Genomic DNA, 115,343 nt, shown 5'->3' with positions numbered 1-115,343 from the left:
ATTTATACTGCAAAGGAGGAAAGTGCTATGTTAAATGAAAGAAAAGAACAAGAGCAAAACAATCACTGTATAGAATGCTGTTCCATCTGCGGAGAAAGGCTAACATCTTTTCAAGAAAAAGAAATATTCACATGCGACAGCTGCTTTGAACAAAAAGTCAACGATGTGCTTTCTGAGCTGTAATCAGATACTCTATTTTTCAGAAACAGGTGTCACAATATTAAAGTTTGGATCGACAGAATCCTGACAAGACAAAAAGAAATCCCATTTTGATTTATCTCCTTGAACAAATATGACCGAGCTATAAGAGTGATCATTTGTAGTTGTGAGTCGATATAAGGTATCTTGCCACATCGTTACCATCACCTCAGCTTTCTTTCGCGTATCTCCGAGATACCTAAAGATTCCATGCTTAAGTTCTGTGAGAGCTACTTCATTACGATCTGGTATTACAAACAATATACGATAGTTACATGCACCTGCCTTTAATCCATCTACGCGAATGCTAAATAGTTCTAAAATATTTTTTAAAGGAAGTGTATCCCATACTTCTTTTGTGATAATGTTGGCAGGCAGCGGTATATTACCTAAACGAAGTTCTTTGGCTCCTGTTAAATATTCATTTCGCCAAGGGCCAGATTCCGCTATATACCCTAATTGTTCAAGCGCGTCTGCACATAAAAGTTTTGCCTTTACATGGTGAGGATCAGCATAAATAACTTGTTTGGTCACTTCAGCTACCCATTGATAGTCGCCTTGTTGAAAACAGCGCTGCGCTTTTTTGACAATGTTGTCCGCTCCACCCATATACTCTACATACTTCTTAGCTGACTCTTCAGGAAACAGTTTATTTAAATCTACAGGATTGCTGTTATACCAGCCCATATAGCGCTGATAAACCGCTTTTGCGTTGTGGTTAACCGTTCCATAAAAACCGTTGGTATACCACTCGTGAGATAGGCTTTCTGGCAGCTTCATCATTCGGCCGACGTGATCAATGGTATATCCTTGATTCATGAGCCTTAATGTTTGATCATGAATATATTGATAAACATCTCGTTGATTTTCGATATAGGTAATACACGACTCGTTTCCGAACCTTGGCCAATTATGTACCCCAAATACAGTTGTTAGTTCTTGGCCAAATAAATCGATTGCTTGCTGCAAGTATCTTGCCCATGCTGCTGCGTCTCTTACTTTTGCTCCTCTGAGCGTATAGAGGTTGTGCTGAGTGGCCGTACAGTTTTCTGCAATACACAGAGACTTTTCACTAGGAATATAGATGTTCATTTCAGCAGGCGCTTCCGTTCCGGGCGTAAGCTGAAACTGAAATGAAACGCCGTCAATTTCTTTACTTACATAAGAATGATGTTGGGAAGGGCGAATTTCTTCTATTCCTTTAATAAGCGTAATTGTTCCAAACGAAATTTCTTTTCCGATACCGTTGTCAATTAAGCCTTTTTCATCGCGTCGCAGTCGAATACCGTACATGTATTGACTTCTTCGTGTCATTGCTGTTGCCGCCGTGACGTTTTCATCGATAACTGCGTCCATAAACCCAGCAGGAGCATAAACTTTACTATTTTTATTTTGTGTTGAGTCAGGTAATATCCCTAGAACTCCGCCGTAATGGTCTATATGCGAATGAGAGAAGATAACGGCTTTGATAGAGTGTTTACCGCAGTGCTGGTTTACTAGTTTAAGTGCTTCTTCTGCTGTTTCTTTTGACGTCAAGCAATCAATAACAATCCATCCCGTTTTCCCTTTAACAAATGTAATATTAGCCATATCAAAGCCTCTTACTTGAAAGATATTTTCAGTTACTTGATATAAGCCGGCTTGTACATTTAATTTTCCTTGTTCCCACAGTTTAGGGTGGACAGTAGCAGGTGTAGATTGTTCAAATAAAAAAGCGTACTTTCTTAAATCCCATACAGGATACAGCTGATTTTTTTTGAAAATCAGAGGAAAAGGTACGCGTACAAGAGCTTGGTAATCCGCAAGATTTTGTTCTACTTTCACTTGTTCCCAGTCTATGTTTTTATAAGTCTCAGCATTAGTCGCTGCAGTCTTTTGAGTAGCATCTTTTCTGTGAATCGTTAACTCCTGTTCATAATCAAACAGCATAACCCCCTCCTTTTTATTACTTTATGCGTAAAAATAAGACGAAGTACAAAAAGGGAGGGAAAATAGAGTCAATAAAAAAGAAGATGCGCTTAGCACGCATCTTCTTTTTATACTGAATGTTATGTTTGAATAGTCGAGTATTCTGTCTGAATTAGACAGCCTAGCACTTAGTATAACGATTGTTTACCAGTGTGCCTTTTGTAATCAAAACAAATCTTCCTTCTAAGGTGCTCAATACGTTTCTTGAAGTCGCTGTAAAACAATGCATGTGTACAGTCTCTCCTTTCTTGTATTGGCCTTACATAGAATGTATACCCTCGAAAAAATAATTGAAACCTAATTGGGAGATTTTTTCAAAAAATAATAATTCCATTATGGTTAGGCTCTTTTGTCACTATTTTTTCACCCAGTTGTCATTATCATCTTTTTTGTACTTCGTTTTCACCGCGTTCCAAGCAACTTTGTGAGCGGTAGCTTCTTCTTGGTATTCATCACTTGCTGAATTGAATGCTTCTTTATAAATTTCCTGAGCGTGATGAGGAAGATTATCTCTTACTCCATCCGGCAGTTCTTTTAATGAATTGTAAGGCATGATAGTATTCCTCCTTGAAAACATCTTTTACTACTGATTTACCTGTTTTCAAATAACATAAACATTTAATAAATATAGTCCCTATACAAGTCGGACTGAGTGACCTTTTTATAAGCGAGTCCGTGTTTTTTAGCAAGGGCTTTTACTTCATCTACACAGCTTTGAGCGCTTCTTGGGGACACGTAAATTTCATTGATAAGCTGATGTAAATTACATGTAAGGAGGTTACCATGCTCATGAGAAAACTCATACGATCTTTTTTCAAGGATATCCATTCGTTTTTGCCATTGATTTGCGGAAATACCTTGAATTTCGAATAGCTTTTGCAGTTTCCAAGCGTGTATACGACTTGCTACAATAACAAGCCTCAATTCATTTTCATGCTGATAGGATTTACGCTTGTAAAATAACGTGTCATATACAGAGTGACTGACCATTTCTTTTTGGAAGTCTATGTACTGCACTTTGCCAGAGAAGATTTTATAGCGTAAATCTTTAATACTGCACAATAAATTTTCATAGGTGGTTTTAATAGCTACGCCATCATTCCCCTTTAAATATAGATCCCACATTCCAGCGGCTTCGTAATCATTGATATGCCAGGATGAAACAGCAGAAAATTCATGGATTTTTCTTATATAGGTTCTAGAGGTACGGTTATGACGTTCGCCTTTTTTTCTTAACTCTTCTATGTTCCACATTGAAGAGCATCCTTCAAGGGGGTCCGAAAATGCATCAGGTTTTGCGAAAAAAAGCGCATTGGTTTCCAGTAAATCTTGAAAATCAGACAGCGGCATAAATCGCCACACCGTCGGATTATTGTGCAACTTATACCGTTCATCATAATCGTCATAGCTAGATTCGAATCTTTTGGCATATTCGTAAGCTTTATCTCTATAAGCTAAATCCATTGATTTTCCTCCTCTGAATGCATATTCATACTTGAATTATAGCACTTAATTGTTGTAATTTTCAAAATTATCCACCTGTATTAAGAGAGTTCTGTTATCAGAAAAGAAGACACGCCTCAACATCTACAGCGTGTCTTCTTATTTAATGAAATGAATGTTTTGCTTAACACTTTCACTTTCTGGCTGATTTAATTCCAATAAATAAATTTCATCCGCTCGAAAATCAGTATTCTTCATTTCTTTTTTTAAGGTACGAATAAAGGCAGCTGAACTTTTTCCGTAGGCTTCAAAATAATGAAACGTGTGTACAACAAATAGAATCGATGCTCCACTGTAATCTTTTTTGCTCTTTTTTTGGATGTTTTCTAGCACTTTTTCTATATACTCTTCTACAGAACCTTCCGTCTGGATACGGGGTAGAGCAAAATTTCCTGAATTCACCCTCTGTGCATCTTCAAATTCCAGTTTCCCATCTTTGTAAGAAGTAATTTCAATTCGTTTTTCAGTACCATCCGGCTGAAGAATTAATCCGTCGTATCCTTGACTTCCAATAATAAGCTTCAATTTTGAATTCCTCGGACAATAGGAAGATTGGCTGAAGCAATAAAGCGGATAAAACTCTTCAAAAAACTTTTTGAAACGCCCTTTTTTAAGTCGAGCTAATTTTATATATTCTCTGTTTTGATGAATCATTTGCTGCGTATGTTCAAAATACTGCTTCATTTCTTCTTGCGTCCTGTACACATCAAGATCTTTAAATAATTCATCCATCTTTTTCACCTTCAATCCCACCAACTAAAAAAGTCTTCTTACTTAGTAGATACATATTCATAAATGTGTGTGACAATTTTCTTTTTTTAAAGATATAGCTTTTTTAAAACAAAACGTGCACACTTTTCATTTTTTTGCATATCCTGTTATTCGTGCGTTCAATCATGAGCGTAAATTTCAGCCTTTAGTTGTAAAAGATGAACCGCAAAGTTACAGCTGATGGCGGATGATATGCGTCTGATTATTTCATAAACTATAACAAACAGAAAATTTAACAATAATTGAGGTGTTGAAAATGTTTGATAATGATTACGTAGTTAAAACCATTCACGATTTACATGTAAAACGTGCAGAAAGCAAATTAAAAGTCTTCTTAACTTATTTTTATCATAAAAAATAACATGTATTTATAGACGGTAATATATAGTCAGTTGTTAGTTGGAGTTTTTTATAGGAAGAAGAGTTTGATACAAATAAAAAGGAATAGTGGGTAATCCACTACTCCTTTTTTTACTATACTTGCAATTCCCGAATAAGTTCAGCAAGAATTTTAATGCTTCTATCGATATCTGGTAAAGAAGCATAGGCGTAAGAAAGCCGAAGATAACTGCCGGTTTCTTGTGCATAGATACTCCCAGAATTAAGCAATATTCCTCTTTTTAAAGCACGAGAGTATAAAGATTTCATTGAAATAGAAGGTTGAATATGCACCCATATAAAAAAACCTCCTTCAGGATTCGTCCATGTTGCTATATCTTCTGCATATGTTTCTAAAGCATTCAGCATAACTTTTCTTCTTGTTCGCAATTCCGTTCGTACCGTTTCCATATGCAGTTGATATAAGCCATTTTCAAACCATTCTGCTGCCACTCTTTGAGACAATGAGCTGGATCCATAATCTGTTTGCATTTTAATATCCGCCAAACGCTCAATGACTGGTTCTGGGCCGACTATCCATCCGATACGTAATCCCGGGCTTAATGTTTTAGAAAGACTGCTAACATATAACACGTGTCCATTTTTATCTAAAGCTTTTAATGGCGACGGAGGCTGTTTATTTAGCCATAATTCGCGGTATAAATCATCTTCAATAATAGGAAGCTGATGTTCCTCACATTCTTTCAGCAAATCGTAACGCCTTTTTTGGGACATTAATGTTCCCGTTGGGTTATGGAAACATGGATTTGTATATAAAATAGCTTGCCCTTCTTGAGGGTCGGCGCGTTTTATAGCTGTTACTTTTATTCCTTCCTCATCCATAGAAAGACCTTTGAGTTTCATTCCAGCTGATTGAAATACATGTAAAGAGTATAGATAAGAAGGTTTTTCTAGCAAAACCGAAGAGTTCTTTTGTAGCAGTCCAATTGAAATAAGCTGAAGAGCTTGAAGAGCGCCGGAAACAATTAAAATAGAATCTGGAGAAGATTCAATCCCCATTGTTTTCATATACGCACTTAACTCTTTTCGTAAAGGAAAATACCCCTTTGGTTCTTCGTACCCCAGAACCTCCATGTTTTTTGCTACTTTTTCCATAGCGTATTTCATTTTATCTTTAGGGAATATGTCAGGTGAAAGCTCTCCTTTGCTTAATTGAATAAGGTTTGAGTTAAATTCGGATTCATTAATATCTTGTACCATTGCTTGACTCGGACGATGCATACCTGATTTCACATGAACATTCCAATCGGGCGGAGTCGTAGCCAAAAGCGTCCATGTATTATTTATAACGATTGTTCCCTTTCCCATCTTACCTTCAATTAAACCGTCCGCTGTTAATTCCTCTAATGCCGTGATGACCGTACTTCGGTTAACATCGAACATAACAGCAAGCTTTCGCTGACTAGGAATTTTACTTCCAATCGGCCATTCTCCACGCGCAATTTTCTCTTTCATAAAATCAATGATTTGCTTGTATTTTGGATAACTCGCACTGTTCTCTTGATTCATACATTTACTCCTGTTTTTAAAGTGGTTGGGTTAATTGCTTTTAAACTGGTTGAAGACATTTTATCAAATGTTTATTAACATGGGAACCGCAATAGACACTGGTTGGATTAAAAATGAAAAATGGAGATGAATAGACATGAAATTAACGTTTAGTCTGGTGTTCTTACATATACTGATGATTAGCTTATGGGCTTCAGCATTTCCAGTTATTCAAATAGGACTAGAATCGTTTTCTCCTCAGCACCTCGCTTTTGTTCGGTTAAGTATTGCTTCTTTAGTGCTGTTAGTTATTGCAATAGCCACACACATGCGCTTGCCTGATATAAAAGATATTCCATTTCTTTTAGCACTCGGTTTTTTAGGTTTTACCGTATATCACACGGCATTAAACATTGGGGAAAAAACGGTGAGTGCGGGTATTGCGAGTTTACTGGTCTCGACTACTCCTATTTTTTCTTCGCTTTTAGCTATTTTTCTTTTTCAGGAGGAGTTCGGAAAAAGAAAATGGGTTGGATCTGCAGTAAGCTTTGCAGGTGTTGCACTTTTAACCTTCAGCAAAGAGAATTTTGTACACTCAGTTAATGGAATCTTACTGATTCTGCTAGCTGCCCTTGCAGAAAGCATCTATATAGTATGTCAAAAAAATTTATTGAAAAAGTATGGTTTCCTTTCTTTTGTGACGTACAGTATTTGGGGAGCTACAATTTCTATGCTTGTTTTTTTACCTGGGTTAGAAACGGAACTTGCACATATCTCTGTCAGATCAGCAATAAGCGTGATATATTTAGGATTATTTCCAACCGTTATTCCCTATATGGTACTCGCTTATCTGACATCGCGTATAGGTTCTGCTGAAGCTGCCATTTCTCTTTACTTAACTCCTGCGCTGTCCTTTTTCTTAGCGTGGCTGCTTTTAAAAGATATCCCGAGTGCAGCTTCCATTGTTGGAAGCATCATTACGTTATGCGGCGTGTTGCTTACACATAGTAAAAGAAAAGTAGTGGTAAAAGAGACAAAGTTCACAATGCAAAGGTAATGTGTATGTTTTAAGGAATTCTCTTAGATGCTATGTGTTTTATTTATATATTTTATTTAGAACATACTTTAATTTCTTCTTTTTGCAGTTTAATTAATAATTAATAAAAAAGCAGCGCCTTTCTTTAAATCTTAAACCAAGATTAAAGAAAGGCGCTGCTTTTTTATGTAGTTTCTAATTCTGCTTTTATTTTCCCAGCCACTGCGTGAGTCAGCTGCTGAAGATCGTAAATCTCTTCTCCTGAAAGTACTACATGTCCGTTTAAAACATGGTTATGTTTATATACTCGATACGTCACTTCAATACTTTTTATCGCACGCTCTACTTCGTCATTCACCATAATGCTTTCGTAGTGGTAGGACAGTGTTTCAATTCGAATCTGCGTATTTTTCATATTCATTCACCCTCCATGAGCTGTTGACTAAAAATATGACTGCTACAGGTGAACTATACATAGAATCTTTTTGGTTACCACTCCTTTTATTATTTAGAACATATTTTAATTACTTAATTGATGTCTGCTATCTTTTTTATTAAATCCCAAGACAAAATCCCACTCCGAAGAGCGGGGTTTTATTGTTTATAATACCAGCCTTTTTTATCTAAAAACTGCTTAACTTTTACAAAATCTAGTCCAGCTGCTGTGATTTCAGCTGATGGATTACCTATTGCATTTACATGTAATTCACTGTCAATTCCTTCATTTTTTAAGAAAGCACGGAATTCCGCTTCCATGTCTTTACTTAATCCACCTGTTTTAATTGTAACTGAGATAGGTTCTACATCTTTTATTTGCACAAATCCACCTGGCACAGCCCATGCTGCATACGTATAGCCATATACGCTAAATATCGTATCTTTTTTTATAGTTCTGAAATTCTCTGTTACATTCGCATACTTATAGACCTCAATATCCTTCTTCGCCTTTACTTGGAAAGAATATTTATCTCCCAGTGAAGTAACCTTCGGTAATGATTCTTCTATAGGATTACTTATACCTTTAAGCAATTCCATCATTTTAACCAATGTTTTTTCATCAGCTTTTCCAGTTGACGTTAATCCATACTTTTCTTGAAAAGCTTTAACAGCTGCAGTAGTTTCATTTCCATATTGACCATCGGTTCCGTGTTGAGAAAGGTCAAATCCTAATTTAGTTAAATTTTGCTGCAGTTCTTTTACAGCTAGTCCGCTATCACCTTGCTGTAATTGTGCTGATGGCTTATTATTTTCCACCACCGTAACACCTGTATTAATATTATTAAAGAAATCGAGATCCATTTCGTTAATATCAACATTTCCGTTAATTCCTTTTACCTTTCCTTGATCTGTATATTGGAACATAGCCCATCTATTCCAAATCGCTGTATTCCCCGGATTAGCAAACCCCTTAGAACCGTTACTTCCACTGTACCGGGCTACCCATAGCGGATATTTTGCTACAGCGCTTGTAAAGTTGGATTTAATAAAACTATATCCCGTGTAAAGAATAGGTGTGATGCTTGTTTTCTTTTCAATATACTCCATCCATCTAACTGCAAAGGCTGTGACCTGCGCTTTTGTTTTCCCTTTGTTTTCTTCCAAATCTAAGCAATGAGGCAAATCAACCTTCATGCTGCCCAACTTATTTAAAAAGAAATTAACTTCTGCAATAGGATCATTATCAGCATGAGCAAAGTGATAAAAGCCTACACGTAAACCTACATTTTTCGCTCCTATATAATTATCGTATGATTTTTTATCTAAGAAGGTTGTGCCTTCTGTTAATTTAATATACGCGCCTTTTACACCATCCGAAGCCACTTTTGCCCAATCAATTGTTCCATTGTGATGAGAAACATCAATGACCTTAATATTTTGATTATTACGGTTTTGCATTGCTATCACTCCTTCATACAAACTATGAATAAAAAAGGAAATGGCAACTGATACAGGCCTATTAAATAGCTATTAGGCTTTATAAAAAACCGTACAATAACAAGGGCTTTTGATAGCCTTACCTTATTATAAGAAATGAATTTGCGCAATTTTATAAAGTGAGGAGAGCTATATTCGTTTATACTAATAATATGAAGATATACTGTATAAAAAAAGTGGAGGAATATGATGTCTTTAATAAAAGAAGCACGTAGATATGCAGAACACGCTCATAGCGGCCAAATGCGCAAGCTGTCCGATACACCTTATATTGTTCACCCTATTAACGTAGGTAATATTTTAGAAAAAGCGGGTTTTAGTGAAGAAGTAATTGCAGCAGCTTATCTGCATGATGCTGTAGAAGATACAAGTGTAACACTCGAAGAAATTGTACAAAGATTTGGTTTAGAGGTAGCGGGGATTGTTGAAGCTCATACAGAAAACAAATCAAAAAGCTGGGAAGAACGTAAACAGCATACAATTCAAATTGTGAAAACTGGTTCTCTTGAAGTGAAATCTTTAATTGTAGCAGATAAATTAGACAATTTACGGTCTTTAAAAGAAAGCTACGATCAGCAAGGAGATACGATTTGGAATAGCTTTAAAAGAGGATTCGAAAAGCAGAAATGGTACTACGAATCCATCAGCAAATACGCTGCAAAAGGATTGGAACCAAGCCAAATTCCAAGCTTTTTTTATACGTACAAACAAGAAGTAAATGATTTTTTTAGAAGTTAATATTCATATGAAGAAATTAGAAAACACTGAAAATAACTATTGCGAACGCGCGGCATACGTATTAAAATATAGTAGAGTCAACACGCAATAAAGGCTCTACATAATCGGGACTGTAGTTCAGTGGGAGAATACTTGTCTGGCAGACAAGGGGTCGTGGGTTCGAATCCCATCAGTTCCATAAAACCAGTCGTATCAAGAGTTTAAAATACTTTAAAACTCTGCAGGATGGAATGGTTGCAATACTATTTCATCTGACCTCTTCATGATTTCCATGAAGAGGTTTTTTATTTTCTTTTTACGATTGATCCTCATGATTTTTATGATTATTCTTATCACTGCTCCTGCTGACAATTTCTCTAAGTTCGCCCTCGTCGCCTTTTGCATTGATGATTTCAAAAAGCTGATTCAGCCCTTCACTTGTTTCATCGTTTGGTTCTTTGCCCATTCTATCCCCTCCTTTTGCTTCTAGGATGCCCATTTTTTTCACATTGTTTCATGTAAAAAGCAATTCATCAATATTAATCGGCCGTAAAAGTATACCTTTACGGCCCTTGTGCAATTACTGGTTATACAGATATACTCAATCCATTCTTTAACTTTTGGAGCATTTTGTAGGGTTTCTAATACTCATCTATAATGAAATGATCATCACAAACTTCGTTAAAATCGCTCTCGTCGTGGAGATCTACTTCTTTATCTTTAGATATCTCGGTTTCTTGTGTAAATAGTTTAAAAAGCTTGTTTAGCATTATTCCACCTCATATCTTTCATTAATACATTCAGTATGATTAATTTATATGAAGCCAGTATGAATTGAAACTTAAGATAATGTGAATTTAGACATTAACGTGAGATGTTAAGGATGCTTACCCTTACCTGGACAAAAAGGTTACTTCATTCTACAAAGAGGTGATTAGTATATCAGCTGTATTTGGCATTCGTTCTATAACAGTCGTCTTTTTGCTTCCTCCCTGCTGCTATATAAAAAATACGGCATTCGTTTTTTATACAGTGTTAATCGATTTACTATTGTACTAGGTGGCTTAGTTTTATGTATTATCGCTTTAATCCTTGAGTCCTCAACATCCTTAAATACCATTCAAATCGCTTGTTTAGTCGGAATCATACTTTTGCTTGCTTTGTTTTTCTTTGGTTATATCCACAATCGAACGAAAAAACGCAAGCTATAAAAAAGAACTTTGTATGCTGCTGCAAAGTTCTTTTCATAAACGCTTACTGTTTTTTAAGAACTGTACTAAATATGAAATAGCTCATACACTTCTCATACAATCGCTAAGACCTATTCAGTTAACAGTCCTTCTTACGTTTTTTTCAAAACATCTATATGCAATTTCAGCTTTAATTTCTTTATTTCCCGGAGAAACTAGAAAAATAACGTAGGAACCGTTGTTTGAAAAGATAAATTTACCGTCTTCATCACTTACTAATGTCCTCGTCGGCTGCTGGTATATAAACGGATTGTTTTGTAATTTTATATTCCAATGCTTTTTTAATATTTCTACTATCACTTCTTAAAGTAGTAATCACCTATTCTTTTGTGGTCATAAAATGAAGAATTCTTACCTTTTTTTCACAATATTCAACAATTTTATAACAGGTTGTGAGGATATCATGTCTAGACAGTTCTATTTCATCAAATACAAACTTTGAAAGCTGCTTCTGCAGAACCTCCAACTTTTTGCTGTCTTCTTCATCGATCCATAGTCCTTCCGTAATACACACATCTGCTAGTTTGTTAATAGATTGAGCCGTCCAGTTTAAGCCGGCTGAAGAAACGGTTTTTGTAAGTAAATCATTTTTTATAGCTAGAATAACTTGACACACATGGGTATAGGCATCAACTTTCTTTTGGATAAATGCTTTGCGAAGCTCTTGTTTGTATTGCTCTTTCGACATCACTATAGCTACGACAGACGTAATGAATGTTCCTGCCAGCGCGATGAGCGACCCTATCAAAATTCCTATCAGTTCTCCTGACAAAACGTTCACCTCTTTAAAGGTATTTCTATATGCTATGAGAATAAAGGAAATGATATGAGGTAAACACCATGTAAAAACAGCCCTAACTTTTCTAAGTTAGGGCTGTAACACTAAAATATGACGGGAACCAAATTAGATAATACGACTTGTAATAATTCCTTCAATTTGACCGATTTTTTCTTCTAGCTCAGGCACAATCTCGTCACTTACTTGATTGTCAATATCGATCATTGTATACGCATATTCACCGCGGCTTCTGTTCACCATATCTGCGATGTTTAAATTGTAGTTTGAGAATACTTGCGTAAGTTGTCCTACCATATTCGGCACGTTGTGATGGAAAGCAGCTACGCGTTTTTTCCCAGTGTAAGGAAGAGATGCGTTCGGGAAGTTCACTGAGTTTTTAACGTTTCCTGTTTCCAAGAAATTTTTCACTTGACGTGCTGCCATTACCGCACAGTTTTCTTCTGATTCTTGAGTTGATGCCCCTAGATGAGGAATTGGCACAACATTTTTCATGTTCAAGACATTTTGATTTGGGAAATCTGTAATGTATCGGCCAACTTTTCCACTTTCAAGAGCAGCTTTCATATCTTCTTCGTTTACAAGCTCACCGCGTGAGAAGTTCAAGATATGAACATCTGGTTTCATGATGCTAAACGTTTCTTTATTGAAAACACCTTTTGTATCGTCCGTTAATGGAACGTGAACCGTAATATAGTCAGATGCTGCAAATAGTTCTTCTAGAGACATTGCACGCTGTACGTTGCGAGACAAATTCCAAGCTGTATTAACAGAAATGAATGGATCAAAACCAATTACGTCCATATCTAAATCAAGCGCATCGTTTGCTACAAGAGCACCAATTGCACCTAAACCAATAACGCCTAACGTTTTACCTTTGATTTCTTTTCCAACAAACTGTTTTTTGCCTGCTTCAACTAACTTAGGAATTTGATCACCTTGGCCGTCTAATCCTTTTGTCCATTCAACTCCAGCAAATAAGTTACGAGAAGAAGCCATAATTGTAGTTAAAACCATTTCTTTTACTGCGTTTGCATTAGCTCCTGGCGTATTAAATACAACGATACCTTGCTCCGTGCAAGCGTCCACTGGTATATTATTAACCCCTGCTCCAGCTCGTGCAATAGCTTTTAAATTTTGGTCAAATGCCATGCTGTGCATGTTAAAGCTACGCACGACAATCGCATCTGGGTTTTCGCTGTCATTGTCAATTTGATAACCTTCTTGATTAAAAACATTTAGACCTTTTTGTGCAATGTTGTTTAATGTTTTGATTGTTTGTACTTTTTCCAATGTTAATGTGCTCATTTTGTACTCTCCTCTGATTATCATCGTAGTTTTACATGTTTTTACCTTTGAATAAAGGAACTTCGTTTTTAATTTTTTTAAAAGTCTGGTTTTTCAGCCTACATGTCTGGTAACTTCTATATCCTCTCCCCCTAAACAGAAAGAGGTAAGAGATATGTATTAATCCCTTACCTCTGCCCAGGCGAACGGCTACGTCACTATATGCTTCCTCACGGTTATCCGCGTTTCGCCAGTCACATATAGTCTTTGAAATTAAGTATATTCTAGCAAACTCTTTCAGAACGTTCAACCTTTTTTTAAAAGTTTGCTTTTTTCAGTCTAATTTTTAATCTCTTTAGTGAATCTCCTAATATATTGACAAATATCCTAATACATGTTAAATAAGAAGAGTGATTAGCACTCTATCCACTGAAGTGCTAATTGTTTTACAAGCCCTATTTGGAAAGGAGAACTTCTTATGTCAAAAAAAGAATTCAAAGCCGAATCAAAGCGATTATTAGAGATGATGATTAATTCCATCTATTCTCAAAAAGAAGTATTTTTGAGAGAACTTCTATCAAATTCAAGCGATGCAATCGATAAAATTTATTACAAAGCTTTAACAGACGACTCCTTGCGTTTTAACAAAGAAAGCTATTACATAAAAGTAACACCAGATAAAACTAACCGTATCTTAACCATTACGGATACTGGGATTGGCATGACGCAAGAAGAGCTTGAAAGCAGCTTGGGCACAATTGCGCGAAGCGGTTCCCTTGCGTTTAAAAACGAAAATGAAACAAAGGACGGGCACACGATTATCGGCCAATTCGGCGTTGGGTTTTACGCAGCGTTTATGGTGGCAGATGTCGTAACGGTGATTAGTAAAGCGTTAGGCAGCGGTGAAGCCTATAAATGGGAATCTACTGGTGCCGATGGTTATACAATCGAACCTTGCGAAAAAGAAACGGTTGGGACTCAAATCATTTTAAAAATTAAAGAAAATACAGAAGATGAAACATATGATGAGTATCTAGAAGAGTATCGTTTAAAAGAGATCATTAAAAAGTATTCAGACTTTATCCGCTACCCGATTAAAATGGACATAACGGAAAAACGTCCTAAAGAAGGTTCTGATAACGAGCTAGAAGATTATACAGAAGAGCAAGTTATCAACAGTATGGTACCGATCTGGAAGAAAAACAAAAATGAATTGACTTCAGAAGACTATGAGCAGTTTTATTCAGAAAAGCGCTACGGATTTGATAAACCGCTCACTCACCTTCATATTAATGTGGATGGAACGATTCGCTACAATGCCATTTTATTTATTCCAGAAAATAGTCCGTTTGACTACTACTCAAAAGAATTTGAAAAAGGGCTTGAACTGTATTCAAACGGCGTCTTAATTATGAATAAATGTGCAGACCTTCTTCCAGATTACTTTAGCTTTGTAAAAGGTATGGTAGATTCTGAAGATTTATCTCTTAATATTTCACGTGAAATTTTGCAGCAAGACCGCCAGCTTCAGCTGATTGCCAAAAACATCGGCAAGAAAATCAAAAATGAATTAAAAAGCTTGCTTAAAAACGAACGTGAAAAGTTCGAGAAGTTTTATAAATCATTTGGCCGCCAGCTGAAGTACGGCGTTTACAGTGACTTTGGCAGCAACAAAGACGTATTAAAAGACCTGCTTTTATTCTATTCTTCTACAGAGAAAAAGCTCGTAACACTAGATGAGTATGTATCGCGCATGCCTGAGGATCAAAAGTATATCTATTATGCATCAGGCGAATCGTACGACCGAATTGAAAAACTTCCTCAAGCAGAATTGGTTGCAGATAAAGGGTACGAAATTCTGTATTTTACAGAAGATATCGATGAATTTGCCATTAAAATGTTAATGACGTACGAAGAAAAAGAATTTAAATCTGTTTCAAGCAGTAACTTAGGGATTGAAGCAGAAGAAGAACAGCTCAATGAGTCTGAGGAAAGAGAAAATAAAGAGCTATTTGACTATATGAAAAAAGCTTTAGCGGGAAAAGTAGGAGATGTGCGCGCGTCTAAACGTTTAAAAACACATCCCGTTTGCTTATCAGCTGATGGTGAAGTAACGATTGAAATGGAGAAAATTTTAAGTGCTATGCCTGATAATCAGCATGTAAAAGCAGAGAAAGTGTTAGAAATTAACGTAAATCATGATGTATTCGCTTCTTTAAAAGATGCATTTGAAAGTGATAAAGGGAAATTAGACCTTTATACAAATTTATTATATAACCAAGCTCTTCTAATTGAAGGCTTATCTATTAGTGATCCCGTTGAATTCACAAATGATATTTGTAAAATCATGATATAAAAATCAGGCGCAGAATCATTCTGCGCCTGATTATATGTATGGCATAATAAAAGTAGTTATATAGTAAGAAGCGATAAAAATGGGTACGGGCAGTTCTTCTATTACTCTTATTGAGTGTTTGCCTTCTTTAAAATGAAAAAGGTCTGTTTTAAACTCTGCGACTTTTTCTCTTTTTTGATTAAAAATACACGCTTCCTCTACGGCTTCATGACTGCTTAACATGTAGACGTTATTTCCCCATCTAATTTCTTGTTGTCCTTCGTTTTTAATTATTCCTTTACCTAATAGATCCCCCACTGTTTTTCCATTTTCTTTTATCACCCACCGGTGTTTTTTCACGTGATCAATAAGCACCGTTCTTCCTTCCCATTGAACTTGTAAATGTACCTTTAAGCCGCAGGAAAAGATAGGAAACCAAGAAATAGAATCTAAAACTGGAAGTCCATCACGAGTTAAAAAATCAATACTTTTAGTCCACATATTCTTATGCATTCTCTTAAGTTGTCCGACGTTTTCTCCATTTTTATTTGTAACTGCTACGGTCTTCCCCGCTGATTTAAAATAGGGAAGATAAAAAATATATTCTTGCATATAAGCCTCCAAAGTTTCTGCACTTCATATTAACAGCGTGTACATAGTTATGTTTCTATCTTTCATATATTTCGTTTGTTTCTTTTGATTTCTTCCTTTGATTAAATTGGCTTTGATTTTCTTTTAAATGCTTTAGTAAAGCAACAATCAAGAAACTAACAATCACAAGAAGAAGCCAAGAGCTAATTTTACTTATATGAACCATTGTCCACTGCTGCTGTTGATCTGGATACTGCCATGCCCCGAAAAATGTTGCGATATTTTCAGCGATCCAAATGAAAAAGCCAATCAATACAAAAGACAATACTAAAGGCATGTGATATGTACATTTGTTAACCGTAAAATATACAAAAGTTCGATAAAAAATAAGTAAAGTAAAAAGTTTTAAAAACCAGCGGAAGTCGTAAATAAAATGATGCGTGAAAAAATTAAGGTAAATAGCCATACTTAGTATACTGACGATCCACGTAGAAGGCCAATTCGTAAGCTTTAATTCAAGCCTTCTCCACACTTGGCACATGTAGCTGGCTACACTAGCATACATAAATCCGCTGTACAGCGGAACACCCCAGACTTTAGTGAAAGCTTTTTCTGGATAGCTCCATGATCCCATATGAACTTTGTAGAGTTCTAACGCTAGTCCAATTAAATGAAATACTGCGATGACTTTTACTTCATCAAGAGTTTCTCGTTTAAACATCACCATTAAAATTTGAGTTCCTAGACAGACTAATAAAATAAGGTCATATCTAGAAATAAATGGTACTTCAATTATTTTTGTCATAGCCAATGTAAGAAAAATGATAACAGGAAAAACACAAGATTTTGCTTGTTCTAAACCAAAATAGATTAATTGCTTCATTGTAACATCCTATCTTTATAGTATTCCTTAGTATTTTCACAGAAATGATTCCCTGAAAATTATTGCATATTTTTTAAATTTATCCAATAATCATCTCCGCTGTTTTTGTAACGAAACTATCATACCCAGCGGAGATTCGTTTCCTCCGTTAACTTTTCAAAAAATCGGTTACTCTCTGTACATAGCGCTCTTTATCGTAAGATAAGTACAGATAACTGGTTAACTGTACAGGCTCCCCAAAGAAAAAACGTTCATACAGTGTTTCCCTTGTGCCAAACGGACTCATAGTTAAATCCCACGCTAGTCGAAAAAGCTTAATACGATCTTCTGCCCCTCTCGATTTAGCTTGCAAATAACGCGTAATATCTTCTTTAACCAATGAGCGGCACGTATTTTCTGTTGGTATTGCCATTAGTCCGCTTGCACCTAAAAGCTGGATAATCTCTGTAAAGGTAGGATAGGTTTTTGAAAATATATTTGCGGCAATACGAAGTGTAGTTTCATTCGGGCGCATGTATCCCCATGGATCAATCTCCGCTTCTTCTTCTGCTTTCATCACGAGAGCTTTCATCGTTTCTAACGCAATAATAAGCTCCGTTGCTTTTTCTCGTACATGCGGATAGTCTATAATGTTAATGGTTTCAATCAGAGATTGTACAATCCCTAATACAAACTCTGTTTTGACAATTCTCCTTGAAGTTACTTGATGCAGAGCAAAAGCTGAGAAGGAACTAGAAGCAAGGAATGTATTTGATACGTCTACATTTTCATAGAAAAACACGCGGTTCCACGGTACTAATACATGGTCAAAGACAACAATTGTGTCCATTTCTTCAAATCTAGAACTTAATGGATAATCAAACGCCGAATCTTTTCCTGCAAATGATTCTCTACAAATAAATTTAATTCCTTTTGTATTACTTGGAATCGAAAAAGCAAATCCTTTTTCTTTTCCTTGAATGCCCGCTGAAGACAGTACGAGCAGCTCATCCGTCATTCCACCCTGTGTAGCAAGCAGTTTCGCGCCTTGAATAACGATTCCTTCATTGTTTTTATCAATTATTTTTGCTGCTATCGGTTCGTCGTTTTGCTCGTAATAAAATTGGATTCGATTGACTTGAGGATCGATGAATGTATGAGTGAGCGATAAATCGTGCTCTCTCACATATTCATAATAAGAAATGATGTTTTCAGGAAAGCAGTTTTCTGTTCCTCTCAGAAGTTCTGCAGAGGATGCAAAAGCCATCAATACGGTATTCATATAATCCGGACTTCTTCCCATCATACCATGGGTTAATTGCGCCCATTGCTGAGTCATCTCTCGTCGTTTTTTCAACTCTTCTTTTGTTGTAGGCTGTAAATAAGATGTACCAAAAAAATCTTCAGAATCCGGAGATTGGTATGTCATGATATCTTTAATTTTTTTATCATGCTGAAAATCATAAAGTTTAGCTTGACTGTTAATGGCTCCTTTAAAAGCCGGATGTTCTGATATATTGCCTGTTACGAGCTTGCCATCAACCCATACATTTGCTTTTAATTGATTAATTCTCTCTACGTATTGCTTCCCATTAATTGCTGACATACTCCCCACTCCCAGACTTTCGATAAATATTTTTACCTATTGCATTTTTATCATATTACGATGTCTTTTCCATGTTTCCTTCATACATCACAGCTTTGAGCACAAAAAAAGAAGGTCACAGTAACCTTCTTTTTTATAATTTATTTATATTGAATATCATTTCTTAGGGATTCAACTTTATTTAATGCTTGGTCAATATCCGGCTCTTCAACATTAAAGTGAGCAAGTGCATCGTGAAGATGCTTAGCAATTGCATTAAAATGTTCGGGTTGAATATTCATATTTACATGTGCTTTGGCCATCGACTTTCCTGAATATTGATTCGGTCCACCTAAGGCAAAGCTTATAAACTTGGCTTGATGTCGACGCTGTTTATCCATATCTGTATGCTCAAAAAAGTGACTGACCGTTTCATCTTTTAACACGAGCTCAGAATAAAAATAATCAACTACTTTTTCAATAGCTTCTTGTCCGCCCACTTTTTCATACAATGTTTGTTCCAAAACAATTCCTCCTTTTGTACCTTTCCCCATTATTACCCGATAGAAGTGTTCATATTCTTTAAAAGGCTTCTTTATGGAAATTCGTTGTCCCCATATTTTATTCCTCTTCCACATAAAGAATAAAATGTAAAGAAGTGAACACAATGTAAAGGAATTGTAGAAGCTGTATGTAACATCTCTCGTTACTGGGCTTTAGGAATCTTTACATTTTGATAAGCGCTTATCTAGTACACGTAAGTATAAGCCGGCACGCCTTTTACTCCTACTCGGCATGAAAAAAGAGAGCCGGCAGCTTCTTCGTATTTTTCTTCTTCCTTAGCTGTGGTGATAAATAAGGTTTGTAAATCGTCTCCTCCAAATGTACAGCAGGTTACATTGGAAACAGGAAGATGAATAGATTCTATAATTTCTCCTTTATCTGGATCTACACAAATGACTTTCGAACCTCCCCAAAGTGCTACCCATAATCGATCGTGTTCATCAATTGTCATTCCATCAGGAAACCCGTCCATATCTGAAAGGTCAATCACCACTTTTTCATCTTCGAGCCTTGTTGTTTCTTTAGAGAATGAATAAGACATAATTTTATTTTTCGGTGAATCAACCAGAAAGAATTTGTCTCCTGTTCGATTCCATGCTAGCCCGTTTGACACGCTCAATCCTTCTTTAGCGCTCTTAATGACACCTTTTTCATCTACTACGTACAGCTGGGCTTTTCCTTCTTCATCTTCTTCACTCATCGTTCCAATCCAAAAGCGATTATATGGATCACATTTCCCATCGTTAAAACGCATGGTTTTTTCAAGAGTATCTAAGCGGATATACTCTTCATGGTTCTTTTTGTTTTTATCAACTAAAAGCAGCTGATTACGGGTGGAGACAATCAAATTTGAATGATTGGTTTTAGAAACGCTTGTAACGACTGAAGGAAGAGCAATACCTTCTAAGGTTGTCGTTTTTGGATCGTACGTAAGAAGCTTTTTATCTAAGATGTCTACTAGCACTAATTTTTGATTTTCTTCATCCCATAGGGGTCCTTCAAGCAAACGGCCATCGTACTTTTTTTCAATTTTCGCTTCCATTTTCAAGCTCCTTTTTCGTTTTTATGTACAAGCTTTTTTTATGACTTCCTCAAAAAAATATTCTTTTAAACAAATAAAAAAGCTAGGAACATCTTTCCTTTTTCATAAATACCCGTTGTATGACATTCTTTAAACACCAGGTTCTAAGAGAATCTTTTCATAAAAAAAGCAGCACGCTATACAAAGCGTGCTGCTTTTTTTATTATAAAGTTACGTGTTCTTTTTCTAATTCTTTAACACGTGCTGCAAACTCTTCTTCTGTTAAACCGTGTTCTTTTACATAGCGGTTACGAGGGCTCACTCGGCATTCATGTGAACAAGCGCGTAAATATTTGTGTTCATTTTCTTCAGAAGCTAAGATTTTCTTATTGCATTCTGGATTTGCACAGTTAACATAACGTTCACAAGGATCGCCGGTAAAGTGGTCTTTTCCGACAATCACATGCTCTTTTTGGTTAACTGGTACGCTAATGCGCTCATCAAATACATAGCACTGACCGTCCCATAGTTCACCTTGTACTTCAGGATCTTTTCCGTATGTTACAATACCTCCGTGAAGCTGGCTTACATCTTCGAAACCTTCTTCAAGAAGCCATCCAGAGAATTTTTCACAGCGAATACCGCCTGTGCAGTAAGTTAAGATCTTTTTATCTTCAAACTGATCTTTGTTGTCGCGAATCCATTCAGGAAGCTCACGGAAGTTTTGAATATCCGGACGAACAGCTCCTCGGAAATGACCTAAATCGTATTCATAATCGTTTCGTGCATCAATTACGACCGTATTCTCATCTTGCATCGCTTGATAAAATTCTTTTGGGCTTAAGTAATTACCCGTTACGCGAAGAGGATTCACATCTTCTTCTAATCGAAGAGTTACTAATTCTTTGCGGTGACGCACATGCATTTTTTTGAACGCATGTTCATCTGCTTCGTCTATTTTAAATACAATACCTTCAAAACGAGGATCATTTTTCATCGTTTCCATGTATTTATCTGTTTGTTCAACTGTCCCTGATACCGTTCCATTGATCCCTTCAGCCGCAATTAAAATGCGTCCTTTTAATTCAAGCTCTTTACAAAATGCCAAGTGCTCAGCTGTGAACTCTTCAGGATTTTCAATTGGAGTGTACAAATAATATAGTAGTACTTGATATGGTTTTCTTTCAGTCATGTTGCTTCTTCCACCTATCTGTTTATATTTGCAAGATATAATGCATGTAGGTCGGTTATTGTGAACCGAATTGATGGTAACAATTCATTACTTAAAGGTACATTACGACAAAAACAACATCCTTTTTATGAGGATGCTTCTATCTAAAAAGTATTACAGTGAATGATTGTTTCAAAAACATACAGTATTTAAGCCTGTAATAGTATAACATATCAAAGCGTCCACTTCTAGGATTTGTTCTTCATTAAAAATTTTATTGACGTGATACGTTCTACATGAATGTGCCCGCGCATACATGATGAGATATAAATCTTTGAGATTGGGGGCAAAAATAATGCCTTTTTATACATTAAAAGACGGTGCAACTTTGTACTATGAACAACAAGGGGAAGGGACACCTATTATTTTCATTCACGGAGTTTGGATGAGCAGTCGTTTTTTTCATAACCAGCTTTCTTTTTTTTCAAAACAGTATCAAACTATTCTTTTGGATTTAAGAGGACATGGAAATTCAAGTCATACTCCATACGGCCATACAATTTCCACTTATGCTCGTGATGTGCATGAGTTTATAACCACTCATCAATTAAAAGACGTCATATTAGTAGGCTGGTCGATGGGTGCTTTTGTTGTGTGGGAATATTTGAAACAATTTGGTCAAGAAAATGTAAAAGGAAATATTATTGTAGATGAAATGGCTTCAGATTTTAAATGGCCCGACTTTCCGATCGGTGCATTTGATTTACCTGCGCTTATTTCGCTCATGCAGGGTATTCAGCTTGATCGAACAAGTACATTAGAAAATTTTATTCCGCTTATGTTTAAGGATGAATTAACTGAAGAAGATAAACATTGGATTATGAAAGAAGTAACGAAAATGCCTGAGTCGATAGCCAGTGCTATTTTGTTTGATCAATCCATTGTGGACTATCGAGATTTTCTCCCGTTTATTGCAATCCCTACCTTACTGTGCTTTGGAAAAGAAGAAAAGCTCATTCCGGTAGCAGCTGGAAGACATATTCAAAAGCTAGTTTCAGGTTCTGTACTTGAAGTTTTTGAGAACAGCTGCCACTGCCCTTTTCTTGAAGAAAGCGATCGATTTAACAAAGTTGTGAGCAACTTTATCGAACATATCTAATTTACAAACTTAAAGAAGCAGCGCTTTAGTTACGCTGCTTCTTTAAATGAAACCTTTTATGCCTTTATATATTGCTTTAGGGTAATAAAATCTCGCGTCCGTCATAGGCAAAGCTTACGTTTTTATCTGAGAGCATCTCAGCGTGCTTTCGGATATCAATATTATGTGATAAATGAGTAAACACCATGGTTTTTGCCTGTAGCTTCGCTTTGACCTCCATTGCCTCTGTCACGTCATATACGGATCTTTTTTCTTTTTGAAGATATTCTTTCCAGAAAGATGTACCAAATATCAGTAAATCTAAGTGGTAAAAAGGCTGCCACTGTTCTTTTGTCACATTAAAAGAATCGGATACATACGCCCAGCGTTCGCCTTGTTTTTGATGAACCACAATGCCGTAGGAATGACCGTTAAATCCGTGATTTACTTTATGAAACGTAATCGTTATTTCTCCACTATCCCATTTTAACGTTCCTTTAAAGGTAAGCCCTTTTCTTTTTGCGAGATAAGGAAATCTTTCGGTTAACTCGCTGATGACTTCAGGCGCTCCTATGACTTCTGTATTCACATTATTCCAATAGCATAAATCAGCTAAATCTCCTAAACCAGCCACATGGTCATTGTGAGGATGAGTAATAAAAACGGTAGAAGGGATTTTTTTGTTATTGTATAAATGAAATTGATGTTTAAAATCAGGTGATACGTCAATCAAAAACACGTTACCGTCCATTGTAAACTGTGCACTAGGCCTTGTGCGCTGATTTAATTGATCTTTTTGTGTACATACTTTACAGTCACATAATAATCGAGGCACTCCTTGAGCATCGCTCGTCCCGTAAAATAAAAGCTTGTTCATTGCTCTGTTTCCCCCTTTTTTCTTCTAAAGGTCTATCTTTTTATTTCAAGAAATGTCCTATGTTGTTCTGCATCTTTCTTTTATTTGTCCTTCTAGAATAAAACCAGCTTTTATGTAAAACAGCCAGTCTTTTTAACGACTGGCTTTGCTATATTCCCTATAAAAAACGTTTTTATGCTTTTTCTATTGATTTCCTTCTTCATCTCTTTCAACAATATGCTGAAGAATAGATAATTTGTTCGTCCAAAATTGCTCGTAGTAAGAAAGCCAATCTTGTACTTCTTTTAAAGGCTCTGGCTGAAGATAATACACTTTTTCTCTGCCTTTTTTCTGTCCATGGACTAAGTCTGCTTCTGAAAGTATATGAAGATGCTTGACAATAGCGGTACGGCTTATTGAAAAATGAGACGTTATTTCTGAAATAGGCAATTCTTTTTCAGAAAGCAGCTCAAGTACTTTTCTTCGAGTAGGATCAGCAATGGCTTGAAAGATATCATGCTTGGGAGCTGATGAAGTCATTTAGTTTTCAACAATCTTTCGAAGTTTTTCATTTACGAGACTAATCCACCCGTAGCTCATTCTATCTCGTACTACTGAACTCTTTTCGTTTGCTTTTTCAAGAAGTGTTTCAGCTTCTTTCCACCCGCTATGAATAAGTGTAAATTCAGTTTGATTACCCATTTCTTTTAAGGTAAACGAAACGACCCATCCATCCGTATCCCAAGAGAAAGAAAGATAGTTTGGTGCATCTATTTCTAACACTTTACACGGAGATGGTCCAAAAGGCGATTGCAAATGAAATTCATATCCTACCTGAGGCTGAAAATCATTAGGCATGAACCATTGTTGGAGCCCTTCTGCAGTTGCTACTTTATCCCAAACTTTTTGAATCGGCGCGTTAAATATTATCGTCTGTTTTACATCTTCTACTACACTTTTATCATTCATCGTTATCTTCATTCTCCTTTTTAAAAAATAACACCAAAAAGTTTTATATAAAAATAATATAACACCTTTTGGTTTCATGTCAATTCCTCTTTTGAAAAATAAAATCCTTCAATACATTTCCGTTCTTTGATAAAGAGATTTGTTATAATGCTGAATGAGTGCATTTTGTTATATTTCAAATATATCTTTTAAACGATGCTTCGTCCGCTTTGTGCCAATGCATAATGAATGCCGTGCTGCAATGTTTGAAAACAATCATATTTTGATAAATCAATATGGGTCTCTGATATAACTAACCCTAAGTCAGCAGAAATTCCTACTAAAATTGTTTTCGTACCAATCAGGGACGCTGCTGCACCTAATTTTTCAATAAGACTTGCCGTATATTCAGTAAGTTCTTTATCCAATCCGGTTAAATCCAGCACAAGATAATTAGCCTGGTGTTTTGGGAGGTTATTTAATGTATTGACAATTAAATCTTCCGTTCGATCCTCGTCATATTTGCCAATCAAAGGAACGACGACTATGCCTTCCAAAACCGGAATAATAGGAGAAGAAAGCTTTTTAATAAGATCTTTTAACTCTGCTGTTTTTTCTGCTACAATGTTTTGCAAATGTTCTATTTTCTGCGCTTCTTTTCTTCTCGCTAGTTGATGAATATTTTGAGTGATATCAATGTTAGAAGGGAAGTATTCTACTGTGGTGCATTCATGCCCTTCTATTTGATGTTGAATCACCTTGTACCAAATATTTGTTCCGAATAGTCCTGTAAAAATCCCTGCATAATGGGCCGGAAGAAAATTTCCTCCCTTTGTTTTCTTTTGCACAACGTTAATTTTATGTTCCCAGCTGTCTTTTAATTCAGCAGATAGAGTTTTACTTTCAGGATTTAAATATTTGATAGTAGTTTTTCCCCATCCAGCCGAAGCGTATGTATTGGTAATTAACTCAGCCGCTTCAAAAACCGTTACGCCTTTCATATTTTGAAAGTAATCTCCTACTACTAATCCTTGTCGGAAACCAGTGGTTTCCAGTACTACAGAAGCTGCCTCTTCTCCAGATATTTCTTCGATTGTGTCAAACAATGTTTTCATCGCAGAAGTAATCCAAAAAAGGATCGCATCTTCTCCCTCAAAGCTAAATTGTCCTTTTTCTAAATCCCAAGCAAAACTAAGACCACCTATATCAATATTCTTTTTTTCACCCATGGCGGAATCTCCTTTTTATATAATCTCTCTACTAATAGTGGTTTTTACGTAAAAGTGAGTATGAATTACCTTAGATGCTACTTTTTTTAATCTTATCATTATTATTAGTTCTAAAGGAACAATTCTTTTCAAACTACTGGGCTTGTAATCGTGATTAAATAAAAAAAGCTTCTTAAATAAATATAGAAGCTTTTTGCCGAAGTATTTAGTTTTCCTCTTTACCTTGACAGCTCGGACACTCATAAACATGTACAAAATAAAGTCCAATATGGTGGAATCGTTTCCCTAAGCAATCTGGACATATTCCTGCTTCGCTCATTTGTTCCCGTCGTTTGTCTCGCTGATTAGCTAAGAAATTTACAAATTTCATAAAAGAACCTCCCTCATGTTTTTGACTATAGCTTTTCCTGATGAGAGGTCTTTTATTCGACTAGGTGTATTTATAACAGCACCTGCTTGATTGTGCTTTTAAACTATACTCACGTTTTCCAATAATACAAAAAGGATAGATAGAGCATTCTTATGACGCTCATCTATCCTTCATTTTTATCCTATATAATGTTTAACGCTATACAGACGTAGGCGTCTATCACTATTTCCTAACAAGTATCTGATTTTTGATACAGCTAGCATATACAAGTTATTCTTCTACTTTGTATTTTTCTTTTTTTCGAAGAAACGGCCACCAGTTTCCTTCTCCAAGCGTCACGACAATCGCTGGCATAAGAAGTGGAAGAATGATAAGGCCATAAAGTAAAAGACCAATAATAACAACCGTTGCTACATGAACAAGTGTTAATACACCTGATGGTATCATAGCCCCAAACGTTCCGGCTAAGATAATAGCAGCAGTAATAATAACCGATCCCATCTTACTCATGGACGTAACCATCCCTTCTGCTACGCCGCTTTTTACTTCTTCGTTAAAACGGTCTAACAAGAAAATAGAATAGTCAATTCCAAGGGCAACTAAAATAACAAAACTAAAGAATGGCACAGCCCAGCTGATTCCGTCATTCCCCATTATATCCACGAATAGAAGCTCTGAGATTCCCATTGCTGTATAATACGTAAGCAGCAGTGAAGCAATCATGTATACAGGCATGATCATTGAACGGAATAAAATGGTCAGCACAATAAACAATCCAATCATCATAATAACCATTGTGCGTGAAAGATCCGTTGTAGATAAATCTTTTAAATCCGCATTTGAGCTCGATACCCCTCCGTACACAATTTCTGTATGCTCAAACGGCGTATCAACGACTTCGCTTGCCACCGCTTTTTCAATATTTTTTACGGTTGAAATGGCTTCTTCAGAATACGGATTTTGATCGAGCACTACACTGAGCTTAACTCCTTTTCCATCTGCAAAAGAATAGTTATCGATGGATTGTTTAAATCCTTTATCTTTCATCACTTCTGCTGGAAGGTAAATACCCGTATCTCTAACTGTTGAGCTGTCACTCATGTTATCAAGCATATCTGTTGCTTTTGTTAAGCCATCTGAGATCTTCGTCAGTCCGTCATTCGCACTGTTAACGCCTTTTGCTAACTGGTTGATACTGTCTGATAACGTTCCAACTTGACCTTGCTGAGCTGAAAGATTCTCATTTGCTTGTTGGAGACCGGTTTGAATGGTGGTAAGCTGTTTACTGATTGCAACAAGCTGCGGAACCGCTTGCTGCACATTTCCTGTTGTAGAGAGCTGAGTGCTGACAAGCTGCAGCTGTTGATTAATTTGAGCTAATCCATCTGCAGCAGGTGCAAGCGACCCGCCAGATTTCTCTTTAGAAGCAGAACCCGTTTGGTCAGCTATTTGATTTAGCCCTTTTTCAACATCACTTAATCCTTTTTTTACATCTCCGATTCCTTTAACAGCATCTTTGATTCCGTCTGATACAGAGCCTAGCTGTGAATTAACATATAAATCATCAATCTTTTCTCCGGTAGGCTGTGTGATAGTCATAACAGAATCCACGTGATCCACTTTTTCAATTGCTTTGCTTATATTTCCTAAATAAGGAATAGCATCCGCCTTTGTTAACTCTTTATCTCCTTTAATAATAACATTGACAGGAAACGCTTTTCCTTCTCCCAGTGCATCACTGATAGCATTTAGTCCTTTTATAGATTTATAATCACTGCTTATTTCAGCAGTAGAATCAAACGATACTTTTGAGTCGTACGTTACAATAAAAGGTACGGTAATAATCGCTGTAATGACTAAAAACACGAACGGTCGCGCCACTGCCTTTTTTCCTAAAAAGCCCCACAGCTTATTATCGCTATGAGAAGCCACTTTTTTAGACGGCCAAAATAATTTTTCTCCAAGCGTAACCATAAAAAGTGGAAGCAGAGTAAATAAAATGACTAGCAGTACACCTACGCCCACTGCTACCCCGACAGCCGACTGGAAAATGGCAAACTTGGCAAATCCAATGGCTGCAAACCCAATAAATACGGCAATTCCGCTGATAAATAGCGTTCTTCCTGCTGTACGATATGCCGTGATCGTGGCCTCTACTTTATCATGTCCGTTTGCCAATTCTTCACGGAAACGATTAAGTAAAAGAATGCAGTAATCCGTACCAATTCCAAACAAAATAGCTACTAAGAACGTTTGCGTGAACGTTGAGATTGGAAAATCGACATTTTTAACTAAAATCCCTAGTAACGATTGACTGATTAAGTATGTGATTCCCACAATTAAAATAGGAATAAACGGCGTCACGACTGAACGGAAAACGAGTAAAAGCAAACCTAAAATCAAAAAGATAGTAATAAACTCAGTTTTCTTTAACCCTTCTTCTGAACTGTGTGCAAAATCCTGATTAATAAGAGATGCACCTGTTACATATGCCGTAGTGTCTTTTGGCACGCTATCATAAATCTGATTCGCTATTTTTTCAACTTTTTCATCCGATCCACTGACAGTAACCGGAACTAAAACGGTTTTTTTGTCTTTAGACATTAATTGATTACGAACATCTTGATCATCTGTTAAAGGCGTTGTGACATCTTTTACACCTTTAATTTTCTCTGTCTTATCAATGATTTTCTGTATTTGTTTCTCACTATCTTTATCTAATGCGTTATCTAACTTGATAACCATGCTGATGGTATTACTGTCTTCTCCAGCATTTTTTAGAATTTGGCTGGCTCTAGATGAAACGGCATCGTCGGGAAGCTGAGACTGTCCTTTTTCACTTGCGAGCTTTGTTAAATTTGGTGACGTTAGCATCAATATAACTGTTAAAGCTAAAATGAAGGCCGCAATCACCCATTTAAATTTCACAATAAATTTCATTCTTTGCTTTCCCCTTTTGTAGTTAACTTTTCTTTTGCCATTGTAAGAATTTCAATAAATGTATCTATTTTTTCTTCTTCTACATCATCAAACAAATTCTCAATGATACTAAAACACGCGGCATTTCCGTCATTTATTACCTTTTCGCCTTCAGCCGTAATCTTAATAAGCTTAGAACGTTTATCGCTCTCTAGTTCATTAGCGTCCCATTCCACAAGCCCTTTTTCGAGCAGTTTTTTGATTCGATTCGAAATGGCACTTTTATGAACACCTTGCAAGACTGCAAGACTGCCAGGTGAAGACGGACCTTTAATCATTAAACTATTTAATAAATCAAACTGCTGCCTAGAGACATGTTCAAAGAGGTTATGGCTGATCTCTCTATGAATTACTTCTGTTCCTACAAACAGCACTTCTTCAAAAAGTTCTACAGCTTGATATAATTTGCTTTTTGTCACTGTTTTCTCTCCTTTATTCATTTAGTTTATAGGTATAAACTATCCAACTTTAAAAAAAGTTTATAGGACTAAACTTTATTCTGTCAATAAATTTATGTCCGACTGTCTTCATATATGATAAAGATAAATAGAAATCCCAAAAGATACCGCTTACATCATCTTTTTTGGTTGTCAAAGCTCCATCACTTAAGTATTATTAGTAATTGACTTCTTTTCAAGGAGATATAAATTTTATACACAGAAAGGGTGATCACACATGAATACAATGCATGCTAATGAGCAGGTAAGTAAGAAAGATTCCTTTCCAATTGCTCTCATCTCGTTGACTCTTGGAGCTTTTGCTATTGGAATGACGGAATTTGTTATTATGGGGATACTGCCTAACGTTGCGGAAGACCTTCATGTTAGCATTTCGACTGCTGGCCAGCTAATTACAAGCTATGCTTTAGGGGTAGCAATCGGCGCGCCAATTTTAACCATTTTTACTCATCGACTTCCTCAAAAGCTTCTGCTTTGTTTACTTATGCTTTTATTTATTCTCGGAAATGCAATTGCTATTATTGCACCCAGCTATGGAATTTTAATGGGAGCTCGTTTAGTTACGGCATTATGTCACGGTACTTTCTTTGGAGTAGGCGCTGTTATTGCTTCACGACTCGTACAACCTCATAAACGTGCAAGTGCTGTCGCAACGATGATGGCAGGTTTAACCATTGCAAATATCATCGGGGTTCCTGTGGGAACATTTATTGGGCAACACTTAGGCTGGAGAGCTTCATTCGGGGCTATTACGATCATGGGGATTATTGCATTTATTGGTATTATTCTGTTTATTCCAAAGCTTGGTCAAGACAAATTAACGGGTCTAAAACAGCAGTTTGCTGCTTTTACTCAACCAAAACTTCTTGTGATGCTTCTTTTAAGCGCAATAGGATGCGGCAGTTTATTTACTGTTTTTACGTACATTACACCGCTTCTTGAAGATGTTACAGGAGTAAGTGAACATAGCGTTACGTGGATACTTGTATTATATGGATGCGGCGTTACGCTCGGAAACGTTGTTGGAGGCAAGCTTGCAGACTGGAAGTTAATGCCTTCGGTTGTAGGTATATTTGCTTTTCTTTGTATTGTGCTGACTATTTTTACGTTTACCGTTAAAAGCCCAACAGCAGCAATTATCACGCTTTTTTTCTGGGGAGCAGCAGCATTTGCTGTAATGCCTGGTATTCAAGTGAAAATTATGAACTTAGCACAGGAAGCACCTGCTTTAGCTTCTACTTCGAATCACTCGTTTGCTAACTTAGGAAATGCTTTTGGCGCCTTTTTCGGGGGCGTGATTATTAACCATATGGGACTTACTTCACTTCCTTGGGTCGGCGCCATTTTTGTAGGAACGGCTTTTGTTATCAGCACTTGTCTTTTTATTGTGGAAACACGCAAAAAACATAGTGAACAATCGTCCTAATTCTCTAACAACCGAACAAAAAATAAAAAAAGAGCCTTTCTTTGCTGAAAGGCTCTTTTTTTACTTTTAACTCGCTTTTTTCATTTCTTTACTTGTTAATCGACTGTGTTTACGAGAATAACCGACATATACAAATATACCAAGCACAATCCATATGCTAAAATACAGCCATGTTGTTTTAGGAAGATTAATCATTAAAAATAAACAAGATAATACAGATAAAATTGGTAAAACAGGTACAAACGGCATTGTAAATCCACGTTTTAAAGTTGGGTGCGTTTTACGTAAGATGATAATGCTGACGCCCACCATGCCGAAAGTTAAAAGAGCTCCGATATTTGCTAAATTCGCAAGTTCTTTTAGATCAATAAACCCTGAAATTAACGCTCCGATAATCCCTACTAGCCAAGTAGAAAGAGTCGGAACTCCTGTTTTCTCATTTGTTTTAGCAAATGCTTTTGGCAGCAAGCCGTCGCGGCTCATGGAGAATAAAATGCGTGTTGCTGCATAAATGTAGGCGAAAATAACAGCCATGATTCCAATGACAGCTCCTGCAGCAATAACTCCTGCCACTGCATTTTGTCCTACTGAATGGAGAACATAGGCCATTGCTTCTGGGACATTCAGTTCTTTGTACGAAACAACTCCGGTCATAACAAGGCATACTGCTACATAAATAATCGTGCAGATCACAAGTGAACTAATAATTCCAATGGGCAAATTGCGCTGCGGATTCTTTACTTCTTCTGCTGATGTAGATAAGGCATCAAAACCTAAGAAAGCAAAAAATACGGCCGCGCCCCCTGTCACAACACCTTCAACTCCATAAGGCATAAAAGGAGTCCAATTAGACGGTTTTACATAAAAAGCTCCTACAATAATAAAGAGAAGGATAATAAATAATTTAACCAGCACCATAAAGTTATTCACTTTTTTACTTTCTTTTGTTCCTCTTGAAAGCAGCCATGTAATAAGAAGTGTAATACAAATAGCAGGAAGGTTCACTAGACCTCCATTTGCAGGTATCGTAATCAATTCTTTTGGCAGTGAAAAACCGAAGCCTTCTAAAAAGTTGTTAAAATAAGAAGACCATCCATTTGCTACTGCTGACATTGTTAACAAATAGACAGAAAGCAACGTCCAGCCCATTAAGTGTGCTACCACTTCGCCGATGGTTGCATATGTATAGGTGTAAACACTCCCAGATACAGGTATAGTTGAAGCAAATTCCGCATAGCACAGCGCTGCAAAACCGCATACAATAGAAGCCAATATAAAAGAAAAAATAACGGCTGGTCCAGCATCGTTAGCAGCTACTAAGCCTGTTAATACTAAAACCCCTGTTCCTATTACGGCTCCAATACCAAGAAGAGTCAAATCGAATGCTCCTAATGTTTTGACTAGAGATTTGTTTTGGCTTTGTTCTAATAATTGCTCGATTGACTTCTTTTTAAATAGTTTTCCCATTGCACTCTCTCCTCTCTGTTGCCACTCATCACTTAAAAAAACTTGAAAATGACGTTTTCCCTATTTGGCTGCGCGTTTTTACTTCAGATACAGAAGTAATTATATAGAAATAATTACTAACTTGTCTATTAGTATACTAATATCATTATATATATTTCAAGAGTTTTTGTAAGCGATTTCTTAATATTGCTCTATTTTGGATTTATAAACTAAATAAAGAGATTATCATTGTGCTTATGTATAATAAGTTTGAATAAAAATAATATTCTAAAAAATTATTTTATATGTTTTTAGATAACTTTTTTACTAACTATCTTCAGATGTAAATTCCTGACCTAGAGATTATTTACAGAACAATGAATGTTTTATCTTACCGGGTGTTATAATGATGAAAACTGAAGTGTATGAAGGGCGGAGAGAGATGCTTAACTTACTTATTGGCTGTATTTTACTAGCATTAGGAGTGTACTTTATGTTTAAATTTCTTTTTTACTCTCCTTCTAAAAAAAAGCGAGATCAGCAGAACATGAACGAACCATCAGATGAGGCTTCGGCTTCAGCTTCATCCCGTACAAACGATTCGAATGGAATAAGATAAATTTTTTTTATAAAATACCGGCGTTTGTCTAAGGCAAAAGTTATACTGCTGATATATATTATCTTATACCCTTCTAGTTCAATATTCCCTTCATTTTGGTGTAAGACAAGATGAAGGGAATCACTATCCGACTTAAAAAAATCGGATTTTTCTATTTAGTAAGGTAAATAGCTTCAATAAACTCTGTTTGAATTCTTTTCTTTATTCAAGTGTACAGCTGCCTCTTCCACACTTACTGTTCCTATATTTTTCTTCCCGTGCTTTCGCATAGCAAGCGATTCATTTTCCACTTCTTTATCTCCTATCACGGCCATATAAGGAACTTTCTGCATTTCTGCTTCTCGAATTTTCAGCCCTATTTTTTCAATGCGATCGTCTACTTCAACACGATACCCTTTTAACTCCAGCTCGTGTTTCACTTTATATGCATATTCCACATGCGGCGGTGCAATAGGCAATAGTTTGAGTTGAACAGGAGCTAACCAAAGAGGAAATTGACCTTCGTAATGTTCAATCAAGATGGCCATAAATCGTTCAACGGAACCGTATATAGCGCGGTGAATCATTACGGGACGATGAGGTTTATTGTCTTCTCCAATATACATACAGTCAAACTTCTCTGGCATTAAGAAATCAAGCTGAACTGTTCCGCACTGCCAGCTGCGACCTAAGGAATCTAAAATATGAAAATCGATTTTCGGCCCATAAAAAGCTCCGTCTCCTTCATTCACCTGATAGTCTAAGCCTTTTTCACTTAACACAGATTGAAGCGACTTTTCTGCTTGGTTCCATGTTTCAATATTTCCCATGAATTTTTCAGGTCGTGTGGATAGCTCCACTTTGTAATCGAAGCCAAAATGTGAGTAAAAGTCATGGATAAACGCTAGAATGCGGCTAATCTCAGCTTCGATCTGACTGAGTTCTACGAATAAATGAGCGTCGTCCTGTGTGAATGAACGGACTCTTAGCAATCCGTTTAAAGATCCAGAAAGCTCGTGACGGTGAACTAATCCAAGCTCTGCGTATCGAATCGGAAGTTCTCGGTAGCTTCTTCGCTTGCTGCTAAACAATAAAATGGCTCCCGGACAATTCATCGGTTTAATCGCATAGTTTTGTTCGTCAACATTTGAAAAATATATATTCTCATGATAGTGCTCCCAGTGCCCTGATTGTTCCCACAGCTCCTGTTTCATCATGATGGGTGTTTTTATCTCTTGATAGCCTGCTTTATAATGCTTTTGTTTCCAGTAGTTCTCTAACTCGTTTCGAATAATCATTCCGTTAGGTAAGAAAAATGGCATACCAGGAGCTTCTTCTATTGACATAAACAGCTCCAGTTCTTGACCTAATTTTTGATGATTTCGCTTTTCTGCTTCCATTTGTTTTGACATGTTCATTCCTCCAATATGTTTTTATTTAACAAAAAAACCGCACTCATCCCTAGTAAAGGGACGAATGCGGCCGTGGTACCACCCTAATTCCGTAAAATACCCATACGTATTTTACGCTTAAAAAGATAACGGTTCTACCGGTTGCGGTTTCAGTGTATACACATTCCCCGCCGCAGCTCCAAGGTGGTAAATTCATTTCGTTTTCTAAGGGTTCTCAGCCAGTGACCCTACTCTCTGTAAAGAAAATTCAAAAATGATTCATGTCCTTTTCATTGCTTGTATATTCTTTTTTTCTACATAAAAAACCGCACTCATCCCTAGTGAAGGGACGAATGCGGCCGTGGTACCACCCTAATTCCGTAAAATACCCATACGTATTTTACGCTTAAAAAGATAACGGTTTTACCGATTGCAGTTTCAGTTATGCACGTTCCCTGCAATAGCTCTAAGGTGGTAAATTAGATGATTTCTTAAGGGCTCTCAGCCAGTGGCCCTATTCTCTGCGAAGAAAACAGCATCTAATTCGTGTCCTTTTCATTGCCAAATACTGTTTATTAGTTGTTAAAAGCGATTATAGTGTATAAATTTAACAGAAGTCAAGAAGTAATTTTTTATTTTTTAATGGTATAGAATTACTTTATGCTTAAATTTTTGAAAAGTTACTTAAGAATACACGGACTGAAAAAGTTTTTTATTATACTATTAACGACTACTTTTCATTCTTATTTTCACCTTTATTTTCATAACAATAAAGGCGAAAAAGAAAGATACTATAAGTCCTTATTTGTTTTATCTAAGCGGTAGTAACGAAGTGAAACCCAATACTATCCCAAATCAGAACAAATAACATAGCACAAGCATTATCAGGTTTTTTATTTATATATTAAAATATTAAATACACCTTTTTCTGCTCACCCAAATAGTTGACTTCAATCCGTAGAAACTATTTTTTATCTATCTTTAGAGGGAAGCTCATCATTCATGCTTCTACTTTGCGGAAAAATCCGTTTTTTCCTGATTTGTTCTTTAAGAATAACATCAAGTTGCCGCTGAACTTTCCTTGTTTCATTTGTCGAAAAATACAGGTGAGCCAGATTTACTGTTTCTAACGGATCCTTGGTCAAATTGTACATTTCAATTTGATCGGGAACACGTGTTGTTTTAAGGGTAGTAAAACTTACAGGGTAACCTTCATATTGCTCCCGGTGATTGACTTTATCTTTTTCTTCAGCTGCTGACCAAAATTGCGGATTATCATGATAACGAGCGTATTTCCAAATTTCCTTTCCTGCCGCTGACGAAAACTCGACAATGACCGCTTGAATGTGATTAGGCTGAACAACTGACGGGTAGCTTTCTCCTAAAAAATTTGTTTGGTGAAGTCCTTTTGTCGGGTCATCATCCGTCATGAAGAAAATCGGTGTTTGCACTTGCTCAAGAGACGATTCTCCTCGAAGTATACCTGACAGGTCTCGCCCAACAAATGGATGTACTTCCGTATGACTTTTTTGTAATTGCTTTTGAACAGCGGAAGCATCGATATTAGCTAAACTAAGCATTGTCGGAATCAAGTCAACGTGACTAGTCATCAGGTCTGTACGTTGATAATTGGGAAATAAACATTTGTTGTGAATGAGAAGCGGAACGTGAATAGATTCTTCATACATGTTGTACCATTTTTGATGTAGTCCACCGTGAGCTCCAAGCAAATCACCATGATCAGAGGTAAAAATAATAATTGTATTTTCATAGAACGAAGATTGTTCGATGGTCCGAAGAACTTTTAAAATTTGTTTATCAACATTTTTTTGCAGCTGATAATACAAGCGCCGGTAGAAGCTAGAATTTGGCGTCGGCTGCAGCGCTTTTGGATAGATGTATTTATAGCTGCTTTGAGCGCTAGGCTTTGTTTGCAAAGATTCTCTAATGGTAGGTGGCGGATCGATGTTCGGAATCGTCTCATCAATAGAAAACTGAAACATAGGAAGGTGTTTGGTAATCGCTCCAAACAGCGCAATGTCATGCGGGTTCACAAACGAACCTACCATGAGCCAAGGCTGCGCAGTCGCTTGATGTTCTAATCGTTGAATAAGCTCTATGATTTCCTCTGCATATATTTCGTCTCGTCCGCTCACTCCAACGGCCGCGGATGAACCAGAATTGTGCGGGTTTCTCCCTTCCGGTTCTGGACCAATCCACCCTGAAAACCCAAACTTTTCAAGCTTATTAGCCTGTTGATAGAGGCACTCTTTCTCTAGATCCGGTATTCCTGTTTGCATCTGGTAGCTAGAAAAAACGTTATGTGTTCCTGGAATTAAGATGTTCTCATCAGAAATGTGCCATTTTCCTTTATAAAAGGTTTGATACCCAGCCTGCTTAAAATAATCTCCCATCGTCGGGATGGTATTAGGCTGCAGCCAAAACATATCAGGATCTTGTGACTTCTTTGCGATACCTTGCGTTTGCGTAACTCCGTGCAAGGAAGGATACTGCCCTGTAAACAATGTGGCTCGACTTGGTGAACAGGCTGTAGAACCGACGTAGTGACGGGTAAATTCCATTCCATGCTGTTTTAAAAATTCATGTGCTTTTAAATGTTTTTTTCGCCACTTTTTTAGTTCTTTACTTTCATATAAGGGTGGAAATCGCTCCTCGTCCACGATAATTAACAAAAAATTAGGCTGCTTCTGCATGTTTACTCCTCCGCGTGTTTATCAAATTTTCTGTATTGATAAACTATGTAAAAAGCACTTTTTTTAGAAGAACGGAGTACGATTCATGTCTTTTTATGCCCAAACAAAAAAGACTTGGAGGATTTCTCTAAGTCTTTCATAGCTCATTTCAATACGATATTCCTTATTTTTTGTATGCTTTTAGCTACTGATTTCGTTTATAGGTACCAATGATACTAGGTATACCTACGATTATGCTTATCATAAAACTCCACATCATATAGCGCCAATCCCCTGTAAAAAGCGCTACTCCCATAAAAAAAACGAGCTGACCAGCAAGAGCTAACCATGAAGCTATCCAAGCAAACATCATATTCTCTTTCACGTTATCACCTCATATTTTTAAGTATGAATGACTTCTTATATTTTACCATTAAATTCCAATTTTAAAGGTTGTTCTACTGTTTATTTTATGTACATAACTAAAAAAGCTAATAGCAGCGCGCAGCTAGCCATTAGCTTTTTCATCATTTTGCAAATACATGATGTCCTATTTTAATTGTTTCTTGTTTTTGGCGCAGCCATTGATCTCCCGTTTTATCAGGATTAAAGAAGAATAATGAACCTTTTCCTTGACCCTGGAAGTTAATTGCTTCTTCTACAGCTTTTTTTGAATCTGTGTCTGCAGGTTTATTAATTTGACCGTTGCTGACCGGACTATACTGACCTTTTTGATAAATAACGCCTTTTACAGTGTCCGGGAATTTGCTGCTGTCGACTCTGTTTAATACAACTGTCGCCACGGCTACTTTGCCTGCATAAGGCTCTCCTTTGGCTTCAGCTGATACAAGACGAGCTAATAATTCTTTATCATTTTTATTTACTTGAATGTGCTGTTCATGAGCGGGCGCTGCAGCAAATGCTGAGTAACCTGCACCAAAACTTGGGATAAGCATTGCTATAGCAATCACTAGTTTCTTTATCATAAAAATAAAAAGCCTCCTTGCTATTTCTTGACGTGGTTCATATGCTAGCAGAAATATAGGAGTCTTTCATTACAAAAAATTATCCAGTTCCAAAAGAAATTGGATGTTATTGTCTTCTTCAAACAATCTTTAGCTTATAAAACTGGACCTTTTATGATTACGTATTAGTTGCACTTCTAAATCTTAAAGAAATTATATTTTTTCTGTTTGAAATATAAAGTTTGAACTGTATATTTCCTTAACTACTGAAGAAAGAATATCAATTCCTTTCTTTAACTCCTCATCTGCAGCAGTAAGACTTATGCGAATGCACTCCCGGTTGTGAGAAGAAGATTGGCTACCGTGAAAGAATGACCCGCCTGGCACTACAATCAAGTTTTCTGCTTTTAATTTATTGTATAGATCGGTATCACTGAAAGGCAAACCTTCTAACCAAAGCCAACCAAATAACGAACCTTCCGCTTTGTGCAAATACCAAGGAATATCATCCGGCATACGTATAGTTAAAAGATTTTTTAAATAGTCATGTTTTTGTTTATAATGAGTTCTTATATGGTTAGCTGAAATTCCGGCTAACTGCCCGCTTTTTAAGGTGCTAACCACCATTCGCTGACCTAACCTAGAAGAGTGAATCAAAATATTTGATTGAAATGCTTCCATTACTTTTATGAAGTCACTTTTTCCTATAGCAATTCCTATTCTCTCTCCAGGCAATCCGACTTTAGAAAGACTCATGCAGTGAATGATATTATCATGTATGATTGGATCCATTTCAATAAAATTAATAGCAGGAAAAGGCGGTGCGTAAGCTGAATCAATTAGCAATGGAATTTGATATTCCTTGCACACTTGGGATATAAGCTGTACGGATTCTTCAGAAAGAATGTTGCCGCTTGGGTTATTAGGTCTTGATAATACAACAGCTCCGACGTCTGGGTCCTGAGCTATTTTATCTTTAAATGCTTGTTTGTTAAATTCATAACGAAACGTATGATGATCAAGCTTTGAGAGGATAGGAGGAATTCCTTCTATTACACCTTCCTCAAGCGCGACTCCACTATACCCAGCGTAATCTGGCAGCATAGGTATTAATGCTTTTTTTACCCTTCCTTCTTTACTTGTACCGCAAAACGAATTTAAAGCTAAAAAAAAGAGATTTTGACTTCCCGAAGTGATCAAGACTTGTTCTCTGTCCAGTTTAATATGATAATTCGTAAAGAAATATTCTCTTATGCAATCAATTAATTCATGCGTACCGTAACTAGAACCATATTGGCTAATCAAATTTTTTAATTGTTTGTCGTTCACAATATCCTTTAAAGCTTCTTCCCACATTTCATAAACTTGAGGGAGAATGGCGGGGTTGCCAGCACTTAAATTCACATATTGATTAAGATTGGAATTGAGCACTTCTTGGATATCATGCATAATAGCGCGAACGCCTACTTTATTAGTCATTTTGTTTCCTATTTTACTTAAATGCAAAGCAGTCACTAGTGCACCTTCTCCTTAAAGATTATGGTCATCGAATAGTAAGTATGGAACTTCAATCTTTTTATTTTGCTGATTAATAAAGTAATTGTCCGGGATAATAAATTTATCATCGTTCTCACTAGGTAATAAGTATTTTCGAACATAATGTTCAGCTTCTTCTTTATAGTCAAGGTCACTTTGAATCGTTTCAAGTTCTTCAATTTCTTTTACTAAAAGATCCAGTTCTTTTAAGCATATGTCTAAATCTAAATAAGCATGGTCTCCTTTTCGGGATATTGAACGCCCATTTGCAACTAACCAGCTAAAAAGAAAAAATCCTGTTCCAGAATCAAAGTTTCGGGGTGCATTATGCTGACTAGGGTATCTTAAAAGTCGTTCAAAGAGAACAAATTCCGTTATCTCTTCCCAAAAAGGATATTTTCTTTTATAAAGAGTCAGCACCGTCTGGCAATCTACTTTAACTTCTTCTAGTATGCCTGCAAAAAAATTCATTTTCGCCTGTATATGTTGGTCAAAAGGTTTATTTCCGCAGTGATGGTAATAATCATGCAGATATCCCCAAATCACCCTTGCCTGATAAGTGTCTTCTCTATTCATAGTATGAGATTTAAAGTTAAAATCAGGAAAGATAGAATACGCTCTTTTTAATGTATCCTGATTGTATATGCTGTGAAATTTATTAAAGAAAAATATCGCGAAGTTTTGACTTGTTACCTTTTCTTTTGTTTTTACATTCTCAGGGAAAAATACAATACACTTCCCTTCCATAAATCCTTGAGTACCAGCTAACAGCTTTAAAGATTCACATCCATTTTTAGGATGAGGAAGGTCTGCTTCAATGGATTTCATGATTTCAGGTTCATCACGAACGGCGATAAAGGCTTCTAAATAAAACCCTCTTTTTGTAGGGCCATTAGGCGTTACAATCGGTCCTAAAAAGAACGTCGCCTCCCCGTTTGCAGGCGGGCTATAAGCAATTAACGTTTGATCAAAATAAGGAGCTTGATCGAGTCCTCTTTCAATCCAATCACATACGTCATTTTTTAATGCATTCCACACTACAGGTAAATTTAAAGAGTTATATATTGTTTCAGTTTCAGCAACTACTTTTAATAAGAGTTCTCTAGCTTTTTCGTAATTTCTTTTGACCTCTCCATTTGGGCCCTGATATTTTCTTATCTCATATAGAGCAGGTACTATTTTATCGTTTAATAACTCCACTAAACTTTGGGTATGATTTTTTGTTAACATGATTAAAACCCTCCTTTTTTAGAACAGCTACTTAGCAGAAATATTTTTAGATGATGTAAGAGTAGAGTTATTTGTGTTTTTCTCTACTTGCTTTTTCAAGTTAATAAATATAACCCCTGCTATTACAAATGCTGTACCTATATAGACCTGTTTGTTTAATGTTTCACCTAAAAAGACAAACCCTACATATAAGGCGATAACCGGTGAAATAAATAAATGCGCCGTTGCTTTTGATATATGCCATTTTTTTAATAAATAAATATTAATAGAAAACCCCAAGACCGACCCTATAATGGCCAAATATAATAATGAGATAAGACTAATACCAGAGAAAGTGCGGTTTCCATTTTCTACAAACAAACTAACAATCAGTAAACAAGCGCCTCCACTTAGCATCGAAAAAGAATTAAAGGTCATAATAGGCAAGGATTTTATGCGAGATTGAACTTGAACAGTTATAAAAGCAGAACCTAGCATAGCCATTAAAATGACAATCATGGCTACTATTTGAATCACATTCCCCTGTATAAACAGCTGATTTCCAAATACAACGCTCATACCAATTAAGCACATGACTACACCTATCTTTTGTCCTTTTGTAGCTGGTGTTCCTTTAAATAAGCGATTAAATAAAAGGGCAAACACTGAAATGCTGGCAGCTAAAACGGAAACAAGCCCGCTTGGCAAATAGACGGATGCCCAATAAACAGAACCAAACGGTAGAGCAAAGTACAAAATTCCGTTTAATGCTGAAATAATTACTACTTCTTTTGAAATGGCCATTTTTTTTGTGAGTAAGAGGTAGAGGGCAATTATTAAACTAGCAATTAAAAACCTCATACCTGCTGACCATAGAGGCAAGCTATCCTTTAATCCAGTCTTTTGAAAAGCCCATGTCGTTCCCCCGATGACGGCTAATAGACAAAACAAAAGATGTACATGAATACGGGTTAATTTAGAAATCACTGTTTCACCTTATTTCTTTTTTAAAGTTAAGCCTATTTTCTTCCGTGGAGCGTAAAACACATCGGCACTTCTCCAAAATCTTTTACAACTGTTAACCCCTGCTCGTTAGCGGCTTTACTCGTTGTAATACATGCGTCTACCTTTCCTTCTAAGCAATCAATCGCCGCTTGAGCATTACTATTTACTAACTGAACATTAGGACTGATGGAATGAGCTAAATCAACAGGGGCAGGATGTGAAGCAATTAACAGGTTATTGTTTGTTATCACCTCTTCTTTTGAGGCAAGCACCATGTTATACGTTGGCATAATAAAGCTATCTACTAGCTCTAAACTAGTTAAGTTTTTGAATACAATATCATGTAAGTAAGGATATACCGCGCAGCCTAGAAGAGCAGAACTCTCTGTTTCTTTCACATGAACTAAAGCTTCTTCCAACGTTTGATGCAAAAAGACCTGACCTTGTATGCTTTGGCGTTCGAACCACAGATAGCCTGCTTTTTCACAATTTGTTCCTTCAGGCCCTAAGGTATGGATAATGCTAATTTTTTGAAGCTGCTTATTTTTCTTACTAGACGACTCTGCAACTATCATAGCCTTTGATACCCCCTATGCGTTTACTTTATTTTTATAAACGATTTTTACTTTGTTATCTAAATAGCTGTAATACTGCTCACAGTCGTAATAAGAGTCATGAGTGGTTAAAATAAATCCAGGGTAACCTGAAAAGTGCGGATATGGTAAAATGTCTGTCCCTTTAGTTATAAATTGAATAACCCTTTTTACTTCAGTATCTCTACGCACGTCTTCTAAGCCTCGAATTTCTTTAAAAATCCCATAGCCTTGCACAGGGATAATGTAGTTGCCCACCACTTTCTTTCGTTTTCTTTCATTTTTTAATACAGGAGGTTTTAATCCTAATACATAGTAAAAAACTAGCTCCATATAGTTAATACCTGTACTTTCCTTTACGATATAATGAGAAATCCCAGATCCTCCAATGCGCGCTCCTATTTCAATTACATAAGGTTTTCCCGCTGGATCCAGGCGTAATTCAATATGAGCCGGGCCATCCTCAATCCCTAAAGCATTTGCTGCTCTAGCTGCTTCTCGTGCAATAGATTGCCAAACGTTTTCTTCTAGCTGAGCTGGAGCTATATAAACACCTTCTTCAAAGAAAGGGCCTTTGGAATTCCCTTTATAACCTATAGAAAGTACATAAACTTCCCCTTCTACAGAAAACGTTTCAATAGCAAACTCTGGCCCGTCTATAAATTGTTCAATTACCATGCCCGTTTTATTTTTTGTGAATTTACTTAGGTCTTCTTCATTTACGCGTCTCACTTTTTCTATGCTGTCAATCAGTTCTTTTTTATTATTCGCTCGTGATACACCTTGACTGGAAAATCCGTTAGAAGGTTTTACTACGACAGGATAAGGCAGTGAAAGATTCTTTAATTCCTCCGTATTTTCAACCTCTTTAAAATACGGAGTGTTAAGATCATTATCTTTTAAAACCTCTCTCATCTTCTGTTTGTTGCGACAGTTACTAATCACAAACGGTGATAAACCAGGTAAGTTTAATTCTTCTGTCAGCTGAGATACAAACTCTAATGCAGGCTCATATAATGTCATAATGCCGTCAAAAGGATTTTTGTGATGCTCTGCTTTAATAATCTCAAGAGCTTTGTCTGGGGTGTGAAATAAATCGATGGGTATGAAATTTTGTACGTTTTTAAGATGCTTAGGTTCTACTTCTTCCTGGTTATAAAAAAACGTCACTTTAATTCCGAGAGCTTCTGCTTCTTCAAAAATAAACGTTAAATATGTATTTTGTAACACAACTGCTAGATGCTTATTTTGTAACGGCATTTACTTCCCCCCTACTTTTAAACAGCTCTTCACTGTTCGATGACTAAATTCTAATGACCGCTTCATATATTTGTCAATTTAATTTTATATAACATTAGGAATATATAGAATATTTGATATATTAGTAAAAAGTTAAGAAAAGAATGGGTTATAGGGTTAATACTAAAGCGAAATTAAAAGCAGGAATTTTGCTATTTGATTATAAAGATATTGTTAGAAAAAATTTAATGAGAATTTTTATAAAAAAAGAAAGGTCGACATAGATTCAACCTTTCTTTTTTATATTTTTTATTAAAATAGATATTAACCATTTATAAAGTTACATCTTTTTCAGCCATCTCATTTAGTATTCTTTTTAATGCAATGTCGGGGTTTAATGCGGGATCCTTTATATTCACTTCTTTCATATTGCGCTCCTTTTTCATAGATATATCCATTTTTCACTTTCTTGTTTGAATTTATGTGAACCCTTTTTGTTTACTATAACGAAAGAGAAAATAAAAATAAAAAGAAGTGAACTTATAATTCACTTCTTTTTTTGACGTAACATTTATTTCATAGGCTGCAAATGATTATTAGCTTTTTGTTTTGCATCACGCTGAACGAAAAAAATGATGCAAAGCGCCAGAAGATATAAACATGCAAAAGCTGTTATGTACCAAAGTGCTGAGGTAATTCCGCTTGCGTCCATAGTAAAGCCAATAAGCGCAGGAAAAATAGCTCCTCCAAGCCCTGAAAAACCAGTAATTAAACTTGTTACAATACGAGCAGATCCGGTAAATGTATGATTAGCATATACCATCGTAATCGAATAGATACCTGACATTGCAAGCCCTAAAAACCCTAATAAAATATAGCCTGCGACAGCTTCTTTTAATACGATAAACAGCACTAAACTCACAATTGTTCCTCCAATGCTGCCAAAAAGATAGCGTTCGTATGTAACGATTCGAATAATCCATCCAGTAGCCACTCGTCCTAATAGCATAGCCACCCAAAAAACGCTTATGCTTAAAGTAGCCTGTGACGGAATTACATCTAGATACGTGATAAAAATAGACGAAAGAAAATTATTCATACTGCTTTCTACTCCGGCGTACATAAAAATCATCACACTAAAAAGAGCAAGTATTTTCCATCTTTGATTTTTAGCAAGCACAGGCGCAGGTTCTGAGTTGGCGTCTGAAGAATCGCTTTCTGAAGTTAAAACAGTCTCTTTTTTAAAAGGAATCATTTTGCAGACCACAACCATTAGTAAAGCTAGTACACTCGTTATAAAAAATGAAAACCTCCAGCTGTTCTGCGAAATCAATAAGCTAGCTACTAACGGCATCAACAGCGCACCTAGACCAAATGATACTTCTAAATAACTCATAACAATAGCTCTTCTACCGATAAATACTTCCATCATTAAAGTAGCTACAACTACTTCCAATGCGGCTACACCAATACCGTTTAAAAAATTGAATGCAATAATCCACTCAAATGGAGGCAATAAAAGCATACCTATTTGTGATAGCGCTATCATTAGTGCGGCAATTGTAAGTAAATTCATTTCTCTGAAGCGTCCTAATAGAAAAGAAGATAGCGGAACTCCTATCAAAAATCCTAAAGAACCTAATAATACAAGCTGTCCGCCAACTGTATAGGACACATGATAATGTGTTAGCAATTGCGGTAAGACGGACCCTACGGCTGTAATGACTAATCCGCCCAGCAAATAAAGCGCATATGAAGCTAGCGCAAACTTTTTCATCTCCCCACTCCCTTAAATTCTCTAAAACGTTCTCTCTGTACTTAATTATAAAGCTTTTCCTTTAGTTGTTAACTGAAATTTGAGAAAAAAACCATTCTTCCTGCTCTACTTAATTTCCAGTCATTTATAAGATAAACCAAAAAGAAGAAGACAGATGTCTCCTTCTTTTTGGTTTTCACTTTACAGTGACGCTTTTAAAATAGCTAAAATATCACCTTTATTTAGTTTTTTAAAGTTACCGAAACCTCCGTACTCCATTTCACGAGCAGCAATTCCAGCAATTTCGTCTAGTCGCTCTTCGCCGATATCGTAATCTGCTAAGCGAGAAGGTGCACCAAGACTGGACCAAAAAGCGCTTAACTTATCGATTCCTTCTAACGCAATTTCTTTGTCGCTTTTACCTGCAGTTTCAATATCGAACATACTTGTCATTACACGCTTCATACGAGTTACATCTTGATCTACAACGTGTCGCATCCAATTTGGGAATAGGATTGCTAAACCGCCTGCGTGAGGAATGTCATATACAGCTGACACTGCGTGTTCAATAGTATGTGAAGCCCAATCTCCAAAGTAGCCCATTTGAAGTGTTCCGTTTAGCGCGATTGTTCCGGAATATAAAATCGTTTCGCGATGCTCGTAGCTTTGCAGATCTTCTAGTAATTTCGGTGCTGTTTCAATTACTGTTTGTAATACGGAATAGCACATACGATCTTGTAAAGGCGTGTTTTTCACGTTATGGAAATATTGTTCAAATACATGGCTCATCATGTCTACCATGCCGTAGATAGTTTGATCTCTAGGAACAGACATCGTGTTCACAGGATCTAATATAGAAAATACAGGATGCGTAACAGAGCTGCCCCAAACGTATTTTTCATTTGTTTCCCAATTCGTAATAACAGAATCAGGATTCATTTCAGAACCTGTTGCTGCCAATGTTAATACCGTTCCAAACGGCAGTGCTTTTGTAGCCGTTACTTTTTTGTTAATAATATCCCAGACGTCTCCTTCATACTCAGCTCCGGCAGCGATTGCTTTTGTGCAGTCAATAACGCTTCCTCCGCCGACTGCTAACATGAAGTCAATGTTTTCATTTCGGCAAATCTCAATTCCTTTTCGTACCGTAGATAGTCTAGGATTTGGCTCTACGCCCGCTAACTCATGTATATTTACGTTTAACTCTTTTAACAGCGTAAGAACTTGATCGTATAAACCGTTTTTCTTAATGCTTCCTCCGCCGTATACAAGCAAAATATTTTTTCCGTATTTCGGGAGTTCTTCTGATAATACTTGAAGCTGATCTTTTCCGAAGATTAATTTTGTGGGATTATGATAAATGAAATTTTCCATACTATCTGTATACCTCCTAGTTGAATATAAAGTAAGTTGTCGCATTACGCGAACAAGAATGTAAGTATAAATGTAAAACAAAAATTTTTCAAGAGTTAAGTTCTCAAATCGCGTACTTTATTTTATTGAGTAATTAAAATGAAGAAAATGGCTTCTTGGATATAAAAAAGAGAGCAAGTAAATGCTCTTTTTAAAGTTCTTTATAAGCCATTTTTCTATACGTAACAAATCCTTCTTTTTCGTAAAAGCTTTCGGCAATCGTATTATCATTCCAATAATCTAACTCAATTGTATTTATGTCGTTTGTACGAGCAATGCTATAAATTTCTTTCATCAAACTTGAACCAAACCCTTTGTTTTTATAGGATTCTGCGATGTTTATTTGATGCACGTAAATTGACTCGTAAGCTTTTTAAACACTGTTTCTGAATACTGCTTTATTTCCAGCCAAGCGAACCCTACATGCTGACCTTCGTCTTCTCCTAAAAGAAAGATAAATCTATCGTCTTTCATCACTTTCTTAAAAAATTCATGTACCTGATGAAAATCATATGTTTGAAAATGCTGCGGGTATAATTCTACATGCAGTTGATGAACAGACTGATTAAGCTTGGCAATTTTACCAGCATCGAAAGTACGACTAATCTTCAATTTTTCTCTCCTATATCTCTCGTATTTAGTAATGGTCGTTATGAGTTTATTTCGTTTAATATAGCCGGTGCGTTTGAGGTAAATAACAGATAGTTTTTATTGGTCGTTTTTATAAAGATGCGGTCAGTGGTTCCGTACGGAGGACCAATTCGAATGGCGTTTGCTTCTTTACCTCCGTACGTGTCATCTTCCGTTACTTCAAGAATGTCTTCTAACGGAACCGTAAAGTGTGAAAGCTGCCATTTTATAATGAGATTATCATTTATTTTTCGGACACTGATAGATGGTGTAAACATTTTATACATCCCCTTTGGTTTTTATTTTCCCTTACTTGTTCTAGCAAAAAAAACAAGTTCATTTCCCCTTAACTTTCTCCCTGTGCAATGCGTTCTTTTATCCTTAAAATCGCTTCTTTCGGACAGCCTTTAAAATACCCCCCATGATAACAAATAACATGCTCAATGTCGTAGTGTAAGAATTTTTCCAGTGAGTGAACTGCTTGGTCCATATTTAAGGTCGTTTGTTTAACAGGTCCCATTAGTTGTCCATTTGCAAATACTAAAGCATCTCCAGCAACCAGTGTTTTTGATTTTCTTAAATAAAAACTTACATGCCCAGGTGTGTGTCCAGGGGTAAAAATCGGTTCAATGCCTTCACAGTATGGGAGCATTTGACTCCCTTTTAATACTATATCTACGTCAACTTTTGGAGGGTTTGTATACAAATATTTTATTTCATCAGGTATAGCTGCTAGTTCTTCGTTACTCATTCGACTCGCATTCGTTTTAATAAGCGGAAGTTTCCCTTCAATATACGGCTTATCAAATTCATGAGCATATACGATGATATTTTCATTTGATTTTTTTCGTATATCAGTCGCACATCCTATATGATCTAGATCTTGATGTGTTAAAAGAATTACTTTTAGCTGTTCAATAGATATATTCAATTCACCCAAGGCCTCTTTCAGTTGATCGGTTTGCCCAGGCATTCCTGTATCAATTAGAATAGCTTCATCGTTATTCCAAACTAATGTAGGATTTAATATTATATCTTGGTCAAAAGCTCTGGCAGTCAACTGTAGCATTTCAACACCTGCAGAAATTCTCATTGCAAACCCCTTTTCTTATTAAAGTACAAAGATTTTCAGCCTCCATAATCGCTTAGCATGCAGTGGTATTCTTGAATTTTATCAATAAACAAAATAAAAACCAGACTGGAAAAAAATCACTTTTTATGCTATGATATCTATAAAATAAAGCTTACTATGATAAATTTTTATAAATGAAAAGGTGAACCTTGTTGTCCAAGGTTCACCTTTTTTACTTATCGTTAGCCGTATAGCTTTTTTATTTCTTATCGTCTCTTTGGATACACTCATGCAAAGGTACAACCTTGGTTTTCTTTGCTATTTTATATCCCCACCACGTCGCTAAAAAGAGAGGCAGACCGATGTATGAGACCGTCAAGCCGTACCAATCAATTTTGTCAGAAAGTACCGCTTGATAATTCTGACCTAGAATAACGATGAGGCACATTCCAAATGCAAGAACAGGACCTAGAGGAAACCATTTTGCTTTATACGCCAGTTCATTTATATCCTGTCCTGAAGCAACATATGCTTTTCGGAAACGATAGTGGCTGATGGCAATACCGATCCACGCAATAAATCCGCTCATGCCTGAAGCGTTTAAAAGCCACATATACATTTGATCACCAAAAATTGATGTTAAAAAGGCAAGACCGCCAATGATAGTGGTTAAAACAAGCGCGTTTACTGGAATTCCTCGGCGATTAATTTTTCGAAGCGCTTTAGGCGCTTGCCCTTCATTTGCCATTGACCACAACATTCGCGTAGAAGCATATAAGCCAGAAGTTCCGGCTGATAAAACCGAGGTAAGAATAACAGCATTCATCACTGAAGCAGCTGCAGCAATTCCTGCCTTTTCAAAAACAAGCGTAAATGGACTAACAGCAATGTTATCCACGTCTCCTCCTAGAAGAGATGGGCTTGTGTAAGGAATGATGAGCCCGATTACAGCAATGGCTGCAATATAAAATAGAAGAATGCGCCAAAAGACTTGGCGAATGGCTTTTGGTATATTTTTTTGAGGGTTTTCACTTTCCCCCGCTGCAATGCCGACTAGCTCTGTACCTTGAAAAGAAAATCCCGCGATAAAGAAAATGCTTAGTACGGACAGAAATCCGCCGTTGACCGGCGCTTCTTCTAATGTAAAATTTTTAAAGCCAATATATTCACCGCCGAAAATGCCAAAGATCGTCAGAAGTCCCACTCCGATAAACACAATGATGGTTACTACTTTTACGAGAGCAAACCAATATTCAGATTCTCCATAGCTTTTTACAGATAGGAAATTAAGTAAAAAAATTAAGCCTAAAAACAAAGCGCTCCAGATAATACTTGGAACATCAGGGAACCAAAACTTCATGATAATAGCAGAAGCAGCTATTTCTACAGCGAGCGTAACAGCCCAGTTAAACCAGTAGTTCCAGCCGAGCGCAAAGCCGAGAGCTGGGTCTACATAATGACTGGCGTACGTTGAAAAAGAACCTGAGACCGGCATAAACGTGGCCATTTCTCCAAGACTAGTCATGAGAAAGTAAACCATAATTCCAATGGCCCCGTAAGCAATCAGTGCTCCTCCAGGTCCAGCAGTTTGGATGGATGATCCGGTAGCTAGAAATAAGCCAGTTCCTATTGACCCTCCAATGGCAATCATGGTCATATGGCGTGCTTTTAAATGGCGTTTTATATGCTTATCGTCCTGCTTTTTTTCTTCTTCATTACGATTTATATCGACCGCTTCCATACTTATCCCACCTTTATAAATGAACTATGCGCACATGTTTAACGTAAAGCGTATAAGAATATCCATCTCCTATAAAAAGTAGGAGATGGACTCTTCATTGCTTACTTTGAAAAATCAAAGTAGTTTCGTTTTAATAGACGAGGCAGGCTCATAAGCTGTTCGTACGTTACACTTTTTTCTAAGGCAGAGGTGTTGATTAAAAACAGTTGATCTTCAATGTGTCCTACCGTTTCATCTGTTTGATACGTAATTCCGCATTCTGAACATGTAATGGAAGGCGTCTCTTTAATTTCTATGGCTTTTGTGCCGTCAGGAAGCTCCCAATAAACCGTTGCATCCGTCTCTTTCGCTTCATAGGATTCGCACCATTGACATTTCAATATTATTCCTCCTTCGCTCCCGCCGTTTCGTATTTTTTCATTTGCGTTTCAAATTTTTTCTCTTTTAATTGATCGCGTTTTTCACGCTTGTCTTTCAAAGAGCTATGCTCTGGATTTTGGTCATACGTTTTCCGGCGGTCAAGACGGTTTAGACCTTCTGGCGTTAAGTTGAACTTTGTATCATCAATAATCGAAAGAACACCGTTGCTTTCAAATTTTTCAAACACTTCAGGATATACTTTTTTATAAAATTCTTCTGCGCTACCACTTTGGTAATTTTGCGGCTCCGGATAAGATGTAATAACACCTTCAAAGTTTCGAAGCACCACTTTATTGGAGCTTTGAGAAATAATGTAGTTTGGCTGCAGCGGAATTTTACCGCCCCCTCCAGGAGCATCCACGATAAACGTAGGAACTGCATAGCCGGACGTATGGCCGCGAAGTCCTTCCATAATTTCTAGCCCTTTACTGATCGGCGCACGGAAATGGCCGATTCCTTCTGATAAATCACATTGATAAATGTAATAAGGACGCACGCGAATTTTTACTAAATCATGCATAAGCTGCTTCATGATTGGCACGCTGTCGTTAATTCCGGCTAAAATAACCGCTTGGTTTCCAACTGGAACTCCTGCGTTCGAAAGCATTTCACAAGCACGCTTTGATTCTTCTGTAATTTCAATTGATGTGTTAAAATGCGTATTTAGCCAAACCGGATGATATTTCTTCAAGATATTGCACAGGTTTTCTGTAATGCGCTGCGGGAACACCACCGGTGCTCTTGTACCGATACGAATAATTTCTACGTGCGGAATATCGCGCAAATTTTTCAAAATATATTCTAAAATATTGTCATTGATTAATAGTCCGTCTCCTCCAGAAATTAATACATCACGGATTTGAGGGTTGGCTGCAATGTAATTAATAGCTGTATCCAGCTGTTTTTTTGGAACGCCCATGCCAATTTGTCCTGAAAAACGTCTTCTTGTACAGTAGCGGCAGTACATCGAGCATTGATTTGTAACTAAAAACAGCACGCGGTCGGGATAACGATGCGTTAAGCCAGGAACCGGTGAATCTTCATCTTCGTGAAGCGGATCTTCTAAATCATACCTTGTTTTATGCAGTTCTTCTGAAATAGGAACGGACTGCATTCTGATTGGACATTTCGGATCGTTCTCATCCATTAACCATGCGTAATAAGGAGTGATATTTAACGGAATCGTTTTGGTTGCAATTTTTACGCCTTCTTCTTCTTGAGGTGTTAAATTGATCACTTTCTTTAAATCCTCTAATGTTTTAATCGTGTTTGTCAGCTGCCATACCCAGTCGTTCCACTGCTCATCCGTTACATCCTTCCAAAGTTCGATTTCTTTCCAGTGTCTGCTTGCTTTATATAATGTATTGTTCATTTTATATTCCCTCCAAAGTTCATTTTTTGAATAGATGTTCTATTAAGAAATTGACCGCACCATATAATAGCGATCTTCTCCTTCCCCAAACTCTCCTGCTCGCGTTTCTTTAATGGTAAAGCCCATTTTTTTATACAGCTTCACAGCCCCTTCATTTTGTACATTCACAGTCAAACAAACGCTTTCGAAATTATCTTTTTTTAGAATCGAAAATATTTCTTCTAAAAACAGCTGTCCAATTCCGCTTCCTTGTCTATCAGAGCGGACGTAGAACCCAAAGATATAAGCTTTTGTGATATCTTTGTAATCTCGAAGCAGCTCGCAAATAGCAATTGGCCTTGCGTCATTTTCCTGGAAATATTGAATAAGCTTGCCATAGCGGGCTAAAGGTACAAGCGTCTGTTCATCAACGGCTCCCATGCCCGGAAACGCATCTTTTTCAAGTTCAATCATCATTTTTTGCTGCTCAGGATTTAACGATTCCGGCACTTCGATATAGTACTGCTCTTTTAATGCATCCATTTTTCTTTCCTCCTTTTTTCACTTTCATATTTGACATCTTGCAGCGGCCATATTGGTTTTGGAATGTGCTGATACTTAAAGGTCGTTAAGCGATTTGATGCTACGCCTGGAGCATCCACATAGATGATAGATCCTACAAGCGGTTCAAAAGCGGCTCTGAAATGATTTTTAGCTTTTAAACCGATGATTTTTTTCGTCTCTGGCTCAATACCGATATGGCGAAAAAGTTCAGGATCGTTTGCTGATACCGGCCTTCCAATCAGCAAAATATCCAATTCTCCTACTCGAATATGAGCTGCACCTTTTACATTTACTTTCAAATGCTGATTAAACGGTCCCGAATTGTAAAACTCACCTTCTGATAAACCAATGACCTTTGCTTCAACTTCAACGGGCTTTCCGAACTCAGGAGAAACTTTTCCTCCTAAGGAAAGAGAGACGTAATTCCCAACTCCTGCTTGCACGCATTGTTTAATAGATTCAGGGTCATAAAGACCTCCAAACAGTGTCCCCGGCATATTTAGCTTCAGCATGTATTCCAAAAGTTCTGTTGTATCGCCGCTTCCGCAGCTTAAAGGATTGTCCGCTATATCAGCGAGCACAATTGGCTGTTCGCTTGATCGTTTTAACGCTGTTTGCAGACCTTCTTCAACGGTAGGCAAATCCACGATAAACTCTTCTTTTATACTCCAAAACTGAGAAGCTAGTTTCTTTGCTGTTTTTTCTGCTGTTTCAGGATTCAAAGCTGTTACGAGCACGCTTGCTCCGGCAATTGGAATATCAGAATACGGAAAGCCTCCAAAAATGGAAACATTGTATACGTCTGCTTCTTGCTCGGCTTGCTTAGCAAGATCAATCATTTTTTTCATCGGCCCTTCTGCGGTTCGCATATTAATCGAGGGCAAAAGCATAGGCATTTTTTTAAAAGATGCATAATAGATAGCGCTTTCTTTTACTTGTGTTAAAAGCGCTCGCGCAGCGTTCACTCCTTGTTCGTACATATCAACATGAGGATATGTTTTAAAACCAAAATGAAGCGGCGTGTACGTAAGCATATCTTCACTGATATTTGCGTGCATATCGAGCGTAGTAGCAATGGGAACGTCGCTTCCTATGCAGCTTCTTATCTGACTTAACAAATGAGCTTCAGGATCGAAAAGATGCTCTACTACCATTGCGCCGTGCAAAGCGATTAACAAACCATCTAGCGGCCCCGCATGAGTAAGTGAGTGTAACATTTGCTTTTCAATTATGTGATAAGCTTCAGAAGATACAATCCCAGACGGAACTGCAGCTGCACAAACAAGGGGAACGATTTCTACTTGCTTCTCTTGCTTTAATACATCTAAAAATCCCCCTACTTCTGTTTTGGTTCCTGAGTATGCTTTATATATTTCCGTTCCAACAAAATAGCCTTCTTGTACAAAGTGTTCTATTTCTGTTTTTAATGGACTAAAGCTGTGAGATTCATGATAAAAAAAGGCAATGCCAATGCGATATGAAGACATGTGCTCCTCCTTTTCGCTAAGGTGCGAGATTAATAGTTGGTGTAGACAGACTTCCATTCTGTCATCACATCAAATGCATGATGAGAAACTTCCCTGTGGCCGTTGCCAGACATTTTCATTCCTCCGAATGCTACTCCCATTTCAGCATTAGATGTTCCGTTATTGATATAGACTAATCCGCTAACAGCGTCTTTTGCCGCTCGGCTGGCATAGTGCAAGCTGCTTGTATAAATAGAAGTGGAAAGCCCGTACATCGTTCCATTATTGACGCTCATTGCTTCTTCGTAGCCATCTACTTCAATAAAAGCAAGCACGGGACCAAAAATTTCTTCTTGAGCAATTGTGTGGTTCGAACTGACGTTATCAATAATTGTAGGCATGTAATAACAAGTTCCTAACTCTGATAAAGCATGACCTCCAAGCGCAATATTTCCGCCTTCTTCTACCGCTTTTTGTACGTAATTTTCTACTAAACGGCACTGCTGTTCATTAACAAGCGGTCCTATCACAACTCCTTGTTCAAGACCATTTCCAATCTTCATTTCTTTTGTAAGAGCTATTACTTTTTTCAAAAGCTCTTCTTTTACTGAACGCTCCACAATCACTCTACTAGCTGCGGTACAGCGCTGCCCCGTTGTCGTAAATGCTGATTTAACAATTCCTTCTGCTGCTTTATCCAAATCGGCATCCTTTAACACAATAACAGCGTTTTTTCCTCCTAGCTCTAAAGAAATTCGTTTTAAGGTTTTGCTGCTCATTTCTGCTAACTGCTGACCAACTTCCGTAGAACCTGTAAATGATATGATTTTCACTTCAGAGTGCGTAGCAAGCTTTTGTCCAACAATTCTGCCCGATCCTGTAAGCAAGTTAATTGTTCCTTTTGGAAGCCCCGCAGCGTGCAATACTTCCATAAAAATCTTCGCTGAGAGCGCCACTTCTGAAGCCGGCTTCCAGACAACGGTATTGCCAGCGATTAAAGCGGCAAACATTTTATAAGAAGCGAGAGAAACAGGAAAGTTCCAAGGTGTAATACATGCCACAACTCCAAGCGGTTCGCGAACCATTTTTATATCTCGGTCAGGAAAGCCAGCGGGCACTATTTCGCCAAACAAACGTCTTCCTTCTCCAGCCATATACTGAGCTGTTGCAATGACGACACCAACTTCCCCTATGGATTCTGTCAGCGGTTTTCCCATCTCTTTTGTCATCACTTGAGCTAGCTCTTCTTTTCTGTCTTCAAAAAGCTCAGCTGCTTTTGTTAAAAATGCTGCACGTTCAGGAATAGATGTATTTTTCCAGTGGCTGTAGGCTGTACTAGCCGCTTTTACCGCATCATCAACTTGACTAGCCGTAGCGGCTGCGCACGTTCCAACGAGCTCTTGTGTTGCAGGGTTTATACTTTCAAAATAGGTTTGCTCCTCTTCACTTACCCACTCGCCGTTAATATATAAATTTCCTTGTAACAGTTCGGTTTTAGTCTGACTCATATTGTTACCCTCCTTTTCATTTAAAAAGCTAGTTAATTGAAACTGCTTCTGTGATGGCTTCTTCTAGTAAAGACAGTCCTTGATCCAGCACGTCTTTATCAATATTTAGCGGCAGCATTAAACGAATGGTTTGCCCTTTGACTCCACAGTTCATAATTAGCAGTCTTTTTTCCAGCGCTTTTGATTTAATAACAGGGACATAAGCAGCTGCTGTTTCAACATGAAATTCAATACCAATCATCATACCAATTCCTCTAACCTCTTTAATAGCCGGTAAATGTCCGATAGAATGCTGAAGGCGTTTAACAATATCAGCGCCTACTTTTTCACTGCGCTCTACAAGCTTTTCTTCTTCAATGATTGAAATATTAGCTAAAGCCGCTGCGCACGATACTGGATTTCCGCCAAAAGTAGAACCATGTCCAGCTGTTGGCCATTTCTCATGCAGTTCGCGGCTTGCTACAATGGCTCCTAAAGGCATGCCGCCGGAAAGAGCTTTTGCTAAAACTAAAATATCTGGTGTGACTCCAGCATGTTCTGCGGCAAACATTTTTCCAGTGCGCCCAAATCCCGTTTGCACTTCATCAAAAACAAGCAGAATGCCATAATCATTCGCTATGTCTCTCAGTGCGCGTAAAAAGCTAGAAGGAGCAGGGTAATAGCCCCCTTCGCCCATGACTGGCTCAATTACAATCGCTGCTACGCGTGAAGGATCCACTCGCAGATCAAACAGCTTTTGCAGTTGATTTAAGCAATATGCTTCTGCATCTTCCTCGTCAACATTAGGAAGCTGACTTGGATAAGGATAAGGGACGTGATACACTTCTCCTAAAATCGGCTCGTAGTAGCTGCGGTATTTTGAGCTTGAAGCCGTAATAGCTGTAGCTCCTAGTGTACGACCGTGAAAAGAACCTTCAAAAGCAATTATCGCTGGTCTGCCAGTGGCCGCTTTTGCTAATTTGAGCGCACCATCAATGGCTTCTGCGCCTGAGTTTGAAAAAAACACCGTGTCTAAGTTTCCAGGCGTAATTTGCGCAAGTTTTTCTGCCAAATTCACTGCTGTTTCGTAATAGCCGTAGTTTAAGCCTAGGTGAAGCAGCTGATCTGCTTGTTTTTTTATCGCTTCTACCATCTTTTCATGCGTATGACCCACTGCATTGACAGCTACTCCTGATACAAAATCAATATATTCCTTGCCATCAGCTGTCCAAAATTTCGCACCGTGCGCTTTTTCAATAACAAGCTCTGTTACTCTTGTCATCACCGGTGATAAATGTTTTTTTCCTTTGATTTGAAGCTCTTCTGTTTTATTTTGCACTTTCATATGACTCATCCTTTCTTATGTGCTGATAAAAAATAGAAAACGCATGATCTAGCAATCTCACTATTTCATCAACTTCTGATTTCGTTATATTTAAAGGAGGACTGATAATGATATGTTCTCCTTTATGTCCATCTATAGATCCGGATCCTGGATAAAAGACGCCTCCAAGCTCCATACAAATTTCATTGAGCTTTTCGCTGGCTGCTTCACGTGGCTCGAAAAATATCTGTTGATTGGCGTCTTTCATTAGTTCTAATCCAATTAAAAGTCCGCGGCCGCGAATATCTGAAATATAAGGATGCTTGCGCTGCAGCGCTACTAAACATTCCATTAAATACGCGCCTTGAGTTTCAACGTTTTGAAGGATATTCATTTCTTCATACATATCCAAAGCAGCAAGGCCTGCCGCTATTGAAACAGGATGTCCACTGTACGTATAGCCATGAAGAAATTTCCCGCTGCTATTTTCTAACAAGCCTTGAATCAGACGGTCATGGACAATCATTCCTCCTAAAGGAGCGTATCCAGCTGAAACTCCTTTACCAAACGTTAGGATATCCGGTTCGATTCCGAATTGTTCCACTGCAAAATCAGTTCCCGTTCTCCCGAAGCCTGTCATCACTTCATCAACAATCAAAAGAATGTCATAGCGGCTGCAAAGCTCACGTACTTTTTTGAAATAGTCAAGTGGAGGTACAACAGCTCCTTGCTGACTTCCTACGATGGGCTCTGCGATAAAAGCTGAAATATTTTCTGGACCAAGCTCTAAAATGGTGCGTTCAATATCGGTGATACAGCTCCAGTTTTGATTTGCCACGCAGTCTTCTGGATTGCGATTATACGGACAGCGATGACAATACGGCGAATAGACGTGCGCAAAATGTAAAAGGTTGGGTGTATAAGGATATCGTCTTTTTACATCTCCTCCAGCTGATAGTGCCCCTATCGTGTTTCCGTGGTAAGACTGCCACCTTCCGATTACGATGTGTTTTTGCATCTTTCCGGCATCTCTGTGATATTGCCTTGCTAATTTTAATGCACTTTCATTTGCTTCTGATCCTCCTGATGTAAAATAGACTTTGTTTAAATGAAGTGGCGCCATTTTACCAATTTTTTCTGCAAGTTTATGCAAAACATTCGTTTCAAAACGTAATGTATGAACAAACGCCGCTTTTCTTGCTTGCTCCGCCATCGCCTCGGCTATTTGCGCAATGCCGTGCCCTAAGTTTGCCGCCACGGCGCCGGAGCAGCCGTCTAAATACTTTTTGCCTTGTTCATCTATTAAGTAGCTTCCTTCACCATGCGTAATCATTGGATACTTTTTTGTTAAATCTCTATGAAAAACATAATCTCTTTTTATTTCGTCCATCTTTCCACCACCATCGCCATTCCTAATCCTCCTGCAACGCAAATAGTAGCTAGGCCGTATCGTCTTTTTTGCTTGTGGAGTTCATGACACAGAGTTGTTATGATTCTTGCCCCGGAGCAGCCTAAAGGGTGTCCAAGCGCAATCGCTCCTCCGTTTACATTCACTTTTTCTGATGTGATGTCCCATTCTCTTAAGCAAGCAATACTTTGAGCGGCAAATGCTTCGTTTAATTCAATCAAGTCCATATCACCTAAGCTTAAACCGACTTTATTTAAAGCAATTTGCGAAGCAGAAACGGGGCCAATTCCCATTTCCTTTGGAGAGACGCCCGCTGCGGCAAACGACACAATCTTTGCCATAGGCGTTAATCCAAGCTGCTCAGCTTTTTCTTCCGACATCAACAGCATCATTGAAGCGCCATCGTTTCTGCCGGATGAATTGCCGGCTGTCACCGTTCCATTCTTTTGAAAAACAGGCTTAAGCGCACCAAGCTTTTCTTTGCTAGTAAGACGAGGAAATTCATCTGTTGCAAAATGCCTCATACCTTTTTTTCCTTCTTTTACAGGTACCGGGATAATTTCTTCTTCAAACAAATCCAGTTCTATAGCCCGCCTAGCTTTTTCCTGACTATAAAAAGCAAACTCATCTTGTTCCGTGCGGCTAATACTATATTTTTCAGCGAGCCACTCGGCCGTCTGTCCCATCGTAAACGTTCCGTATAACGTTTCAGGCTGTGATTTTGGCTGACTTTCTGTATTAGAGTCATAGAGTGTTAAATCACCAACGTGAAAACCAAAACGAGTGCCTACCGTATAGTGCGGTGCTTGAGACATGCTTTCCACTCCTCCGGCTAATACCACTTCGGCTTGACCTGATAAAATGGACATAGCTCCATTCATTACAGCCTGCATGCCTGAACCGCACTGGCGGTGCACGGTATAAGCTGGAATACGTTCAGAGAATTGAGCTTTCAGCCCGGCTACTCTCGCTATATTAGGAGCATGAGCGCTTTGTTTCGTCTGTCCGACAATGATTTCATCAACAATCTCTGAAGTATATCCCGCTGAAGACAAATTGTTTTTCATCACAAGAGAGACTAGTTCTTCTGGAAGCGTATCTGCAAGCGAACCGCCAAACTTTCCAATAGGGGTTCGAAATGCATTTACAATCACTGCCATTATGCTGTCACCTCATTGTTTTTATTAAATAATTTAGAAACGCGAAAAGAAGCCTGCGTTTTTTGTTGTACTGTCTCTAAAGAAACACCGGGAGCTGTCTCAAGAAGTTCAAGACCAAGGTCCGTTACGGAAAAGACAGCTAATTCCGTAATAATCATATCGACTCGTCGCTCTGAAGTAAGTGGATAAGTTAACTCCTCAACTAGCTTTGACTCTCCTTGGCTATTCGTATGAAGAGTCGTCACGATCACTTTTTTTGAGCCTTCTAATAAATCCATTGCTCCTCCTACGCCAAGAACACTTTTCCCAGGAACAGCCCAGTTCGCAATTCGGCCTGCTTCATCTACTTGAAGCACTCCAAGAATGGATACATTCACATGGCCTCCGCGTATCATAGCAAAAGAATCAGCGCTGTTAAAAAATGAGGCACCTCCCAAAACTGTGACGGGCAGCTTTCCAGCATTCACAAGTTCTGGATCTACATAGGCTTCTTCAGGAGTAGGTCCAACGCCGAGAATCCCGTTTTCTGAATGTAAAAACACGTGAACATCGGGTGAGATATAATTAGCAACTAAAGTAGGAATGCCGATTCCTAAGTTCACTACATCTCCGTGACAAAGCTCTTTTGCAGCACGCGCAGCAATATATTGTTTGACGTTCATCTTAATTTTCTCCTTTCACTACGATATAAGTAACGTATAAATGAGGAGTTACAATTTCTTCAGGAGAAATCTGTCCAACTTCAACAACTTCTTCTACTTCTGCAATCACGATATCAGCGGCTGTTGCCATCATTGGATTAAAGTTTCTTGCTGATTTGCTGTAAATAAGATTTCCCAGTCGATCTGCTTTTTTAGCTTTTATAAGAGCTACATCTGCGTGCAGCGATTCTTGCAAAACATATTTCTTTCCTTTTAATACTCGTTCTTCTTTTCCTTCCGCCAGCTGGGTCCCTACGCTCACAGGCGTATAAAATCCTCCGATGCCTGCTCCTCCTGCTCTAATTGCCTCGGACATTGTTCCTTGCGGGATGAGCTCCACTTGAAGTTCTTGTTGTTGATAAGCGTGTACAACTTCAGGGTTGGAAGTAAAATAAGACCCTATGGCTTTTTTTACTTGTTTTTTTTGAACCAATACACCTAATCCTTTTCCAGGTTCACCGAGGTTATTACTAATAATCTCTAAATCTTTAAGGTTTGATTTGGCAATCGCTTCAATCAGACTAAGCGGGCTTCCAACAAGACCAAATCCACCTACCATAATGCGTGCGCCATCTGTTATTTTTTCTATTGCTTCTTCGCGCGTGATGATTTTGTTCATTTTGTTTCCTCCTTTTCTTTTTATATTTCACAGCGCTTTACACGAAAAAAACCAAGCAGGACACAATGACTCCCCAAAGAAAAAAGGATGTCCCCACTCTTTGTAAAGTGTGTGTGTGTCTGCTTGGTTTTAATAAGACCATGAAAAGAGGTTGTCTTCTCACTTTATTCTAACCAAACGCTATGTAATTTTTTGATTCACATTATCCCAGTAACGTTGGATTGCAGCCTGAAGCGCTACGATAATCGCCTGTTGAGATGGAGCAAAATAATAATTTTGAATACGTTCAATAAGAGGTTCAATTCCATCTGCAAGGCAGTAACCAATAAGCAGCTTCCGGAAAAAATTTTGCGTCAGCTCCGTAATAAACGTAAACTCAGCATTTACAATTTTATGCTCTGTCAGATCCACTTCTAGTACAATTCCCGCATGCTTATACATTTCATACATGGAAGTTCCCTGTGGAGCTTTTGCATATCCTGTCACAATGACTGTATTCAGTATTTGCATGCCCCTTAATCTCCTTTTAAAAACTATTTGATTACTCTGCACTTTTACAATAATAATTCTGAAAGGTCAAATGAGACTAACTCATATGCTTTTAGTTATGTAAGTGCTTTCATTTTTAAAAAGATATGTTCTTACACAACTAACATTTCGCCTTTTCTAGACAAAATCCTTCTTTTCTTTTAAAAAAACTTTCTATTTTTTTATTTATTTCGGTTTATTGAAATTTATTCGAGTCTCCATCAAACTTTTCATCCGCTATACGGATGGACTCTGTTGGACATCCTTCAAACGCATCTATTAAATCGTCTTCCAGCTCTTGGGGCACTTCAACCGTGCCTTGATTATCATCAAGTATAACGAACGCAATTCCTTCATCATCATAATCATAAATATCAGGTGCCGCAGCTCCGCATGCACCGCACGCAATACACGTTTCTTTATCGACTATCGTATATTTCCCCATGGTCATTCTCCTAACTAAGTTTAAAAGTTATTACTCATTACCAGCCGCGTTCTTGCATACGATTTTCTGGTAATAATGATGAAATTTCAATTCCTTTCATTGCACTTCCTAATCCTTTTGACAAGTTTGCAATAAGTTCATAGTCTTGATAATGCGTTGTTGCTTCCACGATTGCTCGCGCAAATTTTTCAGGGTTGTCTGATTTGAAGATTCCTGATCCAACGAACACACCGTCTGCTCCTAGCTGCATCATTAACGCTGCGTCTGCGGGTGTTGCTACGCCGCCTGCTGCAAAGTTTACAACCGGTAAACGGCCTTCACGTTTAATTTGCAGTAATAGCTCATAAGGCGCACCTAATAGTTTAGCTTCTGTCATTAACTCGTCTTCATCCATGCCTACAACTTTACGTACTTGAGCGTTTACTTGGCGCATATGACGCACTGCTTCGACGATGTTTCCTGTTCCTGGTTCGCCTTTTGTACGCAGCATCGAAGCACCTTCACCAATTCGTCTTGCTGCTTCCCCTAAATCACGGCATCCGCATACAAATGGAACCGTAAATGTACTTTTGTTAAGGTGATATTCCTCATCAGCTGGAGTGAGTACTTCACTTTCGTCAATGTAGTCTACACCCATTGCTTCTAGCACGCGTGCTTCAACAATATGGCCAATACGAGCTTTCGCCATAACTGGAATGGATACAGCGTTCATCACTTCTTCCACAATTGTTGGATCTGCCATACGAGATACGCCGCCTGCTGCACGAATATCGGCCGGAACGCGCTCTAACGCCATAACGGCAACAGCGCCTGCTGCCTCTGCAATTTTTGCCTGTTCTGCATTAATGACGTCCATGATAACGCCGCCTTTTTGCATTTCTGCCATTCCCCGCTTCACGCGGTCCGTTCCATTTCTCACCATATTCAATTCCTCCTTTATATGTTCAAACACTTATTATGCAACTTCCATGCCAGTGTTAAAATATAGAAGAAATTAGTAAAAAACATTGGTTTTTATGCCAAATTATTAAGCGGTTTTTAAAAAATTGGCAGGTGAAAGCCAATTTTTTAAACCAAAACAGCTCCCATCCCTATTAGAGACGGAAGCTGTTTTGTTAAGGAACTAACACTAATTTTCCGGTCGTTTTTCTTCCTTGAAGCAGACGATGTACATCTGCTGCTTCATCAAGTGAAAATGTGCCGCCCAGCATTAATTTTAGCTGACCGGAATTTACGTAGTTTAATAGCTCATGCAGGCTTTGCTGATAAAGCGCTGGTTTTGCCATCATTTGAGGTAAGAAAAAGCCTAGAACCGATTGATTTTTTTCCATCAGGCGGGCAGGGTTAAATTTTACAGGTTTTCCGCTAGCCATTCCGTAAAAAACGAGGCGCCCAAATGGTGCAAGACATTGAAGAGATTCATAGAATATATGCCCTCCTACCATTTCTAAAATAATATCGGCTCCTTTTCCTTCCGTTACTTCTAAAATTTGTTTTTCCCAGCCTGTTTCTGTATAGTTAATCGTTTCGTCAGCTCCGAGATTTTTTGCAAGCTCAAGCTTTTCTTTGGAGCTCGCTGTAGCAATAACTTTTCCAGCTCCAAACATTTTGGCAAGCTGAACAGCTAAGGTTCCAACACCGCCTGCTGCCGCATGAACAATGACGGTTTCTCCTTTTTCAAGGCGACCCATTGTTTTTAAAATATGATAAGCCGTGAGTCCTTGAAGAGGCAAAGCAACCGCTTGTGTTAAATCCACATTCTCCGGCAACGGAATAAGGCCTCTTGAATCTGCCAGCGTGTACTCAGCGTATCCTGTTGCTCGATTAGATCCTAGCAGCGTCACGACTTTTGTACCTACTTGTATCCCTTTTACATCCTCGCCTACTTCAACCACTTCGCCCGCTACTTCAGAACCTGGGATAAAAGGCAGCGGTGTTTCGACTACGTATGCTCCTTCACGCCGCGCAGCGTCGGCGTAATTAACGCCGATTGCCGCAACTTTAATGAGCACATCTTTCTTTTTTGGTACAGGGCGTGCAATATCGATAACTTGAAGAACATCAGGTCCCCCGTACTGCGTAAATTGAATGGCTTTCATCTTATATCCCCCTCTTATTTCCCTTGAAATAGTGGCTTTCTTTTTTCTTTAAACGCAGATATTCCTTCTTGATGATCTCTTGTTTCTACCATAAGAACTTGCGTTAGTCTTTCTTGTTCAAGGACTTGTTCTAACGTTAAATGAAAGGAATCGTTGACAATTTTTTTCATTTTCCCATACGCTTTCGTTGGTCCTTGTGATAAGCGACTTGCAAAGGATGTGACCTCATCTTTCAGCTGATTTAACGATACTACACGGTTTAAAAAACCAGCTTTGTAAGCCGTGTCGGCATCCATAGGCTCTCCTAAAAATAATAGTTCCTTCGCTCTATGGGGACCAACGACCTTTGTAAGAAAGTAAAGGCCTCCTCCGTCTGAAATCAATCCAACTTGAGAAAAGCTTAATACGAACCGACTTTCTTCTGACGCAATGATAAAGTCAGAAGCAAGAGCTAAATTAAAAGCCGCTCCTGCTGCAAATCCATGAACTGCTGAAATAATTGGCTTCTCTAGATTTTGCATCGCTAAAATACATTCATTTAAACGGCCGATATGTTCATAAACATCAGATCCGGATGCTTGACCCATCGTTTTTACATCGCCTCCGGCAGAAAACGAGCGCCCTGCTCCATTTAATATAACTACTTTAATAGACTCATCGCTTTGTGCCTGTTTTATTTCAGCTGTTAACTTTTCAATCATTTCTTCACTGAATGCATTTAAACGCTCCGGCCGATTTAACGTTAAAGATAAAATAGTCCCCTGCTTTTCTACTACTAAATCACTCATAATTTCAATTCCCTCCTCTTTAATTTGCATTAAACGATAAGCCACCCGCCATCTACTAATAAATCACTTCCCGTCATATAAGATGCCTCTTCAGACGCTGCAAAAGCAATAACATTTGCAATTTCATCTGGTTTACCTACACGTTTTAAAGCCGTATTTTTTTCGATTGCCTTAGTGAAGCGCTCGTTTTCAAGTCCAGGCTGCGTTAAAGGTGTTTCTACGAATCCAGGAGACACAGAGTTTACTCTGACTCCGTGGGGTGCTAACTCAAACGCCATTGCTTTTGTAAAGTTAATTAGACCAGCTTTAGCAGCGCTGTAGTGAGGAATTTGTGCCCCAGCTTTATGTCCTGAAAGAGAAGCGATGTTAACAATAGATCGATTTCCTCCTATTTCTTCAGTTAAAAAAGGAATCAAATGTTTTGTGACAAGAAATACGCTTGTTAAATTGACGTCCTGCACGTGTTTCCACTGTTCAAGCGTTGTTTCTTTGATTGTTGAATTAACTGATCCGCCTGCGTTATTAATTAATAAATGAATTTGTCCGTACTTTTCTTTTATAAACTCAGCCAGCTCTTTGACGTCTTCTTCTTTCGTTACATCAGCTGAGAAAATATCCGTGCATTTTCGTTCACACCGTGTGTCAATAGCCGATGCAGCCTGTACTAGTTTTTCTTTAGTTCGCCCGACAAGAATGACGCGAGCTCCTTCTTTCGCCATTCTCTGAGCGGTCGCTTCTCCAATGCCGCTTCCAGCTCCTGTAATAACAGCTATTTGCCCTTCAAAACGCATAATATCCCTCCTTATACAACATATCGCCCGCTTTCGATAAATTCACGGGCGATGTCTCGATTGCGCGTGAACTCTCCTTCACTTTGCAAATCATTCATCCATTTTCCAAGAATTGCGCGGTACTGTCGGTGTTTTTCACCCGTTAACATTCCGTTTATTAATTGTCGAGCCTGCTTTTCAATTTCAAAGAGTGTTTCACTAACAACCGTTGCTGTCAGCTTGCTTTTTAACTTTTCTTTTTCTTCTCCATTTTTGTTCACGGCTTTTTCCGCGCGCAGCACAGATGACTCTATGGCAAATAGTCCAACAGCAATTTCTGCGAGCTTCATCAGCGTTTCTTGTTCTTGTGCTAGATTGGCGTTAAACGTTTGGAATGCTGTTCCTAACAAAGCAAGAAATAAATGTCTTGTGGTAATAACCGCCTGCTTTTCTCTTGCTAGAAGTTCATTTGAAGATATTTCCCACTGACCGCTCATCAATTCACTAACAGCATGTTCTACTTGTTTGCTCAGCTCTATTTCTCCTTTGTCTGCTTTTTTTAGAAGCTGAGTTGGAAGCAAAAGGCGATTGATTTCATTTGTACCTTCAAAAATACGATTGATGCGTGAGTCACGATATACTTGTTCTATTTTATATTCTTGAATAAACCCTGCGCCGCCATGAAGCTGCAGCGCTTCATCGGCAATTAAATCAAGCGTTTCCGATCCGTACACTTTACAAACTGAACATTCCATTGCAAATTCAGCCAGCTGTTTAGCTACTAACTTATGATTTTCACTTTCATATAAGCCACCAAGTGCCTCTTCTAGTAAACCAGCTGTACGGTACTGAATAGATTCAGATGCAAAAATACGAGCCGCCATTTTTGCTATTTTTTCTTTTGAAGCATTAAATTCCGCAATAGCTGTTTTAAACTGCTTGCGTTCTTTTGTATAAGCTAAAGCAAGTTCAAACGCATATTTCGCTGCACCCATACATGCAGAACCTAAGTTAAAACGTCCGAGGTTTAAGACGTTCAACGCAATCAAGTGACCTTTTCCTACTTGTCCAAGTACGTTCTCTACGGGTACTAAGCAATCTTCATAAATAACTGGACGAGTAGACGACCCTTTAATTCCCATTTTCTTTTCTTCTGGCCCAAGAGAGAGTCCTTCAAAACCTTTTTCTACAATAAAAGCGGTAAAATGTTCACCGTCTACTTTTGCATACGTGATGAACGTATCTGAAAAGGCAGCATTGGTAATGTACTGCTTCGTTCCATTTAATACATAATGTGTTTTTTCAGGATTTAATACGGCTTTTGTTTGGGCTGCAAGAGCATCAGAACCTGCTTCTGGCTCTGTCAAACAGTAGGCGCCAATATATTCCCCGCTTGCCAATTTAGGCAAGTATTTTTCTTTTTGCTCCTTGGTGCCAAAATACGTAATAGGAAGTGTCGCAATGCATGTATGATTAGAATGAGCGACTCCATATCCGCTTGTCCGGCCAATGATTTCACCGACGAGTCCTTTGCTTACTTTATCAAGACCTAGTCCTCCATATGTTTCTGGAATACTGTGAGCAAGAAGTCCAAGCTCGCCTGCTTTATGCATCAATTCTACTACTTTATTAAAATCCTGCTGCTCAATGTCATTATGGTAAGGGTCTACTTCTTTTTCAATAAACTGCTTTGCTGTCTGAGCAATCATACGGTGCTCATCCGTTAAGTCTTCGGGTGTATAAACGTGATGCGTAGATGTTTTTTTCAGTAAAAATGATCCGCCTTTTGCTTCGGTTTTCATTTCAGACATATCGTTTCCTCCCCGTTTACTAGCTTTTTTTTCACTACCTTAGGAACTACGGAATAGACGTTTTTCCGGCTTACAAAGCCAATTTCGTCTAGAAAGCCATACTGAGTGAGCATTTCCCCTACGGCTGAGCGTTTTAATATTTCAACAGGTGAATGCTCATAAGCCTCATATAAAAGCAGTGCGGCTTTTGCAGCATCCGTTAAATGAAATGTTTTTAGTTGCAGCAAACAGCTTATGAAGTACCCCGCTCCATATAAATCTTCTAGACAGAAGCGATCGGATGAACCTGAACAAACCAATAAAACAGTTTCATCTTGACTTGGGTGACAAACAGCATTCGCAACCGCTTCTCCGTTTAACAGTGAAGCTGCATATACATGTTTCGCTTTCTCGGCGTTATGGATGGCTACCGTTCCATTAGTGGTAGACAAAATAACTGCTTTATTTTGAACATGCTCCTTTAACGTGCTGGGGTTTGGATCAAAAAAGCCTTCAATCGTTTTCCCTCTATATTCGCCTACAAGCGCAATTTCATCAGGCTTATACGTTTCTGCTTTTTTACGCGCTTCTTCTTCATTTTTTACTGGAATAACTTCTATTGCTCCTTGCTGTAAAGCAGCCGCAATTGTTGATGTAGCTAATAAGACATCAAATATAACAACCGTTTTTCCTTCTAGCTTTTTGGCAAGAAGCTCTTCTTTTTTGAGTATTACGTGAACTTTTCCTTTCATATATGTCCTCGTTCTGTGTGCAGAGCATGAATAATTAGTGTTTTGACATAATCTCCAAATTGTGAAAACCGTTTATCATTTGTTTGGCCTTTTTTATAACGGTAATAAATTTGCTGACAAATGACAGCAAGTTTGAAGTAAGCAAATTTTAGGTAAAAGTCAATATGTGAAACATCCCGTCCGCTTTTTTTAGCGTATGCTTCTACAAAATCTCGACGAGAATAAAAGCTTTTTTGCACAGTAACAGGTGGATTTCCAAGTCCTCTTTTCAAAAGTTCAGGATCGCTGTCTTCCATCCAGTAGCTCAGCGCCACTCCCAAATCAGCAAGCGGGTCTCCAACGGTTGTCATTTCCCAGTCAAATAATCCTACAATTTTATTTCCATCCGGTGAAAATAACGTATTGTTAAGCTTATAATCATAGTGAATAATGGTCGAATGCTGTGTAGTGGGGATGTGTGTGGTCAACCATTTTTTTAGGGCTTCTACTTCCGGTATGTCACTTGTTTTTGATTCTTCATAACGATGAATCCAGCCGTGTACCTGACGTTCTAAAAATCCTTCGGGCTTGCTGATTTTTTCAAGAAGCGTGCCTTTGTAAGGAACATCATGAAGTTGAGCAAGGACATCCACCATTTGTTCTGAGATACAACGGCAAAGTTCGTTAGTTCCTTTCACGTCTTCTGGAAACGCTGTGTCGATGAGAACACCGTGCTTTCTCTCCATTAAAAAAAAGGATTTCCCGACCACCGTCTCATCTTCACAAAACACATACGGCCTAGGAGCGAGAGGGAAAGACTTCGATAAAACAGATAAAATCTTGTATTCTCTTTGCATGTCATGCGCTTTTGGCGCAACTGGCCCAAAGGGAGGGCGTCTCAACACCGCCTCCCACTCTCCGACTGAAAGAGCGTAGGTTAAATTGGACGCACCTGATCCAAATTGCTTGATTAAAAGAGGCTCTGTAGGTAAATCAGGAACCGAAACACGGAGAAACTGATGCAGTTTTTCCGTGTTTAATTCCTCTCCTTTTCGTACAGGAATGATTTGTGACATTCTTTTACCACCTGCTTTTTTATAGTTAAACAGCTACTTTATAATTCATCAAAAACTGCTTAATGTCCGCTGGAATAGAAACGCTTTTTTGTGCATCAAAATCAAAGTACACGATGACAGCTTCTCCTTTAGCAATCAGCGATCCCGTCTTGCTGTCTGTAATTTCATGTCCAATTGTAAAGCTTTTATTGCCGACATTAGATACAAAGGTTTTAATCATTAGCACTTGATTAAAATAACCTTGCGCAACAAAATCACATTTAGTAGACGCTAAAATATACTCCCACTTTTCTGTATGCATGGATGCTCCCATTTCTTCAAAAAAAGCAATCCGGGCCTCTTCTAAATAAATGAAATAGCTCGTATTGTTAATGTGACCGAGTGCGTCTGTTTCGCAAAAGCGCACTTTGACCTGTGTTTCATACATGATCTTCTCCTCCTTTACTTATGTGAAAAAACAGCGGGACGCTTTTCAATAAATGCTGATACTCCTTCTTTAATATCTTCTGTTTGAAAGACTTCTTCAAACAGCTCTGCCTCAAGTTCAAGACCTTCAGATAATGTACGATTTATTCCTTCGTTTACCGCTGTCTTAATTCGAGAAAGTGATGGAAGAGAGTGACGGTTAAATTTCTTAGCCAGCTCTTTTGCTTTTTCGAGCCCTTTTCCTTTAGGCGTGACATGATTGACAAAGCCTGCATGAAGCGCTTCTTCTGCAGAAACAGGACTGCCGGCAAACATCCACTCTTTAGCTTTAGAAACGCCGATTACGCGTGGAAGACGCTGAGTTCCGCCGCCTCCAGGAAACAATCCGAGCTTCACTTCCGGAAGACCGATTTGAGCATGTTCTTCGGCAATGCGTATATCAGCGGTTAGTGAAAGTTCGCATCCTCCTCCAAACGTTAAACCGTTTAACACGACAATTGTTGGTTTTTCAATGTTTTCAAGTTTTTGCAAAACACGATGGGTTTTCATAAACTCTTCTTTAATGCCGCTTTGCCCCATTAACTGAGGAAACTCTTTAATATCAGCTCCAGCCATAAACGCCCGCTCGCCCGCTCCTGTTAAAATGATTGTAATTACATCCGGATCTTTACTAAGCTCTTCATACGTTTCTTCAAGCTGCTGCACAACAGTCTGGCTCATTACATTTAAAGGCGGGTTATCAATGGTTACAATTGCCGTTTTCTCCTCTTTTTCAACACGTACAAATTTTTTCATCATTACTTCACTCCTTGTGTGTGGTATGTGTAAAAACCTTTTCCTGTTTTGCGTCCAAGCTCGCCTTTTTGAACTTTTTCTTCAATGCACGCAGCTGGCTTGTCCTCTGGATCCCCCGTTTCGCTATAGCGCTGCTGCATCACAAAATATCCGACGTCAATTCCCGAGAGATCCATCAATTCAAAAGGACCGATCGGGTGATTGAGCGCTTTTTTGCAAATCGTATCAATGTCTTCAAAATTTGCGTATCCATTTTCGTAAAGAAAAACGGCTTCTTTTTGCAACGCTCCTAAAATTCGATTGGCAATAAAACCTGAGATTTCTTTTTTCAGAAGGACTGCTGTACGATTAATTTGCTTGCAAACTTCCATTGTCGTTTGAGCTGTTTTTTCACTTGTCTTTTCACTCATCACAACTTCTACGCAGTCCATTACAAGGGGAGGAAAAAAGAAATGCATGTTAACGATTTGCTCTGGACGGTTTGTTGCACTTGCAATAAGCGAGTTAACAATTGTTGAACTATTCGATGCTAAAATGGCGTGACTTGGTGCGTACTCATCTATTTCTTTAAAGACACTTTGTTTTACATCTAACTTTTCTACCACAGCTTCAATTACAAAATCAGCATTTGAAACCGCTCCCTTTAATGTGTTTGTAAAAGACAATCTTCGAAATGCGGCTTCTTTAGCCTCAGAAGAGATTTTTCCTTTATGAACCCACTTGCCTATAATCGCTTCCAGCTTATTTTTTGCATCAATGAGTGATTGTTCATTCATATCTTGAATAATTGTTTCATATCCTCCAAGTGCACAAAGCATACCGATCTGATGTCCCATTTGTCCTGCTCCAATAACAGCAATACGCTGTATGTCTTTACTATTCATGTTATAGCCTCCTTTTAATATAAAAGGAGAGAAAGAGCTTATACTTTCCCGCCTTTTACGAGCACTGTCTAGCCTATCAGCTACTGTGACTGAATACCTTTCACCAGCATCTTATAAAAAATAGCCGCAACTTCTCGATCTGATTTTTCTCCATCCGGCTGAAACCAAAAATAGCTCCAATTTGTCATTCCTAATATGCCTAGCGTCACGATATCTGAAGGCAAATCTGAACGGAACTGCCCTGCTTCTATTCCTTTTTCAATAATTTCTTGTACGTTTTCTTTAAAACGATCGCGTTTTGGAATGATTTGTTCTAAGTGTTCTTCACTCAAATGACGCATCTCTCTAAAAAACACTTTAGCTCGAAGACCTTCTTTCTCAATATCATGAACAAGTTTAAAAATAATGCTGTGAAGCTTTTCTGGATAAGATGTTGTCTTATCTGCAAGAATCGTCTCTTGGTTTTCTATTAATCTTTCAATATATTGAAGGTGAATATCCATTAAAAGCTCTTGTTTGCTTTTAAAATAATAATAAAACGTTCCTTTTGTGACGTTTAATTCATTTACAATATCTTGAATAGACGTTTCTTTGAAACCTTTTTGAGCAAAAAGCTGAATGCTTCGTTCCATCATCAAATCTTTCATCGCCAAACCCTCTCTGTCTTTTCTCATTTTCACAAATTATACCATGGCTTAGAGGGAGCTTTTGAAAAAGTTTGTTTATGTTCAGCTTATTTACATCGTTTCTTTCACCACTTCTTCTCGTAGTGCCCGTCGTAAAATTTTCCCTACATTGGTCTTAGGAAGCTCAGCGCGAAACTCAAAGATTCGCGGAATTTTGTAAGCGGCAAGGCGATGTCGACAATAAGAAGTAAGCTCTTCTTCGGAAAGAGATTTCCCTTCTTTCACTACCAAAATCGCTTTAATCGTTTCTCCTCTGTAAGGGTGCGGCACACCAATTACAACGGCTTCTTTAATGTGGCTGTGTTCATATAAAACTTCTTCAATATCTCGAGGATACACATTAAAACCACTCGCAATAATCATATCTTTTTTGCGATCAACAATGGATAAATACCCGTCTTCATCTATCTGTCCAATGTCTCCTGTGTACAGCCAGCCGTTTCTAAGCGCGTGAGCCGTCTCTTCAGGTTGATTCCAATAGCCCTTCATAACTTGAGGGCCTTTAATCACTATTTCTCCAAGCTCTTCTCTTGGCAGTTCTTTTGTTCCGGTAGCCACGTCTACAATTTTATAAGCAGTTTGCGGAACGCCAAGTCCGACTGTACCTGGCTTTCTCTCACAAAACGGCAGGTTACAATGCGTGACAGGGGATGCTTCTGATAAGCCGTACCCTTCTAACACTTTAGCACCCGTTTTTCGTTCGAACTCTTTCATCAGCTCAATAGGCATCGGCGCACTGCCGCTGTTGCAGATGCGAATACTTTCGATGTTGTATTCTTCTGCCCGCGGATGATTTGTAATAGCAACATACATAGTTGGCACGCCAGGAAAAATACTAGGCTGCTCTTTTTTTATTGTATTTAGTACTTCTTCCAAATCAAAACGCGGCAATAGCAATATTTCATTTCCGCAAAGAATCGATAAATGCATACAGGAAGTCATGCCAAATACGTGAAATAATGGAATAACGGTTAAGCATTTTTCTTTTCCTAATTCAATATCATGCTTAAATATTTCGTATGATTGAACTGCGTTTGTGTAAATGTTTGTATGTGTAAGCATCGCACCTTTAGATGGTCCGGTCGTTCCTCCCGTATACTGAAGAACAGCGATATCGTGTCCTGGATGGATGACCGGCTGATTAAATTCATGCTTGATGGTTAAAAAATCTAGGAAGGAAAGGTCTGGTGATGTAGGAACAAAAGGTTTTTGCAAGCTGACAGTTATCGCTTCTTCTATATCAACGCGGTTTCTTATCTCTTGAAGTCTCGTATAAAAATCATCGAGCAGAATTATTTTTTTTGCCCCGGAATCGTTTAAAATATGCTCTAGCTCTTGTTCGACAAGCATAGGGTTGACCTGAGTCACAATGCCGCCCGCTGCTACAATGCCGAAATAGCTTATTATATATTGCGGACAGTTTGGCAGCATAATTGCTACACGATCTCCTTTTTTAATCCCTTTTTTCTGTAGTGCTCCTGCAAATACGCGAACTGAGTGATACAGCTCCTGGTACGTTAACGTATGCTGATACATGCGCGTTGCCGTGTGAGCAGGATAACGTTCGGCTGTTTCTTTCAGCATATCAAATAGTGAAATATCTTCGATGTGAATGTCATGAGTGTAAGCTTCTGGATAAGGTGTAAACCATTTTTTAACGTCTTCCATCAAGTTACTCCTTTCTTATTCACATAGCATGAACTCCACCGTCTACTGTCAGAATATCTCCCGTAATATAATTAGACGCCGCAGAAGCAAGAAAAACAGCCGCTCCTTTTAAATCAGCTTCGGAGCCAAAGCGTTTTAAAGGGGTTTGACTCAGAAAATAACCTTTACCTTGTTCCATAATCGCACCTGACATTTTAGTAGGGAAAAATCCCGGCGCAATCGCATTAACTTGAATATTATGCTGTCCCCATTTGACAGCTAAATCTTTCGTAAACGTAATGACCGCTCCTTTACTCGTGTTGTACCCGATTGTATCCATGTACTGAGGATCTGTTCCTCCAAGACCGGCAATTGAAGCAATGTTAATAATCTTGCCAGCTTTTTGTTTAATCATTTCTTTTCCAGCTTCTTGGGACATTAAAAACGTTCCTGTAACATTAATATTCATCACTTTTTGCCATGCTTCAAGAGGCATTTCTTCAACTGGAGCACCCCACGTAGCTCCGCTGTTATTAATTAAAATATCAATACGTCCAAATTTTTCAATCGTTTGATGCACGACATTTTTAATATCTTCAGGCTGACTGATGTCGCATGCTAAAGCGAGGGTTTTTACGCCTGTAGTGGCCAATCGATCGGCCACTTGCTGACATGCTTCTTTTTTTCTCGAACATAGAACAATATTTGCCCCTGCCTCTGCAAGCCCTTCTGCCATTTGTTCTCCTAATCCTCTACCTCCGCCGGTAATAATAGCTGTTTTCCCAGTTAAATCAAACAAATCCTTTATGTGCATATGTTGCCTCCTTTTCTTGATAGGATTTTAATTCAAGTCTTGCAAGCTGAGCTTTGTGCACTTCGTCTGGACCATCAGCGAGGCGAAGAGTGCGGGCATTTGCCCAAAGTGCCGCAAGCGGCGTGTCTTCTGAAACACCTGCTGCTCCAAATGCTTGAATAGCACGATCAATGACTTTTAAAGCCATAGCAGGAGCCATTACTTTAATCATAGCAATTTCTTTCCGCGCTTTTTTATTTCCAACTGTGTCCATCATATAAGCAGCTTTTAATGTTAATAAGCGAGCTTGCTCAATTTCAATACGCGATTCTGCCACCCATTCTTGAATAACCCCTTGCTGGGAAAGCAACTTATTAAATGTAGAACGATTTTGAATACGCTTACATAATTCTTCAAGCGCTCTTTCCGCTGCTCCTATTAGCCGCATGCAGTGATGAATACGTCCAGGACCCAATCTGCCTTGAGCGATAGCGAATCCTTTTCCTTCACCTAAAAGCATATTAGACGCTGGCACACGCACATTGTCATAATGAATTTCAGCATGTCCATGAGGAGCGTGATCGTATCCAAAGACTGGCAGCATTCGTTCAATTTTAACTCCTGGAGTATTTAATGGAACTAGAATCATAGACTGCTGTTCATATTTAGATGCGGTAAAATCGCTTTTTCCCATGACAATAGCAATTTTGCAGCGAGGATCTCCCGCACCTGAAGACCACCACTTTCTTCCATTTATTACATATTCATTGCCTTCTCTTACAATGCTGCACTGAATGTTTGTGGCATCAGAAGAACCTACATCTGGTTCTGTCATAGAAAAGCAGGAGCGAATGTCTCCATTTAACAGCGGCTTTAGCCATTTTTCTTTCTGTTCGGACGTTCCGTATCGAACCAGTACTTCCATATTGCCGGTGTCAGGAGCTCCGCAATTAAAAGCTTCTGGTCCAATAATAGAACGGCCCATAATTTCGCAAAGGGGGGCATATTCGACATTTGTTAGACCCGCTCCGTATTCGCTTTCTGGCAAAAATAAGTTCCATAATCCAGCTTGCTTTGCTTTTTCTTTTAACTCTTCCATGATCGGAGGAACAGCTGACCATCTAGATGGCTGTTCATTCAGCTGTTGTTCGTATAGCCGTTCATTTGGGTAAATATGCTCTTCCATAAAAGAGGTCAATTCTTTTTGCAGCTTCACTACTTTGTCAGAGTAAGAAAAATACACGGTAGTCCCTCGCTTTCATTTACTTACTAACCGGTTGGTATGTTACATATTCAATCATAAATGAAGGGAAATAATTCAGCAAGACATTTTCAGAAAAATTCTAAATATTATATTATTTAAAAATAAAAAAAGAGAGGTTTTAACCTCTCTTTTTACGCGGATGTCATTTCCTCAAATACGGCTGATACCTTTTCAAACTCATCGTCATCTTCAATTGAAGACCATTCACCATCATCTTCAATTTTCAAAAAGAAAACATCAATTTCTTCTTCTGTTTCAATTAAAACTTCTTCCACAAACGCAACAGCAATATAATCGTGCCCTTCAATCGTCATTTTTCCAAGCACTTCAATATCTTGCTCTTGATCATTTTCATCTAAAATTGTAAAAATCTCTCCCGTTTCAATGCGTTCCATCTTATTCCCTCCTATTTTAATCTCATTATTCGTTCACTAACATGTATTCCCCTTTAGAAAAGGTTTCATGCTTATAAAAGTAGAATCTACTTTTTAAAAGGCAAAAGAATGTCTACGGTAGTTCCTTTTCCAAGTTCACTTACAAAGTTAATTTCTCCTCTATGTTCTCGAATGATCTTATAACACACCATCAGTCCAAGCCCCGTTCCTTTCTCTTTGGTACTATAAAAAGGCTTTCCTAAATGCTGCATTCTTTCCTGCGTGATGCCTGGCCCCTCGTCGCTAAACCGGACAACAAGGTTCTCCTGATTAAATCTTTTTAGTTGAATCGTTACGGTTCCTCCACTTGGCATAGATTCGACTGCATTTTTAAATATATTGCTAAACACCTGTTTCAACTGATTTTCTTCGCATAATACGAGAGGAAGATGAAGATCAATTTCTTTTTTTACGTGAATTTTCTCCGTAATCCCCTGCACCTCAGCTAGCTTTAAAGTATTCTCTAAAATATCTTGGACATGTTTGTCCCTGTAGGTTTTCGCCTGAGGCTTTGCAAGACTCAAGAACTCATCAGTAATCAATTCAATTCTATCTAACTCATGATTTATCATTTCTACATAGTAAGGCTGACCGCTCGTTTCTTTTAATAACTGCATAAATCCTTTTACCGCCGTCAGAGGGTTTCGAATTTCGTGAGCTATGCCAGCCGCTAACTGTCCGACTAAGGAAAGCTGAGCGGATTCACGCAGCAATTTTTCAGTTTTTTTACGTTCTGTAATATCACGAAACAAAACTTGAATGGCCTGCTTTCCCATATAGGGAATAGGAAAAGCAATGGTTTCGGCATCAATCGTATGACCGTCTTTATGAATAAACTTCTCTTCCTGTAGGTCTACAGATTTATTTTCTGTTTTCATTCGATAAATTCGCTGTTTTACCACATCATAGTAATCAGGGTGAACAAACTGATAAACACACGCTCCTAATACGTCTTGAGGACTTTTGTATCCTAGCGCTTTGGCTCCTGCAGGGTTGATGTAATTAATTTTCCCTTCACTATGAACGATAATCGCTTCCGGCGATAACTCAATCAAGCTTCGGTAGCGTTCTTCGCTTTCTTTTAAAGCCGTTTCAGCCTGCTTTCGTGATGTTATATCTCGATAGACAAAAGCAATGCATAGCGGCCAATCATTCATATTTTCAACGCGGAATAGTGTGACGCTTACATTAATTAAATGACCGTCTTTATGCTGTCTGACCGTCTCAAATTCCGTTTTCGATTCCCCTGATTGAATGGTCTTATGAAGTTCGCACACTGGCTCCTTTAAAAACGAAGGTATAATTGGAAGAGGCTTTTGATAAATTTCTTCAAACGTCCAGCCAAATGTATTCTCAAACGCAGGGTTCACTTGAAGCGTTTTACCTTCTAAGTCAACGACAGCAACAGCATCTGCGTTATGATAAATAAAAGGCTGAATCTGTTCTTTCTTCTCCTGATAACTAGTTATATTCACGCAATGCCCCATAATTTCAGGCTTTTCTGTGTAAGATAAAGGGGTTAAGTTTACTACATAGCGTTTATCATTTATTTGAAGCTCGTACATAAGCTTTTTCTTTTTGTTTAGTGCTTCGAAAAAATGCTCATACGAGACCCATTCTTCTAGAGGTATTTTTTGCTCATGAACGCTTTCACCTTGATACATACTGTAAACAAGATGGTCATCTTTTTGTTTGTAAGCAAATATGATTCCTAGCGCCTCAGCTGAATGATTTTCTGCATGTAATCGGACTATTTTTTTATTTTCGTTCATCGTTCGTATTTACCTACCCCTCACTAGCATCTTTCCTACTCGTTCTCATTCTCTTAATTTTACATGAGGATTTTAGAATTTACTAGATAAAGAAGCGGATATTTTCCATTCACTCACATAAAAAAACGCCTGTAAAGGCGCTTTTTTATGTGAATATGAATTACTTTGAATGATGCATTTTATGACAGTGTCGCTTCGGAACAAAACCATTTTTCTCCATATGCTGATAGCGATTTTCCATATGTGAAGAAATGTTTTGACTCTCCGTTTTGCTTAGCACACCGTACTCCACATATTTTGAAAGTATTTCTTTCTTTTTTGCTAGCATTTCTTTGTACAGCACGGACAATTCCTGCTTTTGCTGAGACGTCAGCTGCACGTCTTTTGTTTCTGGCTGAGGATTGTTTTCTGCTAATACAGGCGTCGCGCTCATAAATAAAAAAGCTGCTGCTGCACTTATCATAATCTTTCGCAAACAATCTACTTCCTTTCATCATATAGTAGTTATAGTTTACGAACTTCTATTTGTTTTCATTCATTCTGTTTGCTTAAGACTCGATAGCTCCTCCTACATCATAGTCGCTAAGATCAATTTCCATTTCCATTTCAAGTGCTAATTTAGCAAGCTCTGAACCAAGATAAGGACCCGACGTTAAGCCTGAAGCTCCGAGACCATTCGCTACTAGTATTCCTTCGTAAGCCGGAAGAGTTCCAATGACTGGCAAGAAGCCTGGAGTAAATGGTCGAAACCCTACCCTTGTTTCTAAGACTGTGCTTTCTGTTAAGCCGGGAGCAATTGATAAGGCCTTTGAAAAAATCTCATGAAGCCCCCCAGCAGTTACTCTCAAGTCATAACCCGTGTCGTTTTCATGTGTTGCTCCAATGACAATTTGACCTTGTTCAAATGAAAGAATATATTGGTCGCTTGGAGGCATCACAACGGGCCAGTCTTTTGTATCTACATCAGGGAGATGCAAGTGGACAATTTGTGCTTTTTGAAAGCTTGCTAAAAATTTCACTCCAAGAGGCTCTAGTAATTGATTTGCCCACGCTCCTGCTGTTACGATTGTTGTACTTGCTAGAAGGGTTTGTCCATTTACGGAAACGCCCGTTACTTGATTATTTTCATAAAGTAGTTCTGCGTTTCCTTCTATTATTTTTGCACCGTTTTTCTTCGCTGCATTCACAAGTGCGTTTCGAAGAGCTCTTCCGTTAACGCGAGCGGCTCCACTAATATGAACTGAACTGTATTCTTCCGAAAGAACCGGAAACAAAGCCTGTGTTTCTTTAGCGGATAAACGTGTAATCTCGCCTATTTCGGGAGCTTTTTCCCGACGCTTATATGCTCTTTCTTCCATTTTTTTAAGCTTTTGCTCATCAGTATGTAAGCTAATTGCTCCTACTCGCTTATATCCCGTATCCGTTTCTCCATCTTCTTCTAATTGCTGAATTAATGTTTGATAGTACTTGGCGCCGCCTTTTGCTAAGCGGTACCATGCTTTATTTCGACGCTGCGAAAGCCATGGACAAACAATTCCTGCTGCTGCATCAGTAGCTTGACCCGCATCCTTGCGATCTATCAATGTCACATCTGCTCCTGCTTTTGCTAAATGATATGCTGTAGAAGCTCCAAGTATCCCAGCTCCAACTACGATGTATGTTTTCATACCAAAACACCCTTTTCTTTCTTCTAGTATTCTTATGCCATTATGTACGCAATTTTAGCATAGCAAAAAAAGAAGTCACATACTAGGTGAAGCTATTTTGAGCTTATTTTTGAGTCTTGCTGACTTTGACATATAGCTCCTTTCATTGTAAACAAAAGCGCAATAAGTTCTTTTACGGAGATTATGGTGAGATGAAGCAAACCACAAGTAGTGATCGCGCATATTTAACACTGCGTTTACCGCTTTTTTATTATAGTTTCTGAATAAAAAAATGAAAGAATAAAACCACTATAATATGTAAATAAAAAGAAATAACCATTATTTTAAGGAGAGCGTATGCAATCTTCATTTGTATTATTTTTCATCATTCTTGGTTTACTATTTGGCAAGTGGCGGAGATATCAAGAATACTATCCTACTTTGTTGTTTTGGATCACGGGGAATTTGCTTTATGAAGTGCTGCTGTTTCATCACCGCGTATGGGTATTTCACCCTGTTGGTATTGATCACCTTTTTCTACCCGATCACCTAATGGTTTCCCTTGGAATAACCTTAATTATTTATCCGTTTGTTATACCGGTTTTTTTAGGAAGGCTGCCGTTGCATGTAAGCGGCCGGCTGTGGTGGATTCTTTTGTGGGCGCTTTTATTTACTGTGATTGAGTTCATTGCTTATGTTAATCACAGTATCACTCATCATTATGGATGGTCGCTGCTGTGTTCTTTTCTCTTCAATGTTGTCACGTTCTCACTTTTAATCATTCATCAGAAGACAGCACTGGCTGCTTGGATTCTATCTGGAAGCTTTATAGCTTTTTTATTTATTTTTTTTGATATTCCTATGCCTTAACTTTTCATTGACTAGACAGAGGAAAAGGAAATATAATAGGAGTTACATTTAAATATAATTTTCCTCTCTGAGAATAGAGGTGCATGAAATCAAGAGTCACTTATTAGAGACTAATGGAGTCTGTGAAGATAAGTAAAAGGGATTTCGTGCCGAAGTATATAGACATCCATTGTGTTCATATACTGGTTCAGTATTGAATAAATGCTGAGCTGTCACAAACCATTTGGTTTGTGGAGAGCTATTGAAGAGATGTTGATGCCTAGAATGTAATAATACTTTATTATTATGAAACCAAGACGCGTGAACATCACTTCACGGGTCTTTTTTGTGTTTTTCTACTGATCATCAAAGTTATAGTTGAATGATTTAAATGGAGGGATATGGATTATGTACTTACATGGAACGAGTAAAATTAACAGCAGCAATCATTTAGAAATTGGACAGTGCGATACGGTCGAACTGAAAAAACAATACGGCACTCCCCTATACATCTACGATCAAGAATTAATTGAGACGAAATGCAAGGCCTTCCATTCAGCCTTCCAAAGAAGTGGATTTTCATATCAAATCGCCTATGCAGGGAAAGCCTTTCTTTGTATGGAAATGGCTAATCTTTTAACGAAGCTTGATATGTCATTAGATGTGGTCTCAGGAGGCGAATTATTTACAGCTCTTGAAGCGGGATATCCAGCTGAACGCATTCATTTTCACGGAAATAACAAAACGATTGAAGAAATTGAAATGGCTCTTGATGCGAATATCGGCTGCTTTGTTGTGGATAACTTCACCGAACTTGAAGTTTTGCATGCCTTAGCAGCTGAGCGCAAACAGAAAGCATCTATTCTTCTCCGTGTTACTCCAGGGATTGAAGCCCATACACACGAATATATTATGACCGGACAAGAAGACTCAAAGTTTGGATTTGGTCTTTCCAATGACCAAGCCATGAAAGCGGTAAGTTCTGCATTAGAAAAGCCTTATTATAATCTTTTAGGCATTCATTGTCATATTGGTTCGCAAATTTTTGAAGTAGATGGTTTTTCTCGCGCCATTGATATTTTAACTGATTTCTTATTCAATATTCGTGATAAAATGGACTTTGAAGTAAAAGTTTTAAACGTAGGTGGTGGTTTTGGTATTCGTTATACCGAAAGCGATTCTCCTCTTCCAGTTGAGTATTATGTAGATGCACTGACAGAAAAGCTAAGCCGTACGTTAACGGAACAAAATTATACCCTTCCGGAAGTCTGGATTGAGCCTGGAAGAAGCATCGTAGGAGAAGCGGGTACAACGCTTTATACAATTGGCTCAACGAAAGAGATTCCAGGTGTACGCAAATACGTGGGAATTGACGGGGGTATGACCGATAATATTCGTCCTGCTTTGTATGATGCAAAGCATGAAGCTGTCTTGGCTAATAGAGTGACGGATAAAAAAGATGAAACGGTATCGATTGCGGGGAAATGCTGTGAATCAGGAGATATGCTTATTTGGGATATCGATTTACCGCGCGTTAATCAAGGAGATTTATTAGCAGTTTCCTCTACAGGTGCCTACAACTATTCAATGGCTAGCAATTACAACCGCATTCCGCGCCCTGCTGTTGTATTTGTAAAAAATGGAGAAGCTCGTCTTGCTGTGGAGCGAGAAACATACGAAGATTTGGTGCGAAAAGATGTAAAGCCAGTCGTTACTACGTATGCAATGAGCAAATGATAGCTGTTCTTGCGTAGTAAAGAAGCTATTGTTGTTTGGAGGAAATATAACTATGGTTTTAAGTGTATTTAAAACGTACAGATCATCGCTTATTCTGCTTCTCGCTATTTTAATTGGCGGGATAGCAGGATATGCTATAGGGCCCGATGTAGCAGTCGTAAAGCCCTTTGGTGATTTGTTTCTTAATTTAATGTTCATGATTATCGTTCCCCTTGTCTTTTTTAGTGTGGCTTCGGCAATTGCAAACATGAACGAAATGAAACGTCTCGGTAAAATTATGCTAGGTATCGCCGTTGTGTTTATCGCTACTGCTGCTGTTTCAGCTGTTCTAGGCTTTTTAGGCGCGTCACTTTACAATCCGCTGCACAACGTAGATACTTCTGCGATTAAAGAATTAATGGGTGACAGTGAAAATACAGCTGAAAAAATGACGCTTTTAACTCAGCTTGTTAGTACCTTTACTGTACCTGATTTTGTTCAGTTATTTTCGAAAGAGCATATTTTACAATTAATTGTCTTTGCCGTCATTTTCGGTATTGCTACAACGATGGCCGGTGAAAAAGGACAGCCTATGGCGAAATTCCTGACTTCGGGTCAAGAAGTATCGATGAAGGTTGTTAAAATTGTGATGTACTATGCTCCAATTGGTTTAGGGTGCTATTTTGCTACTGTTGTAGGAGAACTAGGACCAAAGATCTTACAAGGGTACGCTAGAGCATTTATTCTTTATTTATTAATTGCAATCGTTTACTATTTCGGCTTCTTTACGCTATACGCATGGATTGCTGGCGGTAAAGCAGGAATTAAACTGTTCTGGAAAAATGCAGCTGCTCCTTCTATCACCGCTATTGCTACCTGTTCTTCTGCTGCATCTATTCCAGTCAATTTAGATGCAACAAAGAAAATGGGTGTGCCACTTGATATTGCTGAAACGGTGATTCCATTAGGAGCAAACACGCATAAAGATGGTTCTGTTATTGGCGGTATTCTAAAAATTGTTTTCTTATTCAGTTTGTTTGGAAAAGATATGACGTCTGCTACGAGCATTTTGAGTATTTTAGGCGTAGCCTTTTTAGTTGGAGCTGTAATGGGAGCAATCCCTGGAGGCGGTATGATTGGCGAAATGTTAATTATTACGATTTATGGATTTTCGCCAGAAGTTCTGCCCATTATTGCGGTCATTTCCACGATTATTGACGCCCCTGCTACCCTGTTAAATAGTACAGGAAATACAGTAACAGCAATGCTGGTTACAAGGTTTACAGAAGGAAAAGACTGGATTAACAAAATTATCACCACCGATAAAGTGGCCTAGTAAAAAAGCAAAGGGAACAGTCTTAGTGACTCTCCCTTTGCTTTTTTCGTGTGCAGTAATATCGATAGAGGTGTATAAAGTCTGTAAATACGCACATTCTATAGGTATGTTTCATAACCAGACTGGAGGTGTCGTCTAATGAGTAACGCTGCAGGAGGTTCAAAGAAGAATCAACCGAATGATGCAAATCACGTAAGTGCAGAAACAAAAGCTCATCAAAAACGTCTCACTGAACAAAACAAACAAGAGCATCAGGCTGAAGAGCGAAAATAAAATTACGTCAAAGAACGCAGGGCCTGTGCCAAACGTTCTTTGACGTAATTTTATTTTTAGAGAGAGCTTCATACCGTCACTCGTTATAGGTCTATCGTACAACCTCCTTTCGAACTTTTACATATTCTATTAGTAGGTTTGTAAAAGGAGGAATGGTATGATGTTTTCCTGGCTAGAGATTACAGCCGCAGCATTTGGACTTTCAGTTGCTTTAATCAGTTTTGCATTTTTGCCCGAACGCACATGCAAAAATCTTTATATCCCCCATCAGCTAATAGCAAAATCTATGTTTCTCTATAAAAAAATGATTCGTTTTATAAATCAATTTCGACAGAAACTTTAGTTCATTTCCTTTCCCTGTTTTTATTCATTGGATATAATCAGCACATTTACAGTAAATAATTTAATGGTTAAAATAAAGAGTAAAGAAAAAGGATAAGCAGTTTGCAGAAATGGAGTTTCACATGGAAATCAGAGACTTAGAATACTTTATAGAGGTAGCGAATCATAAAAATTTTACAAAGGCAGCGCTGCAAGTTCATTTGTCACAAACGGCTTTAAGTAAAGCCGTCAAAAAAGTAGAAAATGAACTAGGATTTGAGCTTCTTGATCGTTCAACAAGAGAATTAAAGCTAACCGATGCAGGAGAAGTCGTGTATCATCAGGCAACTAAAGCTCTGTCGGTGTTAAAAGACATGCCTCACTTGTTGGGAGATTTAGTGAACTTGCAAACAGGGCAAATCAAGATGGGAGTCCCTCCGCTCATCGGGACCTTGTTTTTCCCGAAGATTGCAAAAGCATTTAATGAACAATACCCTAAAGTATCTCTAGAGCTTATTGAATTTGGAGCAAAAAAAATTGAAGCACTTGTGGAAGAGGCTGGTGTAGATATGGGGATTGTTATGCTTCCTCTCACAAGCGTTCATGATGAACATTTTCACGTATACCCGTTCGTTAAGGAGAGATTCCTTTTATACGCGCATAAAAACCATCCTTTAGCGAAACGTTCTTCCGTCTGGATGAAAGAATTGGAGCATGAAAAATTCATTATGTTCAGTGAAGAATTTACGCTGCACGACCGGTTAATTCAAGATGCTTTAAAATCAGGCTTTGTGCCTTCTATAGCGTATAAAAGTTCTCAATGGGATTTAATTATTGAATTAACAGCGGCAGAACTAGGTATTGCTATTTTACCCGAATCGCTTTATGCCAAAGTGAAAGATCCCAATATTACTACCGTACCTATTGCAGATCCTGAAATGATGTGGGAACTTGGAATTATTCTGTTAAAAGAACGCTACAGTTCATTCGCTGTACGAGAATTGATTAATTTTTTAACCGAAAAACAAATGACAGATAAATTGGGGCCCATTTAAAAAGAGTCTGGAACAAAAGTATGTTAGTTGAAGGACCATCCGAACGAGTTTGGTTGAGAATCCAACTCGTTCGGATTTTTTAGGGTGATGATGAACGTAGGTTTCATGTATGTATTTGATTCTAGCTGTTGATTGGATGGGTTTAGTTATGTCTCCGTCTCTTTTTAGGTGTAATACAAATTTTATCATTCAACAATCCCTACAATGAATCCATCATAGCCTTTGCTTCCAACGGTTTGTATAGCCGTGGCGCTGATTCGTTTTTCTTGAGCCAGAGCATTCATAAATTGACGAATTCCCTTTACATTTTCATCTTCACTTTCTGAGTTCACCACATGCCCTTGACGAACAACATTATCACAAATAATCAGACTTCCTCTTTTCGATAATTCTAGAGCCCACTTTAAGTAATTTGGGTTATTCGGCTTGTCAGCATCAATAAAGATAAGATCAAACGGATCTGTTCCCCTATCTTTTAATACAGCTAATGTATCAAGCCCGGGGCCGACAATGACTTCTACTAAGTGGCTTACTCCCGCTCTTTTTAAATTAGCTCTTGCTACTTCTGCATGATGAGCGCTTAATTCGAGCGTAATCAGCTGCCCGTCTTTCGGAAGAGCTCTGGCTAGCCAAATCGTGCTGTACCCTCCAAGAGTACCAATTTCCAAAATGCGTTTAGCTCCTTTTAATGAAGCTAACAAATGCAGAAACTTTCCTTGACTAGGCGATACGTCGATGGCAGGTAATTCAGCTTCTTGATTTGCCTTCAATACCTCATCAAGAATAGGGTCAGGTTGTATAAGCTTATCATTCATATAAAGATCCACTTCATTCCAAATTTCATATATAGACATTTCCATACTCCTCCACATAAGTGATAAAAGCTTTATTATTTCAAAGATACGAATATGTTCTTCTCATATTCAGCTTGTTGCCGTAATCGTTCGTATTATGAATGTGTTCTAGCTCTCTCATAAACTATCCTGCTCGCTCTTAAAAAGAATTGTTATATGTCCATAAAAAAAGACCTTCAGAGAGGTCTTTTTTATCTTTAAATAATCGTAACTTTACTAAGATCTATCTTGGCACTTTTTAAAAAGTTATATGTCAATTTATCCATTTTTGCACTTTCAAAATCGGATTTCTTTAAATCTGATCCCCGAAACTGTACATTTAGCAAAGTTGCGTTGCGAAATGAGGCTTTTTTTAATGATGTCCCTTCAAAGATTGTTCCGTTAAATGTTTCTTCGTCAAATACAACGTCTGTTAAATTACATTGCTTAAAGTACGTGTTGTCATAGATACAGCCTTTAAAACTAGCCTGTTTAAAATTTGCCCATTTAAATTGTACGCCTGTCAAATTAACCTGATGAAATATTGCTTTCGTTAAATTGCTGCTTTTAAACATGCTGTCTGTAAGATCTGCGTAGCTAAAATCAGATTCATTCAAATTACTTGCATTAAATTTCCCTTTATACACCGATACAGAACGAAAATCAGATTTTGTAAGCTCGGTCTTTGAAAAATCCATAGGGACGGTTTGCTTTAATTCCTTTGTTTCTACATTTATTGATTGAATCAGTTCTGTGATATCACCGATAGAATTGATTGTCATATAATAAGCCTGTTCTTCATTATGCCCGTCTTTTCTGTAATCTGTAAATTAAAATACACTAATTTATAATTGAACATATGTAAACAGCTTAACCAGTAGAAAATAGCCGGTAGAAACGTACCGGCTATTTTCTAGGAGAGACCTTATTCTTCGTTATAACTGAGCTTAAATACTATCGGCGTACTTTCTGCTGATATTTTCCAAACCATGTGATGATACCCCTTGCTCCAGTAATCTTTTATTAAATAATCAGGGATTCCAAATATGTTTTTCCATACTTCCTGAGCATTTTTGTATCCGCTGTCCAAACAAATTTTTTTAATTTCTTTGCTTTGAAGCGTAAGCAGCATAGTATGTAAAAGCAGTGTCCCTACACCTTTTCTTTGGTACTTTGGATGAACAAAAACTGTGCCGATTTCAATCCATCCTTGCAGCTCTCCTTTTGTACACGCCGTAATTAATTCACTAGCAGGACCATATTCGATACATCCAATAATCTTATTGGTGCACTTATCTATTCCAAGCCAAAAGAATCGATGTTTTCCACCGCTATCGAGGTCACTTTTTAAATATTGTTCTTTACTTTCAATTTCTATTTGTATATCGTTCACCATGTCAGATAGACCCTCTTTATGAAAGGTATCTGTGATTACTTCATTAAAAAGCTCGTGGAGTTCTGCGCTGTCTTCTGTTTTTGGTCTTCTTATTTCAATATGATGCAATGTTCATTCCTCCTTGTTATTTTGTTATTTTGTTATTTCACGTCAGAATATGAAGCTTTACCATTATTATTTGTTATTTATCAATCTATGTTGATAATCCTTTTCTCTTTCTACTGTTTTTCCAATAAAAAAGCACGAGAAACTTTGAGTTCTCGTACTTTTTTATAATATGGATTCTACTTTTCTATTGGGAAATGTTAATACTGATTCACAAAGCTCTGGATTTTACATACGAATTCAGAAAGATTCTCCTTTATCTCTTTATCCTCTGTTTTCTCTACTTGCTCCTGTATGGCATCAATCATTAAACGTGCTCTTTTAGGATCTATAGAGGCCGGCTGGCTGCTGTTGTTTGATAGACTTTTCAAAATTTGATTAGTCATTTTGTTTTTATCATGAATATAAAATAATATTTGAGGAACTTGATTAATTAACAAATTTACGTATCTGCGAAACTCCTCTATCTCATATAATTCTCTTGAATTACCTTTAAAGCCATCAACGGAAAGCATAAGACTCTGGTAGCCTTTATCACTGCGTTGATTAAGTGTTTTAATCACTTTCAAAAACCGATCGAACTTTAGATAACGTATTTCGTCTTTCCTTAATTCTAAAAATTCAATTTCTCCTTTTTCCAAAAAGGGATCTTTGATAAGACTATTATCATTCATATACATTCTCTCCCTACTAATTTATTAGTTGCAGAGCTTGTTTTGAATTCATTTGTCTATCGTTTTAATAATTGTTTACCTCTTTTAGGCCCGTTTTAAAACCTTTATTTGTAAAACGCTTACATAAATATTCTCATTTGCCTGACGTGTTGACGGAATTCTGATTATTATCCGATAAATGACGAATGAAAAAGAGCTCCTTTACAGAAGCTCTTTTTTAAAAAATATAGGGATGCTGATAACTTTATATCTTATTTGCTTCTTTTAATACTGCTAATAAGTATTCCCATGTCTTAATAGTAGACGGAATGCTCAGGTGTTCATCAGGTGTATGAACGTCGTACATATCAGGACCGAGCGAAATGGCGTCTAATCCAGGGATTTTTTCCAGGAAAATACCGCATTCAATTCCAGCATGGATGGCGATGATCTCCGCCTCTTCCCCATACTTTTCTTTGTAAACCTTTTTACATAATTCACGAATTTTTGAATCTCCATTGTACGCCCATTCAGGGTAATTACCTTTTGTTTCAACTCTTCCTCCGATTACTTGAGCAAGTATGTGCACTTGACTTACTATTTTTTCTTTTAAGCTTTTTACTGAGCTGCGGATTTCATTTTGAAAAACAATCTCAGACTCTGTCGTCGTAATCACACCTAAGTTGGTAGAAGATTCTACTAATTCTTCGATATTCATACTCATGCTTTGAACGCCGTTTGGTGTTAGCATAATGGCTTGTACAATTCGTTCTGTCGTTTCTTTTGTAAAACATTTCTCAACGGAAGAAGATTTGTTTATTTTCACATATACGCTCGGATCAGCCGCTTGTAATTCATTTTTTACTATTTCGTTCCACTCACGAATCTTATTTTCTAGCTTTCCTACCTCAGAAGGCTCAACTGATAGAATTGCTTCTGATTCACGGGGAATCGCATTTGATTTTAATCCTCCACTAATGCTGCTTAAAGAATAGGGAAGTTCTTGTTGTAAATCATATAAAACTCTCCCTAGCAGTTTATTAGCATTTCCTCTTTCTTTATCAATTTCCATTCCAGAATGTCCGCCGCGCAATCCACCGATGCTTAAGCTATATGTTTCTGAGTTATCGGAAGACGATTCCCAGTCTACGGGAATACGAAGCACGCCTTTTACCCCGCCTGCGCTGCTGACAAGCAGCTTTCCATCTTCTTCTGTATCAAGGTTAATAAAGATTTTCCCTTCAAAATGAGCTGGATTTACAGCAATGGCTCCGCCCATAGTTGTTTCTTCTTCAGTAGTAATGACTACTTCAAGAGAAGGGTGAGCTATATCATGAGCATCTAGTAAAGCCAGTGCATATGCAACGGCAATCCCGTTGTCAGCTCCTAGCGTAGTACCATTTGCATAAAGCATATCTTCCACAATTCGCAGTTGAAGCGGATCTTTCTCGAAATCATGCACAGTTCCTTTATTTAACTCGCATACCATGTCCATATGTCCTTGCAAAATGATGGATGGAGCATGCTCATACCCTTTAGTTGCCGGCTTTTTAATAATTACATTTAAAGCCTCGTCTTGTATAACTTCAAGGCTTCTTTCTTTTGCAAAAGAAACTAAATAGTCACTAATTTTCTTTTCATTTCCAGATTCTCTAGGAATAGCTGAAATTTCGTTAAAAAAATAAAAAACCGGATGTTTAATTAGTTCATTTACTGTTTGCACCATATGTATCATCCTTTCTAATCTGTAGGCTTTTTTATCATACTATTTATCTTTACAGGAGAAATAGTATAAGGCTTCTTTTATGTATCGCCTAGTTATATTTTAACGTTGATTAACTCGATAGAATAGATATAACATAAAAAAGCATAAAGAAGCTCATTAGACTCCTTTATGCTTTTAATGACTTATTCTATTTTTTATTGAGCTGTATATCCGCCGTCCATTACTACCGCTTGACCAGTTACACCTTTTGCTTTATCACTCGCTAAGAAAATAGCATAGTCAGCAATTTCGCTCACGTCTAGTAATCTTTTTTGAGGGACTAAAGGATAAATAACTTCTTCAAGCACACTCTCTAATGGTACATTTCTTGTTTTAGCTAAACCATCTAACTGACCTCTCACTAGTGGTGTATCCACATAGCCAGGACAAAGTGCATTCACCGTAATACCGTGTGCTGCGCCTTCAAGAGCAGCTACTTTTGTTAGCCCAATTACACCGTGTTTAGCACTGTTATAAGCTGCTTTGCCCGCAAAACCGATTAAACCGTTGATAGAAGAAACGTTAATAATACGTCCGAACCCTTGTTTTTTCATAATCGGAAACGCGTGCTTAATCGCCATAAATGGAGCTGTTAGCATAATTTTGATCATTAACTCATATTTTTCAGTTGGAAACTCTTCGATTGGAGAAACATGCTGCAAGCCAGCGTTATTAATGAACGTATGAACCGCTCCAAAATGCGCGTTTGCTGTTTCAATTAAATGTTTGATTTCTTCTTCTTTTGTTACATCGGCTTTGACACCAAGCGCTTCAAATCCAGCTTCACGAAGATTTTGTGCTGCAGCTTCTACAGCAGCTTGATCAATGTCGGATAACACAATTTTTCCGCCGTTTTCTGCGAATCGTTTACCTATTTCAAACCCAATTCCTCTTGCTGCTCCTGTGATTACAATTACTTGATTTTCAACCATGTGTATTCTCCTCCTGTTTTTAAATAATACCGGCTGCCGCTAATGCGACTCCTGCAAATAAAGCGATTGTTGGAATGATAAATGCAACAACAAATACGTCTTTATAGGTTTCTTTATGCCGAAGACCAGTTACGGCTAACAGCGTTAACAACGCACCGTTATGCGGTAAAATAGATGCACCTGACGCAACGCTTGCAATACGGTGCAGAGCGTCAGCACTTAAATTTGTCGTTTGAGACAAGTGATACCACGTATCTCCTAATGCTTGAAGCGCAATACCCATACCGCCGGATGCTGAACCCGTGATCATCGCTAGCACTTGAACACTTAACGCTTCTGAAACGAGCGGATTACTCGAAACATTTAGCAACACATGCGTGACATCTTTAAAATCTGGAACTGCTGTAATAACCGAGCCAAAACCTACTGCTGCACTCGTATTAATAACAGCCATCACGGATCCTTTTGTTCCTTCATTTATAGAAGAAATAAACTTCTTATAATGTTTAAAATTAATAAGTAAAATAGAAAAAATACCAATTAATAACGAAACGATAGGCTCCCATTTTAAAACGTTTAATGCCACGACAACGACAATCAGCGGTAAAATAGCTAATATTACATTCATCGAGTCCTGCTCTTCACTCGCTGCGACTGATGATTCATTAGGCTCGGTAAACCCTTGATTTTTAGCTTTTAATTTTTTATCGCGATAAGCTAACCATAAATATCCTCCCACCGCCATAATAAGACCTGAGACCATTCCAATAATCGAACCGGACATTGCATTGGTTTTAAATGTAGCAGTCGGGATCAGATTTTGAATTTGAGGCGTACCTGGAATCGCTGTCATTGTAAACGTAAATGCTCCGAGTGCAATGGTTGCTGGCAGTAAATTTCGCGATACGTTAGCTTCTCGAAATAGCGCGATTGCTAAAGGATAAATCGCAAAGACAACAACGAATAGACTCACTCCGCCGTATGTCAAAATAGCTGAAGCAATCAGCACCCCTAAAATGGCTCTTTTACTTCCAAATAATTTAGCAATACGCTGCGCCAACGATTTAGCTGCGCCTGTATCTTCCATTAGCTTTCCAAAGACGGCTCCTAATAAAAAGATGGGGAACCATTTTGCAGCGAAATCTACAAACCCTTCCATATACACATCTGTATAAGTAGGCAGTACTTTTAAACCGCTAAAATAAGCAACGAACGTAGCTACAACAGGCGCCACCCAGATAATAGACCATCCTAGATAAGCAAAAAACATCAACAATAACAATCCTACAATAATAACCACACGGTAACCTCCTTTCCTTTTTAATACATATACATAATGGGCTATTTCACAACACAACAAGTTTACACCCGTTATTTTCATAAGTAAAATGAATAAAAGGAATCAAAACTATGAATAAAAGTGGTAGTTTATTTAAAAATCCACACTCTATTATTTTTCCCCTATAATTTTACTCTGAGTAGAAGCTATAAAATACACTTCCTTCCTTTTTCCTTGTACAAGCTAAGTTTTTTTCTTTCACATCCCGCTTTCTTCCTGTATTTTCTTTTCTTTTATAAGTTTTTCCGAACATATAGATGGGTATTTGAATGTTATGACACAGAAAAAGAGGCGATCTTATGCTACATTTCATAACAGACTTACTGAAACAATTTGGAATTTGGGGACTTTTAAGCGGACTGGCCATTGAGGCTTCCTCCCTGCCGTTTCCTGGTTCTCTTCTCACCCTTACCTACGGATACTTATTAAACATGCACATAGTGAAATTATTATTAATCGCTTTTGCAGGAAGCGCCGTTTATACAGCTTTTAGCTTTATACCTTATGGGATAGGCTATAAATTAGAGGATAAGGTAAAGAAAAAATTATCAAAGAAGAAAAAAGCATTTGAGAAATCACAAAAATGGTTTAAAAAATGCGGATTATGGAGTATTGCGATTGCTCGTCCTTTAGGGCTCGGCAACTACATTTCCTACCTTTCAGGGCTATCTAAAGTGAAACCTATGCCGTTTGCTCTGCTCACATTTCTTGGTATCTTCCCTTTGAATATTGCCATGCTTTGGTTAGGACAAATCGGAAACTTTAAGTCCATTCAATCTTTTATCTCAGATGCACAAACCTATATTTTAATTGCAGCGGTAGTGGCCGTATGCGGATTTTTAATTTATAAGTTCTATTTTAAAAAAAGCAGCTGCAGCGAACAGTCTAGTTCAATGTAAGAGTATAAAAAAAGACCCCTTGGGGTCTTTTTTTATCAAATAGAAATAACACCTAAAATTAATGCAGCTATTGTCATCACTGCCGTAGTTCCTAGCGCCCACTTAATTAAAAAGCGTTGCAAATCACTAAATTCAATTCCTACCATTCCAATTAATAAGTGAGCTGCTGCTACCAAGGGACTTATCACGTGAACAGGTTGCCCTAAGATAGCAGCTCTTCCAATTTCAGCTGCGCTAATGCCATAACTTTCGGCAGCTTGAGCAATAATCGGCAATACGCCAAAATAAAAGGCATTATTAGACATAAAAAATGTAAATGGAGCACTTAAAAATGCTACTACAACTGGCAAAAAAGGGCCCATTGCATCTGGGATTATTCCTACAAGTGTATTTGCCATAGCATCAATCATCTTTGTTCCAGACATAATTCCTGTAAAAATACCTGCTGCAATAACAATTGAAACGACAGCTACCGCATTATTTGCATGAGATGAAATTCGCTGCTGTTGATCTTTGATGTTTGGATAATTTATTAATAATGCAATAGCAAACGCTACCATGAACAAAAGCATCAGCGACATAAAGTCCATAATTAAGCACACCATAAGACTAATGGTAAGGAGAAAATTAAACCATACTAACTTAGGGTGTCGATAGTCTGAATGTTGCGCTGTTCCCTCTAATTCATGTGCATGTGCAATTTCATTTGCAGAATGTTTAATATTGATAACTCCTAACCTTTTTCTTTCCCTTCTTCCAAGGACAACAGAAACAAACAGCACCCATAGAAGCCCAAAACCCATTACAGGTATTAAAGGCAAAAACAACTGAGACGAATCTAAATTTAATGAACTCATAGCCATAGCAGAAGCACCTCCCCACGGAGTCATATTCATAACTCCCATAGATAGCATCGCAACTCCTGCTAGGATAAGCGGATTCATTTCTAGGCGTTTATATAATGGAAGCAAAGAAGAGACCGTTATCATATAGGTAGTAGTTCCATCGCCATCTAAAGCAACCATCATTGAAAGAACAGCAGTTCCGACGACGATTTTTAGAGGATCTCCTTTTACAACCTTTAAAATGAATGAAACGAGAGGGTCAAACAATCCTGAATCAATCATTAATCCAAAATATAAAATAGCAAATAAAATCATAATAGCTGTAGGAGCGATATCTTTTACACCCTCTAGCATCATAGGTCCCATTCCACTAGCAAAACCACCTATTAAACCAAATATAATTGGAATAATGATAAGAGCAACCATGGGGGTAAGTCGTTTTGACATAATTAAATACATGAATACTGCAACCATTAAAAATCCTAATAAAGAAAGCACGGATATTTTTCCTCCTTTTTGATAACGTTTTCATTTTTTTGTTTGCTACACGTTACTAAAAAGGTATCACCTGTTAAACCAGGTTCATAGATAACCACCATAAGTTTAATATCTTTTATAAAAGTAATTCTTTTCATTTTTTTCATGCATCATTTTTACATAAAAACGAGATAGCGGACAAAGAACCGCTATCTCGTTTTTATGCAAAATTAGTTACTCGGTATTTCCGCTCAGGCCTCCCTACACTTCCATACACTATTTCCACCTGCATTTCTTTACAAGATACTAAATACTCTAAATACCTTCTCATTGTTGAATAACTGATACCTACTAGTTGAGCAAACTCATCTACATTCAAGCTCTGCTGAACTTCACGAACTTTATCTCTTACTAAACGAAGAGTATGTTTATCAATCCCCTTAGGAAGTTCTGTTACTGCAGCTGCTGATTGAGTGTGGCGGTTATGATGTGTTCTAAATAAATGGTCTATTTTGTCTTGGTTAATCATTTTATTTTCGGTTAATTCTATTCTCGTAGACTGATAATGTTTTAAAGTAGATAAAAATTTATCAATAATTACAGGTTTCACCAAATAACCAAATGCTCCTCCTCTTATTGCTTCCCCTACTGTTTCAACATCATTGGCTGCCGTTATTAAAATAATATCGATTCCTCGATACTTCTTTCTGATTTCCCATAGCAGTTCCACTCCGTTGATATCTGGTAAAAAGACGTCTAATAAAATTAATTGCGGCGTAAATATTGTTAGTAATTCTAAAGCCTGTTCTCCAGATCCTGCTGTCGCAACAACAGTGAAATGCTCTAGTTTCTTAGTAAACTGTTCATAAATTTGTGCAGCTGTAGAATCATCTTCTATAATCATGACATTAATTTGATTTTCAGTCATATCGATTCTTCCTTTTCATTATTTAATAGCTTTGGGATAACTAATGTGAATCTTGCCCCTTGTAACATACTTTTGCTTATGTATAGTTCACCTTTAAGCAGCTCTACAGATCTTTTAACAATAGTCAATCCAATTCCGTGATTTTCACCTTTTTTCGTTGTGTAACCATCTATAAAAATCATATTTTCTACTTCTTTTGATATCCCTTGTCCATTGTCTTCAACTTCAAAAATCAGGTCATTTCCTACATCTGTAAAAGATACCAGCACGTTCCCTTTATGTTCTCGCACAGCTTCGAGCGCATTATCAATTAAATTCCCCAAGATAGAAACAACGTTTTTTGCGTCTTCGATATCTAAAGTACTTGTTAAGTTACTATCTTGGTCAATTTCTAAAGTAACGTCTAATTCTTTCGAACGATTGATCTTTCCAAGTAAGCATGCCGCAATCAAAGGATCCTTTACAGAAGACATTAAAAAAGAAATAATATCTTGGCGTTCCTTTACCTCTGATGAAATCATTTGCATGACATGCTCATACTTCTTTAACTTTAACAATCCATAAATCACGTTCAGCTTATTTAAAAATTCGTGATTTTGAGCACGTAAATTATCAGAAAACATCTTAATTTTAGAAATCTCTTCTGTCAATTCTTCAATTTGAGATAAAGTTCTTATAGTAAGGACGATACCCTGCACTTCTTTTTTTCTTACAATAGGAGATAAATCTAAAATATACTGCTGACCATCTAGTACAAGGGACTGGTTAGAATACACCCGCTGCTTTTCTATCGCTTGATTAATTAGCTGTCCTAAACGGGCGTTCTTTATCTCTCCTCCTATTTGAAGATGACCAAATAGTTCTCTAGCCCTTCTGTTCATCGACGTTACATATTTTTCAACATTTACAGTAACAGTAGCATCTCGAATAGATTCAAGGGTAGCCTCTTTTTCTTTAAAAAGAAAGGAAATCTCCTCCGGTTCCAGTCCAAATATTAGTCTTTTTACCCGCCTTGCAATAAAAAAAGCTCCAAATACTCCAATAAGAAAAGGAATACAGGACAATTTAATAATTTTTATCCTATAATCATTAATCTGTTTTTCTATATTGCTTACAAGAAACCCTACCGACGAAACGCCTATTACGTTTCCTCGGCTATCCCATATGGGGGTTTTGGCTTTAATTGCAAAGCCTGAAATTCCTTTTCCTTTATAAATAATGGATTGATGCTTCTTTAAAGAAGCTTCGTTGCTTGTTTTGGTATGTTTTCCAATATAGCTACTATTGGGATGAGAATAGCGGATTCCTTTATCATTAGCGATGGTGACGTAATCTGCCCCAGTGGTTTTTCTTATTTTTTCTGCAGCAGGTTGGATCTGCTCAGAAGGATTTTTATTCTTAAAAGCTTTTACAATCATTTTGTCTTCAGAAGCTAATTTTGCTACTGTCATAGCTTGCTTACCTACATATTTTTCAACAATTTCATCTATCATTGCAGAAAATAAAATGCATACAAGGACGGTACTCACAAGAATAACTACCGTAATAAGTAATGTAATTTGGGCAAGTAAGCTAGGTCTTCTATTCACATTTGGAAAACGCATACATTCCTCCTTTTAATGAAATGAAATTTCGGCTGTTGTTTCAAGTGTAGCATAAAAGCAAAAAAGTTTAGCACCCAACTTCAAATGTTTATAAACATACTTCTAAAGGGAAAAATAAATCAAATAAACGCTTGACTTAAAGTATACTTTAACAATTATAATCAATTCGAAAACATCGAAAATGGAGGAATCAACATGAAATATACAGTAATCACTGGCGCAAGTTCAGGAATTGGATATGAAACAGCTTTAGCTTTTGCAGCACGTGGAAAAAATCTTATATTGGCTGCACGTAGAGAGGACAAGCTAGAAGAGTTAAAAAGAAAAATTGAAGAACTGAACCAAGATGTAAATGTTATTGTCCAGTCGATTGATTTATCCGTGGCAGAAAATGCTCATACGTTTTATGAGTCACTCAAAGAGTATGAATTAGAAACTTGGATTAACAATGCTGGATTCGGAAACTTTGCTTCTGTCGGTGAACAAAAATTAACTAAAATTGAAACAATGCTTCATTTAAATATCGAAGCCTTAACCATTCTTTCTTCTCTATTTGTAAGAGATTATGAAAACGTTGCAGGTACCCAGCTTATTAATGTCTCTTCTGGAGGCGGCTACACCATTGTTGCTGATGCAGTCACTTATTGCGCAACAAAATTCTACGTAAGTGCATTTACAGAAGGTCTTTCTCAAGAATTAAAAGGGAGAGGAGCAAAAATGCAGGCTAAAGTTCTAGCTCCGGCGGCTACTGAAACAGAATTTGCACAGCGTTCGATGGATATGAGTGATTTTGAATACGAAGGACGAGTACCTAAGTTTCATACGTCAAAAGAAATGGCTGCTTTTATGCTGGATCTTTATGATAGCAATAAAACGGTAGGACTTGTAGATGGAGTGACTTACAAATTTCAATTAAAAGATCCTATCTATCCATACGCAGACAGAGCGACAAGCTCAGATTCTTAAACAAAAAACACCCTTCCAAGGGTGTTTTTTTATGGCCGTTTAAATGAGTAACTATCTTGTTTATGTAATGAAGATGCTTAAAGATAATCTTTTCCTATTTATCTTTCCACGCTTTACTTCTTGATTTTTGTTTCACTTTTTTGCACATACTAACCGAACGGAGGTGACGAAAATGGGTACAAAAAAATCTGCTAACCGCGGTCAAGTAGCTCCTGGTGTTAACCCTCAAGGACACGGAAAAGATGTTGAATTTTCAACAGAACCGAAAAGTGAACTTGAAAACAAAGCGAAAAAATCAAATACCAAAATTTAATTAAAAAGGAGAAGAGTACTCTTCTCCTTTTTCTCCCTCTTAACTATTTTTTCAAAAACAAACTCCCCAGATCGTTTCCTCCTTTCTGCTTCTTATAAAATTGGATCAACAGTATAAAAAAGTATACTATACAACAAAAATGTGCGTACTTGTTAGAATGATTTATATAATTTATGATAAATCTGCAAACGGATTTTATGACAAATTGTATGTTAACTGGCTGTTAATTGTAAGCTATACAGGGTATAGCTTACTCTGAACAGTTCATCACTAAATATTTTTACAGAAAGGTTGTTTACACATGAACAATACAGATAAAAAACAAGAAATTTTAGACGCATTTAACTTTCGTCATGCTACAAAAGAGTTTGATCCAACGAAGAAAATTTCCGATGAAGATTTCCAATTCATTTTAGAAACAGGGCGCTTATCTCCAAGCTCAGTAGGTTATGAGCCGTGGAAGTTTTTAGTCGTTGAAAATAAAGATTTAAAAGAAAAATTAAAAGCTGTTTCTTGGGGAGCACAAGGTCAAATTCCTACAGCAAGTCATTTTGTTATTATTCTTTCTCGCACAGACGCAAGATATGACTCTGAATATGTATTGGATCTTCAGAAAAACGTAAAAGAAATGCCCGATGATGTATTAGAGACATTAATGCCTCGTTATAAAGATTTCCAAGAAAATGATTTTCACTTGTTCGAAAGCAAGCGAGCGCTTTTTGATTGGGCTAGCAAACAATCTTATATTGCACTAGCTAATATGATGACATCAGCTGCTCAAATTGGTATTGATTCTTGTCCGATTGAAGGATTTAACTATGACCAAGTACATGAAATTCTAAAAGAAGAAGGATTACTAGAAGACGGTAAGTTTGATATTTCCGTTATGGTTGCGTTCGGCTACCGAATTCATGAACCTAAACGTGGAAAAACGAGAAGAAGTATGGATCAAGTTGTAGAGTGGATAAAATAGTAACAAAAAAAAGAAGGGCTGACAGCAATGTCACCCCTTCTTTTTTATATCTTTATATGCTGCTATAAAGGCAGCAGGATCGGTGTGTATGGTATAAGCGAACATCCCTTGATTTGTATGTAAGTATAAAAAGCCGCTTTCTTTTGAAACGCATTTGTAAGAGATGTCAAATATGCTGTTAATGTGAAAGCAATCATTCTCTGTTTGAATATTATCAGTATATAAGCACATGTCTTTTGAATGCTGAATCGTCACCTTTTGTGTTCGTTTTATTTTTCTTTCAACGTATGTATAAGGAATAATAGAAATAATGCTCATAGCACCGCTCAAACCCCTCCCTCATGAATGTTTTTCTTTTAAAAGCCAAAACAACTTGTTAACAAAACTCTAACACTTACCAAAAAACAATTCCAGAAATACTCTTTCTGGAATTGTTTTCAAGATTGTTTCTCTTTATTTTCTTCACCTTTGCAAAAGTCGATATTACTGTTTGTCATAGAGGCAATAGCAGGAGAGCCGTTTCCAAACGAAAAACAAGCTCCTACCGATTTTGTATTTGCCGTGTGACTATTTTGTACAACACAGCCTACGCTTACATTCGAATTGTCTTTTAACCCGTTAGTCACGATATTCTCAATGTTAATAATACAGCCCATTTTAACACCTCTTTCGTTTCTATTAACGTATGTCATCTCTGCATATATGTATAGGATGTTCGCCTATTAATGATAAGTTGTTTGCTGCAAAATAGAAAAAAAGAATCTTCGTATACCCTTTAAGCAGAGAAGACACTAAAATGATGTCTTCTCCTTAAGTGAATTTAACTTTTTACAGCTTTTTCCCAGTCTGATGCAAATTTTTCAATTCCTTGTTCTGTTAACGGGTGTTTTACTAATTGTTCAATTACGGCATACGGAATTGTAGCAATATGAGCCCCAGCAAGAGCTACTCGCGTGACGTGATCTGGGTGTCTGACTGACGCTGCTATAATTTGTGAGTCAATGTGCTGAATTCGAAATAGCTCTGCAATTCGAGATACCAGATAAACACCGTCTTCTGAAATATCGTCTAAGCGTCCTAAAAATGGCGATACGTATGTGGCACCGGCACGCGCTGCTAGAAGCGCTTGATTCACTGTAAAAATTAACGTTACGTTTGTTTTTACGCCTTTTTTAGCTAGATAACGGGTTGCTTCCAATCCAGCAATGGTCATAGGAAGTTTAATCGTTATATTTTTGTCTCCTCCATTAATTTTTATAAGCTCTTCTGCTTGAGCAATCATGTCATCTGCTGTTACTGTGTCGGGCGTGACTTCTGCTGAAACGGATTCTACTTCCGGGACGGTTTTTAAAATTTCTTCGATGCGATCTTCAAACTTTACGCCTTCTTTAGCTACTAGGGAAGGGTTTGTGGTAACACCTGATAATACCCCAATTTTATAAGCTTTTTTAATATCTTCCAGGTTAGCTGTATCAATAAAAAATTTCATCATGTATTCCTCCACTCGTTATGTTAAAAACAACTTTTCAGGGGCGTTTTTGCATGATTTTATGTTCAAATGGAATTGCCCTCTTCATATTGTCTTCATAAAATAAAATTTATTTCCTTTCAAATGCTGTATGTTTTTCTCCAAGTTTTCCCTCCCTTAAATTCATCGGAATAACTTTTATTTGCATGTATCATACTAATGATGTTGAAAAACCCCTCATATACCCCACTAAAAAACCTTCAGCATTTATGCTGAAGGTTGAGATACATTCTATTCTTAATTTTTTAGTCCTCTATAGCGAGCTGTTTTTAATTCTTGAACGTAGGGTTCAAAATCCGGCATCTCTACAGATCTCGCCAATTCTATTGCTTTTTCAATATCGTATGGAATACGCACAAATTGAATAGAAAATGCTGAAGGGCTTTCGTCTTGATCGTTTCCTTCTAAGATAAGATAGGAAGCTTGCGGTAAATCAAGCGGGTTTCCTACACTTCCTACATTACATAGCGTTTTCCCTTTAATATGTTGAATAAATGCATTATGTACATCTCCGTAACAGATAACATCCGGCTCTCTTGATCCTTTTATATTTTCCGTATATTCCGTATTAGCAAATAGACTAAGGCGCTTTTCAAGTGAATCCCAGGGTTGAATTCGATCATAAAGACTTCTAGGTGAAGCGTGAAACATTCTAATTAATTTTCCGCTCATCATAAACTCAACGGAAAAAGGAAGTTCCTTTAAGTATGCCTCTTGGGTTGAACTTAACTTCTTTTGATGCCATTTTAACGCTTCAAATTCCGCAGGCTTTGTAATAAAGTCATCCCAGTTTCCCATTACTGTTACTTCGCATTTTTCTTTTATGATATCAATCGTTTTACTTGAATCCGGTCCTTTTCCTACTAAATCACCTAGACAAATGATGCGATGGATATCTCGTTGTTGTATGTCAGCTAAAACTGCTTCTAATGCAGGAAGATTTCCGTGGATATCTGAAATAACAGCAATTTTGTCCATTGATTCCTCCACTCCTTTTTCATATGTATGTATTCAATTCTTTTCTTTATTATAACATTTTATAATAAGACCGTTTACTAAAACGGGTCCTCTTCATTTAACAAACAATGGTATAATCCGAACGGACATAAAAGGGAGGAATAAGAAGTGGATTTTTATAGATCAAGAAGAAATCTGTCTTCCTTATTTATTAACATAAAATAAAGGAGTACTGTAATATATTTATACGAGTACTCCTTTATTGGTAGTAAGGTAATATAGGAAGTCGTAAGATACCTCATTTATCTTGCGACTTTTGGTTTATAACTTATTGAACACCAACTGCGTCAAATGACTTACCTACTGAAATTACTTCTTGAGAGCCTGAACCGTATAAATCAGCAGCAGCTTGTACTAAACCTGCACGCGCTTGGCTAAACGTTGTAGACTGAGTGAAGTATAGCGTATTGGCACGGTAATAAATTTTTCCTAGCTTATCGCCGCCGATGCCTGTTACAGTAACCCCGTAATGCGTTCCTCCGTTAGCTAGCAAGTAGGCCGCTTTGTTGATAATACCGCTGTTTGTATGAACTCCGCCGTTGTCACTAGAACCTGTATAGCGCTTTGAATAATGATCCGGATCTCCATATTTTGCTGGGTTGCTCATTGAACGAAGGGCATCACCGCTTGTTCCAGGCGTATAAATATCTTCTCCAATTTCCCAATCTGGATTGCGGTTGTCATAGTATTCTACCAATGTTCCGAAAATATCGGAAATTGCTTCGTTTAATGCACCTGATTCATATTGATAGATTAAATTAGAACTTCTTTCTGTGACCGCATGCGTCAATTCATGTCCGATAACGTCTAATCCTCCTGATAACGGAACAAAAGTATATCCATCTCCATCTCCATATACCATTTGAGAGCCATTCCAAAACGCATTATTGTAGCCGCTGCTATAATGAACAGTCGATTTTAGCGGAGCTCCTGCATTGTCATAGGAGTTGCGGTTAAATTTGTTTTTATAATAATCATATGTCACACCTGCATAATAGTGAGCATCTACTGCAGCTGCATCGCGGGTTGCATTGTACGTATTATCGGTATCTGCCCATAGAGTACCCGGAAGAGATGTACGATTTTTTGCATCGTACGTATAGATTGTGGCGCCTCTTGTATTATCTTGTAAGTAGTAAGTAGAACTAGATAACGTTGTCTTTAAGGATTTAGTATCTCCAAGCACTCCTTTACCTGAGCCAATAGCATTTGTGCCTGTTACAGGTTTCGCTGCCGGCTTTGCCGCTTGCTTCACGTCGGCTTTTGGACCAGCTACGGAATCAATCGTATTGTACTTATCTAGCACTTTACCGTTAATAGCATCAACAAAGTAATAATAGTTGCCTGGTTCAGGGCTTAAGAAATTTAAATTTACTACATAAGCATACGTTGTGTCTGAACCATTTTGATAAACATACAGTTCAGATGAAGGGGATTTTTCATACGTCGGTTTAAAGCCTAAATCTTTTTCAGCTGCTTGAATCGCCTTTTTGCTGTCAACTTGCTTCTGTCCTTTTAGCTTTTCCTTTTTATCTAAATCAGGAGCTACTGTACCTGATACAACTTTTAAGGTTCCATCTTTCGCTACGTGTGCTAATTGAGTAGATCCCCATACAGGAATATTATTGTATACCTGCTGCAAGCGTACAACGGTTGCTTGTTCAACGGGATCTTTCACTACTTCTGTTACTTTAAACGAGTTTTGGGCATTTTCGTTTCCTAATTTATATTTGTCTTTATTTTTATTCATATAGTGAAATACGACGTCTTGAGCTTTCTGTGATGATGGGCCTGAGAGCTTCCCAGAAATAAACTCAGGAGATTTAATTTCTTTGTTGTACTTTTCAGTTGAAAGTACATTATTTGGCGCGGCACTGCTCGTATGTGCAAAAGCAAATGATGAAGAAAGAATACCAACTGATAATAATACCTTTAAAGCCTGTTTTTTCTTTTTCATAGTTTTTTCTCCCTATCCCTAGTAAATTTAATTACCGCAATTTTTCTGTTAATTGCGATAATTAGCAACATTATAGCAACTAAAAATTACTACGTCTATATATTATTTTAATATTCCTATTATTATGAAAATTAAAAATAAATCTTTACAATAAGTCTTTTTTACCTATTTAAACTATATGAAAATCATTTATGCTGATTTTCATACAAGTGAAATAATTCTTCTGGGCAGGTGATAAAAACTAGTAGCCTAGTTAGTGCTATTGGCTCTTACTATCAACTCTCTGAAGCATTTTACAAAAATTACTTATAAGGAAAATTATAAATTCTAGCCCATTTTTAAGACTTAAATCTACTGTTCCTATTCATTTTTTATTTTTTTAATCTATTAATTAAATTTTTTATATGTTTTTTATGTATGTTCACGACATTATTTCATTATAGTACTAAGGTTTTACCCATATAAAAAAGCACGAATCTACTAAATTCTTTGCAGATTCGTGCTTTTTTTATTTGAAACATGTACAACCAACGATAACTAATAAAACAAATAGTACAACGATTAATGCAAAACCGCCACCGTAATTACCGTAGCCGCCGTAACCGCCGTAGCCATAACCACCGCCGTAACCCCAGTTACAAAATCCCATTTGACTTCACCTCCGTAGCCTGTTTACTCTATAGCATATGTACAGGCTAGGAAAAATGTTAGCCCATTTATCGCCCTTTTATTACGATAAATTATTACGATAAAAAAGAGATTGAGACATAACGAAATTACTCCAATCAACCGCTAGAAACAACCAGCTGAATTAAACCCATGTTCACCATAAAAATAAAAAAATCCGAACGATGAATCGTTCGGATCTTCCTTCAACTAAAATACTTTTGTCCCAGCCTCTTTTAAGATAACAAATATTAACTTATTTACTTTTAGAAGCTTGTTCTTTAAAGCGAAGTATGTAATACGGAACAATACAGATAACCGCCAAAATGAGAGCCGTTAAACTGACTATGCGGGGATTATTAAGCCCAAAAGAATAGTCTCCAAAAGATGCTCCAATCGCAATAATAGCAAAAATAATATACAGAATACGAAATATGTTAATCCACTTTTTCTGTTTAATCGTAACCACTCCTTTGCTTATTTTACTTCAACATAGAATATTATAACTTTACTAAACAACTTGTTGCAAAATTTCTTCTTCCTTTAACTGATTACCTTTTAATCTAACGGTAAACAAATTTCCACACTCGTCCCTTTGTTTACTTCACTTTCAATACTAAGAGTTCCTTTATGCTGTTGGATAATATTAAAGCAGATCATTAATCCTAACCCGATTCCGTCTTCTTTAATACTGTAAAATGGTTCACCTAAATGTTTGATGCGTTCTTTTGAAATTCCTACACCTTCATCAATAATTTGAATATGAATATGATTGTTGTCCTTTTTTCTCAGCTCAACTTTAATTTCTCCTCCGGAAGGCATTGCTTCAATCGCATTCTTAAGAATATTTATAAACACCTGTTTCATTTGATTGCTTTCACAATATACAAAAGGCATTTCTCCATATGAGTTAAGTTCAATAAAGATGTTTTTCATGGTTGCTTGAGGCTGCAGCAATAAAATCACTTGTTGAATTAACAGCTGCAAATCAATCGACTGAAATGTTACGGCTTGTGGTTTTGCCACAGACATGAATTCATCTGTAATCATTTCAATACGCTCAATTTCAGAGGATATAATGTTCATATAGGTTAACTCTTCTTTACTTGCTTTTTCAGTTAATAACTGCATAAACCCTTTGATGGCCGTTAAAGGATTTCTAATTTCATGAGCAATAGCTGTAGCAAGCTGCCCGACCGCTGCTAATTTCTCAGATTTCTGCAGCAGCTCTTCTGTTTTTAAGTACTCTGTCCTGTCTCTTGAAACAATAAGAAGCACTTTTTTGTTTTCTATATTGAACAACTTCCCACTATATTCTAGTTTTTTTATTTCGCCAGACTTAAATGTAAACTGTGATTGCAGCGTAAAAGAAAGATTTCCGTTACGAATTTCTTCGACTGTTTTTTGAACAATGTCAGAATCTCTAGGTATAATACCGTGACAAGGCGTGGATAAAAGCTCTTCTCTCGTATATCCAAAGCGTTTACATCCAGCTTCGTTTACTTCAACAAAACGGGCAGGGAAATGATCCGAACCTATTTCAAGTAAATAAATCGCGTCGTTTGCATATTCAAATAACGTGCGGTACTTTAACTCACTTTCCTTAAGCTTACGATGCAGCAAATCAAGCTCTTGTTTAGCTTTTTTAGCTTCAGATATATCCACACATACTCCAGACAAACCTACCAACTCATCTTTCCCATTAAAAATTGGAGAAATGGTGATGCGAAGGTCTACCAAACTTCCATCTTTACGAGCTCTGACAACTTCTACTCGATTGATTGCCTCTTTTTCAGCAACAGTCTTTTTTATATTCTCATGTACATCCTTACTAAAAGCTCCTGCTATATCGTAATATTTTTTCCCAATGACTTCATGGGATTTCCATCCATATACTTTTTCATAGGCCTCATTAACTCGCAAGATTTGCCCTTCTAAATTAGTTATAATAACCGCATCCATGTGATGATTAATAAAAGACTCCAACTGTTCTTTCGTATATTCTAGTTCTTTTTTCATTATTCTGACAAAAAAAGAATCTTCTTCATCCTTACATGAATCTGATCCAGCATAAGCAGCTTCTTCTGCTACAGCGTAAAATTTACGATAAAATTCTATCGTCGCTACGGCTACTCCCAGTCCGAGAATTCCGAACACTAAATATTCTATTTCGCTATAAAACGGCGACTGAATAGGTGTATTCCAGAAGTAATTTGTCAATAAGACATGAACGATAAAATGAAGAAAGAAACAAAGAAGAGATTGTTTTAATAAAGAAAACTGCTTTTTATATCGAATAAGAGGAAGGGAAAACAAAAAGGTAAAAATTAAAATTAAGATAGTCAGTAACCAATGACTTTCTAAATAGATACTGCACACAGCCATAGTGATACCTGCAACTGCACCGGCTCTATAACCAAAGTATAGAACGGTCAAAATAAGAGGAAGAAAACGTAAATCATATGTAATCTGTTGATACGTAACGCTATACACCATAAGAATAGCAGAAACAATACTTGCATAAATACCACTCATCCATTTGTATTTATGGGCTAGACGCTGTAACAAAAATATTCGTATCGCAATCATAATACTGACAAAAAACGAAAAAATACATAAGTTAACAAACAATCCGCTACTAACCACTCCTTCTATTCCTCCTTTACTTGTAAATATGCGTAAAATAATTCCCTTATATAGAGAGTGTAACATGAATAAGCGCTGCTATTTATAAAATTAATAAAAAAACTAGTCTCGCCCGAGGCAAGACTAGTTTTTTATTATCTATGTTGGTCTTGATACATAGGTCCTTCTGAAATCATATTGCTTTCAGAAACGTACGTAGGATCTGAATGAGCATCTTTATTCAAGGTAGCATTTACCTGCTGTTTTTTAGATAAACTTGAAAGTTTTACTTTGGCACTTCGAAAAAGTCCTTTTACTTTTCGTCGTTTCGCAGCATCGCTTAATATATAAGACGTAATGCCGACTCCTACCGTGGATAATGTAATACCTGATATCAATGCTTTTTGTTTTCGTTTTCTCATAATAGCTCCTTCCTTGTACCTTTTTGAATCTTACAGTGACTTTTCCCTATCAGGTAATCTCTTAAACCAGATTATTCAGATTATTCACTTCTTTAACAAGACGCGGCAGTGTGTCCGCTCCTGCTATCCCATCTGAAAAAAGGCCATACCGATTCTGGAATTTTTTCACTGCAGCGATTAATTCATCTCCATAGAAACCGTCTGCTCCAAACTTCGGAAGAGAAAAACCTAGCGCAAGTAAGTTTTGCTGAATTTGTTTGACTCCTAACCCTCTATCACCTTTGGAATACACAAAGGGTCCTTTTGTATTATTCGTCATAGAGAGATTTGTTGTAACTTCTTTAAAAAATGAGTAGTCCATTTCATTTATATCCACATTTGTAGAAATTCCTTTTACTCTGCCAGAATCCGTATACTGAAACATTGCCCATCGCTGCCACTGACTTAGCTTACCAGGGTGCTGCATACCGCCTTGTCTGTTGGCTGCACTATATCTTGCTACCCACAAAGGATACTTACTTATTTCGTTTGTAAAAAAAGTTTTAGCAAAATGATAGTTCGTATATACGATAGGCTTAATCCCTGTTGTTTTGTGAACATGCCCGAGCCAGCTTACGGCAAAGCGAGAAACAAATTCTTTGGATTTTTTCTTATCTTCTTCTAAATCCAAACATGGCGGAAGGTCTAGTTTCATTTGTCCAAGCTGAGCAATAAAAAAAGCAGCTTCTTTCTCCGGGCTATTTGTACAGTGAGCATAATGATAAAACCCTACTCTCAAGCCCGCATTTTTAGCACCTATATAATTTTCATAGGATCTAGGGTCTACAAAAGTTCCACCTTCTGTTAACTTTATATACACCCCTTTTACTGAGGTGTTTTTTATTTCTTTCCAATTAATGATTCCTTGATGATGAGAAACGTCGAGAATAATAGGATTATTTGAATGTCGCCTTTGCATAGTTTTCACCTCTTTTGCTAGCTTCCTTATGTATACGACGAATCTCTCAAAACCCCTGTTTTTTCCGGATCCTGATATTCTTTTATAACGATGTGTAAAACGTTGCTCATTTGAATCGCTAAATAAGCTTCGTGCTTTTTGTCATAATAACGATACCATCCTTGTGTATGAATAATAGATTCCTCAAGCTCTTTTACATTTTCTGATTCAACCAATGTACTGATTGATTTTTCATTTCCAAAATAAAACTTCACTTCGTACGTCACTTGAATCCCTCCTTTATAAAAATGTAAATACCCTAATCGTATGTATTTGAATCTAGTGCAAGGTAGTGTAAAATTTCTTTTAATCCGCAGTTTCTTTTTATGTGTTTATTTAGAACAGTGTTTATTTTATTAAAACAAGAAACCAAGCATTCTGAGCTGCTTGGTTTCTTGTTTTATTTTGATGGATGAATCATATTAGCAGGATTTACCCATTGCTCAAATTGTTCTTCAGTCAGAAGGCCTGTTTTGACCGCTGCTTCTTTTAATGTCGTTCCTTCTTTATGAGCCAGCTTGGCGATTTTAGCCGCATTTTCATAACCTATGTGCGGATTTAACGCTGTTACAAGCATAAGAGAATTTTCTAGATTATGCTGAATCTTTTCTTTGTTGGGTTCAATTCCTACTGCGCATTTATCGTTAAAAGCCTGCATGGAATCTGTCAGCAATCTGACTGATTGTAAAAAATTATAAATAATAACTGGCTTAAATACATTTAATTCAAAGTTTCCTTGACTAGCCGCAATGCCAATCGTCACGTCATTCCCAAGCACTTGTGCAGAAACCATTGTTAGAGCTTCACTTTGAGTTGGATTTACTTTTCCAGGCATAATAGAACTTCCTGGTTCGTTAGCAGGAATCGTAATTTCGCCTAGTCCGCTCCGAGGACCGCTTGCCAGCCAGCGTACGTCATTGGCGATTTTCATTAAGTCAGCTGCTAAGGCTTTGAGTGCACCGTGGGCATAAACCACTTGATCGTGACTTGTTAATGCATGAAATTTATTAGGTGCTGAGATAAATGTTTTTCCAAGCGTGCTGCTGATTTCTTTCGCTACTTCATCGCCGAAGTCGGGATGTGCATTTATCCCCGTCCCAACAGCTGTACCGCCAATAGCTAGCTCCTTCATATACTCTACGCTTTGTTTAATCATTTCTTCATTCTTTTCGAGCATATGATGCCATCCGCTAATTTCTTGTCCTAGTGTTAGCGGTGTAGCATCTTGTAAATGGGTTCTGCCTATTTTAATAATATCTTTAAACTGCTCTTGCTTCGCAGCGAACGTTTCTTTTAATGTTTTTAGAGCAGGCAATAATTGATCTTCGACTTCTAGTACAGCTGCAATATGAAGAGCTGTAGGAAAAGTATCGTTAGAGCTTTGTGACATATTGACATCATCATTTGGATGAAGCGTTTCGTCGCCATTTATTAGCTGGTTTCCCCGGTGGGAAATCACTTCATTTACATTCATGTTTGATTGCGTTCCGCTTCCTGTCTGCCATACCACTAAAGGAAAATGTTCATTCCATTTCCCTTCAATAATTTCGTTAGCAGCTTGTACGATGGCTTCCGATTTCCCTGCTGATAGTTTGCCTAGTTTATGATTACTAATAGCTGCACTTTTCTTCAAAACCGCAAAAGCACGTATTACTTCAATCGGCATTTTTTCAATCCCTATTGGAAAATTTTCTTTACTTCTTTGCGTTTGCGCTCCCCATAGTTTATCTTCTGCCACTTTGATTTCTCCAATTGAATCTCTTTCGATACGATAGCTCATAGTTAGAACTCCTTTTCAATATTTTCTTTACCTATTAGTATTGATTATATGGATGAATTTCATGACATAATAACAATTATTCACTGTGAAAATTCCCTTTATTTTATTTTTTAAACGGTATTAAATACTTTGATTATTTAGCTCATAGTTTATTTTGATTTCCTAACATAAAAAAAGATCCGAAGAATACGCTCTTCAGATCTTTTTTGAATACATCTAATTTTACTTATGAATCCATACAGCACCGGCTGAATTGTCTTTTGCTTCACCAATTACGTCTAATTTTAATCCGTTTTGAGGAAGCAAGCGGCCTGCATCTTTAATTCTTTCATCTAAATACGATTTTTTGTCGTTGAAGCTTGTAACGCCATTTGATTCTTTAGATGAAATCGTTCCCCACGTTTTATGAGAATATGACCAAGCAGGTGATTTATCAAATGAGAACGCCGCGTCTGCAATTTGATATCGGCTTGAATTTGCTGTAGTGCTAATACCATTCACATTAAAGTAAAGAACTTTATGAGCATGTGAATCAACTACGCCAAGGAATCCTTCACCCGGATGTTGTCCTACCCAGTTATCAAGATAGCTTTCATCTGCGTACCAAAGCAGCATGCCTGTATTATATTTTGCACCGCGCGCGAATTGAAGTGCTTTATCACTGCCTGTATAGTTTCTCCACTCAAGGTAATAATAGTTAGCTTTGTAGCTGATGCCGTTTGTCTTTTCAAATCCATCTAACGTTACTTTTGGAGCTCCTTCAGCATCGTCCGTAAATACCGTTTTTCCATCTACTACTAAACTAGCATTATCAAGAGCGAATCCTTGAAGAGCAAGTCCACCGTCCGTTACGTATTCAAATTGAAGCTTGATTTTTTTACCTTTAAACTGCGTCAAGTCATAACTTTTATCTTCCCATTTTCCGTTAGATGTTTCAGCAGAACTATCTGCATTATTCGCTTTATCACCAATTGTATCTAACAGAACTTTTGAACCGTCAGGAAGAATCGCATTTACATATAAGTAATCGTATTCTGCCTCTACTTCATAGAACGCTTTATAATTGAACGTCGCTGTTTTGGCCGTTGTTAAATCAAACTCTGGCGTCGTCATTGTCGTATGCAGATCATCTCCGCGTTTACTGTAGTAGTAGTTGCTTCCAAACTCAGGCTTAATCCCTTGAACAGCTTTTTTAGGTAAATTAATCTTCACAATACCCGGTCGTTTAGATTTTGTCACGCTTTGATCAACCACGCTCACAGAGCCCGATTTTGTAATGTTTTTGCTGTCGATTTGTTGAATATTTGCCCAGTTTCCACCCATATTTGCTTGGAAAAACTCTTTATTTTGCGGGGAGAAACTTGTCGGTTCTGTTCCAGCTACTTCACCAGCCCAGCTCCCTCCGCTCATAATTGACCAAACGCCTACCGGCTCACCTTGACCCGTATACTGTGTATCATACTCATCCGGCAAACCTAAATCATGGCCAAATTCATGAGCAAAAACGCCAACTGCTCCGTCTTCTGGTTCAATTGTATAATCATAAGCTGCCATGTTTGTTCCAGGAACTTTATACACTTGTCCCAAAGTAGAGCGATGAGACCAAATAGCATCGTTTCCTAGTTTACCTCCACCTGCTTCTTGCCCAGTTCCAGCATGAATGACCATTAAGTGGTCCACTATGCCGTCAGGCTCATTGCGGTTGCCGTCTCCATCGATATCATATTGATCGAACTGATCATAATCTGAAAGGTTAATGCCGCTTTTTGCTGCAGCAGCAAGCGCTTCTTTTACAAGATTACGAGGCCCTTTAGATCCAGGCGCATTATCGTTTCCTCCCGCTGGGTTGTCTGCTCCGTATTCTTTTGCGTTTCCAGGTACAGTTAACCAGTCAGAAACCGTTCCATCTACTGTGTAACTACCTCCAGACTGTTCTTCATAATATTGTTTAAACGTTTTAATTTTCTTTCCGTTAAATAGCGTAAAATCTTTCTTTCCAAACATTAATTGCTGATAATGATTTCGGTTAAAATCTTTTGCATACATGTAACCAGGTTCTTGAACGACATTGTTATGCTTAAAGTCTGCGTATTCGACTAAAAGAACAAGAACTTTATCTTTTCTCACTTGTCCTTTATAGTTTGCCTGAGCTGCAGGTTTAACGTTTACCCCGTTCCCCGAATTGTTTCCTTGAGACTTAATGTTAGCAAATTCGCCTCGTTGAAACTTTTCTTTTTGTTTTGTTTGCATTTCTTTCGCTTTCAAATCAATTTTGCTAGCTTTATGTCCCTTCATGCTCTCTTTATGTGCATCTTTTTTGTTTATGTAAGAAGTAACGGCTTTCTTCACTTCTTGCGGTGTTGCACTTTGAGAAATAACTCCTTGGTTTTTCAGTGCGTTAGCCAATCTTTCTTCCGGTACTGTATTCATATCAATTGGTGAACTCGGAAGTTCATCCGATTGTGCGGTTTTAGCTGAAACAGTACTTCCATTCATAAGTACTGGCCCCACTCCGCTTAATGTAACAGTTGTGGCAAGAAAAGATGTCCCCAAAATCTTTTTCCAGCTTTTCAAGTAAACCCCTCCATTTTAGAATTTTCAAACTATTAGCAAGATTTATTTTATATTCTAAAACTAGGAAGGTCAACTACATTTTACTATATTATTAAAATTTTTTAATTCTAGTAGATAATGTAAAATAGTTTTATAGTATGTAACTAATTTTCTTTGCCTGACAATTAAAATGTCTGATAAAACCTTTTTACATATGCAAATTCTATGCCAAATCGATAACAGAAACTAAAAATATATGAAGCGTATTTTTTTAGGGAATTAGAACCATCTTTTCCGTATTACTATTATATAAAAACAAAAAATTCCCCATTATGGATACAGAAAGATAAAAAATCACTTCTCAATAGACGAGAAGTGATAATTTCTGTATGCAAGTAAATTTAAGAATGTTCTTTTTGACGCTGCAGCAAGATATGATAGAGCGACATGCTCCAAATAGACATGTTACGCGCTGCGATTTCATAAGGTTTTTCATCAATTTTAAACAAGAAATCTCCTTCATAACTCACGGATTTCCCTTGCTTTTCTAGCTCTTGTTTAACAGCTTCAATCCATTCTACTGCATTCGTATAATGTTTGTTCAAACGAACTTTAATAGTTTGATTCCTGTAATGAATAAAAGATGTAATTCCCCAAAAAATTAAGACAAGAAAAAGTACCATATACAGCAATTGCATGATAACGATCCCCTTCTTCCTTCATTTCATTATTTTCAATGAAGACTTAATTTAGATGAGTAAATATTACTATTCTCCTTTGCTATCGTCATCTCCTTTAAAAAAATAAATTCCTTTTCCACGTAGGCGTATAAAATAAATCCATGTACGTGCTACCTCATCTTTTTTACTAACGTTTTCTGTTGAAAAATGATAAGCTAATAGAATGATAAATAGAAAGGGAGGGCGACGAGTTGTCAACTGAACAAGTGAAATTAGCAGCCGTTTTAGATGTTGAAACAACGGGATTAAGTGCGCAAACATGCGATATTATCGAACTAGCTATTGCTGTTGTTTCTTATGATTCTTCTACCGGAGAAATAATCGACATTGTAGAAGAATATGAAGAATTTAATATGCCTTCAACTCCCATTTTCCCGTATATTACAAACTTAACGGGAATTACAAATGAGATGGTCAAAAATAAAACATTAGACGATAAAAAAGTGGAATCGCTGTTAACTAGCGTTTCGGCTATCATCGCTCATAATGCTTCTTTCGATCGCAGTTTTCTTTTAAAACGGTATCCATCTTTATTCAACCAAAAATGGCACTGCTCTATGCGTGCTGTCAAATGGAAAGAGTACGGCTTTCCTAATAAAAAACTAACAACGCTTCTTGATCATCATAATATCGAGAGAGAGCACGCTCACAGAGCTATGGATGACGTGAAAGGAACCATTGACTTGCTAAGACAGCAAAATCCTAGCGGAGAGCCCTATTTTTCTGAAGTATTAAAAAAAGCAATGAGCAAACCTAAAAAAACAGCGGCCTCCACTCGTTTTTAACTCAACAAAAAAAGCGCAGAAGCTGCGCTTTTTTTGTTTTTATTCGCATATTTCTTAAGTGTTGAGTTATATGTTTGAGGAGTATGATTGGAAACAGCTAGGCTGTAAACGCACAGGAAGAAAAAGAAAAGTGCCTGCTTTCAAGCAAAAAAGCCGCGGAGGAACAAACTGAACAGCTGGTGTTTACACACATATACGAAATCAGCTGAATTTCTAATAATCTGGAAGATTTTAATTATACTTCTCTTATTTTTTGGTTTTGAAGATCGTGATGCGTTTGTTCTAGTTCACTTAAATTCAATTCGTACAAATGTCTCCCGTCTTCCGCTTTAAAGTAACCCGATTCAATAATTTGATTCATTAAAAGATCTTTCTTTTGCTCAAATGCTTTTTCAGATGTCATGTTATCATCTCCTTTTTTAAGTAAATATCTTTCATAGAAAAGACGTACACCGCTTGTGGCATACGTCTTGTTGCTTTTCACACTCGTTACCTATGTTTAAAAACAACGCAATCGTTACATTTTATCGAGAAGGCTGCTTATATCTTGCAGCCATATTGAACATTTTGGTGATGCACTACTTTTATACCCTTCATGATGTTCTTAAAACGCAATTGGAAAAAGATTTTCACAAAATTTGTTTTCCATCTACTGCCCCGCTTTCAAAATGCGGCTGTGCGGCGATTTTTTTCGTTGCTAAACTGACCACCATTAATACAACTAAATTAATAAATAAAGAAATAACGCCGACATTTGTATCTTTAATGATTTGTGGCAACGCAGGAAACAACGTGCCAAGCGTTGTTTCAGTAATCGTTATATACATCACAGACGCAATGCCGGCAACAATACCTGCACACGCCCCGTATTTAGTCACGATATTGTTTTTCATTAAACTAAAAATAAAAGCAGGAAACAGCTGCGTCACAATGCTGTAGCCCATTAGTAAAAGCGTTACAATCGTATTCCCTCCATGAAGTGTAAAATAGACTGAAACAAGCGCAATGACCGGTACGAAGCATTTAGCCAGTATCGAAATTTGTTTGCCCGTCGCTGAGGGAACAAGAACGCCATAAACGTTTTTAGATAGTGACGTAGAAGCTGCCATCAAAAGCATCGATCCAGGCACAAGTGCTGTTAATAAACCAGCAGCGCCAATAAAGCCTACAATCCACGGGTCAAATGTTTGAATGGAAAGACGAAGCAGTGACAAGTCCGCTTCTGCGCCTTGTAGTCCAGGTACCTGCATAAGAGCAGTAAACCCTACAAAAAAGACAAAAAGCAGCATTAGTGTATAAATAGGACTTATAATAGAATTCTTTCGAAATACATTCTCGTTTTCAGCTGAATACGTTGCATTAAACGTATGCGGCCACATGTAAAATCCTAATACGGTCAGCATGACTGTAGAAATAAACCACGAAATACTTAGACCTGTCTTGGGAAGAGTAA

The 115,343-nt window shown here is 37.6% G+C and carries 115 protein-coding genes, 1 tRNA gene, 1 pseudogene, 2 riboswitches and 2 other annotated features (1 of these 121 only partly in view); of the genes and pseudogenes, 19 read left to right on the top strand and 98 right to left on the bottom strand.

Annotated elements, in window-relative coordinates; translation table 11 throughout:
• Positions 1 to 27: 27 nt before the first annotated feature.
• Positions 28 to 183, top strand: a complete 156-nt coding sequence (locus JNUCC25_RS12350) for a hypothetical protein (protein ID WP_181160217.1) — start codon at positions 28 to 30, stop codon at positions 181 to 183.
• Positions 184 to 192: 9 nt separating this feature from the next.
• Here JNUCC25_RS12350 and JNUCC25_RS12345 read toward each other — a convergent pair whose 3' ends face one another.
• From JNUCC25_RS12345 to pdxR, 5 genes are all read right to left on the bottom strand, one after another.
• Entirely contained in the window at positions 193 to 2,127 is a 1,935-nt protein-coding gene (locus JNUCC25_RS12345) for an alkyl/aryl-sulfatase (RefSeq protein WP_064471694.1), read from the bottom strand.
• 394 nt (positions 2,128 to 2,521) lie between these two features.
• The gene (locus tag JNUCC25_RS12340; protein WP_013057131.1) at positions 2,522 to 2,719 is read right to left on the bottom strand and encodes a ChaB family protein; all 198 of its coding nucleotides are present in this window, start codon (positions 2,717 to 2,719) and stop codon (positions 2,522 to 2,524) included.
• 65 nt (positions 2,720 to 2,784) lie between these two features.
• Positions 2,785 to 3,630, bottom strand: a complete 846-nt coding sequence (locus JNUCC25_RS12335) for a DUF2971 domain-containing protein (RefSeq protein WP_013057130.1) — start codon at positions 3,628 to 3,630, stop codon at positions 2,785 to 2,787.
• A 138-nt stretch (positions 3,631 to 3,768) separates the two neighbouring features.
• The gene (locus tag JNUCC25_RS12330; protein WP_013057129.1) at positions 3,769 to 4,401 is read right to left on the bottom strand and encodes a hypothetical protein; all 633 of its coding nucleotides are present in this window, start codon (positions 4,399 to 4,401) and stop codon (positions 3,769 to 3,771) included.
• Between the two features lie 513 nt (positions 4,402 to 4,914).
• Positions 4,915 to 6,348, bottom strand: coding sequence for a MocR-like pyridoxine biosynthesis transcription factor PdxR (pdxR, locus tag JNUCC25_RS12325; RefSeq protein ID WP_064471693.1), 1,434 nt, complete (start codon positions 6,346 to 6,348; stop codon positions 4,915 to 4,917).
• 136 nt (positions 6,349 to 6,484) lie between these two features.
• Here pdxR and JNUCC25_RS12320 point away from each other — a divergent pair, with 136 nt between their 5' ends.
• Entirely contained in the window at positions 6,485 to 7,384 is a 900-nt protein-coding gene (locus JNUCC25_RS12320; RefSeq protein WP_029321870.1) for a DMT family transporter, read from the top strand.
• 163 nt (positions 7,385 to 7,547) lie between these two features.
• Here the strand turns inward: JNUCC25_RS12320 and JNUCC25_RS12315 are convergent, their stop codons facing one another.
• Together JNUCC25_RS12315 and JNUCC25_RS12310 are read right to left on the bottom strand one after the other, a co-directional pair.
• A complete protein-coding gene (locus JNUCC25_RS12315) occupies positions 7,548 to 7,778 on the bottom strand; it encodes a hypothetical protein (RefSeq protein WP_223268904.1) in 231 nt (76 codons plus the stop codon).
• A gap of 179 nt (positions 7,779 to 7,957) precedes the next feature.
• Positions 7,958 to 9,259, bottom strand: a complete 1,302-nt coding sequence (locus tag JNUCC25_RS12310) for a GH25 family lysozyme (protein ID WP_064471692.1) — start codon at positions 9,257 to 9,259, stop codon at positions 7,958 to 7,960.
• Positions 9,260 to 9,487: 228 nt separating this feature from the next.
• On the opposite strand from JNUCC25_RS12310, the gene JNUCC25_RS12305 reads away from it, so the two are divergent.
• Entirely contained in the window at positions 9,488 to 10,036 is a 549-nt protein-coding gene (locus JNUCC25_RS12305; RefSeq protein WP_013057123.1) for an HD domain-containing protein, read from the top strand.
• Between the two features lie 106 nt (positions 10,037 to 10,142).
• Positions 10,143 to 10,214: transfer RNA gene (locus JNUCC25_RS12300), tRNA-Ala, on the top strand.
• Positions 10,215 to 10,331: 117 nt separating this feature from the next.
• Here the strand turns inward: JNUCC25_RS12300 and JNUCC25_RS12295 are convergent.
• From JNUCC25_RS12295 to JNUCC25_RS12275, 5 genes are all read right to left on the bottom strand, one after another.
• Positions 10,332 to 10,481, bottom strand: a complete 150-nt coding sequence (locus JNUCC25_RS12295) for a hypothetical protein (RefSeq protein ID WP_171843218.1) — start codon at positions 10,479 to 10,481, stop codon at positions 10,332 to 10,334.
• Between the two features lie 175 nt (positions 10,482 to 10,656).
• Entirely contained in the window at positions 10,657 to 10,785 is a 129-nt protein-coding gene (locus JNUCC25_RS12290) for a hypothetical protein (protein ID WP_255260860.1), read from the bottom strand.
• Between the two features lie 555 nt (positions 10,786 to 11,340).
• Positions 11,341 to 11,565: a DUF6143 family protein gene (locus tag JNUCC25_RS12285; protein ID WP_029321863.1), complete on the bottom strand. Its 225-nt coding sequence runs from the start codon at positions 11,563 to 11,565 to the stop codon at positions 11,341 to 11,343.
• 19 nt (positions 11,566 to 11,584) lie between these two features.
• Positions 11,585 to 12,046 (bottom strand): hypothetical protein, encoded by a 462-nt coding sequence (locus JNUCC25_RS12280; RefSeq protein ID WP_223272356.1) that lies wholly within the window; start codon positions 12,044 to 12,046, stop codon positions 11,585 to 11,587.
• A 123-nt stretch (positions 12,047 to 12,169) separates the two neighbouring features.
• Complete coding sequence (locus JNUCC25_RS12275) at positions 12,170 to 13,369, bottom strand: phosphoglycerate dehydrogenase (protein ID WP_013057119.1); 1,200 nt, start codon at positions 13,367 to 13,369, stop codon at positions 12,170 to 12,172.
• A 168-nt stretch (positions 13,370 to 13,537) separates the two neighbouring features.
• Positions 13,538 to 13,616, bottom strand: a riboswitch (ZMP/ZTP riboswitch).
• Between the two features lie 210 nt (positions 13,617 to 13,826).
• Between JNUCC25_RS12275 and htpG the strand changes: the two genes are divergently transcribed.
• Complete coding sequence (htpG, locus tag JNUCC25_RS12270; protein WP_078081855.1) at positions 13,827 to 15,704, top strand: molecular chaperone HtpG; 1,878 nt, start codon at positions 13,827 to 13,829, stop codon at positions 15,702 to 15,704.
• A 30-nt stretch (positions 15,705 to 15,734) separates the two neighbouring features.
• Here the strand turns inward: htpG and JNUCC25_RS12265 are convergent, their stop codons facing one another.
• The 6 genes from JNUCC25_RS12265 to trhO all read right to left on the bottom strand — a co-directional run bounded on the left by JNUCC25_RS12265 (position 15,735) and on the right by trhO (position 21,498).
• A complete protein-coding gene (locus JNUCC25_RS12265) occupies positions 15,735 to 16,295 on the bottom strand; it encodes a tubby C-terminal domain-like protein (protein ID WP_064471689.1) in 561 nt (186 codons plus the stop codon).
• A gap of 55 nt (positions 16,296 to 16,350) precedes the next feature.
• Complete coding sequence (locus JNUCC25_RS12260) at positions 16,351 to 17,157, bottom strand: DUF817 domain-containing protein (protein ID WP_064471688.1); 807 nt, start codon at positions 17,155 to 17,157, stop codon at positions 16,351 to 16,353.
• A 148-nt stretch (positions 17,158 to 17,305) separates the two neighbouring features.
• Positions 17,306 to 18,742: a 4-hydroxyphenylacetate 3-monooxygenase, oxygenase component gene (gene hpaB, locus JNUCC25_RS12255; RefSeq protein ID WP_029321854.1), complete on the bottom strand. Its 1,437-nt coding sequence runs from the start codon at positions 18,740 to 18,742 to the stop codon at positions 17,306 to 17,308.
• A gap of 140 nt (positions 18,743 to 18,882) precedes the next feature.
• A complete protein-coding gene (locus JNUCC25_RS12250) occupies positions 18,883 to 19,245 on the bottom strand; it encodes a group I truncated hemoglobin (RefSeq protein ID WP_029321851.1) in 363 nt (120 codons plus the stop codon).
• Positions 19,246 to 19,469: 224 nt separating this feature from the next.
• Positions 19,470 to 20,327 carry an SMP-30/gluconolactonase/LRE family protein gene (locus JNUCC25_RS12245; protein ID WP_016764166.1) on the bottom strand — a complete coding sequence of 286 codons (858 nt, stop codon included), beginning with the start codon at positions 20,325 to 20,327 and terminating at the stop codon, positions 19,470 to 19,472.
• Between the two features lie 202 nt (positions 20,328 to 20,529).
• The gene (gene trhO / locus JNUCC25_RS12240; protein WP_029321849.1) at positions 20,530 to 21,498 is read right to left on the bottom strand and encodes an oxygen-dependent tRNA uridine(34) hydroxylase TrhO; all 969 of its coding nucleotides are present in this window, start codon (positions 21,496 to 21,498) and stop codon (positions 20,530 to 20,532) included.
• Positions 21,499 to 21,832: 334 nt separating this feature from the next.
• Between trhO and JNUCC25_RS12235 the strand changes: the two genes are divergently transcribed.
• Complete coding sequence (locus JNUCC25_RS12235; RefSeq protein ID WP_171843217.1) at positions 21,833 to 22,636, top strand: alpha/beta fold hydrolase; 804 nt, start codon at positions 21,833 to 21,835, stop codon at positions 22,634 to 22,636.
• Between the two features lie 76 nt (positions 22,637 to 22,712).
• Here the strand turns inward: JNUCC25_RS12235 and JNUCC25_RS12230 are convergent, their stop codons facing one another.
• The 7 genes from JNUCC25_RS12230 to JNUCC25_RS12200 form a co-directional block, all read right to left on the bottom strand.
• Positions 22,713 to 23,492, bottom strand: a complete 780-nt coding sequence (locus JNUCC25_RS12230) for an MBL fold metallo-hydrolase (RefSeq protein WP_064471685.1) — start codon at positions 23,490 to 23,492, stop codon at positions 22,713 to 22,715.
• 183 nt (positions 23,493 to 23,675) lie between these two features.
• The gene (locus JNUCC25_RS12225) at positions 23,676 to 24,011 is read right to left on the bottom strand and encodes an ArsR/SmtB family transcription factor (RefSeq protein ID WP_013057109.1); all 336 of its coding nucleotides are present in this window, start codon (positions 24,009 to 24,011) and stop codon (positions 23,676 to 23,678) included.
• Positions 24,012 to 24,440 carry an SRPBCC family protein gene (locus JNUCC25_RS12220; protein WP_029321843.1) on the bottom strand — a complete coding sequence of 143 codons (429 nt, stop codon included), beginning with the start codon at positions 24,438 to 24,440 and terminating at the stop codon, positions 24,012 to 24,014.
• A 188-nt stretch (positions 24,441 to 24,628) separates the two neighbouring features.
• Positions 24,629 to 25,648 (bottom strand): STAS domain-containing protein, encoded by a 1,020-nt coding sequence (locus JNUCC25_RS12215; RefSeq protein ID WP_064471684.1) that lies wholly within the window; start codon positions 25,646 to 25,648, stop codon positions 24,629 to 24,631.
• Positions 25,649 to 25,853: 205 nt separating this feature from the next.
• Positions 25,854 to 26,018, bottom strand: coding sequence for a hypothetical protein (locus JNUCC25_RS12210; RefSeq protein WP_171843216.1), 165 nt, complete (start codon positions 26,016 to 26,018; stop codon positions 25,854 to 25,856).
• 270 nt (positions 26,019 to 26,288) lie between these two features.
• Positions 26,289 to 28,958 carry an MMPL family transporter gene (locus tag JNUCC25_RS12205; RefSeq protein WP_029321839.1) on the bottom strand — a complete coding sequence of 890 codons (2,670 nt, stop codon included), beginning with the start codon at positions 28,956 to 28,958 and terminating at the stop codon, positions 26,289 to 26,291.
• Positions 28,955 to 29,416, bottom strand: coding sequence for a MarR family winged helix-turn-helix transcriptional regulator (locus tag JNUCC25_RS12200; protein ID WP_013057096.1), 462 nt, complete (start codon positions 29,414 to 29,416; stop codon positions 28,955 to 28,957). Before JNUCC25_RS12200 ends, JNUCC25_RS12205 begins: the two co-directional genes overlap by 4 nt.
• 256 nt (positions 29,417 to 29,672) lie before the next feature.
• On the opposite strand from JNUCC25_RS12200, the gene JNUCC25_RS12195 reads away from it, so the two are divergent.
• A complete protein-coding gene (locus JNUCC25_RS12195) occupies positions 29,673 to 30,881 on the top strand; it encodes an MFS transporter (RefSeq protein ID WP_013057095.1) in 1,209 nt (402 codons plus the stop codon).
• Positions 30,882 to 30,947: 66 nt separating this feature from the next.
• Here JNUCC25_RS12195 and JNUCC25_RS12190 read toward each other — a convergent pair whose 3' ends face one another.
• Positions 30,948 to 32,348: an amino acid permease gene (locus tag JNUCC25_RS12190; RefSeq protein ID WP_029321836.1), complete on the bottom strand. Its 1,401-nt coding sequence runs from the start codon at positions 32,346 to 32,348 to the stop codon at positions 30,948 to 30,950.
• A gap of 385 nt (positions 32,349 to 32,733) precedes the next feature.
• On the opposite strand from JNUCC25_RS12190, the gene JNUCC25_RS12185 reads away from it, so the two are divergent.
• Positions 32,734 to 32,946 (top strand): hypothetical protein, encoded by a 213-nt coding sequence (locus tag JNUCC25_RS12185; RefSeq protein ID WP_029321834.1) that lies wholly within the window; start codon positions 32,734 to 32,736, stop codon positions 32,944 to 32,946.
• 173 nt (positions 32,947 to 33,119) lie between these two features.
• On the opposite strand, the gene thrS is transcribed toward JNUCC25_RS12185, so the two are convergent.
• From thrS to JNUCC25_RS11955, 46 genes are all read right to left on the bottom strand, one after another.
• Positions 33,120 to 34,337 (bottom strand): threonine--tRNA ligase, encoded by a 1,218-nt coding sequence (gene thrS, locus JNUCC25_RS12180; RefSeq protein WP_064471682.1) that lies wholly within the window; start codon positions 34,335 to 34,337, stop codon positions 33,120 to 33,122.
• A gap of 53 nt (positions 34,338 to 34,390) precedes the next feature.
• Positions 34,391 to 34,619, bottom strand: a binding site (T-box leader).
• A gap of 39 nt (positions 34,620 to 34,658) precedes the next feature.
• Positions 34,659 to 34,884 (bottom strand) — a binding site (T-box leader).
• Positions 34,885 to 35,287: 403 nt separating this feature from the next.
• Positions 35,288 to 37,030 (bottom strand): sulfatase-like hydrolase/transferase, encoded by a 1,743-nt coding sequence (locus JNUCC25_RS12175; RefSeq protein ID WP_029321832.1) that lies wholly within the window; start codon positions 37,028 to 37,030, stop codon positions 35,288 to 35,290.
• 184 nt (positions 37,031 to 37,214) lie between these two features.
• Positions 37,215 to 37,394: a hypothetical protein gene (locus tag JNUCC25_RS12170; RefSeq protein ID WP_035438973.1), complete on the bottom strand. Its 180-nt coding sequence runs from the start codon at positions 37,392 to 37,394 to the stop codon at positions 37,215 to 37,217.
• Between the two features lie 142 nt (positions 37,395 to 37,536).
• Positions 37,537 to 37,995 carry a cell wall hydrolase gene (locus tag JNUCC25_RS12165; protein WP_029321830.1) on the bottom strand — a complete coding sequence of 153 codons (459 nt, stop codon included), beginning with the start codon at positions 37,993 to 37,995 and terminating at the stop codon, positions 37,537 to 37,539.
• 192 nt (positions 37,996 to 38,187) lie between these two features.
• A complete protein-coding gene (locus JNUCC25_RS12160) occupies positions 38,188 to 39,489 on the bottom strand; it encodes a valine--pyruvate transaminase (RefSeq protein ID WP_064471681.1) in 1,302 nt (433 codons plus the stop codon).
• 15 nt (positions 39,490 to 39,504) lie between these two features.
• The gene (locus JNUCC25_RS12155; RefSeq protein ID WP_029321826.1) at positions 39,505 to 40,740 is read right to left on the bottom strand and encodes a DUF6421 family protein; all 1,236 of its coding nucleotides are present in this window, start codon (positions 40,738 to 40,740) and stop codon (positions 39,505 to 39,507) included.
• Between the two features lie 27 nt (positions 40,741 to 40,767).
• Entirely contained in the window at positions 40,768 to 41,706 is a 939-nt protein-coding gene (locus JNUCC25_RS12150; RefSeq protein ID WP_013057086.1) for a DMT family transporter, read from the bottom strand.
• 32 nt (positions 41,707 to 41,738) lie between these two features.
• On the bottom strand, positions 41,739 to 42,299 hold the full coding sequence (locus tag JNUCC25_RS12145) for a hypothetical protein (protein ID WP_028408503.1): 561 nt from the start codon (positions 42,297 to 42,299) through the stop codon (positions 41,739 to 41,741).
• 15 nt (positions 42,300 to 42,314) lie between these two features.
• Positions 42,315 to 43,577 carry an ATP-grasp domain-containing protein gene (locus JNUCC25_RS12140; protein WP_029321816.1) on the bottom strand — a complete coding sequence of 421 codons (1,263 nt, stop codon included), beginning with the start codon at positions 43,575 to 43,577 and terminating at the stop codon, positions 42,315 to 42,317.
• A 550-nt stretch (positions 43,578 to 44,127) separates the two neighbouring features.
• Positions 44,128 to 45,333 carry an MFS transporter gene (locus JNUCC25_RS12135; RefSeq protein WP_029321813.1) on the bottom strand — a complete coding sequence of 402 codons (1,206 nt, stop codon included), beginning with the start codon at positions 45,331 to 45,333 and terminating at the stop codon, positions 44,128 to 44,130.
• A gap of 180 nt (positions 45,334 to 45,513) precedes the next feature.
• Positions 45,514 to 46,686 (bottom strand): iron-containing alcohol dehydrogenase, encoded by a 1,173-nt coding sequence (locus JNUCC25_RS12130; RefSeq protein ID WP_013057081.1) that lies wholly within the window; start codon positions 46,684 to 46,686, stop codon positions 45,514 to 45,516.
• Positions 46,687 to 46,876: 190 nt separating this feature from the next.
• Complete coding sequence (locus tag JNUCC25_RS12125; protein ID WP_307872054.1) at positions 46,877 to 47,077, bottom strand: GNAT family N-acetyltransferase; 201 nt, start codon at positions 47,075 to 47,077, stop codon at positions 46,877 to 46,879.
• Positions 47,065 to 47,337: a hypothetical protein gene (locus JNUCC25_RS12120; RefSeq protein WP_317175674.1), complete on the bottom strand. Its 273-nt coding sequence runs from the start codon at positions 47,335 to 47,337 to the stop codon at positions 47,065 to 47,067. The genes JNUCC25_RS12125 and JNUCC25_RS12120 overlap by 13 nt, the downstream gene beginning before the upstream one ends.
• Positions 47,338 to 47,375: 38 nt before the next feature.
• A complete protein-coding gene (locus tag JNUCC25_RS12115) occupies positions 47,376 to 47,633 on the bottom strand; it encodes a SunI/YnzG family protein (RefSeq protein WP_013057079.1) in 258 nt (85 codons plus the stop codon).
• A gap of 68 nt (positions 47,634 to 47,701) precedes the next feature.
• Complete coding sequence (locus JNUCC25_RS12110) at positions 47,702 to 48,448, bottom strand: MBL fold metallo-hydrolase (protein WP_029321810.1); 747 nt, start codon at positions 48,446 to 48,448, stop codon at positions 47,702 to 47,704.
• A gap of 238 nt (positions 48,449 to 48,686) precedes the next feature.
• Positions 48,687 to 50,168, bottom strand: coding sequence for an amino acid permease (locus tag JNUCC25_RS12105; RefSeq protein ID WP_029321808.1), 1,482 nt, complete (start codon positions 50,166 to 50,168; stop codon positions 48,687 to 48,689).
• Positions 50,169 to 50,269: 101 nt separating this feature from the next.
• Positions 50,270 to 50,548 carry a YokU family protein gene (locus tag JNUCC25_RS12100; protein WP_013057076.1) on the bottom strand — a complete coding sequence of 93 codons (279 nt, stop codon included), beginning with the start codon at positions 50,546 to 50,548 and terminating at the stop codon, positions 50,270 to 50,272.
• Positions 50,549 to 50,550: 2 nt separating this feature from the next.
• Positions 50,551 to 51,960, bottom strand: coding sequence for a lysine 2,3-aminomutase (gene kamA, locus JNUCC25_RS12095; RefSeq protein WP_016764132.1), 1,410 nt, complete (start codon positions 51,958 to 51,960; stop codon positions 50,551 to 50,553).
• Between the two features lie 42 nt (positions 51,961 to 52,002).
• Positions 52,003 to 52,482: a GNAT family N-acetyltransferase gene (locus JNUCC25_RS12090; RefSeq protein ID WP_029321805.1), complete on the bottom strand. Its 480-nt coding sequence runs from the start codon at positions 52,480 to 52,482 to the stop codon at positions 52,003 to 52,005.
• The gene (locus JNUCC25_RS12085) at positions 52,470 to 53,990 is read right to left on the bottom strand and encodes a M81 family metallopeptidase (protein WP_029321803.1); all 1,521 of its coding nucleotides are present in this window, start codon (positions 53,988 to 53,990) and stop codon (positions 52,470 to 52,472) included. Before JNUCC25_RS12085 ends, JNUCC25_RS12090 begins: the two co-directional genes overlap by 13 nt.
• A 29-nt stretch (positions 53,991 to 54,019) precedes the next feature.
• Positions 54,020 to 55,477, bottom strand: coding sequence for an aldehyde dehydrogenase family protein (locus tag JNUCC25_RS12080; protein ID WP_029321800.1), 1,458 nt, complete (start codon positions 55,475 to 55,477; stop codon positions 54,020 to 54,022).
• Between the two features lie 28 nt (positions 55,478 to 55,505).
• The gene (locus tag JNUCC25_RS12075) at positions 55,506 to 56,801 is read right to left on the bottom strand and encodes an aminotransferase class III-fold pyridoxal phosphate-dependent enzyme (protein WP_029321798.1); all 1,296 of its coding nucleotides are present in this window, start codon (positions 56,799 to 56,801) and stop codon (positions 55,506 to 55,508) included.
• Positions 56,785 to 58,170 carry an aminotransferase family protein gene (locus tag JNUCC25_RS12070; protein ID WP_029321796.1) on the bottom strand — a complete coding sequence of 462 codons (1,386 nt, stop codon included), beginning with the start codon at positions 58,168 to 58,170 and terminating at the stop codon, positions 56,785 to 56,787. Before JNUCC25_RS12070 ends, JNUCC25_RS12075 begins: the two co-directional genes overlap by 17 nt.
• On the bottom strand, positions 58,158 to 59,348 hold the full coding sequence (locus JNUCC25_RS12065; protein WP_029321792.1) for a thiolase family protein: 1,191 nt from the start codon (positions 59,346 to 59,348) through the stop codon (positions 58,158 to 58,160). Before JNUCC25_RS12065 ends, JNUCC25_RS12070 begins: the two co-directional genes overlap by 13 nt.
• Positions 59,348 to 60,010 (bottom strand): 3-oxoacid CoA-transferase subunit B, encoded by a 663-nt coding sequence (locus tag JNUCC25_RS12060; RefSeq protein WP_013057068.1) that lies wholly within the window; start codon positions 60,008 to 60,010, stop codon positions 59,348 to 59,350. The genes JNUCC25_RS12065 and JNUCC25_RS12060 overlap by 1 nt, the downstream gene beginning before the upstream one ends.
• 1 nt (position 60,011) lies before the next feature.
• On the bottom strand, positions 60,012 to 60,668 hold the full coding sequence (locus tag JNUCC25_RS12055; protein WP_013057067.1) for a CoA transferase subunit A: 657 nt from the start codon (positions 60,666 to 60,668) through the stop codon (positions 60,012 to 60,014).
• 180 nt (positions 60,669 to 60,848) lie between these two features.
• Entirely contained in the window at positions 60,849 to 61,178 is a 330-nt protein-coding gene (locus JNUCC25_RS12050; protein ID WP_013057066.1) for a DUF3870 domain-containing protein, read from the bottom strand.
• 214 nt (positions 61,179 to 61,392) lie between these two features.
• The gene (locus JNUCC25_RS12045) at positions 61,393 to 61,641 is read right to left on the bottom strand and encodes a ferredoxin (RefSeq protein ID WP_013057065.1); all 249 of its coding nucleotides are present in this window, start codon (positions 61,639 to 61,641) and stop codon (positions 61,393 to 61,395) included.
• Between the two features lie 37 nt (positions 61,642 to 61,678).
• On the bottom strand, positions 61,679 to 62,563 hold the full coding sequence (gene pdxS / locus JNUCC25_RS12040; RefSeq protein WP_029321789.1) for a pyridoxal 5'-phosphate synthase lyase subunit PdxS: 885 nt from the start codon (positions 62,561 to 62,563) through the stop codon (positions 61,679 to 61,681).
• A 193-nt stretch (positions 62,564 to 62,756) separates the two neighbouring features.
• Positions 62,757 to 63,740 carry a quinone oxidoreductase family protein gene (locus JNUCC25_RS12035; protein ID WP_029321787.1) on the bottom strand — a complete coding sequence of 328 codons (984 nt, stop codon included), beginning with the start codon at positions 63,738 to 63,740 and terminating at the stop codon, positions 62,757 to 62,759.
• Positions 63,741 to 63,754: 14 nt separating this feature from the next.
• A complete protein-coding gene (locus tag JNUCC25_RS12030) occupies positions 63,755 to 64,528 on the bottom strand; it encodes an enoyl-CoA hydratase/isomerase family protein (protein ID WP_029321785.1) in 774 nt (257 codons plus the stop codon).
• A 29-nt stretch (positions 64,529 to 64,557) separates the two neighbouring features.
• Positions 64,558 to 65,319 carry an SDR family NAD(P)-dependent oxidoreductase gene (locus JNUCC25_RS12025; protein WP_029321783.1) on the bottom strand — a complete coding sequence of 254 codons (762 nt, stop codon included), beginning with the start codon at positions 65,317 to 65,319 and terminating at the stop codon, positions 64,558 to 64,560.
• An 11-nt stretch (positions 65,320 to 65,330) separates the two neighbouring features.
• A complete protein-coding gene (locus JNUCC25_RS12020) occupies positions 65,331 to 67,109 on the bottom strand; it encodes an acyl-CoA dehydrogenase family protein (protein ID WP_029321779.1) in 1,779 nt (592 codons plus the stop codon).
• Positions 67,097 to 67,840: a 2-phosphosulfolactate phosphatase gene (locus tag JNUCC25_RS12015; protein ID WP_454223274.1), complete on the bottom strand. Its 744-nt coding sequence runs from the start codon at positions 67,838 to 67,840 to the stop codon at positions 67,097 to 67,099. The genes JNUCC25_RS12020 and JNUCC25_RS12015 overlap by 13 nt, the downstream gene beginning before the upstream one ends.
• Positions 67,837 to 68,895 carry a phosphotransferase family protein gene (locus JNUCC25_RS12010; protein WP_013057058.1) on the bottom strand — a complete coding sequence of 353 codons (1,059 nt, stop codon included), beginning with the start codon at positions 68,893 to 68,895 and terminating at the stop codon, positions 67,837 to 67,839. Before JNUCC25_RS12010 ends, JNUCC25_RS12015 begins: the two co-directional genes overlap by 4 nt.
• Before the next feature lie 25 nt (positions 68,896 to 68,920).
• Complete coding sequence (locus JNUCC25_RS12005; RefSeq protein WP_013057057.1) at positions 68,921 to 69,322, bottom strand: acyl-CoA thioesterase; 402 nt, start codon at positions 69,320 to 69,322, stop codon at positions 68,921 to 68,923.
• A 14-nt stretch (positions 69,323 to 69,336) separates the two neighbouring features.
• On the bottom strand, positions 69,337 to 70,119 hold the full coding sequence (locus JNUCC25_RS12000) for an enoyl-CoA hydratase (protein WP_013057056.1): 783 nt from the start codon (positions 70,117 to 70,119) through the stop codon (positions 69,337 to 69,339).
• Complete coding sequence (locus tag JNUCC25_RS11995) at positions 70,119 to 71,000, bottom strand: 3-hydroxyacyl-CoA dehydrogenase family protein (RefSeq protein ID WP_454223273.1); 882 nt, start codon at positions 70,998 to 71,000, stop codon at positions 70,119 to 70,121. The genes JNUCC25_RS12000 and JNUCC25_RS11995 overlap by 1 nt, the downstream gene beginning before the upstream one ends.
• An 80-nt stretch (positions 71,001 to 71,080) precedes the next feature.
• Positions 71,081 to 71,647, bottom strand: coding sequence for a TetR/AcrR family transcriptional regulator (locus JNUCC25_RS11990; RefSeq protein ID WP_013057054.1), 567 nt, complete (start codon positions 71,645 to 71,647; stop codon positions 71,081 to 71,083).
• 90 nt (positions 71,648 to 71,737) lie between these two features.
• A complete protein-coding gene (locus JNUCC25_RS11985; protein ID WP_454223272.1) occupies positions 71,738 to 73,354 on the bottom strand; it encodes a long-chain-fatty-acid--CoA ligase in 1,617 nt (538 codons plus the stop codon).
• Between the two features lie 19 nt (positions 73,355 to 73,373).
• Positions 73,374 to 74,147 (bottom strand): SDR family oxidoreductase, encoded by a 774-nt coding sequence (locus JNUCC25_RS11980; protein WP_078081843.1) that lies wholly within the window; start codon positions 74,145 to 74,147, stop codon positions 73,374 to 73,376.
• Positions 74,125 to 75,369 (bottom strand): acyl-CoA dehydrogenase, encoded by a 1,245-nt coding sequence (locus JNUCC25_RS11975; RefSeq protein ID WP_140456815.1) that lies wholly within the window; start codon positions 75,367 to 75,369, stop codon positions 74,125 to 74,127. Before JNUCC25_RS11975 ends, JNUCC25_RS11980 begins: the two co-directional genes overlap by 23 nt.
• Positions 75,370 to 75,521: 152 nt before the next feature.
• Positions 75,522 to 75,785 carry a DUF1292 domain-containing protein gene (locus JNUCC25_RS11970; protein ID WP_013057050.1) on the bottom strand — a complete coding sequence of 88 codons (264 nt, stop codon included), beginning with the start codon at positions 75,783 to 75,785 and terminating at the stop codon, positions 75,522 to 75,524.
• An 86-nt stretch (positions 75,786 to 75,871) separates the two neighbouring features.
• Positions 75,872 to 77,596: a PAS domain-containing sensor histidine kinase gene (locus JNUCC25_RS11965; protein ID WP_216884795.1), complete on the bottom strand. Its 1,725-nt coding sequence runs from the start codon at positions 77,594 to 77,596 to the stop codon at positions 75,872 to 75,874.
• 160 nt (positions 77,597 to 77,756) lie between these two features.
• On the bottom strand, positions 77,757 to 78,071 hold the full coding sequence (locus JNUCC25_RS11960) for a YckD family protein (protein ID WP_013057048.1): 315 nt from the start codon (positions 78,069 to 78,071) through the stop codon (positions 77,757 to 77,759).
• 73 nt (positions 78,072 to 78,144) lie between these two features.
• Entirely contained in the window at positions 78,145 to 79,263 is a 1,119-nt protein-coding gene (locus tag JNUCC25_RS11955) for an NAD(P)/FAD-dependent oxidoreductase (RefSeq protein ID WP_013057047.1), read from the bottom strand.
• A 336-nt stretch (positions 79,264 to 79,599) separates the two neighbouring features.
• Here JNUCC25_RS11955 and JNUCC25_RS11950 point away from each other — a divergent pair, with 336 nt between their 5' ends.
• The 6 genes from JNUCC25_RS11950 to JNUCC25_RS11925 all read left to right on the top strand — a co-directional run bounded on the left by JNUCC25_RS11950 (position 79,600) and on the right by JNUCC25_RS11925 (position 84,792).
• Positions 79,600 to 80,112: a CBO0543 family protein gene (locus JNUCC25_RS11950; RefSeq protein WP_029321764.1), complete on the top strand. Its 513-nt coding sequence runs from the start codon at positions 79,600 to 79,602 to the stop codon at positions 80,110 to 80,112.
• Between the two features lie 66 nt (positions 80,113 to 80,178).
• Positions 80,179 to 80,361, top strand: a riboswitch (Lysine riboswitch).
• A gap of 138 nt (positions 80,362 to 80,499) precedes the next feature.
• On the top strand, positions 80,500 to 81,828 hold the full coding sequence (gene lysA, locus JNUCC25_RS11945) for a diaminopimelate decarboxylase (protein ID WP_013057045.1): 1,329 nt from the start codon (positions 80,500 to 80,502) through the stop codon (positions 81,826 to 81,828).
• A 52-nt stretch (positions 81,829 to 81,880) separates the two neighbouring features.
• A complete protein-coding gene (locus tag JNUCC25_RS11940; protein ID WP_013057044.1) occupies positions 81,881 to 83,143 on the top strand; it encodes a dicarboxylate/amino acid:cation symporter in 1,263 nt (420 codons plus the stop codon).
• Positions 83,144 to 83,281: 138 nt separating this feature from the next.
• Complete coding sequence (locus JNUCC25_RS11935; protein WP_013057043.1) at positions 83,282 to 83,416, top strand: hypothetical protein; 135 nt, start codon at positions 83,282 to 83,284, stop codon at positions 83,414 to 83,416.
• A 157-nt stretch (positions 83,417 to 83,573) separates the two neighbouring features.
• Complete coding sequence (locus tag JNUCC25_RS11930; protein WP_064471678.1) at positions 83,574 to 83,759, top strand: hypothetical protein; 186 nt, start codon at positions 83,574 to 83,576, stop codon at positions 83,757 to 83,759.
• A 121-nt stretch (positions 83,760 to 83,880) separates the two neighbouring features.
• Complete coding sequence (locus JNUCC25_RS11925; RefSeq protein ID WP_041816562.1) at positions 83,881 to 84,792, top strand: LysR family transcriptional regulator; 912 nt, start codon at positions 83,881 to 83,883, stop codon at positions 84,790 to 84,792.
• A 185-nt stretch (positions 84,793 to 84,977) separates the two neighbouring features.
• Here JNUCC25_RS11925 and JNUCC25_RS11920 read toward each other — a convergent pair whose 3' ends face one another.
• The 7 genes from JNUCC25_RS11920 to JNUCC25_RS11890 form a co-directional block, all read right to left on the bottom strand.
• Positions 84,978 to 85,664 (bottom strand): O-methyltransferase, encoded by a 687-nt coding sequence (locus JNUCC25_RS11920; RefSeq protein ID WP_035438961.1) that lies wholly within the window; start codon positions 85,662 to 85,664, stop codon positions 84,978 to 84,980.
• 179 nt (positions 85,665 to 85,843) lie between these two features.
• The gene (locus JNUCC25_RS11915; protein ID WP_454223271.1) at positions 85,844 to 86,407 is read right to left on the bottom strand and encodes a pentapeptide repeat-containing protein; all 564 of its coding nucleotides are present in this window, start codon (positions 86,405 to 86,407) and stop codon (positions 85,844 to 85,846) included.
• A gap of 143 nt (positions 86,408 to 86,550) precedes the next feature.
• A complete protein-coding gene (locus JNUCC25_RS11910; RefSeq protein WP_057273173.1) occupies positions 86,551 to 87,129 on the bottom strand; it encodes a GNAT family N-acetyltransferase in 579 nt (192 codons plus the stop codon).
• A gap of 197 nt (positions 87,130 to 87,326) precedes the next feature.
• On the bottom strand, positions 87,327 to 87,800 hold the full coding sequence (locus tag JNUCC25_RS11905; protein ID WP_013057036.1) for a hypothetical protein: 474 nt from the start codon (positions 87,798 to 87,800) through the stop codon (positions 87,327 to 87,329).
• A 244-nt stretch (positions 87,801 to 88,044) separates the two neighbouring features.
• Positions 88,045 to 89,505: an aminoacyl-histidine dipeptidase gene (locus JNUCC25_RS11900; protein ID WP_029321750.1), complete on the bottom strand. Its 1,461-nt coding sequence runs from the start codon at positions 89,503 to 89,505 to the stop codon at positions 88,045 to 88,047.
• Positions 89,506 to 89,699: 194 nt separating this feature from the next.
• Complete coding sequence (locus JNUCC25_RS11895; protein ID WP_013057034.1) at positions 89,700 to 90,476, bottom strand: 3-hydroxybutyrate dehydrogenase; 777 nt, start codon at positions 90,474 to 90,476, stop codon at positions 89,700 to 89,702.
• Positions 90,477 to 90,495: 19 nt separating this feature from the next.
• Positions 90,496 to 91,776 (bottom strand): GntP family permease, encoded by a 1,281-nt coding sequence (locus JNUCC25_RS11890; protein WP_454223270.1) that lies wholly within the window; start codon positions 91,774 to 91,776, stop codon positions 90,496 to 90,498.
• Between the two features lie 338 nt (positions 91,777 to 92,114).
• On the opposite strand from JNUCC25_RS11890, the gene JNUCC25_RS11885 reads away from it, so the two are divergent.
• A complete protein-coding gene (locus JNUCC25_RS11885) occupies positions 92,115 to 92,714 on the top strand; it encodes a DedA family protein (RefSeq protein WP_013057032.1) in 600 nt (199 codons plus the stop codon).
• 35 nt (positions 92,715 to 92,749) lie between these two features.
• Here JNUCC25_RS11885 and JNUCC25_RS11880 read toward each other — a convergent pair whose 3' ends face one another.
• From JNUCC25_RS11880 to JNUCC25_RS11870, 3 genes are all read right to left on the bottom strand, one after another.
• Entirely contained in the window at positions 92,750 to 94,057 is a 1,308-nt protein-coding gene (locus JNUCC25_RS11880) for a CitMHS family transporter (protein ID WP_454223269.1), read from the bottom strand.
• Positions 94,058 to 94,256: 199 nt separating this feature from the next.
• Positions 94,257 to 94,964: a response regulator gene (locus tag JNUCC25_RS11875; protein ID WP_029321744.1), complete on the bottom strand. Its 708-nt coding sequence runs from the start codon at positions 94,962 to 94,964 to the stop codon at positions 94,257 to 94,259.
• A complete protein-coding gene (locus JNUCC25_RS11870; RefSeq protein ID WP_064471675.1) occupies positions 94,961 to 96,568 on the bottom strand; it encodes an ATP-binding protein in 1,608 nt (535 codons plus the stop codon). The genes JNUCC25_RS11875 and JNUCC25_RS11870 overlap by 4 nt, the downstream gene beginning before the upstream one ends.
• Before the next feature lie 195 nt (positions 96,569 to 96,763).
• Between JNUCC25_RS11870 and JNUCC25_RS11865 the strand changes: the two genes are divergently transcribed.
• From JNUCC25_RS11865 to JNUCC25_RS11855, 3 genes are all read left to right on the top strand, one after another.
• Positions 96,764 to 97,534: an SDR family NAD(P)-dependent oxidoreductase gene (locus tag JNUCC25_RS11865; protein ID WP_029321740.1), complete on the top strand. Its 771-nt coding sequence runs from the start codon at positions 96,764 to 96,766 to the stop codon at positions 97,532 to 97,534.
• A gap of 172 nt (positions 97,535 to 97,706) precedes the next feature.
• Entirely contained in the window at positions 97,707 to 97,847 is a 141-nt protein-coding gene (gene sspL, locus JNUCC25_RS11860) for a small, acid-soluble spore protein L (RefSeq protein WP_013057030.1), read from the top strand.
• Between the two features lie 301 nt (positions 97,848 to 98,148).
• Complete coding sequence (locus JNUCC25_RS11855) at positions 98,149 to 98,820, top strand: NAD(P)H-dependent oxidoreductase (RefSeq protein ID WP_029321738.1); 672 nt, start codon at positions 98,149 to 98,151, stop codon at positions 98,818 to 98,820.
• A gap of 30 nt (positions 98,821 to 98,850) precedes the next feature.
• Here JNUCC25_RS11855 and JNUCC25_RS11850 read toward each other — a convergent pair whose 3' ends face one another.
• The 14 genes and pseudogenes from JNUCC25_RS11850 to JNUCC25_RS11785 form a co-directional block, all read right to left on the bottom strand.
• Positions 98,851 to 99,138 (bottom strand): hypothetical protein, encoded by a 288-nt coding sequence (locus JNUCC25_RS11850; protein WP_029321736.1) that lies wholly within the window; start codon positions 99,136 to 99,138, stop codon positions 98,851 to 98,853.
• Positions 99,139 to 99,257: 119 nt separating this feature from the next.
• Positions 99,258 to 99,476, bottom strand: a complete 219-nt coding sequence (locus JNUCC25_RS11845; RefSeq protein ID WP_029321732.1) for a spore germination protein — start codon at positions 99,474 to 99,476, stop codon at positions 99,258 to 99,260.
• 164 nt (positions 99,477 to 99,640) lie between these two features.
• Entirely contained in the window at positions 99,641 to 100,309 is a 669-nt protein-coding gene (gene fsa / locus JNUCC25_RS11840; RefSeq protein ID WP_013057026.1) for a fructose-6-phosphate aldolase, read from the bottom strand.
• A gap of 276 nt (positions 100,310 to 100,585) precedes the next feature.
• A complete protein-coding gene (locus JNUCC25_RS11835; protein ID WP_013057025.1) occupies positions 100,586 to 101,326 on the bottom strand; it encodes a metallophosphoesterase family protein in 741 nt (246 codons plus the stop codon).
• A gap of 307 nt (positions 101,327 to 101,633) precedes the next feature.
• Positions 101,634 to 103,232, bottom strand: a pseudogene (locus tag JNUCC25_RS11830) (M4 family metallopeptidase); the annotation flags it as partial.
• Positions 103,233 to 103,830: 598 nt separating this feature from the next.
• Complete coding sequence (locus JNUCC25_RS11825; RefSeq protein WP_013057023.1) at positions 103,831 to 103,971, bottom strand: YjcZ family sporulation protein; 141 nt, start codon at positions 103,969 to 103,971, stop codon at positions 103,831 to 103,833.
• A 273-nt stretch (positions 103,972 to 104,244) separates the two neighbouring features.
• Positions 104,245 to 104,457, bottom strand: a complete 213-nt coding sequence (locus JNUCC25_RS11820) for a hypothetical protein (RefSeq protein WP_013057022.1) — start codon at positions 104,455 to 104,457, stop codon at positions 104,245 to 104,247.
• 89 nt (positions 104,458 to 104,546) lie between these two features.
• Positions 104,547 to 106,634, bottom strand: a complete 2,088-nt coding sequence (locus JNUCC25_RS11815) for a PAS domain S-box protein (RefSeq protein ID WP_082888759.1) — start codon at positions 106,632 to 106,634, stop codon at positions 104,547 to 104,549.
• A 134-nt stretch (positions 106,635 to 106,768) separates the two neighbouring features.
• Positions 106,769 to 107,035 carry a hypothetical protein gene (locus JNUCC25_RS11810; protein WP_064471674.1) on the bottom strand — a complete coding sequence of 89 codons (267 nt, stop codon included), beginning with the start codon at positions 107,033 to 107,035 and terminating at the stop codon, positions 106,769 to 106,771.
• Positions 107,036 to 107,096: 61 nt separating this feature from the next.
• Positions 107,097 to 107,993 (bottom strand): GH25 family lysozyme, encoded by an 897-nt coding sequence (locus JNUCC25_RS11805; protein WP_064471673.1) that lies wholly within the window; start codon positions 107,991 to 107,993, stop codon positions 107,097 to 107,099.
• A 26-nt stretch (positions 107,994 to 108,019) separates the two neighbouring features.
• Positions 108,020 to 108,259, bottom strand: coding sequence for a hypothetical protein (locus JNUCC25_RS11800; RefSeq protein ID WP_013057019.1), 240 nt, complete (start codon positions 108,257 to 108,259; stop codon positions 108,020 to 108,022).
• A gap of 173 nt (positions 108,260 to 108,432) precedes the next feature.
• Positions 108,433 to 109,812 carry a class II fumarate hydratase gene (fumC, locus tag JNUCC25_RS11795; RefSeq protein ID WP_029321725.1) on the bottom strand — a complete coding sequence of 460 codons (1,380 nt, stop codon included), beginning with the start codon at positions 109,810 to 109,812 and terminating at the stop codon, positions 108,433 to 108,435.
• Positions 109,813 to 110,034: 222 nt separating this feature from the next.
• Positions 110,035 to 112,386, bottom strand: a complete 2,352-nt coding sequence (locus JNUCC25_RS11790) for an immune inhibitor A domain-containing protein (protein WP_454223268.1) — start codon at positions 112,384 to 112,386, stop codon at positions 110,035 to 110,037.
• 380 nt (positions 112,387 to 112,766) lie between these two features.
• The gene (locus JNUCC25_RS11785; RefSeq protein ID WP_013057017.1) at positions 112,767 to 113,063 is read right to left on the bottom strand and encodes a hypothetical protein; all 297 of its coding nucleotides are present in this window, start codon (positions 113,061 to 113,063) and stop codon (positions 112,767 to 112,769) included.
• Positions 113,064 to 113,296: 233 nt separating this feature from the next.
• On the opposite strand from JNUCC25_RS11785, the gene JNUCC25_RS11780 reads away from it, so the two are divergent.
• Complete coding sequence (locus JNUCC25_RS11780) at positions 113,297 to 113,890, top strand: exonuclease domain-containing protein (protein WP_013057015.1); 594 nt, start codon at positions 113,297 to 113,299, stop codon at positions 113,888 to 113,890.
• A 235-nt stretch (positions 113,891 to 114,125) separates the two neighbouring features.
• Here JNUCC25_RS11780 and JNUCC25_RS11775 read toward each other — a convergent pair whose 3' ends face one another.
• Both JNUCC25_RS11775 and JNUCC25_RS11770 read right to left on the bottom strand, forming a co-directional pair.
• The gene (locus JNUCC25_RS11775) at positions 114,126 to 114,293 is read right to left on the bottom strand and encodes a Fur-regulated basic protein FbpA (RefSeq protein WP_013057013.1); all 168 of its coding nucleotides are present in this window, start codon (positions 114,291 to 114,293) and stop codon (positions 114,126 to 114,128) included.
• A 226-nt stretch (positions 114,294 to 114,519) separates the two neighbouring features.
• A protein-coding gene (locus tag JNUCC25_RS11770) for a sodium:solute symporter family protein (RefSeq protein WP_029321721.1) crosses the window boundary here: on the bottom strand, positions 114,520 to 115,343 show its 3' portion. The gene runs 670 nt beyond the window's last position; the window shows 824 of its 1,494 coding nt (coding positions 671-1,494); its start codon lies beyond the right edge, outside the window — the gene reads right to left on this strand; the stop codon is at positions 114,520 to 114,522.

The sequence above is a fragment of the Priestia sp. JNUCC 25 genome (assembly GCF_053667915.1).
The sequence above is the reverse complement of the archived record's forward strand: the minus strand, read 5'-3'. Positions and strand labels throughout refer to the sequence as shown.

Coding starts and splice junctions, on each gene's coding strand:
- JNUCC25_RS12350 (WP_181160217.1), top strand. CDS start 28: ATGTTAAATGAAAGAAAAGAACAAGAGCAAAACAATCACTGTATAGAA.
- JNUCC25_RS12345 (WP_064471694.1), bottom strand. CDS start 2,127: ATGCTGTTTGATTATGAACAGGAGTTAACGATTCACAGAAAAGATGCT.
- JNUCC25_RS12340 (WP_013057131.1), bottom strand. CDS start 2,719: ATGCCTTACAATTCATTAAAAGAACTGCCGGATGGAGTAAGAGATAAT.
- JNUCC25_RS12335 (WP_013057130.1), bottom strand. CDS start 3,630: ATGGATTTAGCTTATAGAGATAAAGCTTACGAATATGCCAAAAGATTC.
- JNUCC25_RS12330 (WP_013057129.1), bottom strand. CDS start 4,401: ATGGATGAATTATTTAAAGATCTTGATGTGTACAGGACGCAAGAAGAA.
- pdxR (WP_064471693.1), bottom strand. CDS start 6,348: ATGAATCAAGAGAACAGTGCGAGTTATCCAAAATACAAGCAAATCATT.
- JNUCC25_RS12320 (WP_029321870.1), top strand. CDS start 6,485: ATGAAATTAACGTTTAGTCTGGTGTTCTTACATATACTGATGATTAGC.
- JNUCC25_RS12315 (WP_223268904.1), bottom strand. CDS start 7,778: ATGAAAAATACGCAGATTCGAATTGAAACACTGTCCTACCACTACGAA.
- JNUCC25_RS12310 (WP_064471692.1), bottom strand. CDS start 9,259: ATGCAAAACCGTAATAATCAAAATATTAAGGTCATTGATGTTTCTCAT.
- JNUCC25_RS12305 (WP_013057123.1), top strand. CDS start 9,488: ATGTCTTTAATAAAAGAAGCACGTAGATATGCAGAACACGCTCATAGC.
- JNUCC25_RS12295 (WP_171843218.1), bottom strand. CDS start 10,481: ATGGGCAAAGAACCAAACGATGAAACAAGTGAAGGGCTGAATCAGCTT.
- JNUCC25_RS12290 (WP_255260860.1), bottom strand. CDS start 10,785: ATGCTAAACAAGCTTTTTAAACTATTTACACAAGAAACCGAGATATCT.
- JNUCC25_RS12275 (WP_013057119.1), bottom strand. CDS start 13,369: ATGAGCACATTAACATTGGAAAAAGTACAAACAATCAAAACATTAAAC.
- htpG (WP_078081855.1), top strand. CDS start 13,827: ATGTCAAAAAAAGAATTCAAAGCCGAATCAAAGCGATTATTAGAGATG.
- JNUCC25_RS12265 (WP_064471689.1), bottom strand. CDS start 16,295: ATGCAAGAATATATTTTTTATCTTCCCTATTTTAAATCAGCGGGGAAG.
- JNUCC25_RS12260 (WP_064471688.1), bottom strand. CDS start 17,157: ATGAAGCAATTAATCTATTTTGGTTTAGAACAAGCAAAATCTTGTGTT.
- hpaB (WP_029321854.1), bottom strand. CDS start 18,742: ATGTCAGCAATTAATGGGAAGCAATACGTAGAGAGAATTAATCAATTA.
- JNUCC25_RS12245 (WP_016764166.1), bottom strand. CDS start 20,327: ATGGAAGCGAAAATTGAAAAAAAGTACGATGGCCGTTTGCTTGAAGGA.
- trhO (WP_029321849.1), bottom strand. CDS start 21,498: ATGACTGAAAGAAAACCATATCAAGTACTACTATATTATTTGTACACT.
- JNUCC25_RS12235 (WP_171843217.1), top strand. CDS start 21,833: ATGCCTTTTTATACATTAAAAGACGGTGCAACTTTGTACTATGAACAA.
- JNUCC25_RS12230 (WP_064471685.1), bottom strand. CDS start 23,492: ATGAACAAGCTTTTATTTTACGGGACGAGCGATGCTCAAGGAGTGCCT.
- JNUCC25_RS12225 (WP_013057109.1), bottom strand. CDS start 24,011: ATGACTTCATCAGCTCCCAAGCATGATATCTTTCAAGCCATTGCTGAT.
- JNUCC25_RS12220 (WP_029321843.1), bottom strand. CDS start 24,440: ATGAATGATAAAAGTGTAGTAGAAGATGTAAAACAGACGATAATATTT.
- JNUCC25_RS12215 (WP_064471684.1), bottom strand. CDS start 25,648: ATGGGTGAAAAAAAGAATATTGATATAGGTGGTCTTAGTTTTGCTTGG.
- JNUCC25_RS12210 (WP_171843216.1), bottom strand. CDS start 26,018: ATGAAATTTGTAAATTTCTTAGCTAATCAGCGAGACAAACGACGGGAA.
- JNUCC25_RS12205 (WP_029321839.1), bottom strand. CDS start 28,958: ATGAAATTTATTGTGAAATTTAAATGGGTGATTGCGGCCTTCATTTTA.
- JNUCC25_RS12195 (WP_013057095.1), top strand. CDS start 29,673: ATGAATACAATGCATGCTAATGAGCAGGTAAGTAAGAAAGATTCCTTT.
- JNUCC25_RS12190 (WP_029321836.1), bottom strand. CDS start 32,348: ATGGGAAAACTATTTAAAAAGAAGTCAATCGAGCAATTATTAGAACAA.
- JNUCC25_RS12185 (WP_029321834.1), top strand. CDS start 32,734: ATGATGAAAACTGAAGTGTATGAAGGGCGGAGAGAGATGCTTAACTTA.
- thrS (WP_064471682.1), bottom strand. CDS start 34,337: ATGTCAAAACAAATGGAAGCAGAAAAGCGAAATCATCAAAAATTAGGT.
- JNUCC25_RS12175 (WP_029321832.1), bottom strand. CDS start 37,030: ATGCAGAAGCAGCCTAATTTTTTGTTAATTATCGTGGACGAGGAGCGA.
- JNUCC25_RS12165 (WP_029321830.1), bottom strand. CDS start 37,995: ATGATAAAGAAACTAGTGATTGCTATAGCAATGCTTATCCCAAGTTTT.
- JNUCC25_RS12155 (WP_029321826.1), bottom strand. CDS start 40,740: ATGTTAACAAAAAATCATACCCAAAGTTTAGTGGAGTTATTAAACGAT.
- JNUCC25_RS12145 (WP_028408503.1), bottom strand. CDS start 42,299: ATGATAGTTGCAGAGTCGTCTAGTAAGAAAAATAAGCAGCTTCAAAAA.
- JNUCC25_RS12140 (WP_029321816.1), bottom strand. CDS start 43,577: ATGCCGTTACAAAATAAGCATCTAGCAGTTGTGTTACAAAATACATAT.
- JNUCC25_RS12135 (WP_029321813.1), bottom strand. CDS start 45,333: ATGAAAAAGTTTGCGCTAGCTTCATATGCGCTTTATTTGCTGGGCGGA.
- JNUCC25_RS12130 (WP_013057081.1), bottom strand. CDS start 46,686: ATGGAAAATTTCATTTATCATAATCCCACAAAATTAATCTTCGGAAAA.
- JNUCC25_RS12115 (WP_013057079.1), bottom strand. CDS start 47,633: ATGTTTACACCATCTATCAGTGTCCGAAAAATAAATGATAATCTCATT.
- JNUCC25_RS12110 (WP_029321810.1), bottom strand. CDS start 48,448: ATGAGAATTTCTGCAGGTGTTGAAATGCTACAGTTGACTGCCAGAGCT.
- JNUCC25_RS12105 (WP_029321808.1), bottom strand. CDS start 50,168: ATGGAAGCGGTCGATATAAATCGTAATGAAGAAGAAAAAAAGCAGGAC.
- kamA (WP_016764132.1), bottom strand. CDS start 51,960: ATGAACAATACATTATATAAAGCAAGCAGACACTGGAAAGAAATCGAA.
- JNUCC25_RS12090 (WP_029321805.1), bottom strand. CDS start 52,482: ATGGATGCATTAAAAGAGCAGTACTATATCGAAGTGCCGGAATCGTTA.
- JNUCC25_RS12085 (WP_029321803.1), bottom strand. CDS start 53,990: ATGTCTTCATATCGCATTGGCATTGCCTTTTTTTATCATGAATCTCAC.
- JNUCC25_RS12080 (WP_029321800.1), bottom strand. CDS start 55,477: ATGAGTCAGACTAAAACCGAACTGTTACAAGGAAATTTATATATTAAC.
- JNUCC25_RS12075 (WP_029321798.1), bottom strand. CDS start 56,801: ATGAAAGTGCAAAATAAAACAGAAGAGCTTCAAATCAAAGGAAAAAAA.
- JNUCC25_RS12070 (WP_029321796.1), bottom strand. CDS start 58,170: ATGGACGAAATAAAAAGAGATTATGTTTTTCATAGAGATTTAACAAAA.
- JNUCC25_RS12065 (WP_029321792.1), bottom strand. CDS start 59,348: ATGGCAGTGATTGTAAATGCATTTCGAACCCCTATTGGAAAGTTTGGC.
- JNUCC25_RS12060 (WP_013057068.1), bottom strand. CDS start 60,010: ATGAACGTCAAACAATATATTGCTGCGCGTGCTGCAAAAGAGCTTTGT.
- JNUCC25_RS12055 (WP_013057067.1), bottom strand. CDS start 60,668: ATGAACAAAATCATCACGCGCGAAGAAGCAATAGAAAAAATAACAGAT.
- JNUCC25_RS12050 (WP_013057066.1), bottom strand. CDS start 61,178: ATGCAAATACTGAATACAGTCATTGTGACAGGATATGCAAAAGCTCCA.
- JNUCC25_RS12045 (WP_013057065.1), bottom strand. CDS start 61,641: ATGGGGAAATATACGATAGTCGATAAAGAAACGTGTATTGCGTGCGGT.
- pdxS (WP_029321789.1), bottom strand. CDS start 62,563: ATGGTGAGAAATGGAACGGACCGCGTGAAGCGGGGAATGGCAGAAATG.
- JNUCC25_RS12035 (WP_029321787.1), bottom strand. CDS start 63,740: ATGAAAGCCATTCAATTTACGCAGTACGGGGGACCTGATGTTCTTCAA.
- JNUCC25_RS12030 (WP_029321785.1), bottom strand. CDS start 64,528: ATGAGTGATTTAGTAGTAGAAAAGCAGGGGACTATTTTATCTTTAACG.
- JNUCC25_RS12025 (WP_029321783.1), bottom strand. CDS start 65,319: ATGCGTTTTGAAGGGCAAATAGCTGTTATTACAGGAGCTGGAAGCGGC.
- JNUCC25_RS12020 (WP_029321779.1), bottom strand. CDS start 67,109: ATGTCTGAAATGAAAACCGAAGCAAAAGGCGGATCATTTTTACTGAAA.
- JNUCC25_RS12015 (WP_454223274.1), bottom strand. CDS start 67,840: ATGAAAGGAAAAGTTCACGTAATACTCAAAAAAGAAGAGCTTCTTGCC.
- JNUCC25_RS12010 (WP_013057058.1), bottom strand. CDS start 68,895: ATGTCACAAATCATTCCTGTACGAAAAGGAGAGGAATTAAACACGGAA.
- JNUCC25_RS12005 (WP_013057057.1), bottom strand. CDS start 69,322: ATGTATGAAACACAGGTCAAAGTGCGCTTTTGCGAAACAGACGCACTC.
- JNUCC25_RS12000 (WP_013057056.1), bottom strand. CDS start 70,119: ATGATGAAAAAATTTGTACGTGTTGAAAAAGAGGAGAAAACGGCAATT.
- JNUCC25_RS11995 (WP_454223273.1), bottom strand. CDS start 71,000: ATGAATAGTAAAGACATACAGCGTATTGCTGTTATTGGAGCAGGACAA.
- JNUCC25_RS11990 (WP_013057054.1), bottom strand. CDS start 71,647: ATGAAAGATTTGATGATGGAACGAAGCATTCAGCTTTTTGCTCAAAAA.
- JNUCC25_RS11985 (WP_454223272.1), bottom strand. CDS start 73,354: ATGGAAGACGTTAAAAAATGGTTTACACCTTATCCAGAAGCTTACACT.
- JNUCC25_RS11980 (WP_078081843.1), bottom strand. CDS start 74,147: ATGCACATAAAGGATTTGTTTGATTTAACTGGGAAAACAGCTATTATT.
- JNUCC25_RS11970 (WP_013057050.1), bottom strand. CDS start 75,785: ATGGAACGCATTGAAACGGGAGAGATTTTTACAATTTTAGATGAAAAT.
- JNUCC25_RS11965 (WP_216884795.1), bottom strand. CDS start 77,596: ATGAACGAAAATAAAAAAATAGTCCGATTACATGCAGAAAATCATTCA.
- JNUCC25_RS11955 (WP_013057047.1), bottom strand. CDS start 79,263: ATGAAAACATACATCGTAGTTGGAGCTGGGATACTTGGAGCTTCTACA.
- JNUCC25_RS11950 (WP_029321764.1), top strand. CDS start 79,600: ATGCAATCTTCATTTGTATTATTTTTCATCATTCTTGGTTTACTATTT.
- lysA (WP_013057045.1), top strand. CDS start 80,500: ATGTACTTACATGGAACGAGTAAAATTAACAGCAGCAATCATTTAGAA.
- JNUCC25_RS11940 (WP_013057044.1), top strand. CDS start 81,881: ATGGTTTTAAGTGTATTTAAAACGTACAGATCATCGCTTATTCTGCTT.
- JNUCC25_RS11935 (WP_013057043.1), top strand. CDS start 83,282: ATGAGTAACGCTGCAGGAGGTTCAAAGAAGAATCAACCGAATGATGCA.
- JNUCC25_RS11930 (WP_064471678.1), top strand. CDS start 83,574: ATGATGTTTTCCTGGCTAGAGATTACAGCCGCAGCATTTGGACTTTCA.
- JNUCC25_RS11925 (WP_041816562.1), top strand. CDS start 83,881: ATGGAAATCAGAGACTTAGAATACTTTATAGAGGTAGCGAATCATAAA.
- JNUCC25_RS11920 (WP_035438961.1), bottom strand. CDS start 85,664: ATGTGGAGGAGTATGGAAATGTCTATATATGAAATTTGGAATGAAGTG.
- JNUCC25_RS11915 (WP_454223271.1), bottom strand. CDS start 86,407: ATGACAATCAATTCTATCGGTGATATCACAGAACTGATTCAATCAATA.
- JNUCC25_RS11905 (WP_013057036.1), bottom strand. CDS start 87,800: ATGAATGATAATAGTCTTATCAAAGATCCCTTTTTGGAAAAAGGAGAA.
- JNUCC25_RS11900 (WP_029321750.1), bottom strand. CDS start 89,505: ATGGTGCAAACAGTAAATGAACTAATTAAACATCCGGTTTTTTATTTT.
- JNUCC25_RS11895 (WP_013057034.1), bottom strand. CDS start 90,476: ATGGTTGAAAATCAAGTAATTGTAATCACAGGAGCAGCAAGAGGAATT.
- JNUCC25_RS11885 (WP_013057032.1), top strand. CDS start 92,115: ATGCTACATTTCATAACAGACTTACTGAAACAATTTGGAATTTGGGGA.
- JNUCC25_RS11875 (WP_029321744.1), bottom strand. CDS start 94,964: ATGACTGAAAATCAAATTAATGTCATGATTATAGAAGATGATTCTACA.
- JNUCC25_RS11870 (WP_064471675.1), bottom strand. CDS start 96,568: ATGCGTTTTCCAAATGTGAATAGAAGACCTAGCTTACTTGCCCAAATT.
- JNUCC25_RS11865 (WP_029321740.1), top strand. CDS start 96,764: ATGAAATATACAGTAATCACTGGCGCAAGTTCAGGAATTGGATATGAA.
- sspL (WP_013057030.1), top strand. CDS start 97,707: ATGGGTACAAAAAAATCTGCTAACCGCGGTCAAGTAGCTCCTGGTGTT.
- JNUCC25_RS11855 (WP_029321738.1), top strand. CDS start 98,149: ATGAACAATACAGATAAAAAACAAGAAATTTTAGACGCATTTAACTTT.
- JNUCC25_RS11850 (WP_029321736.1), bottom strand. CDS start 99,138: ATGAGCATTATTTCTATTATTCCTTATACATACGTTGAAAGAAAAATA.
- JNUCC25_RS11845 (WP_029321732.1), bottom strand. CDS start 99,476: ATGGGCTGTATTATTAACATTGAGAATATCGTGACTAACGGGTTAAAA.
- fsa (WP_013057026.1), bottom strand. CDS start 100,309: ATGAAATTTTTTATTGATACAGCTAACCTGGAAGATATTAAAAAAGCT.
- JNUCC25_RS11835 (WP_013057025.1), bottom strand. CDS start 101,326: ATGGACAAAATTGCTGTTATTTCAGATATCCACGGAAATCTTCCTGCA.
- JNUCC25_RS11825 (WP_013057023.1), bottom strand. CDS start 103,971: ATGGGATTTTGTAACTGGGGTTACGGCGGTGGTTATGGCTACGGCGGT.
- JNUCC25_RS11810 (WP_064471674.1), bottom strand. CDS start 107,035: ATGAGAAAACGAAAACAAAAAGCATTGATATCAGGTATTACATTATCC.
- JNUCC25_RS11805 (WP_064471673.1), bottom strand. CDS start 107,993: ATGCAAAGGCGACATTCAAATAATCCTATTATTCTCGACGTTTCTCAT.
- fumC (WP_029321725.1), bottom strand. CDS start 109,812: ATGAGCTATCGTATCGAAAGAGATTCAATTGGAGAAATCAAAGTGGCA.
- JNUCC25_RS11785 (WP_013057017.1), bottom strand. CDS start 113,063: ATGCAATTGCTGTATATGGTACTTTTTCTTGTCTTAATTTTTTGGGGA.
- JNUCC25_RS11775 (WP_013057013.1), bottom strand. CDS start 114,293: ATGACATCTGAAAAAGCATTTGAGCAAAAGAAAGATCTTTTAATGAAT.